Below are 114,765 nucleotides of genomic sequence, written 5' to 3'. Positions count from 1 at the left end.
TGCAGGCGAACACGTCGTTCAACCACGCCAAGGGCACGATGCGCGGCATGCACCGCCAGATCGCGCCGGCGTCCGAGGGCAAGCTCGTCCGCTGCACGGCCGGCCGCCTGACCGACTGCTGCCTCGACCTGCGTGAGGACAGCCCGACGTTCGGCAAGCACGTCATGGTCGAGCTCTCCGCCGAGAACCACCGCGCCCTGTGGGTGCCGCCCTACTGCGGGCACGGGTTCGTCACGCACGAGGACAACACCGAGGCCACCTACATGGTGACCGGCCGGTACTCCCCCGAGCACGAGCGCGGCAGCCGCTACGACGACCCGGCGTTCGGGCTGCAGTGGCCCGAGGAGATCGTGGTCGTCTCCGACAAGGACGCCAGCTGGCCGGACTGGGACGGGAAGCCGATCCGATGATCATCACCGACACCTTGTTGGCCCGGCGCCAGGCCGAGGGCCGGCCGGTGCGCGTCGGCGTGGTCGGCCCGGGCTTCATGGCCCGCGGCATGATGAACCACATCCACCACACCACGCCCGGCATGGAGATCGCGGCCGTGTTCGCGCGGTCGGTCGACAAGGCACACGCGGCACTCGAGTACGCCGGCTACGCCAAGGGCGAGACCACGGACGCCGACAACGCGGCCGGTATCGACCAGGCCGTGGCCGCCGGCCAGGTGGCGGTGACCGACGACTTCACCGCGCTCACCGCCGCCGACAGCGTCGACGTCGTGGTGGACGCCACCGGTCACGTCGAGTTCGGCGCCCACCTGGCCCTGTCCGCGATCGAGAACGGCAAGCACCTCGTCCTGCTCAACGCGGAGGTCGACGCCACGATCGGCACCGTGCTGGCCCGGCGCGCCGCGGCGGCCGGGGTGGTCTACTCGGGCATGGACGGCGACCAGCCGGGCGTCCAGATGAACCTCATCCGGTTCGTCCGCGGCCTCGGCCTCACCCCGGTGGTGGCCGGCAACATCAAGGGCTTGCAGGATCGCTTCCGCAACCCCACCACCCAGGAGGGCTTCGCCCGCAAGTGGGGGCAGGACCCGCACATGGTCACCAGCTTCGCCGACGGCAGCAAGGTCAACGTCGAGCAGGCGCTCGTCGCCAACGCGGCCGACCTGTCGGTGCACCGGCGCGGCTGCCTCGGGCGTGACTTCCCCGGCCACGTGGACGACCTGACCACCGAGTACGACGTCGAGGAGTTGCGCGCCCTCGGTGGCGCCGTCGACTACGTCGTGGGCACCAAGCCCGGCCCGGGCGTCTACGTGCTCGCCACGCACGACGACCCCAAGCAGCAGCACTACCTCAACCTCTACAAGCTCGGCGAGGGGCCGCTGTACAGCTTCTACACGCCCTATCACCTGTGCCACTTCGAGGTGCCGGCCACGATCGCCCGCGCCGCGCTGCTCGGCGACAGCTGCATCGCGCCGCTGCTGGACGACCACGGCCCCCGCGTCGAGGTCGTCACCGTGGCCAAGCGTGACCTCAAGGCGGGCGAGACGCTCGACCGGATCGGCGGCTACACCTACTACGGCGAGTGCGAGAAGGCGTCCGTGCAGCGCGCCGAACGCCTGCTGCCGCTCGGCCTGGCCGAGGGCTGCGTCCTCACCCGCGACATCGCGACCGACGAGGTCATCTCCTACGCCGACGTGACCGTGCCGCAGGGGCGGTTGTCGGACGCACTGCGCGCCGAGCAGGACGCCGCCGCGTCGCCGGCCACGGTCGGGGAGGGGCAGCGATGACGCAGCAACCGTACGACTTCTGCGTCATCGGGGGCGGCATCGTCGGTCTGGCGACCGCGCTCACGCTGCTCCAGCGGCGCCCGGGCAGCAGCCTGGTCGTCCTGGAGAAGGAGGATCGCGTCGCCGCCCACCAGACGGGCCACAACAGTGGCGTGATCCACGCGGGCATCTACTACACCCCGGGCAGCATGAAGGCGCGCTTCTGCAAGGAGGGCGCGGCCTGGACGCGCCGCTTCTGCGACGAACACGGCATCGCCTACCGCAACACCGGCAAGTTGATCGTCGCGACCAACGACGTCGAGGTGACAAGGCTGGACGCGCTGTACGAGCGCGCCAGGACGAACGGCCTCGACGTCGAGCTGCTCGACGCCGCCGAGATTCGGCGTCGCGAGCCGAACGTCGTGGGCCGCAAGGCCATCTTCCTGCGCGACACGGGCATCGTCGACTACCGCGCGGTCTGCCGGCAGATGGCGACCGAGATCGAGCGGCTCGGCGGGGAGATCCGGCTCGGGACGCGCGTCAGCGGCATCCACGAGTCGCTCTCCGAGGTGGGCGTGATCACCGGCACCGGGGACGCGGCCCAGACGCTCTACGCCACGCGTCTTGTGGTGTGCGGCGGCATCCAGGCCGACCGGCTCGCCGCGATGGCCGGGCTGGAGCCGGACTTCCAGATGGTGCCGTTCCGCGGCGAGTACTACCGGCTGCGGCCCGAGCTCAACGACATCGTGGGCACGCTGATCTACCCGGTGCCCGACCCCGACCTGCCATTCTTGGGCGTGCACCTCACGCTCATGATGGACGGCGGGGTGACGGTCGGCCCCAACGCCGTGATGGGCTTCGCCCGCGAGGGCTACCCCAAGCTGTCGGTGAACGCCCGCGACCTCGTGTCGTTCGCCCGGTTCCCCGGGTTCTGGAAGCTCGTGCCCGGCGTGCTGCGCACGGGCCTGGCCGAGCAGTGGGACTCGCTGTACAAGCCGGGTTACCTCAAGCGCGTGCAGAAGTACTGCCCACAGGTGACCCTGGCCGATCTCCGGCCCGAGCCGGCCGGCATCCGCGCCCAAGCGGTCAATGCCGACGGCACGATGATCGAGGACTTCCGCTTCCTGCAGACCGACCGGATGCTCCACGTGGTCAACGCACCCTCCCCCGCGGCCACCTCGGCCATGCCGATCGCCGCCCACCTGGCCGACCAGGTGCTGGGCGGGGCCACGGCCGACTGACAGCCACCCCTGCCCCGGCGTTTCCGGCCCCGCGTCCTCACGGACCGGGGCCGGTTCGCTTCCTCGGGTGGGAACGCTCAGGACGCCTCGCGCGCCGGGGAGGCCCCGGCCCGGACGTCGTCGGCTCCGAACAGGGTGGCGTAGGCGTCCACCATACGGTCGAGGGTGAACAGCGACGCCCGTTCCAGACCCCCGCGGACCAGCTGGGCGCGCAGCTCCGGCGAACCGGCCAGGCGGTCGAGCGCCCGGGCCCACCCGGCCACGTCGTCGCAGTCGACGTAGAGGGCCGCGTCGCCCATGATCTCGCGGTTGAACGGCTTGTCGCTCGCCACGACCGGCAGGCCCTGCGCGGCGGCCTCGATCAGCACCAGCGGCAGCCCCTCGAGCCGGCTCGGCAGGACGAAGGCCGTGGCGGCCGCGTACAGCCGCGCCAGCTCGTCCCGGTCGACCATGCCGCGGAACTCCACGGGCGCGTCCAGCTCGGACGCCAGCGCGCGCAGGTCGGCCTCCTCCTCGCCATCGCCGCACACGACCACGGTGGCGGGCACCTGCAGGCGGGCGGCCGCGCGCACGAGGGTGTCGACGTTCTTGAGCGCGACGAGGCGCGCCGCGCAGATGAAGCGCGGCCGCTCCTGCGTCAGCCCGTCGATGCCGGCGGCGTCGGGCAGCCGGATGCCGTTCTGGATCACGGTCGAGCGCGACGCGACGGCCGCACCGAGGTGGGCGAAGGAGTCCCGCACCGTCTGCCCGCAGTGGACGACGTCGGTGATCACCCCGGTGCGGCACCCCAGCCAGAGGGCGACCTGCTTGGGCCGGCCCAGGGTCTCCGCGAGCATGTGGATCACCACCGTCCGGCGCCGCACGCCGGCCAGGCGCGCGGCGGTGAGCGCGAGCACGGCGGTCATCACCGCGTGCGCGACGACGACGTCGGGCGCGTCGGCCCGCCACCGCGACACGAGAACTCCCAGCAGGCGGGCCGCGCCGCGCAGCCGTGCGAAGGCACCACCAGACGTGGCACCGGGTGACGGCGCCAGGGTGCGGTCCAGGGTGGCGCCGTGCTCGGCCAGGCACACCACCTGCGAGGCGACCCCGCGGGAGGGCAGGCCGTCGTGCAGGGCCAACGCCACCTCCCGCATGCCCCCGGGCCGGCCGTGGGGCAGGACGTGCACGATGCGCAGACCGGCCGCCGCCGGGCGCGGCGTTCCCACGCCCGCGCCACCCTGTTCTGGTTCAGCCGACACGGAGAGCTCCTTCAGGTTCGTTGACGGCGGCGGCCTGCTCGGCACGACGGGCTCGCACCAGCAGCCAACCCCAGCCGCACGCGATCAGCACCATGGTGACGGCCAGCCCGGTCGCCGCGCCGAGAGCACCGTTCAGGGCCCCGAGCGCGACGATGGCGACGATGACGGGCACGAACAGCAGCCGCAGCCGGATCTGGTCGCCCAGGCGGCCGAGCGCACGCAGCGCCACGCCCTGGCAGGCAGTGAGCGCTCCGAGCGCCGCGTAGACGGCGAGCAGCGGCACGAGGACGCGCGCCTGGCCCCAATCCTCACCCACCAGCACCGCGACCACCGAGGGGGGCAGCAGCGCCACGCCAAGGCCGAGGGCCAGCGCGAAGCCGGCGATGACCGCGCCGAGGCGGTGCGCCAGCCGCGCGATCTGGGCGGCCCTGTGCCCCGCGGCGACGCGGCGCACCAACCCGGGCTGGGTCACCGAGATCAGGCCGTTGGTGATGACGTTGACCGGGGCCAGTGGGATCTGCGCCTTGCGCAGGAGGCCCGCCTGGCCTGCTCCCGCCAGCATCGAGATGAGCAGGAAGGACGCCTCAGCTGTCACCTGCGTGAGCCCGAAGTCCACGAGCAGTTGGCGGGTGAGGCGGGGGTGGCGTCCGAACCAGGGACGCAGCCCGGCGAGGCGGGGTGCGACGCCGTTGAGCAGCATGCCGATGGCCGTGCCGGGCACCGTCGCCACGACCCACGCAGCCAGCAGGCCGGCCGGGGTCAACGGCCAGACGCCGGCATGGGCGGCGGCCAGCAGGGCGAGGACGCCCAACGTCCAGGCGGTGCTGTTGGCACACGCGTTCACTGGCCGGCCGGTGCCGTAGGCGATCGCTCGCTGGAGCTCTTGGGCGACGAGCAGCACGGTGCCGCCGCCGAGGACGCCGGCCAGTGCCGCCGCCGTGGCTGCACTGGCGCCGGCGACGAGCAGGACGCCGAAGAGGATCCCGAAGACCGCGGGCGCCACGAGGAGGCCGGTCAGCAGTGCGGCGGACGTGGCGTCCGCCACCGCTGCCCGATGATCCTGCGGGGCGTCGGCGGAGTGGCGCAGGATCAGCGGGTCACCGAACAGGGCGCGCGAGAGCCCGACGAGGACGAGGCCGCCGAGCAGCGTGGCCGACATCAGCCCGAACTCGGGCAGGGAGAGCGTCCGGGCCGCGAACACGCTCAGGGCCAGATTGCCCAGGCTGGACATGCCGGTGTCGAGGATCGCCGACGAGCGGCGGCCCCAGCGCAGCAGCGTCTCCCCTCGCCCGGCGTCGTGGCCCGGAGCGGCGTCGGTCACGCCCGCGCCCCGGCTCCGGTCATGGCACGTCGCGGCCGGGCGGTGCGGCGCGGAACGAGGTCGTCCACGATCTGCTCCACGGCGCTCACAGCGGCCGCCGTGGCGGCGGCGTTCCGGTGCACGGACGCGACGCCGGGGTCGTCCAGGATCGCGTCGAGGTGGGCGATGAAGGTTTCCTCGTCCTCGCTGAGCAGCACCGCGCCCTTGGCGGCGAGGTAGCGGGCGAAGCGCTGCTGGTGTCCGTCCACGTGCTCACCGAGCGCGGGGTTGCGGGGCACGCACACGGGAACCCGGCCCTGGCCGCGGGCCTCGAAGATCGTCGCGGGGCCGCCGTGGGTGATGACCACGTCGGCCTCCCCCATGAAGCGGACGAGTTCGTCGTAGGGGATGAAGGCGGAGCCGCCGGCCACCAGGGGTGCGGGCGAGTTCCCGTGCTGCACGACGCAGAGCTCGGCCAGCCCCGGGCGGTCCGCGACGTAGCGGTCCAACCAGGCGATGGGCCGGGCGAACAGGTGCATGTCCGTGCCGATGGTCAGCAGGATGCGGATCGGAGGGGTCACAGCAGTGGTCCAATCAGTCGGGCGTGGGGATAGACGTCCAGCTGCTCCTCGAGCTGGACGCAGAAGACGGACGAGATGGAGCGGCACAGCCGGCCGCTGAGGGTGGCGGAGTCCACGCGGTCGATGACCTCGATGTAGACGCGCGGGATGCGGAGCAGGAAGCCCGCGACGAAGAACGACACCGCGACCGCCGCACCCGTGCTGAGGATCACATCGGGACGCCGCTCGCGCAGCACGCGGAAGGCCAGGAAGAAGTTGCGGACCGCGTTGCGGGCGTGGCGCGTGGTCGGGTAGTGCGCCCAGACGACGTCCTCCTCGGCGAGCCGGGCGCGACTGTCCGGCAGGTCGAACGTGACCCACCGGCGGTCGTGCTTGGCCCACCACTCCCGCATGGTCATGAAGTGGGCCAGGTGGCCACCGCTGGAGCAGACGAACAGCAGATCACGCCGGTCGTGCTCGTGGAGCGCCGCGTCACCGTCATCGTCCAGCACCGCCCGGGCGGGGGCGATGGCCTCGAGGGCGAGTTCGGCGCGCACTGCGCTCGGCAGGTGGGTGGGGATGGACAGGTCCGGCGCGCCGAGGTCGGCCGGGGTGATCTCGAGAGCGGTCATGCCGCCACCTCCTGGGTCAGACCACGGGACGCGCCACCGCGGCGGCCCCGGACGAGGACGAGGGCGGTGCGGCCCCCGAGCGCCTGGAGGACGGCGGCCCGCTCCTCGACGTCGGCCTCCGTGGTGCGGCCGGCCTCCCCGACCAGGACGACCAGGCTGGGGCGCCGGGAGGAACGCTCGACGTTTCCTCCCTCGGGCAGCACCGTCACGTCCCCACGGCCGGCCACCCGGTGGCTGAGCCGCTCGGTGAAGCCCGCGGTGACCGCGGTGCCGGACAGATCGGCCGTCATGAGGCGTCCGCCGGAGTCCCCGGCGAGCGCCCGGAGCCAGGCGGTGACGTCCTGCTCGTCCAGTGAGCCGTCGGGCGTCACCCCGACGGTGCGGGGGTAGATCTCCACGTCGTCGGAACTGAGGACGGCGTAGCGGGGGTCCAACAGCGGACGCCGCACGGCTCCCCACAGGATGACCAGGACGATGCCGCCCAACAGGGCCGCCACGCCCGCCATCACGGCGTTGCGGACCAGCGACGCGCTGACCTCGGGCTCGCCCGTCCACAGCACGCTGGCCAGCAGCATGGGGTCGTTGCGCTCGATGACGCTGGTGACGACCGCCGCGAGGCGGCGCTCCGCCTGCTCCGCGTCGTCTCCCTCGGCGGTGACCTGGAGCACGTCGTTCTGGGTGCCGAGCGTCACGGTGAGGTGCTCGCGCAGCTCTCGGGCATCGGTGCCGTCGGCGAGGCTGACGGCGGCCGGCGTGAGAACGGCGTCGCTCAGCACCACCTGGGCCTGATTGCCCAGGAACCGGTCCGGAGACACCGCCCGCTCGGTCACCTGGGTGTCGAGGGGGCGGACGACGAGGTGGCTGGTCGCCTCGTACGAGCGGTTGGAGTTGAGCAGGGCGAGCGCGGCCAGGGCCACGATGAGGATGCCGGCGAGCAGCCACGGCAGCTTGCGTCGGACGAGCGACAAGGCGTAGGCGAGGTGCACTAGTTTCCCTTTCGACTGAGGATGGCAGAACCCGCGACGAGGACGACCCACGTGACATTCGTGAAGCCGACCACTTCGGTCGCGTTGTACGACAAGAGCACCACCACGAGCGCGAGCAGCCAGCCGACCGGTGCGGTCGGCTCGGCCAGGAACTGCGGGAGGGTGCGGAACAAGAGGGAACCCACGAACACCAACGCGAGCACCAGGCCGACGATGCCGATCTGGGCCGCCAGGTCGAGGTAGCCGTTGTGGGCGTGGTGGAAGGGCACGTCGTAGTGCATGGCCCAGAAGCGCTGGGTCGTGGGGCTGCCCGCGATCCAGAGCGCGTCCCAGCCGTACCCCGTGACGGGTCGCTCGGCGATGGCGAAGCGCACGACGTTCCAGATGGGCACGCGCCCGGTGAGGGAGGGGTCGCGTCCCAGGAGTTCGAGGATCGCACCGAAACCGGTGGACAGCAGGTACGCCATGGGGGCGACCACCACGGCCGTCACGGTGAGTGGAACGCCGTACGGACGCCGCGTCCGCGACAGGGCGACGAGGAACCCGCCGACGGCGACCCCCAGCAGCGCCATCGACAGCGCGGTCTTGCTGGTGGTGGCGAGGATGGTGGCCAGGGCCGCGAGCGTGGTGAGGGCGGGCACGAGCCGGGCGCGACGGTCCTGCCACACGGCCACGGTGTGGGCTCCGGCGGCGAGCAGCCCGAAGACGGCCCAGTAGCCGAGCAGGTTCTTGTCCTCCACCAAACCGCGCAGCGCACCGGCGTGCAGGTCGGTGTGGATCGCCGTGCCCGGGGAGACGATGCGGGCCGTCCAGTGCAACGCCAGAACCACGGTGACGGCGCGTGACACCACGGTGAGCAGATCGCCCAGGTTGCGGCCGACCGCGATGAACAGGCCGAAGACGACCCACAGCGTCAGGTAGGCCACCCCGAGCAGGGAGCGGGCCGGTTCCACCGACCAGCTCACCGAGAGCGCCAACCACAGCAGGTACGGCACCAGCGTGACCGGCACCCACACGTGACGCAGGTGGGGACGCCGGCCGATGAGCGCGCCGCCGACCGCCAGCACGCCGAGGCCCCACATCAGGTGGTCGGGTTGGAGGGGCAGCGCCACGTCCACACCGAGCTGCCACCACTTCAGCGGCAGCAGGGAGCAGAACACGAGCAGGGCGGTGGCGACGGGGTCGGAGAGCAGGCGCGGGGTACCGGCCGGGGCCGAGGTGCGGGGGGCTGGCGCCGACGCCGCCGTCGCGCCGCCGGTGCGGGGCCCCAGGAGGGTGGTCACGCCGCCCCCCGGCCCAGGCGCAGCGTCAGCGGGCGGGCGAGGAAGCGAGCGACGTCCCGCAGCCGGGGGCGTCCGGTGAGCGCGACGGCCGCGATGGCGAGGTGGGCGGCCAGGCCGGCGCGTCCCTGCGCGGCGCCGCGGGCCACCTCGGTCAGCACCAGGGCCGAGAAGGCGCGCGGCCCGAGATCCTCGGCGCGGTCGAGCGCCCAGGCCAGCGAGACGCGCCAGCGGTTGCCCTGGCTGCGGGACGCGCGGCGCGGGCGGGCGTCCACGTCGACGAGCGGGTCGAGAACCACGTCGAACCGGGCGCCGTGCTTCTCGAGCTCGAGCATCCAGTCCCACTCCTCGTGGGTGCGCAGGTGGGTCGGCATGGGGCAGGTGGCGGCCAGCGCGCGCGGCAGCAGGATGCCGGGGGTGGGCAACATGCCCTCCCCGGCGCGGTCGCGGACGAAGAGGTACTCGCCCACGGTCTCCCCCGGCCGGGGGGCGCGCAGGGGCCAGGTGTGCGTGGCGCGTCCGGTGTGCCACACGGTGCCGGTGCCGAGGACGGTGCGTGCGGCGTCGGGTCGGCTCGCCAGGGCCGCCAGCTGACGCTCGAGCTTGGCCGGCCGCCAGGTGTCGTCGTCGTCGAGGAAGGCGATCCAGGCGCCCTTGGCCGCGCGGACGCCGGCGTTGCGGGCTCCCCCCGCACCGACGTTCTCCGGCAGCACGAGCAGCCGGAACCGGGGGTCGTCGACGTCGCGGACGCCCTCCTCCGTCACCGGGTCGGGGCCGTCGACGACCAGCAGCACCTCCCACGGTGAGCGGGTCTGCCCGAGCGCGGACCGGACGGCCGCGAGGGCGAGCTCCGGACGGCCGCGCGTGGGAATCACCACGCTGACGCTCCAGGGGTCGCCGGTGTGTTCGGCGGTGTCCTGCCGTGGATCCACCGGGTCTGCGGGTCGCACGGGCACAGCGTCGGCCGGGATGTCGCGCATTCGGGGATCCGTTCTCGGGGGAAATTCAACAACCGAGGCGAGATTAGGAAGGAATTGAAATCTGGACCATCCCCCGCGCGGGTGACGCGCCCCTCCCGCGGCTGTGCAGGCGAGGCCGCTCCACGCCTACCAGGCCTGCGACAAGGCCATTCGTGGAGGGTCTCCCATTCCGCCGGCTGACATTGTCACCCCGGTGAGGGACAGGGAAAAGGCGTGCGGCTGACCACGCGGGTAACCGATTGCCGTTGCCCGTCCCCTGCTGGGGTGACACCCGGAAAGGGGACCCCGGCCCCCCTTGCGGGCGACACAAAGATGAGGGGGGAACGCCGTGTGCGATCCGGCGGGGGGCACCCCGGGCGGACGGGAAATCGCCACCCCGCCGGGAGCGAAGCCCGGCCTCACACCGTGGGACCGGACACCTCAGGGGGAACGGGGCACCTCAGCAGGCGTGGCTCAGAAGAGCGCGGACGTCAGGTCGCGCCGCGCCTTGAGCACAGCCGGATCGGTGCCGCCGACGGTCTCGAACAGCTCGAGCAGACGGGTGCGCACGGTGTCGCGCTGCTCCCCCGTCGACGCACGCACCAACTCGATGAGACGACCGAAGGCGGCAGCGACGTCGCCGTTGGCCACCTCCAGATCGGCCACGGCCAACGCAGCCTCGACGTCGTTGGGATCGGCGTTGAGCCGCTCGACCACCCCGGCGGCGTCCACCTCCTGGATGCGCACCAGCAGGCGCGCCTGGGCCCGACCGGCCGAGGCCTCCGCGTCCGCCGGGTTGGCCGCCAGCAGACGGTCGAACTCCGCCACGGCGCCCGCGAAGTCGCCGGCAGCCAGCTTGGCGTCGGCGGCCTCGAAGCGCGGGTCGGGGCCGGCCGTCTCCTCACCCGCGGCGGGCGCCAGGGGCTGGGCATGACCGGTGAGGCCGTTGGCGGCGGCGACCTGCAGCAACTGGTCGATGGCGGCCTTGGCGTCGGCGGCGTCCGCCGTGCCCTGGAACAGGGGGGCGAGCTGCCCGCCGACCACGCCGACGACCATCGGCACCGCCTGGATGCCGAGCGCCTGCGCGATGCCGGTCGCGGCATCCACGTCGACGCGCACCAGCAGATAGGCGCCACCGGCCTCGTTGGCCAGGGTGTCGAGGACGTCGCTGAGCGCCTGGGCATTGGCCCGCGGCGAGGTGAACTCCACGACCAGCGGGTGCTTCATCGACAGGCCGAGCACGGACTCGAAGGTGCGGTCGTCGGCGGTGGTCACGTAGGTGGCGCCGGCGGGCGCGGGGGGCGCGGGCTTGAGCGCGGACAGGTCCATGGCACCACCGGCGAACGGGAGAGACGTCATGCCTGCCATTGTTCCACCCGGACGCCGACCGCCCGGAATCGGGTTCGCCCAACCGCGGGCGGGGGGCCGCGCGAGGGGGCATGATGGGGCCCATGGTGCACGAACGAGCAGGACACGTCGCCGAACCCGGCGACCTCACCGACATCGACGCGCTGATTGCGGCCTACTACGACCTGGTCCCCGACCCGGCCAACCCCGACCAGCAGGTGGTGTTCGGCACGTCCGGGCACCGGGGGTCGAGCCTGAAGTCGGCCTTCAACGAGGCCCACATCGCGGCGACGACGCAGGCGATCGTGGAGTACCGCGCATCCCAGGGGGTGACCGGCCCGCTGTTCATCGGGAAGGACACCCACGGGCTGAGCCTGCCGGCGTGGAAGACGGCGCTGGAGGTGCTGCACGCGGCCGGGGTCGACGTGCGCGCCGAGCGCGAGGACGAGTACACCCCCACCCCGGCGGTGTCGCGGGCGATCATCGTCCACAACCGCGACCACGACGGCCCCCGCGCCGACGGCATCGTCGTCACCCCCTCCCACAACCCGCCCGCCGACGGCGGCTTCAAGTACAACCCGCCGCACGGCGGCCCGGCCGACTCCGACGCGACCAAGGTCATCGCCGCCCGGGCGAACGAGCTGTTGGCGGGCGCGACGTCGGCCAAGCGGACCCCGTACGAGCGGATCGCTTCAGAGATCACGCGGCACGACTACCGAACGCCCTACTGTGACGATTTCGCCACCATCATCGACCTGGACGCCATCCGCAACGCGGGGCTCTCCATCGGCGCCGACCCGATGGGTGGGGCGTCCGTGCAGTACTGGGAGTACATCGCGGACAAGCTCGGCCTCGGGCTGTCCGTGGTGAACCCCACGGTCGACCCGGCCTGGCCGTTCATGACGCTGGACTGGGACGGCAAGATCCGCATGGACTGCTCCAGCCCCTACGCCATGGCCTCCCTCATAGGCAACCGGGACGCCTACGACCTCTCCACCGGCAACGACGCGGACGCCGACCGGCACGGCATCGTAACCCCGGACGCCGGCCTGATGAATCCCAACCACTACCTGGCCGTGGCGATCCAGTACCTGTTCAGCCACCGCGACGGGTGGGGGCCGGACACCGGGATCGGCAAGACGCTCGTGTCGAGCTCGATGATCGACAACGTCGCCCGCAAGCTCGGCAAGCGCCTGGTGGAGGTGCCCGTGGGGTTCAAGTGGTTCGTGCCGGGCCTCTCGGACGGCACGATCGGCTTCGGCGGCGAGGAGTCCGCGGGGGCGTCCTTCCTGACGCTGAAGGGCGAAACGTGGACGACCGACAAGGACGGCCTGCTGCTCGACCTGCTCGCCTCGGAGATCCTGGCCGTCACTGGCAAGACGCCCAGCGAGCACTACCGCGAGCTCGAGGCGGAGTTCGGCTCCACCGCCTACGCACGCCTGGACGCCCCGGCCAACCGGGAGCAGAAGGCCAAGCTCGGGCAGCTCTCGCCGGCGGATGTGACCGCGACCGAGCTGGCCGGTGAGAAGATCACGGCCAAGCTCACCGAGGCGCCCGGCAACGGTGCGGCCATCGGGGGGCTGAAGGTCGTGACCGAGAGCGCCTGGTTCGCCGCGCGGCCGTCCGGCACGGAGGACGTCTACAAGATCTACGCCGAGTCCTTCAAGGGCGCCGACCACCTCGCGCAGGTGCAGAAGGAGGCCAAGGAAGTCGTGGACGCCGTGCTGAACTGACGGCATCGCCGCAGGTCAGCGGCCAGGGCCCGGGTGATCCGCCCGGGCCCTTGCTGCGTCACGGCCCGTGTCGCCAACCCATGCACAAGCCCGCGTTCTCGACGCCGCAGAGCCGATCCCCGTCGACAACCCATGCCCACGTCGGGGTTCTCGACACCGCAGACCCGATCTCCGTCGACAACCCATGCACAACCCGTCCGTTCGACGCCGCAGGCGCGATCTGCGTCGAGGAGGCGCGCGGGGCGACGTTCTCGGCCCGAATCTCAGCGGTGATGGAGGTGCGGTCTTGTGCAGGGTTTTCGGTCCCGATCCATTTCCGAGCCGCGTGACCCTCAATGCGATCTCACCTCACCTCAACCTTGCCGTGCCGCAGGGTACCCGCCACCCTGCCGTTCTCGGCGCCCCCCTGGCGCTCTTTCCGCCTCCCTGCCTGCGGTTGACCACCCTGCCGTTGCAACGCTGGGGAGGTGGGCTTCGAGCAGGGGGGCGACAGGAACAGTAGGGAGGCGGCGGAAACGACAGGGAGCCGGTGCTCCCAGCAGGGCCGCGGGGCCAGCAGGCCAAGGACACGAGGGTGGACAGGAAGGAACCTGCGCGAACGGCTGGGCCGCGGGGCGAGCAAAGGCAGGGATCAGGCGCGAACGTCAGGTGCTGTGAGCCAGGGGGCGCCTGCAACGTCGGGCGGATCCGTAAGCCGACCAGGGACGCCAGCGCGCAGCGTCCGCTGGGCATCGTCGCGTGCTCAAGGGCCCGCGGGACCCGAGCTCAGGCGCGTCCCGCTCGGGGCTCACGCGGTGATGACCGGGTGCAACGCGGCCTGCTCCGCCCACCCCGGACACGTCAGACGTCGGCCCAGTAGTCGTCCCGGCTCATGCGCGCGCGCAGACCGGCGCGCTGGATGATGCGCTGGATCTCGCGGTCACGGGTCTCGATCTGAGGGACGAAGGTGATCTCCTTCAACCCCTGGTCCTGCGCCGCGGACTCGAAGACGAAGTGGCCGTAACCGAACAGTTGGCCCCAGAAGGTCTGGCGCACGGAGATGTCGAGGATGCGCGCGATGGGCATCGTGGCCATGTGCTGGTCGAAGATGCCGTGCACACGGAAGACGCGCATGTTGGTGATGACGAAGCGGTCCATAAACTCGGCGTGCAGCCGATAGAACCCGTAGCCGCCGACGCCGAGGCCCGCCGCCAGGCCGAGCCACCAGCCATGACCCAGCAGGGGCATGAGGAGGAGCAGCCCCATCGCGCACAACACGATGAGCGTCGGCACCACCCGGGTGATCGGGTGCTTGACGACCTCGTCGACGATGAACTCCCCCTCCTCGGTGAGGAGGCGGCGCTGCGTGCGCGGCGAGGTGTAGGCCGCGAACAGCGCCATGTCAGCGAAGGAGCTCGTTGAAGAACCGGCCGATCGCGTCGAAGATCCCGAAGATGGCCTTGACGAACTCCGCAGCCGCCTCCGGTCGGGTGTACAGGTAGAAGATCAGGAACATGACGATCAGCGCACTCACGATCGTCCTGATGATCTTGCTCATGGGGCCTCCAGGGGGAAGACTGGCTGACGACACACGTGCAGGGGACCGTGCCATTGTGCCCCCTGCCGGCCCCCCGTGCACAGCCAACGCGCCGTGACCCGCGGCGTCCGCCACCCAGAGCCCGGGAGTGTGGCGAAGTCCTGCCGAACGCCCGCCGGCCGTAACGGCCCGTGGCAGGCTGTCAGTCATGGACAATTCGGATCTCTTCGTCTGCATCGACCACGTCGGTTACGCCGTTTCCGACCTCGACGAGGCCATCAAGCTCCACTGCGACACCTTCGGCTGGCGCGTGCTCCACCGCGAGACCAACGAGGAGCAGGGCGTCGAGGAGGCGATGCTGGGCACCGGCGAGCAGGGCGCGCAGAATGCGCAGATCCAGCTCCTGGCCCCGCTCAACGACTCCTCGACCATCGCCAAGTGGCTCGAGCGCAACGGCGGACGCGGCGGCGTCCAGCAGGTCGCCTACCGCGTGGAGGACATCGACGCCGTCTCGGCGACCCTGCGGGAGCGCGGCGTCACGCTGCTCTACGACGCGCCCAAGATCGGCACGGGCGGCTCGCGCATCCAGTTCGCTCACCCCAAGAGCACCGGGGGCATCCTGCTCGAGATCGTCGAGCCCCCGGCCGCCGCCGCCCACTGATCGCCAGCCGCTGATCGGCCACCCACAAAGTGCCCCCGGGCACTCCCCCTTCGACACGCGCCGCCGGGCCACCGTCCGGCGGCGCGCGTGTCGGGCTGCCTTGTCGGTCGCGGTCGGTAGCATCGGAACAGACACCCCGAGCTTCCCCCGAGAGGACGACCGATGACGCAGGATCCCGAAGGCAGCGGCCTCGACCTGTTCGACGAGAACGCCAGCGCCGTGCGCGGCTTCCCCAACGCGATGCTGGGTTACGACAAGAAGGCGGTGGACGACTACATCCGCGACATCGAGCGGCAGCTGTCGATCGCCAAGCACCAGCTCCGCGAGGTGCAGCGCGAGCTCACCGCCGCGAACCTCCGCGTCGACGACACCGACTTCAGCCGCCTCGGCACCCACACCGCCCAACTCCTCAAGGCCGCGGAGGCCCAGGCGGGCGATCTCGTCCAGCGCGCCGAGCTGCGGGCCGAGCGTCTGCTCGGTGATGCGCGCGCCGAGGCCGAGCGGGTGCAGCGCGAGGCGTCCCAGCACGCCCAAGCGGCCCGACAGGAGGGCATCGACTCCCTCCGGAGCCTGCGCAGCGACCTCGAGCGTCAGACGACGGTGGAGCTGGACGCCGCCCGCAGCGAGGCGGCGGGCCTGCGGGAGGCTGCCGACACCCATCGCGCCACGGTCATCGAGGACGCGCAGCGGCGCGCCGAGTCCCTGCTCGCCGAGGCGCGGGCCGATGCCGATGCCGTGCGCCAGAGCGCCGAGCGCGAGGCCGCCGACCTGCGGGCCGCCCTGGCCCAGGAGCGCGAGGAGGCCCTCACCGCGCTGGCCGCGGAGCACCGGGCCCAGAACGAGGCACTCGCCCAGGCCGCCGATGCGGCGACCAGCCACTCCCAGGAACTGCTGGCTGCGCTGGCCGACGCTGCCGACCAACTCCGCGGCCGCCAGCAGGCCGCGCTGGCCGAGGCCGAGAACACGAAGCTGGCGGCCCTCGACGAGGCCCGGGCGATCCTGAACCAGGCCCAGGTCGACGCCGAGGCCCGGCTGGCCGACACGGATTCCGAGCTCGTCGCCCGCAACGACCAGCTCAAGCGCGAGTTGCGCACGCTTCGGCAGCGCAAGCAGGCGCTGCTGACCCAGCTGACCCAGCTGTCCAGCCTCGCCACCGAGACCACCAGCGAGTTCCCGGAGGACGAGCACACCGGCCCGGTGCTCGCCGCGTTGGCGGGGCTGACCGACCCGTCGGCCGGCGACGAGACGCCGGACGAGCGGCCGGCGTCCTTTGACGAGGCCGTCTCCGGACACGAGGAGCAGTGACGCGCGACCCAGCGGATCGCCCCCCCGACCCGCTTGGGACAACCTCGCGCAGCGCGGACGCCCCCGCGAGCGGCGACCCGTCCCCGCTCGCGCCCGCCCCGGCTGTGCCACCGGGCGTGACGGCGCCGGCCCCGATCGCGGGGGCGGACGCCGTCGCCCCGGAGGGTGCGGCGTCCCCCGGCGTCGCGGCGCCCACCGAAGCGCGTCGGTGGCGTCGGTGGTTGCGCCGCTTCACCGCAGCGACCCCGCCCGAGGTTGACCGGTACGATCCGTTGGCCGACGAGCCGGCGTCCCCCCGATCGAACCTGCTGGACAAGTCGCCGTTCGCGATCGGCTTCTTCGCCACCCTGGGTGGTCTGCTCGCGTTCGCCCTGGTGGCCACGCTCGGCGCGCTGCAGTGGGTGTTGCTCCTCGTGATTCTCGCGCTCTACCTGGCGCTCGGCCTCAACCCCGGCGTGGAGTGGCTGCACCGCCACGGCGTCCCGCGCCCGATGGCGGTCACCCTGGTTGCCCTGCTGCTCGTGGCCTTCATCGTTCTCGGCGCCTGGGCCGTGCTGCCCGTGGTGACCCAACAGGTCAATGCGCTGGCGCAGAACATGCCCAGTTATCTGGAGGACCTGCGCGCCAACGGGGCGTTCGCCGACATCGACGCACGCTTCGGCATCGTCGATCGCATCAGCGAGACCGTGCTCTCCGGGGCGTGGATCGAGGGCGTCTTCGGCGGCCTCCTCGGGGCCGGGCTGGCCATCGCGAACGTCGTCGTGAGTCTCGTCATCACCCTGGTGCTCACCCTCTACTTCCTCGCCTCGCTGCCTGCGATCAAGGCGGCCATCTACGAGCTGGCGCCCGCGTCGAAGCGTCCCCGGGTGCGCTACCTCGCCAACCAGGTCTTCGTGCGCATCGGTGGGTACATCCGCGGGCTGTTCATCGTCGTCGGGTGCGCCACGCTGGCGGCCTTCCTCTTCCTGAACATCGTGGGCCTGGGCTCGCTCTCGCTGGCGCTGGCCGTGGTCGTGATGGTCTGCGCGTTCATCCCGATCGTGGGCCCGTCGACGTCCATGGTGATCGTGTCGATCGTCGCCTATTCCGTCTCACCGGCGATCGGTCTGGCCACCCTGGTCTTCTTCCTCATCTACCTACAGGTGGACGCCTACCTGCTGCAGCCCCGCATCTTCCAGCACTCGGTGCAGGTGCCCGGCGCGTTGGTGGTGCTGGCCGCGCTGAGCGGGGGCGTCCTGTTCGGCATCGCAGGCGCGCTGATCGCGATTCCCACCGCGGCGTCGTTGTTGCTGCTGTACCGCGAGGTGCTGATCCCCGAGCTGGACCGCCGCTAGAACAGCCGGTCCTCCGCGTGGTCGATGCCGCGCAGCGCGTCGTAGTCGACCGTCACGCACGTGATGTTGCGGGCCGCGGCCATGACGCGAGCCTGCGGCTTGATCTGCTGGGCGGCGAACACACCTTGGACGGGCCGCAGGTGCGGGTCGGCGTTCATGAGCTCCAGATAGCGGGCGAGCTGCTCGACGCCGTCGATCTCACCGCGCCGCTTCACCTCCACGGCCACGTGGGCACCGGTGTCGTCCCGGAACAGCAGGTCGACCGGGCCCACGGCCGTCGGGTACTCGCGGCGCACCAACGTCCACCCCGCCCCGAACGTCTCGGGATTCTCGGCCAGGAGCGCCTGCAGGTGGGCCTCCACGCCGTCCTTGACCAGCCCGGGGTCGAGGCCCAGCTCGTGGGTGCTGTCGTGCAGGATCTCCTCGATCGCGATGACGAGCTTGTCGCCCGTGGTGTTCGCCACCTCCCAGACGGCGTTCAGGCCGGCCTCAGCGTCCATGGCGGGGTCGGGATCGCGCGTCGTGAGGCGGCAGGGCGGGCTCATCCAGTTCAGCGGCTTGTAGGCGCGGTCATCGGCATGGATGGACACCGACCCGTCCGCCTTGAGCAGGATGAGTCGGTTCGCCACGGGCAGGTGGGCGGAGAGCCGGCCGGCGTAGTCGACGCGGCACCGGGCGATCAGCAGACGCACCACGACAGCGTACCGGCCTATGCTGGCAGCCATGGCCCGCCGACCGAGCAAGCACCTGCGCCCCGCGCGGCCGCTGTCGGCAGCGGGTTTCGCCCGCACGGAGTCGCGGCGGGACGGCCGCTGGCAGGTGCAGTCCCTCCCCGCAGACCGGTCGGTGAAGCCGTACGTGTGCCCCGGCTGCAGCCACGCCATCGCCCCGGGCCAGGCCCACGTGGTGGTGTGGCCGGTCGAGCCGCCGCTGGGCCAAACGAGCGCGGTCGACTCCCGCCGGCACTGGCACGGCGCCTGTTGGGCCCGGCGGCACTGATGGAACTCCACGTCACCCACGTCGGGTCCGGGACGCCGCGCGTCGCCTTCCTCCACGGCCTGCTTGGCCGCGGCAAGAACTGGGCGACCGTCGCCAAGGGGCTCTCCGACCGGTGGCCCGCCCTCCTCTACGACCTGCCCAACCACGGCCGCAGCCCGTGGACCGAAGACCTCGCGTATCCGGCCCAGGCGGACGCGGTGGCCGCCGATCTGCGCGCCCGGGGCCTGGTCGACGGCTCACTGGTGCTGGTGGGGCACTCCATGGGCGGCAAGGTGGCGATGGCGCTGGCCCTGCGCCATCCGGAGCTGCTGCGCGGGCTGGTGGTGGTCGACATCGCCCCCGACCATTCGGAGAGCGGGTACGGCTTCCGTAGGTATGTGGACGCCCTGCGCGGCGTCGACCTGGACGCACTGGAACGGCGCACGGACGCCGACGCGCAGCTCGCGTCGGCGGTGACGGCGCCGGCCACGCGGGCGTTCCTGCTGCAGAACCTCCATCGCGACGGTGGACGCTGGCGCTGGCTGCCGAACCTCGACCTGATCCGCGATCAGATCGCCGAGATCAGCGCGTGGCCGTCCGACCTCGGCGAACCGTGGGACGGGCCGACGCTGTGGCTGCGGGGCGGCGACTCCGACTATGTGCGCGATGAGCACCTGGATCCCATGCGAGCGCTGTTCCCCCGCGCGCGACTCGTCACGATCAAGAACGCGGCGCACTGGGTGCATGCCGACCAGCCCGACGCGGTGACCCAGACTCTGGCGATGTTCCTGGCCGGGCTGGACGCCGACGACCCCGAGGTCAGCCGCTGACGACCGAGGTGATCTCGGTGGGAGCGTTCGGCACGCCGTCGCCCGCGCCGCGGGCCGCATCGTGCCCCTGTTCGGCGATGTTGGCCACCACGTCGACCGATGCCTGATCCAGGTGCCCGAAGATCGTGTAGGCGGGCGGCAAGGTGGAGTCCTCGTAGACGATGAAGAACTGCGAGCCGTTGGTGTTCGCCCCCGCGTTCGCCATGGCGAGCGTGCCGGCCGTGTACTCCCCGTAGCCGGCGGCGTCCCGCGGAATGGCGTCGAGCTCGTCGGCGAAGGTGTAGCCCGGCCCGCCACGCCCGGTGCCGGACGGGTCGCCGCACTGCAGCACGAAGATCCCCTGCGTGACGAGTCGGTGGCACGAGGTGCCCTCGTAGTAACCCTGGGCGGCCAGGCTCTCGAAGGACGCCACGGCGCAGGGCGCCGCCGCGCGGTCAAGGGTGAGAGTGAGGGGCTGCCCACCCAGCGACAGCGTCACCGTGGAGGTGCCGGAGGCGGGTACGGCCTGGCCGTCCGGGAGATCGACGGCGCGGGCCGGCGAACCGGAGGGCAGGTAGGTGCACGTCACCGTGCCGGCGGGCGCAGCGGTGTCACCCGACGTGGTGGCCGTCGTCGGCGTCGTGGTGGCTGCCGACGTGGTCGCGCCCGTGGGGGCCGCGTCCGTCGGCGCGGCCGCCGGGGTGGTGGCGCAGCCGGTGGCCAGCGCCGCGGCCGCGAGCAGTGTGAGGGGGAGGCGGGAGCGAGAGATCACCGCTCCACTGTGCCACACGATCACGGTGCCCCATCATCGCAGTGCCATCGACCGTCGGGCCGACCGCTCGGGGACGCCCACGGGACGGGGTCGGACCACCCGGGGGCAGCGTGGGGGCCTAGGGTGGTGACCATGGTGAACCTCACGCGGATCTACACCCGGACCGGTGACGCGGGCCACACCCGGCTCTCCGACATGAGCGAGGTGCCGAAGACGGACGCCCGCGTCGAGGCCTACGGCGCGGTGGACGAGGCGAACAGCATTCTGGGCGTCGCGCTCACCACCGCGGGGGTGCCTCGCGCGATGGCGGATGCGCTCGCCGCGATCCAGAACGAGCTCTTCGACGTGGGCGCCGACCTGTCCAACCCGGTGGTGCCCGACCCGGCGTGGCCGCCGCTGCGCATCGAACAGGCCTCGATCGACCGTCTGGAGGAGTGGTGCGACACCTTCGGTGAGCCGCTGCCCGACCTGGTGTCGTTCATCCTGCCCGGGGGGACCCCCGCCGGGGCCCACCTGCACGTGGCGCGCACCGTGGTGCGCCGCGCCGAGCGGGCCGGGTGGGCGGCGGCGCAGGAACACGGACTCGCCCCGGAGCACGGCGGGGTGAACCCGCTGGCGCTGACTTATCTCAACCGGCTCAGCGACCTGCTGTTCATCCTGGCTCGCGCGGTGAACAGCGACGCCGGCGATGTCTTGTGGGTGCCGGGCAAGGACCGCGCCCCCGTCGGTGCCCGTGCCGAGCGGCAGCGGGCCCGCATCGAGCGCGCTGGTGGGAACAAGGCGGACGCCGACACGGGCGCCTGAGCCGGGGAGGTCAAGCCCCGCGCAGACCACCCCCGGGGGCGGCGGCCTCGGCCCAGCTGAGGAAGGCCGTCAGGTGGTCACGGTCCATCGCGATCTGCGTGCCACCGTGCCGCCCACCCAGGTCGACGACGATCGAATCCGGCAACAGGTCGCGCTTCTCGTGCGCCGTCGCGGGATGGACGCGGACCACCTCGATCTCGTCGCGGCCGAGCTCGACCCGAGGCCGGATGGCGAGGCTGTAGGTGCGGTACCACGACAGGCGGTCGGCGCTGTAGCGCGCCGTGCCCAGCATCCAACCGGAGCCCCGGGGGTGCGGGCCGCGGCGCAGCGCGCAGTCGAACACCCGTCCGCGACTGGAGAGCCACCGACGCCGGGCGAACAGGCCGACGACGGGCACCACGATTGCCGCCAGGACGACGAGCAGGGCGATCTCGGTCAGGATGACCCAGTCGCCCATGTGTGCCCCTCCAGGCTGTCGTCAACGCCGCTCGGCCGCCAGGGCCGGGCCGCTGCGGATCAGTGGCGCCCCGCCATGCGGTGCGCGGCCTTCACCTGGGCCGTCGCGCGGTCGAAGTGGTGTTTGGTCGTCTCGTCGTTGTGACCAGCCTCGAGGTTCTTCGTCGCCTCGGCGAGCTCGACTTCGGCGTCCGCGAGGGTGATCTCCTGGGCCATCTTCGCATAACCGCTGAGGATGGCGACGCGGTTGCCGGCGACGGACAGGAACCCGCCGTCCAGCGCCACGATCTCGCGGTTGCCCTCGCTCGACAGCACTTCGGCGGCCGACGGGACGAGCACCGCGAGCAACGGCTCGTGGTTGGGGAGGATGCCGATGTCACCCTCCGTCGTCCGGGCGATCACGGACTCGGCCTCACCCTCCCAGATGACGCCGTCCGCGCTCACCACCTCGACGCGCAGCAGGCTGTCCGGCAACGCCATGTCAGCCCTCCTTCTGGATGCGGTCCCAGTTCTCCATGACCATGTCCATGCCGCCGACGTTGAAGAACGCCTGCTCGGCCACGTGGTCGACCTCGCCGTCGCAGATCATCGTGAACGACTCGATGGTGTCGGCCAGCGGCACCGTGGAGCCCTCGATCTGCGTGAACTTGGTCGCCATGTAGGTGTTCTGGCTGAGGAACTGCTGGATGCGCCGGGCGCGTCCGACGACGATCTTGTCCTCCTCGGAGAGCTCGTCGACACCCAGGATGGCGATGATGTCCTGCAGTTCCTTGTTGCGCTGGAGGATCTGCTTGACGCGGGTCGCCGTGTCGTAGTGCTGCTGACCCACGAACTGCGGGTCGAGGATGCGCGAGGTCGACGTCAGCGGGTCCACGGCCGGGTAGAGGCCACGGCTGGCGATGTCACGGCTGAGCTCCGTGGTGGCGTCCAGGTGGGCGAACGTCGTGGCCGGAGCCGGGTCGGTGTAGTCGTCGGCCGGCACGTAGATCGCCTGCATCGAGGTGATGGAGTGGCCACGGGTCGAGGTGATGCGCTCCTGCAGCTGGCCCATCTCGTCGGCCAGGTTGGGCTGGTAACCCACGGCGGACGGCATGCGGCCCAGCAGCGTGGACACCTCGGAGCCCGCCTGGGTGAACCGGAAGATGTTGTCGATGAACAGCAGCACGTCCTGGTTCTCGACGTCGCGGAAGTACTCGGCCATGGTCAGCGCCGACAGGGCGACGCGCAGACGCGTGCCCGGCGGCTCGTCCATCTGGCCGAACACGAGGGCAGTGTCCTTCATGACGCCGGCCTCGATCATCTCGTGGATGAGGTCGTTGCCCTCGCGGGTGCGCTCCCCCACACCGGCGAACACCGAGGTGCCGCCGAAGTTGTGGGCGATGCGGTAGATCATCTCCTGGATGAGCACCGTCTTGCCGACGCCCGCGCCGCCGAACAGGCCGATCTTGCCGCCCTGCACGTAGGGCGTCAGGAGGTCGAGCACCTTGATGCCGGTCTCCAGCATCTCGGTCTTGCTCTCGAGCTGGTCGAACTTCGGGGCCTGGCGGTGGATCGGCCAGCGCTCGGCGATCTCGACGCCGGACGCCGCGAGATCCTCGTTCAGGCAGTCACCGGTCACATTCCAGACGCGGCCCTTCGTGACGTCGCCGACGGGCACCGAGATCGGGGCGCCGGTGTCGACCACCTCGGTGCCGCGGCGCATGCCGTCGGTGGGCTTCAGCGAGATGGCGCGCACGATGTTGTCGCCAACGTGGAGGGCGACCTCGGCGGTCACCTCGCGGTCGAGCTCGCCGGCGTCCGTGATGCGGATGCGCAGGGCGTTGAGGATGTCGGGCATCTGGTCGGCGGGGAACTCGACGTCCACCACCGGACCGATGACGCGGGCCACGCGGCCGACGCCGGCAGCGCCCCGGGCCTCGGTCGGGTTCTCAGCAGTCAGGGTCATGTCTTCTCGCTTCCTCGGTCCTAGCTCGACTCGGCCAGCGCGCTGGCGCCGCCGACGATCTCGGTGATTTCCTGGGTGATCTCGGCCTGACGCGCCTGGTTGGCCTGGCGGGTCAGGGTCTCGATGAGTTGGTTGGCGTTGTCCGTGGCCGACTTCATGGCCCGCTGCTGGCTGGCCAGCTGCGAGGCTGCCGACTGCAGCAGGTAGAACCACACCCGGCTGCGAATGTAGAGCGGCATCAGCGAGTCCAGCACCGTCTCCGGGTCGGGCTCGAAGCTGTACTGCGGGGTGTACTCCACCGTCGGCGTCGCATCGGTGGCGGACGCCTTCACGACCTCGAGCGGGAGGAGGCGACGGACGGTGGGCGTCTGCGTCAGCATCGACTCCATGCGCGTGTACACGGCATGGATCTCGTCGACGCCCCCCTCCTCGTAGGGCTTGAGGAAGTCGGCCATCAACCGGTCGGCGATCTCGTGCGCGTGCGCGTAGGTGGGCGAGTCGGAGAAGCCCTCCCACGTCGCCACCATGGGGAGGCTGCGGAACGTGTTGTACTGGATGATCTTGCGGCCAACCGCGTAGCGGTACACCTCGATGCCCTGGGACTCCAGCCGCTTGCGCATGCGGGCGGCCGCCTTGATGACGTTGGAGCTGTAGGCCCCATTCATGCCCCGGTCCGACGTGATCATGAGCAGCGCGACGCGCCGCACCTGGGGCACGGGGTTGATGAGCGGGTGATCGATCTGACCGGGCAGGGCCACGGCCGCGGCCGCCACCGCGGAGGTCAGCTCCTGGGTGTACGGCGCGGCCCGCCGGGCCGACTGTTGCGCGCGGATGACCTTGGACGCGGCGATCAGCTCCATGGCCTGGGTGATCTTCTTCGTCGAGGTGACCGACTGACGCCGCTGCCGCAGCTCCCTGAGACTGGCTGCCATGCGCTCAGCCCTCGACCACGATCTGCTCGGACTCCAAGGAGTCCTCCTCGATGGCGCGTGCGTGCTGCTCGTCGTCGGTCACGCCGTGTCGATCGGCGTGGAACTGCTGCTTGACGACGGCGATCTCCCGCGTCACGGCTGCGGCCGTGTCGTCGTCCCACACGTTCGTCTCGGCGAGGGTCGCGATGATCGGCGTGTTCAGGCGCAGGTGCTCCAGGAGCTCCTGCTCGAAGCGCAGCACGTCGGAGACCTCGATGTCGTCGAAGTGGCCGTTCGTGCCCGCCCACACGCTGACGACCTGCTCGGCCACCGGGTACGGGGAGCACTGCGGCTGGCGCAGCAGCTCGGTGAGCCGCGCCCCGCGCTCGAGCTGGCGACGCGAGGCGGCGTCCAGGTCGGACGCGAACATGGCGAACGCCTGCATGTCGCGGTACTGGGCCAGGCCGATCTTCAGGGTGCCGGCGGTGTTCTTCATCGCCTTCACCTGCGCGGCACCGCCGACGCGGGACACCGAGATGCCCACGTCGATGGCCGGACGCTGGTTGGCGTTGAACAGGTCGGACTGCAGGAAGATCTGGCCGTCGGTGATCGAGATCACGTTGGTCGGGATGTAGGCCGACACGTCGTTGGCCTTCGTCTCGATGATCGGCAGGCCGGTCATCGAGCCGCCGCCGAGCTCGTCGGAGAGCTTCGCGCAGCGCTCCAGCAGACGGCTGTGGAGGTAGAAGACGTCGCCGGGGTACGCCTCGCGGCCGGGCGGACGGCGCAGCAGCAGCGACATGGCGCGGTACGCCTCGGCCTGCTTGGTGAGGTCGTCGAAGATGATCAGGACGTGCTTGCCGGCGTACATCCAGTGCTGGCCGATGGCCGAGCCCGCGTACGGGGCGATGTACTTGAAGCCCGCGGGGTCGGACGCCGGGGCGTGCACGATCGTCGTGTAGTCCATCGCGCCCGCGTCCTCGAGCGTCTTGCGGAGGGCCGCGATGGTGGAGCCCTTCTGACCGATCGCCACGTAGATGCAGCGCACCTGCTTGGTCGGGTCACCCGACGCCCAGTTCGCGCGCTGGTTGATGATCGTGTCGACCGCGATGGCGGTCTTGCCCGTCTTGCGGTCGCCGATGATCAGCTGGCGCTGGCCGCGGCCGATCGGGATCATCGCATCGATGGCCTTGATGCCGGTCTGCAACGGCTCGCGGACCTCCTGGCGATCCATGACGCCGGCGGCCTGCAGCTCCAGGACGCGGCGCCCCTCGACGTCGGCGATGTCGCCGAGGCCGTCGATCGGGTTGCCCATCGCGTCGATGGTGCGGCCCAGGTAGCCCTCGCCCACGGGGATGCTGAGCACCTCGCCCGTGCGCCGCACCGTCGAGCCCTCCTCGATGCCCTCGGAGTCGCCGAGCACGACGACGCCGATCTCGCGGACGTCGAGGTTCTGGGCGATGCCCAGGGTGCCGTTGGCGAACTCCAGCAGCTCGTTGGCCATCGCCGACGGCAGGCCCTCGACGCGGGCGATGCCGTCGCCGGACGTCGTGACGACGCCGATCTCCTCGCGGGTCGCGACGTCGGGGGTGTAGTTCTGGACGAACCGGTCGAGCGCGGCCCGGATCTCGTCGGGCCGGATCGTGAGTTCCGCCATGGCTTGGTGTCCTTCGCTTCTTCGGATGGGTTGGTACGTGAGTGGGGTCAGCCCAGCTTGCGGTGGGCGTCGTGCAGGCGTCCGGCGACGGTGCCCTCGATGACCTCGTCACCGAGCGTCACCCGTGCCCCGCCGATCACCGACGGATCGACGACCACCCGCACGGTGACGTCGCGCCCGGCCTGGCGGCTGAGCGCGGTGGTGAGGCGGTCAAGCTGCTCGTCGGTGAGGGGTCGCGCCACCTCGACGGTCGCCACGGCCCGCGAACGCAGGTCGGCGGCGAGGGTGAGGTACTCCTCCACCGTCAGCGCGAACGTCCGGCGGTGGGCGGCGACGGCGCGCCTCGCCAGTTGCGCGACGACGGGGAGAACTCGCCCGTCCACCAGACCGCCGATCAGGTCGGCCCGGGCGGTGAGGCTGCTGCGTCGGTCGCTGATCGCCGAGCGGAGGTCGGGGTGCGCGTCCACCAGCCGCTCGATGTGGAACAGCTGGTCCTCCACCTCGTCCAGCTCGCCGTTGCCCTGCGCCGTCACGAGCAGGGCCCGGACGGCCTGGCGCTCGAGAGCGGCGACGAACTCCCGCGGCGTCGACCAGCGCGTCCGCGCGGTCTCGGCGAGCACGGCCACGGCGTCCGGCCCCGTGCGGGGGCCGAACAGCGCCCCCACCAGGTCGGCACGCGCGTCGTCCGGCGTCCCGGGATCGGTCAACGCACGCCGCAGCGCCGGCTGGACGGCGATGGCGTCCGCCAACTCGAACAGCTCCAGGGCGAGCGTGACGCTGGGCGTCCGCGCGTCCAGGACGCCGTCGAGGGCCGAGAGCCGGGAGGCGGCGGCGGCGCTCATGCGTGCTCCACCCCGGCGGGCTGCTGCTCGAGGTCGGCGATGAAGCGGTCGACCGTGCGGCGGGCGCGCTCGTCGTCGTCGAGGGACTCCCCGACGATCCGGCCGGCCAGTGTGGTGGCCAGCCCGCCCACCTCGGTGCGCAGCGCGTTGACGGCCGCGGCGCGCTCGGCGTCGATCTGTGCCTTCGCGTTGGCGAGCATGCGATTCGACTCGTCGGCCGCCTGCTGGCGCATGTCGGCGATGATCGCCGCACCCTGGGTCTTGGCCTCCTCACGGATGCGGGAGGCCTCGTCGCGAGCGGTGGCGAGCTGGGCGCGGTACTCCTCGAGCGCGGCGGACGCCTCGGCCTGCGCGGCCTCCGCCTTCTCGATGCCGCCCTGGATGGCGGCGGTGCGCTCCGCGTACGTCTGCTCGAACTTCGGGACGATGAACTTCGCGATCGCGAAGTACACGATCGCGAAGAGCGCCAGCCCGATCCAGAACTCCTCCCAGTGTTCGGGGAGGAGCGGGCCCAGCGGTGATTCTCCTGCAAGGGGCAGCATGGGCGATCCTCAGATCACTGCAGCACGAAGGCGAGGGCGATGCCGATGATGGCGAGCGCCTCGACCACGGCGAAGCCGATCCACGCGGTGCCCATCATGGCGCCACGGGCCTCGGGCTGACGCGCCGTGCCGTTGATGACCGATGCGAAGATCCACGCCACGCCGATGGCCGGGCCGAGGGTCGCCAGCGCGTAGCCGATCATGTTGATCGAGCCGTTGATGTTGATCTCCAGCAGAGTGGGGAGCATGGGTGTTGGTTCCTTTCGGACGGTTTCTTTCGGGCGAAAGACGGGTTGGGTCAGTGGTCCTCGGCGATCGCCGAGGCCACGTACTGGGCGGTCAGGACGGTGAAGATGTACGCCTGGATGGCACCGATGAGGAGCTCCAGGGCGAAGATCGCGAAGCTGAACAACAACGAGACGACGCCGGCGGTGGTCAGCAGCGGCACGGAGAACCCGGCCAACGGTTCCGTCGCCGTCAGCAGCAGCGTGCCACCCACGACGAACACGACGATGACCAGGTGGCCGGCGAACAGGTTGGCGAACAGACGCAGACCGAGGGTGAGCGGCCGGACGATGATGTTGGACAGGAACTCCAACGGGATGATGAGCCACCACAGGAACTTGGGGACCCCCGCCGGCAGCGTCGCATGCTTGAGGTAGCCGAAGAACCCGTGCTTGCGGATGCCCGCGCCGTTGTAGACCAACCACGCGATCAGCGCCAACGCCCAGACGTAGCCGATCTTCGACATCGTCGGGAACATGAACAAGAAGAACTGGCCGAACAGGTTGTTCACCCAGATGAACGAGAACAGCGCCACCAGGAAGGGCAGATAGGCGCGGAACTGGGGGCCGAGAATGTCACGCGCGATGCCGTTGCGGATCAGGTCGTAGAGCATCTCGCCCACCGCCTGCTTGCGCCCGGGGACGATCGTCTGACGACGCGTCATCCACCACCAGAACAGAATCACGAGGACGACGCTGAAGACGGCCTGGAACGCGTGGTTGTTCACCCAGTCCGGCAGCACGCCGGGCAGCAGGGGGCGTGAGTCGAAGCTGTGCTCCCCCGGCGGCCAGAACTCCGCCTCCAAGGGAGGGATCACTCCGCCCATGCTGCCTCCTCGACCCTCGTGGTGTGCGCGCCCAACCGAGCGCAACTCTGAGCGCCCTGCCTGGAGCAGGCGGTGCATGCGCGACACCCGCGCGGCGGGCGTGCGGGCAGACCGCCCGTCCATCGGGAGAAACCCTAGCAGCGCCCCGGAGCGGAGTCACATCAGCCGGGCGGAGATTCAGCCATCGTGGCGAGGCTCGTCGTAGGTGGGGATGCGGAGGCGGGAGTACACCCACACCTCGGCCACCAGCCAGCCCAGCAGGGCCCCGATGGTGCCCACCACCAACGCCACGTCATCCACCCAGGCCTGGGCGTCCACCCGGGTGAGCGCGACGCCGAGGAGGAGGCCGAACACGCTCACGCGCAGCACGTAGGACGCCAGGGATGCCCACAGCACCGTCCGCGGTGGGGCGTCCGCGACGGCGACCTGGACGCCGAGCCCGACCGTGTAGAACACCAGCGTGGCCCCCGCCCCCAGCAGGGCCGACGCCGCCGCGGAGGCCCCACCGGCCACGGCGAACCCCGCCACCACGGCCAGGGCGACCAGGTGGCCCCCCGCCAGCCCGCCCACCAGCAGACGCTGCGCGCGCCGGGCGGCGGGGCTCATCGGCTTGTCAGACACCCGCACCCACCTCGCGTCGGCGGAACGTCAACCCGGCCGCGAGGACGATGCCGCCCAGCAGCAGGGCCCAGGCCCACCACGCCTCGGTGATGCCGATCGCCACGACCCCGAACGCAATGACGGCCGACCACAGCCACAACAGCGCGACGGCGGCACCGTGGGAGTGCCCGCGCTGGAGCATCCGGTGGTGCAGGTGCTGCTTGTCGGCCTGGAACCACAGCTTGCCGGCGATCGTGCGACGGACGTACGCGCTCACCAGGTCGATGAACGGCAGCGCCATGGCGGCGACAGGCAGGATGAGGGGCAGGTAGGCGCTGGTGAACGCGGCCTCGTGGGCGTCGATGCGGGACGGGTCGAGCTGCCCCGTGAGCGAGATCATCGAGGTCGCCAGCAAGAAGCCCAACAGCATCGACCCGGAGTCGCCCATGAACATGCGGGCCCGGTGCACGTTGTGGGGCAGGAACCCCAGGCAGACTCCCACGAGCCCCACGGTGAGCAGGGAGCTGGTCGTCGCCCGCACGAGATCCTGTTCGAAACTCAGCAGGTACGCGTAGACGAAGAACGCTGCGGCGCCGATGGCGACCACCCCGGCGGCGAGCCCGTCGAGGCCGTCCATCAGGTTGATGGCGTTCACGCAGAAGACGATGACGAAGACGGCCAGGGCGACGGCGCTCACGTCGTCGAGGGAGATGATGCGGCCGGGCAACGGGATCCAGTAGAACTTCACGCCGTTGAGGACGACGATGCCGGCGGCCAGCACCTGCCCCGACATCTTCGCCAGCGCGCCCAGCTCGAACATGTCGTCGACGACGCCGACGGTCACGATGAGCACGCACGCCCAGAACACCGCCCACGCGTCGCGCTGCACCAGCTCGAACCGCCCCAACCAGGGGAGGTTCGTGGCCAGCACCAGCGACGCGGTGGTGCCGGCCAGCATCGCGATGCCGCCGAAGTACGGGATGGGCTTGGTGTGCACGTCCCGGTCGCGCACCAGCGCGACCGCCTGGTAGCGGAAGGCGACGCGGCGGGCCAGGCTCGCCGTGACGTAGGTGACCCCGGCGGCCACGAGGAGGACGAGCAGGTACTCGCGCACTCAGGCGCTCCCCTCCTCCGGTGCGGCCTCCCCCTGTGCGACCTGTTCGGGTACGGCCTCTGCGGGCACGGACGCCTCCGGCTCAGCCGCCCCCGGCTCGGGTTCGGGGATGAGCCCCGGTACGGCGTTGTTCAGGTCGGCCACGGTGATGCGCCCCTCACGAAGCACCCGCGCCTGCTCGCCGGTGAGGTCGACGATCGTGGACGGCACCGGCCCACTGCCGGGGCCCCCGTCGAGGTAGACCGCCACCGCATCGCCGAGCTGGGCGGCGGCGTCCTCGGCGGTGAGCGCGGCGTCCGCGCCGTGGACGTTGGCGCTGCTGACCGCGAGCGGGCCGGTGCGGCGCAGCAACTCCCGCGTGAGGTCGTGGTCGGGCACGCGGACGGCGATGGTGTCGCCCCGATCCCCCAGATCCATCCGCAAGGTGGGGGCCGACCGCAGGACGAGCGTCAGCGCGCCCGGCCAGAAGGCCTCGGCCAGCGCCCGGACGCGGTCGTCCACGCCCTCGGCGAGCGCCCGGAGCATGGGCACCTCCGCCACCAGCACCGGCGGGGGGAACTCCCGGCCACGCTGCTTGGCGTCCAACAGGCGCTGCACCGCCTCGGCATTCAGGGCGTCTGCCCCCACCCCGTAGACGGTGTCGGTGGGCAGCACGATGACCTGCCCCGCGGCCACGGCGTCCGTGGCGGCGTCGTAGGCCGCCTCGAGATCGGCCCCGGTGCTCCAGATGCGGTCGTTCACGGGGCCATCCTGCCAGCCCGGACGGCCGTGACGAACCGCGGCCTGCCGAGCAGGTCGCGCTCATCGCGCACGCGGACGAAGCCGCCGTGGCGCACGAACACCTCCGGCGCCGAGCGCTCCTGCACCTCCGCGTGCTCGGCACACACCCAGCCGCCGGGCCGCAGCAGGCGGGCCGCCACCCGGGCCACCACCCGCATCGCGTCCAGGCCGTCCTCACCCGAGACGAGCGCCTCGAGGGGGTCGTGGTCGCGGACGTCGGCCGGCATGTCGGCCCAGTGCCCGAGCGGAACGTAGGGCGGGTTGGCGATCACGAGGTCCACCGTGCCGTCGAGCTCGCCGAAGGCGTCCGCCATGTCACCGTGCACCACCGTGACGCCCGTCCCGGCCAGGTTGCGCCGCAGGTAGCCCACGGCGTCCGCGCTGAACTCGACGGCATGCGCGTCGAGCCCGGGTCGCTCCGTGACCAACGCGAGGCTGATCGCGCCGGAGCCCGCACACAGCTCCACCACGCGGGGTACGGCTGTATTCCCTTCGGCGAGCCGGTCGAGCGCCCAGCCGGTCATCACCTCGGTCTCGGGCCGGGGCACGAACACCCCGGGCCCCACCGCGACGCGCACGGTGCGGAAGAACGCCTCCCCGGTGAGGTGTTGCACCGGCTCCCCGGCGTGGCGGCGTCCGACCAGCGCGTCGAGCCGGTCGATCTGGGCGGGGGTGGCGTCCGGGGCCAGCGGAAGGCGAGCGGGCTCCGTGCCCAGCGCGTGGGCGACGAGCGTGCGCGCCTCCGCGGCCGACCCCAGCGCGGCGCTCACCCGCGCGACCAGGGCGGAGGGGCGCACCTCAGCCCTCCACGGCGCCGAGCCGCTCGGCGAGGTCGGCCGCCTGCAGGGCATCGATGACGGCCTGCAGGTCGCCGGCCAGCACTTGGTCGAGGTTGTAGGCCTTGTAGCCGACGCGGTGGTCGGCGATGCGGTTCTCGCCGAAGTTGTAGGTGCGGATGCGCTCGCTGCGATCCACCGTGCGCACCTGAGAGCGGCGGCTCGCGGACGCCTCCGCAGCCGCCTGCTCCTCGGCGTGGGCCACCAGCCGGGCGCGCAGGATGCGCAGCGCCGAGGCCTTGTTCTGCAACTGGGAGCGCTCGTTCTGGCACGTCACGACCACGCCCGTGGGTAGATGGGTGATCCGCACCGCGGAGTCGGTCGTGTTGACGCCCTGCCCGCCCTTGCCGGAGCTGCGGTACACGTCGATGCGCAGGTCGTCGGGGTCGATCGCGACCTCGGTGTCGTCCTCCAGGTCGGGCATCACGAGGACGCCGGCGGCCGAGGTGTGCACGCGGCCCTGGGTCTCGGTGACGGGAACCCGTTGCACGCGGTGGACGCCGCCCTCGAACTTCAGCACGCCGTAGGGGCGCGGCCCCGCCCCCGAGCCGGTTGCCTTCACCACCAGGGTGAGCGACTTGTAGCCGCCCAGGTCGGTCTCGACGGCGTCGAGCACCTCGACCTTCCACCCCTGTTGCTCGGCGTAGCGGGCATACATGCGGAACAGGTCGCCGGCGAAGAGCGCCGACTCCTCACCGCCCTCGCCCGACTTGATCTCGAGCAGGGCATCGGCGCTGTCGTGCGGGTCGCGGGGGGCCAACAGGGCGGCCAGCCGTTCGGTGACACCGTCGAGGGCAGTCGCCAGCGAGGCTGCCTCGTCGGCGAACGCGGCGTCTTCGGCGGCCAGCTCCCGGGCCGCCGCCAGGTCGGCGGTCACCTGCTCGTGCTCGGCCAGGGCCGAGACGATGGGCGTGAGCTCGGCGTAACGACGCCCCGCGCGGCGCGCCACCGCCAGGTCGGCGTGGGTCGCGGGGTCGGCGAGCTGGCTCTCCAGGGCCGCGTACTCCTCACGCAGCCCGGCCGCAGCCTCGAACATGACCCCTCCTGTGTGTCGCTCGGCTCCCGATGGCGTGCGCCCGGTCGCGCAAAGCGCCGGGGGTGGGGATGCTCCCCCACCACCCGGCGCCCAGACGACGGCTTACTTCTTGTTGCCGTAGCGCTTCTCGAAGCGGGCCACGCGGCCGCCCGTGTCGAGGATCTTCTGCTTGCCCGTGTAGAAGGGGTGGCAGGCGGAGCACACCTCGGCGCGGATGGTGCCGTCGCCCTTGGTGCTGTGCGTGGTGAAGGTGTTGCCGCAGGTGCACGTGACCTGCGTCTCGACGTACTCGGGGTGGATACCCTGCTTCATGATTTCTCCTGGTGTCTCGTGCGGCCCGGGTCGCCTCAGTCGAGCTGGGCCCTGCGGAGAGCCGCGGCGTGAACCGGAACCGACCTCCCATTGTGCCGCACGCCGCGGCATTACCCAAACGCGCCGCTCACAGCTGCGGCATGCGGCGCAGGACGGTCAGGGGACGCGGCGCGGCGGTCAGATCCGCGACGCCCTCGGCGTGCTCGGGCGCGCCCACCGCGTCCGCCCCAGCCCCGAGCACCTCATCCAGCTCCGCGGCGAGGCGGCGCCCCGATCGCGCCAACCGGTAGCTGGGCGGATCACCGGGGTCCAGGTCGGCCATGGCGGCCCGTCCCGCCCCCCAGGACGTGAGCCAGCGCGGCAGCGTCCCCAGCAGCGCCCGGTAGCGCACCCAGCGGTGGTTGTCCCACCCCGTCGTACCCCCCGCGTAGTGGGGCTCGGTGAACATAACCACCAGCCCGTCGGCCGCCGCCTCCCCCCGCGCGGCGAGGGAGGCGATGGCGGCGTCCGGCATGTGCAGATTGAGGCCGCCCTCCGCCGGGGTCTGCAGCACCCGCACGATGCGATCCCGCAGCCCGGGCGTCCCGAGCTGGCTCGCATCGGGCCACTCCCGCGACGTGGCGAACGCCGCGGCGAAGAAGGCCGTCAGCCCGGCCCAGCCGGCGGCGGGGATGGGGCGGTGGCTCGGCAGCAGCGGCCGGTTGTCGGTGGCGTACTCGATGTTCGCCGACTCGTCGGCGTCGGGCTCCCGCCCGGGCAGGAACGTGCCCAGGTGCACGGCGAAGGTCGGCCGGGTGGGCAGCGCCTCGTCGAACAGGTGGACGGGAAAGTTGCTGGTGAAGCCGCCGTCGGTGAACCACAGCTCGCAGAACTCCGGCGCCGGGCCGACGGCACCGCGCCGGAACGCGGCCACCGCCTCGGTGGTGACAGCCGATCGGCGGTCGACCGTCCACAGCGGCACGGCGGAGACCAGCAGGGGGAAGCTGACGCTGAGCCGCACCGAGACGACGACGGGCAGGTGGGCCGGATCCGGCAACCGGCGCAGCGGACGCGGCCGCGCGGCGGCCGCCGCGTCCTCGAAGGCCCAGGCGTCGTGGCGGTCGGCCGCCGCGGGGCGCGCGGGCGGCGCGGCATCGAGGGCGGCCATGACGTCGGGGCCGAACAACCGCTGCCAGGCGGCCGGCTCGTAGAAGAAGGCGCGCGACTCCCACGGCATCTCGTAGGGGCGCCCCTGGCTCAGGCAGGTGCTGACGGTGCGCAGATCGACCTCGCGCTGCCCCGGCGGCCGGAAGGCGGCCTCGTCCGAGCCCGTCCACAGGTGGCCGTGGAGCAACGGCCCCCGCCCCGTCCGGCCGGCCAGGGCGTCCAGGCGTTCGGCGAACCAGTCGGTGAAACCGGGCCCGTCGTGGGCAGCCTCGCTGCGCCCCGTGCACACCCCGAAGAGGTTGGCCGGCACCGCGCGCCCCAGCGTCGCCGCTGCGCCGACACCCACGACGACCACGACACCCGCCACGAGCACCACGCTCGCCAGCGCGGCCGTGCCCACCGTCGCCCAGCCGGTGGTGGCAGCCAGCGCCAACCACCAGCCGAGCAGGCCGGGAACGGCACCGAGGACGGCGTGCAGGGGCCACCCGGCCAGCAGGGCCAGCGACGCGCTCCCCCACCGCGCCAGACCGGACGTGCGGCGTCCGTCGCGGCCGTGCCCGCTCAGGGCGAGCAGCACCGGCAGCAGCGGGCGCGTGGCGGGCTGTGGCTGGAACAGGTCGGCCAGGCGCCCGCCGGCCAGCGTGTCGGGCAGCGCAGCGAGCCCGGCGAAGCCGCTGCCGGGAGCCCCGCAGGCGCGGCCATGTTCGGCCGCGGCGGCGAGGGCCGCCGCGATGCCGCCCGCCGACGAGCCACCCAAGCAGCGCAGCCGGTAGGTCTGGGCGAACCGGGCGAGCGCGCGGGGGTAGACGACGCCGGAGGTGACGCCGCCCTGCATGATGACGTCGCACTCGCGATCGGGGGCGGCCGGGCTGTCGGGGTCCATGCCGGCGATCCTGTCACGGGGCCCCGACAAAACCCGCCCGGACGCCAGCGCGCCCGCCCCCGGAGGATCGGGAGCGGGCGCGCTCAACCGGCGCGGCGGGCGCCAGGTCGCTTCACTCGGCGCTGGGCGTCGTGCGGCTGATGACGTGGAGGAACTCGAGGTTCGTCTGGGTCTTCTTGAGCCGGTTGATGAGCATTTCGAGGGCCGCCTGGTCCTCCAGCCCACTCAACACGCGGCGGAGCTTCCACATGATCGCGAGTTCCTCGCGGGTGAGCAGCTGCTCCTCCCGCCGCGTGCCGGAGGCGACCGCGTCGATGGCGGGGAAGATGCGCTTGTCGGCCATCTCGCGCCGCAGGCGCAGCTCCATGTTGCCCGTGCCCTTGAACTCCTCGAAGATCACGTCGTCCATCTTGGAGCCGGTCTCGACCAGCGCCGTGGCCAGGATCGTCAGCGACCCGCCGTTCTCCACGTTGCGCGCCGCGCCGAAGAAGCGCTTCGGCGGGTAGAGCGCGGCCGAGTCGACACCGCCGGACAGGATGCGGCCGGACGCCGGGGCGGCCAGGTTGTAGGCACGCGAGAGGCGGGTGATGCCGTCCAGCAGGATCACCACGTCGCGGCCGCTCTCCACGAGGCGCTTCGCGCGCTCGATCGCCAGTTCGGCGACGGTGGTGTGGTCGTCGGCCGGCCGGTCGAACGTCGACGCGATGACCTCGCCCTGCACCGAGCGCTGGAAGTCGGTGACCTCTTCGGGGCGCTCGTCCACGAGCACCACCATGAGGTGCACCTCGGGATTGTTCTGCGCGATGGCGTTGGCGATGGACTGCATCACCATCGTCTTGCCGGCCTTCGGCGGGCTGACGATCAGGCCACGCTGGCCCTTGCCGATGGGGGCCACCAGGTCGATGATGCGGCCGGTCATGTTGGTGGGCGTCGTCTCCAGCCGGAGGCGTTCCTGGGGGTAGAGCGGGGTCAGCTTGTTGAACTCGGGCCGGTCCTTGCCCGACATGGGGTCACCGGCGTTGACCGTGTCGATGCGCACCAGCGGGCTGAACTTCTGCCGCTCCCCCTCGCGCTGGGCGCGCATGGCACCGGTCACGATGTCGCCCTTGCGCAGGCCGTGCTTGCGCACCATCGACAACGACACGTACGCGTCGTTGGGGCCGGGCAGGTAGCCCGAGGTGCGCACGAAGGCGTAGCTGTCCAGCACGTCGAGGATGCCGGAGACGGTCACGAGGACGTCGTCGTCGGTGACGGTCGGGTCGGATTCCATCCGGTCGAACTGCCCCGCGCTGCCGCCCCGGCCGGTGCGCCGGTTGTTGTTGCGGTCGCGGTTGCGGCGCCGACGGTTGCGGCGGCTGTTGCCCCCGAGGTCATCGTCACGCCCGTAGTCGTCGTTCGCCCCCGCGTCGGACGCGGTCGCCTCCGTCCGCGCCTCACGGCTCTCGCGGTTGTTCTCGCCGCGGCCGCCCTCGGAGCGGTTCGCATCCGACCGGGCGTTGTCGGAGCGGTTGTTCTCCGAGCGGTTGTTCTCCGCGCGATTGCTGTCGGATCGGCCGTTCTCGGACCGCCCGTTTTCGGTTCGGGCGTTGTCGGAGCGCCCCCCACCGTCCCGGCCGCTCTCCCGGCCGCCGTCACGCTGCGCGTCGTCGCGCTGGTTGCCCTCACGCTGACCACCGTCGCGGTTGCGGCGTCCGCCCTTCTCCAGGGCGGCCAGGCGGGACGCGACGTCGTCGCCGGCACCGTCGGCGGGGGCGTCCCCACCCTCGGAGCGGGAACCGAGCCGGTCGAGGCCTGCCAGGCGGGAGGCGAGGTCATCGGTGGAGCGGTCGTCGGCGCCGGATCCGGGGGCACCCTGCTCGCGGCGGGCTCGGCGGCGGCCCGACGGCGCGTCCTCACGCTCGGCGACGGCCACGGTGCCGGCGGAGGTGGCCTGTTCGCGCGAGCCGTCGTTGTCGCGGGCACCGCCCCCCTGGGCGGAGCGGATCGCGGAGACGAGCTCGGCCTTGCGCATCCCGCTGGCGCCGCGCAGGCCCAGCGATGCGGCGACCTTCTTCAGGTCGGGCAGGAGCATCGAGTCGATGTTGGTCACGAAAGTCCTTTCGGGCACCGGCGTGGCCGGGCGAGGTGGAGGGGTTCCACCCGGGGGTAGTGGATCAGATCTTCGGCCGCGTCGTCAGGGCCGGCCGGGCCCGATCTGTGGGGCACCGCGCTCGTGCGCTCGCCCCGATGCTAGCACGGGCCTCCGCAGCGCCGTCGAATCACCCCGGCGCGCCCGAACGGCGAGCACACCGCACCACCCGATGAAGACCAACCCCAGCACCACCCCGAGGTTCACCACCACCTGCTCCCCGACCGAGTACGCCAACTCGGCACCGTCGCCCCCCGGGAGCCGGTGGAACGGCGCGTTGCACACCCACAAGGCGTAACCGAGGCCGAAGACGCGCAGGCCCGCGTTCAGCCCGGCATCGGTGAGCAATAGCGCGGCCAGCGGCACGATCCACACGTAGTGGTGCGACCAGCTGATCGGGCTGGCCAGCAGACTGGTGAGCCCTGCGACCAGGATCCCCAGCCGCTCCTCGGACGCCTTGTGCAGCAGCACGGCGATCGCGATCCCCAGCACCGCCACCACGGCGCTGACCACGAGCCCGCCGCGGCTGAGCTCACCGAAGAGCCGAGCCCACACCCCCATCACCGACTGGTTCGTCTTGAACAGGATCCCGCTGTTGATGCCCGAATCCCCGGCCAACAACCCACCCCAGTAGTGGAGTGAGCCGGCCGGCATGAGCGCCACCCCCAGCGCGGTCGCGCCCACGAAGGTGGCGAACGCCACCAGACCGGGGCGGCGGCGTCCGGCGAAGAACTGGTAGGCCGCCACGGTCGCCGGGGTCAGCTTCACCGCGGTGGCCACGCCCACCCAGAATCCCTCGGGCAGGAGACGGCGCCGGAAGACGCGGGGGCCGGGCATGACGTCGAGCACGGCGGCCGCCACGAGCAGACCGCCCAGCTGGCCGAAACCGAGGGTTTCGCCGACCGGCTCGGCCAGGAGCACCGCTGCCGTCGTGGCGAGCGAGAGCGGCCAGCCGCTGAGGCCCATGCGGTACAGGATCGCCATGAGGAGCACCACGGTCAGGGTGATCCACACCACCTGCGCCGCCGCCAGCGGCAGGAGCGTCAAGGGGACGGCGAAGAAGGCGGCGAACGGCGGGTAGATCCAGGGCAGCCCCTCGGCGTCGTAGATGTCCGTGCCCGCGAGGACGCCCTCGCCGGCGCGGCGGTAGACGTCGAGATCGATCATCCCCGGCGCCCACGGGAAGGCGGACCCCCCGGCGATGGTCGTCGCCCCCACCCACAGCCCTGCCACGAGCGGGGGCAGCAGCAGAATGACAGCCGCGCCCCACGCGCGCCGGGTCAGGCCCGCCTCACCCGACACGCCTGGCCGCCTCGTCGAAGGCCGCGCGCAGAGCGGCGTAGTCCCGCGCCACGGGGTACTGCGGGAACTCGGCCACGACATTGTCCGGCGGGCTGAAGAGGATCCCCGCCTCCGCCTGGGCCAGCATGCCCGTGTCGTTGTAGGAGTCCCCGGTGGCCACCACCGTCAGGTTCAGCGACTGCAGCGCGGCCACCGCCTTCGTCTTCTGGTCGCGCTGCCGCAGGCGGTAGCCCACGATGCGGTCGTCGGCCACGTCGAGGTCGTGGCACAACAGCGTGGGGTGCCCCAGCTGCGCCATGAGCGGCATGCCGAACGGGTAGAAGGTGTCGGACAGGATCACGACCTGGAACCGCGCGCGGAGCCAGTCGAGGAAGTCCGCCGCCCCGGGCAGCGGCCCCATGCCGGCAATCACGGTCTGGATCTGGCTCAGCGTGACGCCGTGGGCATCCAGCGTGCGCAGGCGGTGCCCCATGAGCTCGTCGTAGTCGGCGATGTCGCGCGTGGTCAGGCGCAGCGCGTCGATGCCGGTCGCCTCGGCGACGTTGATCCAGATTTCCGGGACGAGGACCCCTTCGAGATCCAAACAGGCCACCAGCACGGTTCACTCCCCCTCGACGCGCAACACGCGGATGCGTCCGGAGACGTCATCGGACGCCTCGAGCTCGGCCACGACGGCGCCCAGGTCGGCCGTCGACGCCACGTGGGTGGTGATGCTGAGACGCGCGTGCGCCCCGTCACCGGGCAGCGGCACCTGACGCACCTCCTGGATCGAGACGCCGCTGTGGGCCATGGCCGCGGCGACACGGGCCAGCACGCCCGGCTCGTCGCGGACGACGAGCGCCAGGTGGTGGCGGGAACGGACGCGTCCGGGGTCGGTGATGCCGGGGGTGCTGTAGGCGGACTCCCCCGGCCCGGCGACACCGCGGACGCGGTTGCGCGCGGCGGTCACCACGTCGCCCAGCACCGCCGACGCGGTCGGCGATCCACCGGCACCGGGCCCCATGAACATGAGCTGACCGGCATTGATCGACTCGACGAAGACGGCGTTGAAGGCACCCCGGACGCCGGCCAGCGGGTGGGTCGCGGGCACCAGCGTGGGGTGGACGCCCACGGCGATGGTGCCGTCGGCGCTGAGCGTGCAGCGCGCCAACAGCTTGACCACACAGCCGATCTGCTCGGCGGCCTCGATGTCGGCCGCGCCCACCTCGGCGATGCCCTCGCAGTCGACGTCGTCGAGGTGCACGCGGGTGTGGAACGCCAGCGAGGCGAGGATCGCCGCCTTCGCCGCCGCGTCGTGACCCTCGACGTCCGCGGTCGGGTCCGCCTCGGCGTACCCCAACGCCTGCGCGTCGGCGAGCGCGTCGGCGTACTCGGCGCCGGTGGTGTGCATCTGGTCGAGGATGTAGTTGGTGGTGCCGTTCACGATGCCGGTCACGGCCGTCACCGCGTCCCCGACCAGCGACTCACGCAGCGGCCGGATGATGGGGATCGCGCCGGCGACGGCCGCCTCGTAGTAGATGTCGACGCCGGCCCGCTCCGCGGCCTCGAACAGCTCCCCGCCGTGCTGGGCGAGCAGCGCCTTGTTGGCGGTGACCACGGACTTGCCGGCGGCCAGGGCGTCCGTCAGCAGTTCCAGCGTGGGGTGGATGCCGCCCATCAGCTCCACGACCAGGTCGACATCGGGCCGCGCGACCAGCGCTGCGGCGTCCGTGGTGAGCAGCGCCGGGTCGACGCCGGGCCGCTCGCGTACGGTGCGTGTCGCGATGCCCACGAGGTCGAGTGGACGCCCCACGCGGGCGCGGAGATCGGCGGCCTGCTCCACGAGGATGCGCGCCACCTGGGAGCCGACAGTGCCGCACCCGAGCAGCGCAACCCTCACCGGAGCGCCCGGAGAACTCATCATGTTCGGTCTGGTTCCTTCGTCACAGTGGTCAGTCCTGCAGGCCGGCGTCGAGGGCCAGCAGGTCGTCCAGGGTCTCGCGGCGGACGAGCGGTGTGATCCTACCGTCCCGCACCGCGACGACGCCCGGGCGCGGGGTGTGGTTGTAGTTGGACGCCATCGAGCGGCTGTAGGCACCCGAGGCCGGCACCGCGAGCACATCACCGGGCGCGACGTCGGCGGGCAGGAACACGTTGCGGACGAGGATGTCGCCCCCTTCGCAGTGCAGCCCCACCACCCGGGAGAGCACGGGGGCGGCGTCCGACGTGCGGTTGGCGAGCACCGCCGAGTACTCCGCGGCGTAGAGCGCGGGGCGGATGTTGTCGCTCATGCCGCCGTCCACGCTCACGTAGCGGCGGGTCTGGCCCCCGCCGACCTCCACGGACTTCGTCGTCCCCACGGTGTAGAGCGCCGTGCCGGCCGGCCCGCTGATCGCGCGGCCGGGCTCGATGGAGAGGTGGGGCCGCTCCAGCCCGAAGGCGCGGCACTCGTGCTCGACGATGTCGGTGAGGTTGGTGGCGAGGTCGTGCACCGTCGCAGGCGTGTCGTCGATCGTGTAGGCGATGCCGAAGCCGCCGCCGAGATCGAGCTCGGCCAGCATGAGGCCGGTGGCCTCACGCACCTGGGCCATCAGGCGCAGGGTGCGACGGGCGGCGACCTCGAACCCGTTGGTGTCGAAGATCTGGCTGCCGATGTGGCTGTGGATGCCCCGCAGGTCGATGTGCGGGCTGTGGAAGCACCGGACGAGCGCCACCAGCGCCTGCCCACCCGTGATCGAGAAGCCGAACTTCTGGTCCTCGTGGGCGGTGGCGATGTACTCGTGCGTGTGGGCCTCGACGCCCGTGGTGACCCGCACCAGCACCTGGGCGTGCACGCCCAGCTCACCGGCCAGGCGTTCGAGGCGCCCGATCTCGTCGGAGGAGTCCACGATGATGCGGCCCACCCCCGAGGAGAGCGCGAGCCGGAGCACCTCCTCGGACTTGTTGTTGCCGTGCAGGCCGATGCGCTCGGCCGGGAAGCCGGCGCGCAGGGCGACGGTGAGCTCCCCAAGGCTGCTGACGTCGAGGTTCAGGCCCTCCTGCTCCACCCAGCGGGCGACGGACGCGCACAGGAAGGACTTGGCGGCGTAGTAGACGCCCCACCCCGCGAACGCCGACGCCCACGTGAGCGCGCGGCCACGGAAGTCGAGTTCGTCGATGACGTAGACCGGCGAGCCGCACTGCGCGAGGATCTCGGCTGCCGCGAGGCCACCGATCCGCACCTGCCCGTCCTCCTGACGTGCGGTCGTGGAACTCCACAGGCCATCCGCGAGCACGTTGGCGTCGGTCGGCTTCACCAGCCACACCGGCGCGGCGGACGTGGCGTCGGCGTGGATCGAGCCGGCGACGTGCATGTGGGTCATGGCCGTCCACTCTGCCAGACACGCCGGGCCCCTCGTGACGCACGTCGCCCGGCGGACGCCCCGGGCCGGCCCGTTCCCGCCCGCCCCCACCGCAGTGCTAGTCTGGCCCACGGCCCGCTCGCGCGAGCAGCCGGCCCCCATAGCTCAGGGGATAGAGCACCGCCCTCCGGAGGCGGGAGCGTAGGTTCGAATCCTACTGGGGGCGCCATCGGCGCATGCTGGGGTCAGCCCTGGCTGGCGCGGGCGTAGCGGGTCGCCACCTCGGCCACGTTGGCGACGTAGGCATCGGAGCGGTTGTAGGTGAGAATCGCGCGGCGCCAGGACTCCGAGGTCGTCAGATCCCCGCTCGCGCAGAGGTAGCGCGCCGCGGCGAGCGCCGCGTCGTCGATGTTCTGCGGGTCGGCCACACCGTCGCCGTTCGCGTCCGCACCCCACCGTGCCCACGTCGCGGGAATGAACTGCATCGGGCCCACGGCCCGGTCGAGCGCCGCGTCACCGTCGAGCCGCCCGCCGTCGCTGTCGGGGATGTGGGCCACACCCCCGCCGTCGAGCGCCACGCCGACGATGGGGGGACGCACGACGCCGTCACCCCCCAGGACGGAGCCTCCGAAGGAGCCGTGCCGGGACTCGATGAAGCCGATACCGGCCAGCGTGTTCCACCCGAGCGAGCAGTTCGGCCGCTCGTTGGCGACCGTGAGGTCGGCCGTCCCGTAGGCGTCCAGGGCCCGCGCGGGGATGCCGGTGGCCGCCGCCGTGGCGAGGAGCCACCCCTCGTCCACGAGCAGCACCGGCCCCGACGTGGCCACGGGTTGGGTCGGTGCGCCCGTCGAGGCCGGGCCGCCGGGCAGGGGGGCACCGGTCGCCGCGCTGGTGGGCGTCCCGACGGTGCCTCCGGGCGCCACCGGGGTGCCGGGGGTGGATCCGGGAACGGGGGCGCCGCCGTCACCGGCCTCGCCATCTGACGCCTCGGAATTCCCCGCCGACTCCTCCCCCTCGCCCGCGGCGGCAGGTTGCGGCTCGTCGGGCAGCGGTGGCCGCTCGGGTGGCGGCGGCGCAGGCGTGGCCGACGAGGGAGTTGGCGACGGTGCGGGCGTGGCCAGGTCGGTGGGGCCGGGCGCCTGCAGGGCGAGCGCACCCCCCAGCAGCACCACGAGCGCCACCACGCCGACCACCACGCCCCCGCGCTGGGCCGCGGCGCGCCGCCGGGTCGACCGCGCGGCACGGGGGGGCTGCGCCTCGGCTCGTCGAGCGTGGGGGTGCATGGGCCCGACACTACCGCGGCGCGTCCCTCGCACCGGATCGGCGCTGGGCGGCTGGGCCGGGTCGGTTGGGGCGGGTCGATTGGGGCGGGTCGGTTGGCGCGCGCGGCTGGGCCGGGTCGGTTGGGGCGGGGGCGTCTGCCTCGCTAAGCTGCTCGGGAAGGAAAGCGCATCCGCGGTGCGTGCCATCCGACTCACGACACGGAAGAAGGCGAAAGTGGCGACGGCGCCCGGCGAGAGCCCACGAGACGACCTGTCCGAATTCGGTGCCAACGACTGGCTGATCGAGGAGATGGAGGCGCAGTACCGCACCGACCCCGACTCGGTCGACGAGGCGTGGCGCACCTTCTTCGAAGGGCGCGCCGGCGACGGCCCGGACGCCCCGGAGACCACCGACGACGCCACCCCTGTGGGCACGGACGAGCGCCCGTCCCCGGCCGGCGCGACCCCCGATGCCGCACCCGAGGCCCAGGCAGAGGCCGGGGCCCCGGGCGAGCAGGAGACCGCAGAGGAGGAGACCGCGGCCGAGGAGGAGGAGCCGAGCACCGACACCACCGACCCGGATCTCGCCGTGGCCACGCAGGCCGCCACCGGCGAGGGGGATCCCCCGGCCGAGAGCGAGGGCGAGGAGGCACGCAAGCCCGCCCCGTCCGGCCGGCAGCGCCCCGCACCGGCGAGCTCGCCCGCCTCCCCCGCGCCAGCCCCGGTGGCACTTCCGCGGGTCGCTCCCCCGGAGGGCCAGGACTCCGACTTCGTGCAGCACCTGGGCACCGCCCCGTCCGCGCCGCCCTCCACCCCGCAGCCCACCCCGCGAGCGGAGCCGTCCGCGGGGCCGCGCAACCCCGGCTCGGGCGGCAAGCTCTCGGCCAACCGGCCGTCCCCGACCGGCCCCGTCGGGGAGGACACCGAGCCCACGCGCACGGTGCTCAAGGGCGCTCCCATGCGTACGGCACGCAACATGGAGGCCTCACTCGCGGTTCCCACGGCGACGAGCGTCCGCAACATTCCGATGAAGCTGGTGATCGACCAGCGCGACATCATCAACAAGCACCTCGCCCGCACCACCGGCGGCAAGATCTCGTTCACCCACCTCATCGGGTACGCGATGGTGAAGGCCGTCGCGATGGTGCCGGAGATGAACAACGGCTACCTCGAGGTCGACGGCAAGCCGACGCTCATCACCAACCACCAGGTCAACCTCGGCCTCGCCATCGACCTGCCGAAGCCGGACGGCACGCGCCAGCTGCTGGTGCCGAACATCAAAGGCGCCGACCGGCTGAAGTTCCGGGAGTTCTGGCACGCCTACGAGGCACTGGTGCGGCGCGCCCGCGCCGGTGAGCTCACGGTCGACGACTTCGCGGGCACCACCGCATCGCTCACCAACCCCGGTGGCATCGGCACCAGCCACTCGGTGCCGCGCCTCATGGCCGGCCAGGGGCTGATCCTCGGCGTGGGCTCGATCGACTACCCGCCCGAGTTCCAGGCGGCGTCCGACCAGCGCATCCTCGAACTCGGTGTGTCCAAGATCACCACCTTGACGTCGACCTACGACCACCGCGTGATCCAGGGCGCGACGTCGGGCGAGTTCCTCAAGGTGATGCACGAGCTCCTGATCGGTGAGCACGGCTTCTACGACGACGTGTACCTCAGCCTCCGCGTCCCCTACGTGCCGCTGCGCTGGGCGTCGGACGACTCCGCCCACCGGCCCTACGAGGTGAGCAAGGGTGCCCGCGTCCTGCAATTCATCAGCGCCTACCGCGCCTGGGGTCACCTCATGGCCGACATCGACCCCCTGGAGTACCAGCAGCGCTGGCACCCCGACCTCGACCTGGACGCCCACGGCCTGAGCATCTGGGATCTCGACCGCGACTTCCCCGTCGGTTCGTTCGGGGGCCACTCGAAGGAGACGATGCGGCTGCGCGACGTGCTCTACACCCTGCGGGGAAGCTACTGCGGCCACGTCGGCGTCGAGTACATGCACATCCAGGAGGCCGAGAAGCGCCGGTGGCTGGAGGCCTACTTCGAGTCGCCGTTCGTGCGCTGGGATCGCGACGAGCACCTGCGGATCCTGGACAAGCTGAACGAGGCGGAGATCTTCGAGACGTTCCTGCAGACCAAGTTCGTCGGTCAGAAGCGGTTCAGCCTCGAGGGGGCCGAGTCCACGATCGTGCTGCTCGACGAGATTTGCGACATGGCCGCCAACTCCGGCCTCGACGAGGTCGCCATCGGCATGCCCCACCGTGGCCGCCTCAACGTGCTCGCGAACATCGTCGGCAAGAGCTACGGGCAGATCTTCCGCGAGTTCGACGGCCGCGTCGACATGACCCAGACCATGGGCACGGGCGACGTGAAGTACCACCTGGGCGCTGAGGGCCAGTTCACCTCGCTGGCCGGCAACACGATCCGCACCTCCGTGGCCGCCAACCCGAGCCACCTGGAGGCCGTCAACCCCGTGGTGGAGGGCATCGCGCGGGCGAAGCTGGACGCGAGCAAGGAGCCCGGCCGCTTCGGTGTCCTGCCCGTGCTGCTCCACGGCGACGCGTCCTTCGCCGGGCAGGGCGTGGTCTACGAGACGTTGCAGATGAGCCAGCTGCGCGGCTACACCACGGGCGGCACCATCCACATCGTGGTGAACAACCAGGTCGGCTTCACCACCGCGCCCAGCGAGTCGCGCACGTCGGTGTACTCCACCGATGTGGCCAAGGCGGTCGGCATCCCGGTCTTCCACGTCAACGGCGACGACCCCGAGGCCGTCGCCCGCATCGGACGCCTCGCGTTCGACTACCGCGAGAAGTTCCACTCCGACGTGGTGATCGACCTGGTGGCCTACCGCCGCCGCGGCCACAACGAGGGCGACGACCCGAGCTTCACCCAGCCGAACATGTACGACCTGATCGAGCAGAAGCGCAGCGTCCGCAAGATCTACACCGAGTCGCTGATCGGGCGCGGCGACATCTCGACCGAGGACGCCGAGGCGGTGATGGCGAAGTTCCGGGCCCGCCTGGAGGGCGTCTTCACCGAGGCACGGCAGGCCGAGGAGGACGACGAGGCCTACGCGCGGGTGCCGTTCTACCCCGCGAAGCTCGGCAAGAGCCAGGGAACCGCGGTGGACCACGCGGTGCTCGAGCGGGTCGCCCGGGCCCAGGTCACGTTCCCCGAGGGGTTCACCGTGCACCCGAAGGTGCTGCCGCAGATGCAACGGCGGGCCGAGGCGATCGTGGACGGTCCCATCGACTGGGCGACCGCCGAGCTGCTGGCGTTCGGCTCGCTCCTCCTGGAGGGCCGCACGGTGCGCCTCACCGGTCAGGACAGTCGCCGCGGCACATTCAGCCAGCGGTTCGCGGCGATCATCGACCGCAACACCAACGAGGAGTTCATCCCGCTCAAGTACCTCTCGACCGACCAGGGCCAGTTCCACGTGTTCGACTCGCTGCTCAGCGAGTACGCCGTCCTGGGCTTCGAGTACGGCTACTCCATCGCCTCCCCGCAGGCGCTGGTGTTGTGGGAGGCCCAGTTCGGCGACTTCGCCAACGGCGCCCAGACCATCACCGACGAGTTCATCAGCTCCGGCAACGCGAAGTGGACCCAGAAGTCCGGCGTCGTGCTGTTGCTGCCGCACGGGTACGAGGGCCAGGGCCCGGACCACTCCTCGGCGCGCATCGAGCGGTGGCTGCAACTGTGCGCCGAGAACGCCCTCGCGGTGTGTCAGCCGTCGACGCCGGCGTCCTACTTCCACCTGCTGCGGACGCACACGTACGTGAACTGGCACCGCCCACTGGTGATCCTGACCCCGAAGTCGATGCTGCGCCACAAGCGGGCCGTGTCGATGCCGGAGGACTTCACCGGTGGGTCCTGGCAGCCCGCCATCGCGGACGCGTCCATCACCGATCCGGCGGGGGTGCGCACCGTGCTGCTGTGCTCGGGGAAGATCAGGTGGGATCTGGAGGCCGAGCGGGAGCGGCGTGGGCTGGAGGGTGCGGTGGCGATCGTCCCCGTGGAGCGCCTCTACCCGCTCGCGACCGACAGCCTCGCCGCGGAGTTCGACCGATTCCGCCACGTCGACGACGTGCGATGGGTGCAGGACGAGCCGGAGAACCAGGGCGCCTGGCCGTTCCTGTGCCTCAACCTCCCCGGGCCGGTGAACGAGGCCGTGGGCGAGGGGTACGAGCTGCGCATGCGTCCGGTCGCGCGTCCCGCGTCGTCCTCCCCGTCCGTCGGCATGGCGTCGGTGCACAAGGCCCAGGAGGCCGACCTGCTCGACCGGGCCTTTGAGGGGCTGTAGATGTATTTCACCGATCGGGGCATCGAAGAGCTCGAGTCGCGCCGCGGGGCCGAGGAGGTCACGCTCGGCTGGCTGGCCGAGGAGTTGCGCACCTTCGTCGACCTGCACCCCGATGACGAGGACGCCGTGGAGCGGCTCGCCACGTGGCTGGCCCGAGGGGATGATGACGATGAGTGAGCCGATGACCGGTGAGGGAGCGCTCGGTGTCGCGCCGGGCCGGGTCAACCTGATCGGCGAGCACACCGACTACAACGACGGATTCGTGCTGCCGATCGCGCTGGGCGCGCGCGCCCGCGTCCGGGCCGTGCCCCGCCGCGACGACACGGTGGTCGTGTCGTCGACGCAGCTCGGGGAGACGGTGCAGCTGACCGACCTCTCCCCCACCCCCGGCCAGTGGTGGGGCTACGTGGCCGGCGTCGTCTGGGTGCTGCGGCAACGCGGCCACGCCACCGGGGGCGTCGAGCTGCACCTCGACAGCCGCGTGCCGCTCGGCGGCGGTCTGTCCAGTTCGGCCGCCATCGAGGCCGCCTCCGCGTTGGCCCTCGACGCGCTGTGGGGGTTGGGCCTGGACGCCGACGCGCTGGCCGAGGTCGCCCAGGCCACGGAGAACGACTTCCTCGGCATCCCCACCGGCCCGATGGACCAGCGGGCGTCCCTGTGGTGCACCGCCGGCCATGCGCTGCTGCTCGACTGCCGCACCCTGCGCGGCACGCAGGTGCCTTTCGCGCTCCCCGATGACCTGACCCTCGCCCTGGTCGACACCCACAGCCCGCACGTGCTGGCCGACGGCGCCTACGGCGAGCGACGCGCGGCCTGCGCCCGAGCCGCCGAGCGGCTGGGGGTGACCGCGCTGCGCGACATCGACGACCTCGACGCGGCGCTGGGCCGCTTGGACGACGACGTGCTCGTGCGGCGCACCCGCCACGTCGTGGGTGAGAACGCCCGCGTGTGGGACGCGGTGGCGGCCCTGGAGGCTGCTGACTGGCCCCGCTTCGGGGCGCTGATGACGGCCTCGCACGCCTCGATGCGCGACGACTACGAGATCACCGTGCCGACGGTGGACCAGGCCGTCGACTCCGCGTTGGCCAGCGGCGCTCTGGGCGCCCGCATGACCGGGGGTGGGTTCGGCGGCACGGTGCTGGCGTTGGTGCCGACCGGGGCCATGGCCGACTTCACCCGGCGCGTGGCCGACGACTACGCCGCACGCGGCTTCGACGCCCCCAGCGTCAGCACGAGCGTCGCCGAGGCCGGCGGTCTGGAACTCCGGGACGCCGCCGACGCCTGAGCCTCACCGGTTCCTCGGCCGGCTGCCCCGCCTCCGCTCCACCAGGGGCGTCACCGCCGGCCACAGCGCACCCACGACGGCGGCGAGACCCGCGGCCGCCCCCAGGACGGCCCAGGGCTGCACGAGCGTCGACTGGCCGAACGCGAGCAGGTGCAACAACCCGGCCGCGACCACGGGGCCCCGCGACCACCATGCCCGGCGCAGCCAGGCGATCCCCAGACCCACCACGACCGCGCCCCACACCGCGAGGCCCACGGCCACGTGACCGCTGAACTCGCCGTGGCCACTGGTCAGGGCGAGCAGCGCCAGCACGACGAAGAAGACGCCGAGCGCCAACGTCGCCCCACCGGCGACGAGGGCGCTGGCGGGGCGGCGGGCGGGGCCGGGGTCGGGGGGCGTCGTCGATGCGGGTGTCGTCATGGCGGGCCCACTCTAGCCGGGGGAAATCGGGGCCGCAGACCGGGCAATACGCCGCTGCCCCTTGTTTTCGGTGCCCGATCTTGGCAGCCTTGACAGGCGCACCGCTCCCCGCCCCGGGTGCGCAGATTGTTTTTCATCATCCGCACTCAAGGAGTGGTATCACCATGGACTGGCGCCATCGCGCGGCATGCCTGACCGAGGATCCCGAGCTGTTCTTCCCGGTCGGGAACACCGGCCCGGCGATCATGCAGATCGCCGAGGCCAAGAAGGTGTGCGCCCGCTGTGACGTGCGCGCTGAGTGCCTCGCCTGGGCCCTGGAGGCGGGTCAGGACCACGGAGTGTGGGGAGGACTGTCGGAGGACGAGCGTCGCGCCATGAAGCGTCGCAACGCCCGAGCCCGCGTCCGCGGCTGACCTGCCCGCCGGGGCGCGTCTCAGAAGCCGCCGCGTCCCCCGGGCCCCCCGGGGCCGCGGCCGCCGCCGTGCGGGCCGCCCCGCGGGGGCCGCTGACCCAGGAACCCCCCGAACCCGTTGCCCTGCCCGAACCCGTTGCCCTGCCCGAACCCGTTGCCCTGCCCAAACCCGTTGCCCTGCCCAAACCCGCTGCCTCGCCCGAATCCGTACCCGGAGCCAACACCACCAGGCCCCCAGCCGCCACCCGTCATGGTGCGCCGCCGCCCGAGTCCGAGCAGCCTGCTGAGCAGACCCGGCCGGCCGCCCAGACCGTCGCCCCCGGTGAGAGCGCTGAAGATGCCGGCTCCGATGAAGCCACCGGCGACGGACGTCAGCAGCGTGCCGCCCGCGGTCTGCTGGGCACCGAACAGACGCTGGAGCACCCCGGGTTGCTGCATCTCCAGGCGGGTCGCCGAGCGCGCGAGGCCGGACGCCGACGTGTCGGTGGGGGTGGCCCCCGCGCGACCCAGGGCCGCGAGCACCGTCTGCCGCTCGGCCGGCGTCATGGCGGCGAAGGCCTCGGTGTGGGCCTGCTCGATCTCGTCCGGGGACGCCGTGCGAAGCAGGTACTGGTAGCGCGCCACGGGGTCCTGGGCGCCGTACGCGGGTGCGTTCATCGTGATTCCCTTCGATCGGTCACCACTCCAGCATCGGGCTCCGACCTCGACGGCACCCCGGTGGTCGCTGTGCGCTTCCTGTGGGTGTTTCGCCCACGGCACCACGGCACCACGGCAGCACGGCGCCGGGCCCCGGGGCGGGCGGTCAGCTCAACGGCAGGGTGATCCGCGCCAACGTTCCGGCGGTGTCGGGCAGCGCGCTGAGCTCGAAGGTCCCCGACAGATCCTTGACGAGCGCCGTCACGATCGACAACCCCAGGCTGTGCGACGACGCCAGGTCGAACCCGTCGGGCAGCGGCAGGCCGTCGTTGGTCACGTCCACCACCAACATCTCGCCGCTGCGCCGTGGCTGCACCACGACATGCCCGGCGGATTCCCGGACGCCGTGCTCCAGGGCGTTCTGCAGCACCTCGGTCAGCACCAGCGACAGGTGCGTGGCGACATCCGCGGGCACCAGGCCGAACGACCCCCGGCGCTCCATGGCCACGGCGACGCCCGTGTTCGCGACGTCGCGCACCATCGCCATCAGCCGGTCCGCGACGTCGTCGAACCGCACCGAGGCGTCGAACCCCTGCGAGAGGATCTCGTGGACCACGGCGATCGCGGAGACGCGCTTCTGGGCGTCCGACAGGGCCCCGATGGCTTCGGCGGACGACGTGCGGCGCGTCTGCAGCCTCAGGAGGGCGGCGACGGTCTGCAGGTTGTTCTTCACCCGGTGGTGGATCTCGCGGATCGTGGCGTCCTTGGTGACGAGCTGCCGCTCGCGCGTCCGCAGGTCCGTCGTGTCGCGGCACAGGACGAGCCAGCCGTGGGGGGCGTCGTGGACGCACAGCGGCATGCTGCGCAGACGCACGATGCCGGCGCGCGTCTCCACCTCGGTCTCCCGCGCGCGGCGCGCTCCGAGCAATGGCCCCGTCACCTCTTCGACCGGTTCACGCCGCGACGCCATGAGGGCGGTCAGCATGCCGGTGAAGTTCTCGCCCAGGACGTCACCCGCCCAGCCCAGACGTCGGAAGGCGCTCACGGCATTCGGGCTGGCGAACGTCACGGTCCCGTCCTCCGAGACGCGGAAGGCGCCGTCGCCCACGCGCGGGCTGCTGAAGGGAACCGGGGCGTGCCCCACCACCGGGAACTCGGCGCGGTGCACCATGGCCAGCAGCAGACCGGCCACCTCGAGGTAGGTGTCCTCCAGGGCGCCCGGCGCGCGGACGCCCATGCGGTTCGTGTGGAGTTCGACAATGCCGATGCAGCGGCCCTCCCGCAGGACCGGCACCGCGTGCACGTCGACCGGGATGCCGGCGTGCAGCTTGATGCCGCTCGTCATCGCGATCTCCCGGCTGAGGTAGGCCTCGGTGACGAGATGTTCGGGGTCGTAGGCGATCTCCTCGCCGACCACATCGTCCTCCAGGGCCGTGGGGCCGGTGGTGGGCCGACACTGGGCGGCCGCCCAGAACACGTTGTCGTCGACGTCGGGCACCCAGAGGATGAGGTCGGAGAACGACAGGTCGGCCAACATGTCCCACTGGTCGGTGAGCCCCACGAGCCAGCCGGTGTCGTCGTCGGACAACGCACAGTGCTGGGCCACGACGTCCGTGAGGCTGAGCATGCGCGCCATGATAGGACGTCCGCCTGGTGCCGCCCGCACCGCGCCACGTCGATTTCGCGAGCCCGGACGGGCATGACACAATGGCTCCTTGCGCCGTTCGGCGCGATCGACGTGAGGAGGCCCACATGGGTAAGGGTGGCCGCAAGCGCAAGGCCCGCAAGAAGAACGCAGCCAACCACGGCAAGCGTCCCAACTCCTGAGGCGACAGCCCGGGACGACGACGAAGGCCCCTCCCCGTGCGGGGAGGGGCCTTCGTGCGTCCCGGGTGTGTCGCGCGGGTCAGCGCGGCTCGTGGAACTCGATGCGCGTGTAGCTGACCTGGGTGATCTGGGTGACGATGCGGTCGCGCAGCGCGGGCGGGGCCACCTGGCCGGTGCAGGAGCGGTGCACGATCCGCTTCAGGGCGTCGACAAGATCGGCGACCTCCAGACAGTGCTCGCAGGCGTCGATGTGGTGGCGCAGTTCGTCGGCGGCCGTGTCGTCCAGCTCACCGTCCAGCAGGGCTTCGACGCGCCGGGCCACGGCGCGACAGTCGACGGGTTCCTGCGTCATCAGCGGCCCCCCGTCCCGATGCCCAGGGAGGCGGCGTGGTCGGCGAGCATGGAGCGCAGCTGCGTCCGGCCGCGGTTGAGGCGGCTCATCACGGTGCCGATCGGCGTCCCCATGATCTCGGCGATCTCCTTGTAGGAGAACCCCTCGACGTCGGCGAGGTACACGGCGAGCCGGAAGTCGTCCGAGAGCGCGTTCATCGCGTCCGTCACCACCGAGTCGGGCATGCGGTCCAGGGCATCCATCTCGGCGCTGCGCAGGCCGGTGGACGTGTGCTGCTCCGCGCGGGCGAGCTGCCAGTCCTCGACGTCCTCGCCGAACGCCTGCTGCGGTTGGCGCTGCCGCTTGCGGTAGGTGTTGATGTAGGTGTTCGTCAGAATGCGGTACAGCCACGCCTTGAGGTTCGTACCGGGGCGGAACTGGTGGAACGAGGAGAACGCCTTGGCGTAGGCCTCCTGGACGACGTCCTCGGCGTCGGCGGGGTTGCGCGTCAGTCGCAGGGCCGCGCCGTACAGCTGGTCGAGGAAGGGCAGCGCATCGCGCTCGAACCGGGCGGCGCGCTCGGCGTCGGTTTCCGTCTGGACGTCGACCACGGGGGTCTCGTCGGTGCTCGGGAGGTCCATCAGGTACGAGACTACCCCGGAGGTCGGCACCGGCGCGCGCCCCGGCGCGGCGGTGGGTGCGGGTGCCAGCGTCATCACGCCTGTCGCAACGGCCACGGGCACGCGGATATTCCGTTCGGTGTTCCCGGTCGTCAGTGACGGATGGTAGGAATGGGGCATGAACCTTCTGCGTGGTGTCGGCCGCATGTTGCTCGGCGGCTTCTTCATCGCGAACGGCGTGAAGGCCGTTCGCGACCCCGGTCCCTTCGTCGAGGCCGCCCAGCCGCTGGCCGACCGGGTGGTCCCGCTCGTCCAGGGCGCCCTGCCCCCGGAGGTGTCCGCCTACGTGCCGCAGGACACCAAGACGCTGGTCCGCGTCAACGGCGTCGCCCAGGTGCTCGGCGGCCTCGGGATGGCGACGGGCATCTCCAGCAAGGGGGGCGGCACGCTCGCGGCCCTCTCGATGCTGCCGCACGTCGTGGCGGCCAAGGAGGCCGGCGCGGACGCCGCGACCTCGCGCAGCCTGTTGGTGCGGAACCTGGCTCTGCTCGGTGCCGCCCTCGTCGTGTCGCAGGACACCCGCGGCAAGCCCAGCCTGCTGTGGAAGGCCAACGCGACCCGCGTCCAGCTCTCCCGCGACGCCGAGCGGGCCAAGAAGTCGCTGGCCAAGGACGCCTCGCACGTCGCCGAGCTAACCATGAAGGACTTCAAGCGCCTCAAGCGCGAGGCCCAGCTCCAGGCGAAGGCCGCCCGCAAGAGCATCGAGGGCGCTCTTCCGTGAGGCCCTGGGTCGCGCCGACCCCGGCCGGCCCGGTGACCGGGAGCCTCACGGTGCCCGGCTCGAAGTCCGCCACCGCGCGCGGCTACGTGTTGGCCGCGCTCGGTGACGGCCCGTCGGTGCTCACGGGCGTCCTCGACGCCCGGGACACGCGGCTGATGCGCGCCGCCCTCGCGTCGCTGGGCGTGGACGTGACCGACCTGGCGCCCGGCGTGGTGCGCGTCGCACCGCCGGCGGTCTTCACCCCCGGTGACATCCACTGCGGCTTGGCGGGCACGATCATGCGGTTCGTGCCCGCGCTGGCCGCGCTGGCCGACGGCCCGACCCGGTTCCGCGGCGATCCTGAGGCCTCCGCCCGCCCGGTGGCACCCCTGTTGGACGGCCTGGGGCAGCTGGGCGTCCGGGTCGACCACCCGGCCTCCGTGCCCTTCACCGTGCACGGCACCGGTGCGGTTCCGGGCGGCACGGCGCGCATCGACGCGTCCGCGTCCAGCCAGTTCGTGTCGGGGCTGCTGCTGGCGGCCGCCCGGTTCGACGCCGGGCTGGAACTGGTCCACGCGGGCGCGCGGGTGCCCTCGCCGCCGCACATCCGGATGACCCTGGCCATGCTGGCCGACCGCGGGGTCGTGGCGTCGGCGTCCGCGAACGACACCGCGTGGCGCGTGGCCCCCGGCCCGATCGCCGCCCGCGACGAGACCATCGAACCCGACCTGGTGAACGCCGCGACCTTCCTGGCCGCCGCGCTGGTGACCGGCGGTGCCGTGACCGTGCCCTGGCCGCGGCACACCGTGCAGGCCTCGGACGCGATCCTCGGCACCCTCGCCGCGCTGGGCGGGGAGGTCGACGCCCGCACGGACACGGTGACGGTGAGCGGCACCGGCACCGTCACGGGCGCCGATGTCGACCTCACCCTGGCCTCCGAGCTCACCTGCGTGGTGGCCGCGCTGCTCGCGCTCGCCGACCGACCGGGCAGCATCCGCGGGGTGGGGCACGTCCGCCACCACGAGACCGACCGGCTGGCCGCCCTCACCGCCGAGCTCGGCGCGCGGGGGGCCCGCGTGGCCGAGACCGCCGACGGGCTCACCATCGCCCCGGGCCGGCTCACCGGCGGGCCGTGGCGCACCTACGCCGACCATCGCATGGCCCACGCGGGTGCCGTCCTCGGGCTGGCCGTCGCCGGCGTGGAGCTGGACGACGTGGATGCCACCACCAAGACCATCGCCGACTTCGGCACCCTGTGGCACACCTTGGTGGCGGCGTGAGTCGCCGCCGCGCCGAGCGGGACGAGCAGGACGGCTACGGCCGCCCGCCGCGGCGGACGCGTCCCCGCACGAAGGACCGGCCCGACTACTCCGAGGCCGCGGTGGGGACGGTCGTCGGCGTCGACCGGGGCCGGTACACGGTGGTGCTCGGTGCCGAGGACGGGGGCGGGGACGGGGACGCCCCGCGCACGGTGCTCGCCACCAAGGCGCGTCAGCTGGGGCGCAAGGGCGTCATCGTCGGTGACCGCGCCCGCGTCGTGGGCGACACCTCCGGCGAGGAGGGCACGCTGGCCCGGGTCGTGGAGGTGGTCGACCGCACCACGGTGCTGCGGCGGACCGCGGACGACAACGACCCGTTCGAACGCCCCATCGTGGCGAATGCCGACCAGCTCGCGATCGTCACAGCGCTGGCCGACCCACCGCCACGGATGGGCATGATCGACCGGATCCTCGTCGGCGCGTACGACGCGGGGCTGGAACCGTTGCTGGTGCTCACGAAGGCCGATCTGGCCTCTCCGGACGCGTTGCTGGCGGCCTACGACGGGCTCGACGTGGGCGCGGTCGTCGTCGAGCCGGGAGCCGACCTCACCGATCTGCGCGGCCTGCTCGCCGGTCACACCACGGTGCTGGTGGGCCACTCGGGGGTCGGCAAGTCCACCCTCGTCAACGCGCTGATCCCGGACGCGGCCCGTGCCGTCGGGCACGTGAACGAGGTGACCGGACGCGGGCGGCACACCTCCACCTCGGCGGTGGCGCTGGCGCTGCCCGAGCCGGGTGGTTGGGTGATCGACACCCCGGGCGTCCGGAGCTTCGGCCTCTCCCACGTCACGACGGAGTCGGTGCTCGCGGCCTTCGACGACCTCGCCGCGCTCGTGACCGAGTGTCCGCGCGGTTGCCGGCACGACTCGACCGCCCCCGAGTGCGCCCTCGACGAGGCGGTGGCCGACGGGCGGTTGCGGGCCGAGCGGCTGGCGTCCTTCCGGCGCATGGAGCAGGTCTGGATGGCCGAGCCGACCTACACGTAGGTCCGGGAGCCTCCCGCGGCGCGGGGGCGTCCGTGCGTAGGCTGGCGGCCATGCCCGAACGAAGCTACGTGGACGACCTGCGGCTGGGCCATGTGCTCGCCGACACCGCCGACCAGATCACCACCGCCCGCTTCCGTGCCCAGGATCTGCAGGTGTCGACCAAACCGGACCTGACGCACGTCACGGACGCCGACACGGCCGTGGAGGACGCGCTGCGCAAGGTGCTCTCGCGCTCCCGGCCCCGCGATGCCGTGCACGGCGAGGAGCGCGCCGACACGGGCTGGGGGCCGCGCCGGTGGGTGATCGACCCCATCGACGGGACCGCGAACTTCGTGCGCGGCGTCCCGGTGTGGGCCACCCTGATCGCCCTCATGGAGGGTGACGAGGTGGTGGTCGGGGTCGTGTCGGCGCCGGGGCTGCAGCGGCGCTGGTGGGCAGCCCGGGGCGCAGGGGCGTTCACGGGCAAGTCGCTCGCGAGCGCGACCCGGCTGCAGGCGTCGTCGGTGGGTGCGGTGTCGGACGCCTTCTTGTCCTACAGCTCGGTGCACGGCTGGGTGGAGTCGGGCCGCGGGCAACAGTTCGTCGACCTGATGCGCGACGTGTGGCGGACGCGCGCCTTCGGGGACTTCTGGAGCTACCTGCTCGTTGCCGAGGGCGGCGTCGACATCGCCACCGAACCCGACCTGGCGCTGCACGACATGGCGGCACTGGATGTCATCGTCCGGGAGGCCGGCGGGCGGTTCACCAGCATCGACGGAACGCCCGGCGTGGCGGGCCCGGGCGCCCTGGCGACGAACGGGCACCTGCACGACGCCGTCCTGTCCGCCCTGGCCCCGGTGGAACCCACCCAGCCCCTCGAGCTCTCCGACTGACCGGTGAGCCGGCTGCGCCGGGCAGGCGCCGGGCAGGCGCCGGGCAGGCGCCGGGCAGGCGCCGGGCAGGCGCCGGGCAGGCGCCGGGCAGGCGCCGGGCAGGCGCCGGGCAGGCGCCGGGCAGGCGCCGGGCAGGCGCCGGGCAGGCGCCGGGCAGGCGCCGGGCAGGCGCCGGGCAGGCGCCGGGCAGGCGCCGGGCAGGCGCCGGGCAGGCGCCGGGCAGGCGCCGGGCAGGCGCCGGGCAGGCGCCGGGCAGGCGCCGGGCAGGCGCCGGGCAGGCGCCGGGCAGGCGCCGGGCAGGCGCCGGGCAGGCGCCGGGCAGGCGCCGGGCAGGCGCCGGGCAGGCGCCGGGCAGGCGCCGGGCAGGCGCCGGGCAGGCGCCGGGCAGGCGCCGGGCAGGCGCCGGGCAGGCGCCGGGCAGGCGCCGGGCAGGCGCCGGGCAGGCGCCGGGCAGGCGCCGGGCAGGCGCCGGGCAGGCGCCGGGCAGGCGCCGGGCAGGCGCCGGGCAGGCGCCGGGCAGGCGCCGGGCAGGCGCCGGGCAGGCGCCGGGCAGGCGCCGGGCAGGCGCCGGGCAGGCGCCGGGCAGGCGCCGGGCAGGCGCCGGGCAGGCGCCGGGCAGGCGCCGGGCAGGCGCCGGGCAGGCGCCGGGCAGGCGCCGGGCAGGCGCCGGGCAGGCGCCGACACGCTCACTTCGGCCCGACACGCCGGGTTGTAACCCGGCGTGTCGGGCCGAAGTGAGCGTGTCGCGGCCCCCTGCGGGACGCGGGAGGTTTCAGGAGACGTCGACGCGCACCGTCGCGGGCATCGCCCGGAGGGCCGCGAGGACGGCGTCCGACGGGGTGTCGGCGATGTCCAGGACGACGTAACCCACGTCCCCCCGCGTCGCGAGCGTCTGGTGCTCGATGTTCGTGCCGTGCTCGGCGAGAATCGTGTTGATCGTCGCCAGCACGCCCGGCACGTTGCGGTGCAGGTGCCGGATGCGGTGCGCCCCCGCGCGCGGAGCGGGGACCCCGGGCAGGTTCACGCTCAGCACCGTTGAGCCGTTCTCGGCGAAGTCGGAGAGCTTGCCGGCCACGAACGAGCCGATGTTCTCCTGTGCCTCCTGGGTCGACCCGGCCACGTGGGGGGTGAGGATGACGTTGGGGGTTCCTCGCAGCACGTGCTCGAAGGTGTGGCCGTTGCGCCGCGGTTCGGTCTCGAAGACGTCCACCGCCGCCCCCGCGAGATGGCCCGAGTCGAGGTGCCGCTTGAGCGCCGCGGTGTCCACCACGAACCCGCGCGACAGGTTCAGGAACAACGACCGCGGGCGCATCATCGCGAACTCGCGCTCGCCGAAGAAGCCGCGGTTCGTGGGCCGGCCGTCCACGTGGAGGCTGATCGTCTCGGCCTCGGCCAACAGCTCAGCCAGGGAGCCGCACCGCACCGCGTTGCCCAGGGCGAGCCTGTCGACCACGTCGTGGAACAGCACGCGCATGCCGAGCGACTCCGCGACGACGGAGAGCTGCGAGCCGATGTTGCCGTAGCCGACGATGCCCAGCGTCCGCCCCCGCACCTCGTGGCTGCCGATCGCCGACTTCACCCACTCCCCCGCGTGCATCCGCGCGTTGTGGTCGGTCAAGTGCCGCGCCATGCCGATGATCTCGGCGATGGCCAGCTCGACCACGCTGCGCGTGTTCGAGTAGGGCGCATTGAAGACGGCCACGCCGGCCGCGGTCGCGGCGTCCAGCGCGATCTGGTTCGTGCCGATGCAGAAGGCACCGATGGCACGCAGGTCGGGGGCGTGCTCCAGCACGCGCGGCGTCACGTGGGTGTTGGATCGGATCCCCAGCAGCGCCACCCCGTCCAGGGCCGCGATCAGGTCGTCCTCCGCCAGGGCTGATCCGACGGTCTCCACCTCGAAGCCGCGCTCGGTCAGCAGATCGACGCCGGACGGGTGGATGTTCTCCAGCAACAGGGCTTTCACTGCCCTGATTCTAGGGCCCGCCCGCCGAACCGGGGGAATCGCGCCCACGAGCGCCCGGGTGTAGGGGTGCTGCGGCGCGGCGAACACGGACGCCGCCGGCCCGGCCTCCACGAGCCGCCCGGCCTGCAGCACCACCGCGTCGGTGCACACATGCCGCACCACGGCGAGGTCGTGGCTGACGAACACCAGGGTCAGGTCGAGCTCGGCCACCAGGTCCATCAACAGGTTGAGCACCTGCGCCCGGACGGACACGTCCAGCGCGCTCACGGCCTCGTCGGCGATGAGCACGTCCGGCCCCGGTGCCAGCGCCCGGGCGATCGCGATGCGCTGCCGCTGCCCCCCGGAGAACTCGTGCGGGTAGCGGCCCGGCGCGTCCGCGGGCAGCCCGACGGCGTCCAGCAGCTCCGCGACGCGGGCGCGGGCGTCCACACCCCCCAGCTCGCGGCGGACCGACCGGGCCCGCAGCGGTTCGGCGATGATGTCGCCCACGTTCATGCGGGGGTTCAGGGACGCCCGCGGATCCTGGAACACGATCTGGACCCGCGAGCGCAGGAACCCCAGCTCCCGCTCCGGCACGCCCGTGACGACGCGGCCATCGAAACGGACCTCGCCCGCCGTCGGCGTGTCCAGCCCTGCCATCAGCCGGATGAGCGTCGACTTGCCCGAGCCCGACTCCCCCACGATCCCCAGCCGCTGCCCGCGCCCGACCTGCAGGCTCACCTCGTCCAACGCGACCACCCGGCGCGCTCCCCCGCCGTACACGCGACGCAGCCCGCGCACGTCGAACAGCGCGTCGGACGCCTCCGCCCCGCTCATCGCGGCCCTCGGCTCCGGGCGCGTCCGACGTGGTCGGCCACCGTCGGCAACCGCGAGCCGGGTACCACCAGGTCGAGCCGGGAGGTGGCGACCAACCCGGCGGTGTAGGCGTGGGCGGGGGCGTCGAACACCTGCTGGGCGCTCCCCCGCTCGACGACCGCCCCCTCCAGCATCACCGCCACGTCGGAGCAGAGTTGGGACACCACCGCCAGGTCGTGACTGATGAACAGGCAGGCCGCACCCTCGGCGTCCAAGACCTCATCGAGCACGCGCAACACCGTGGCCTGCACGGTGACGTCGAGCGCCGTCGTCGGCTCGTCGCAGAGCACCAGCCGTGGCGAGTTGATCAGGGCCATCGCCGTCATCACCCGCTGGCGCTGGCCCCCGGAGAGCTGGTGGGGGTAGGAGTCGGCGAGCCGCGCCGCATCGGTGAAGCCGACGGCGGTGAGCATGGCAAGCACCGCCTCGCGCGCGCGGCCGGCGTCCGCGCCGCGGTGCAGCCGGAACGCCTCCGCCACCTGGCGGCCGGCACGCATCGTCGGGTCGAGCGCCGTCATGGGCTCCTGGAAGATCATGCTCACCAGATCGCCGCGCAGGCGGGCCATCTCCTTGTCGCGCAACCCCACCAGCTCCCGGCCACCCAACCGGATCGATCCGCGGACGCGTGCCGTGTCCGGCAGCAGCCCCATGACGGCCAGCGCCGTCACCGTCTTGCCCGAGCCGGACTCCCCGATCAGGCCGAGCCGCTGACCGTCCTCGACCACGAGGTCGACCCCACGCAGGGCCGGTGGGCGGCGTCCGAACGCCACGGTCAGGTCGGTGATCTCCAGCAGGGCGCTCATGCCACCTCCGCCAGCCGCGGGTCGAGAAAGTCGCGCAGCCCGTCGCCCACCAGGTTGAACCCCAGCACCGCCACCGCGATCGCCACGCCCGGCCACCACGCCTGCAGGGGGTCGCTGAAGAGGAAGGTCTGGGCGTCCAGCAGCATCCGCCCCCACGACGGGGTGGTGGGCGGGGTGCCCAACCCCAGGTAGCTCAGGGCCGCCTCGGCGAGAATCGCGAGCGCGAACGACACCGATGCCTGCACCCCGATCAGCGGGGCCACGTTGGGCAGCACGTGGCGCACGGTGATGGCCGGGCGCGACGTGCCGCAGGAGCGCGCCGCCAGCACGAAGTCGGACGCCAGCACCGTCACCGCACCGGCGCGCGTCACCCGCAGGAAGGCGGGCACGGACGCGATGCCGATCGCGGCCATCGCCGTCTCGGTGGAGCCGCCGAGGGCGCTGGCGAACAGGATGGCCAGCAGCAGCGCGGGGAACGCGTACATGATGTCGGTGGCCCGCAGCACCACCTCGGCCGCGGCGCGCGGGAGCTGGGCCGTCAGCAGGCCAAGGGGCACCCCCACCAGCGCGGCGACCCCCACGGCGATGACGCCGACGTACAGCGCGGAGCGGGCGCCGACGAGCAGCCGGCTGGCGATGTCGATGCCCATCCCGTCCGTACCGAGCACGTGCGGCCAGCCGGGACGCTGCAGCGGCGGGGCCGACAGCACGGCGGTGGGGTCGAACGGCGTCCAGACGAACGAGACCAGGGCCATGGCCACGACGAGGCCCACCAGCGCACCGCCGATCATGAGCTCGAGGCGTTTCACCGGTCGGCCCCCGTCCGCAGCCGCGGGTCGATGAACACGTAGCTGATGTCGACCAGCGCGTTGATGAGCAACACCGCCAGCACCAGCAGCATCACGATGCCGCGCACGACGACCAGGTCGTTGGAGATGACCGAGGTCAGCAGCAGCGACCCCAGGCCGGGCAGCACGAACACCCGCTCGATGACGATCGCCCCCACCAGCACCGACGCGAGCTGCAACCCGATGACCGTGACCAGCGACACCGCGGCGTTCCGCAGGCCGTGCCGGGCAAGCGCGCGCCACGGCGTCCAGCCGATGGAGCGGGCGGTGCGGAAGTGGTCCTCCCCCAGCACCTCCAGGAAGGCCGAACGCACGTAGCGGATCAACACGGCGGCCTGCACGAGGCCGAGCGAGACGACCGGCAGCACGAGGTGGGACGCCCACTCCAGCGGGTCCGAGCGCAGCGGCACGTAGCCGTTGGCCGGCAACCAACGCAGCCCGATGGCGAAGACGACGACCAGCAGGATGCCCGCCCAGAAGGCCGGCACCGCCATGCCCACCTGCGCGAGGGCCGAGGTGAGGAAGCCGGGCCAGCGCCGCCGCTTCAGCGCCGCGAGGGCGCCCAGCGGCAGGGCGATCGCCGCCGCCAGCAGCAGGCCGAGGCCGGCCAGCCAGGCGGTCACGCCGACCCGCGGGCCGATGAGGTCGCGCACCGGCAGCCCCGAGAGCCACGACTGGCCGAAGTCGCCCCGCACCATGCCCCCCACCCAGGCGAGGTACTGCTCGGGCAGCGGACGGTCGAGCCCCAGCTGGGCCCGCCGCGCGGCGACCTGGTCGGCCGAGGCCCCGTCGCCCAACAGCACGCGCGCGATGTCACCGGGTAGGGCCTGGGTGATGGCGAAGATCACGACGGACGCCACGACCAGGCCGAGCGCGAAGACGCCCAGCCGGACGCCGATGGTCCGCAGCACTCCGGCCGACCTCAGGCGCTCGCCATGGTGGTGACGTCGAACGACAGGGTCGTGGCATTGGGCGGGACGCCGGTGATCCCGGCTCGGGTGATGACGAGGTTCGGCAGGACGAACAGCCAGATCGCGGCGGCGTCCTCGCCCAGGAAGCGGGCCGCGGCGCGCATGCCGTCGACGTAGTCCGCCGGGTCGGCCTCGTCGGCGGCCCTGACGAGCGCGTCGAACTCGGGGTTGGCGTAACGCCAGTAGTAGTCGGGGTTGGCGAACGTGATGAGGTCGCGGGCCTCCACGTGGGAGACGATGGTGAGGTCGTAGTCGGCGTTGCCGTACACCGTCTCGATCCAGCGGGCGGGGAACTGCACCTCCTCGACCTGGGCAGTGACGCCGACCGCGGCCAGCTGGCTCGCCACGAACTGGGCGGCGCGGGTGGCGTACGGCAGCGCGGCGGGGCGCAGCCGCAGGGTCAGGGCGGGGTGGCCCGCCTCGGCGAGCAGCGCCCGGGCCGCGTCGGGATCATAGGCGTGGAGGCCGGAGAGGTCCTCGTAGTAGGGGTCGGTCGGCACCGACATGGTGCCAATGACCGTGCCCTTGCCGGCCCACACCGTGTCCACCAACGCCCGCTTGTCGATCGCCATCGTGAGCGCCTTGCGCACGCGGGGGTCGGCGAGCACGGGGTTGGCGTTGTTGACGCCCAGCACCACCTCGCCGTTGGTCGTCCCTTCCACCACGGTGAAGCGCGCCGGGTCGGCGAACTGGGGCAGCGCGTCGGGCGCCTGCAGGTTGGCGATGACGTCGATCTGCCCCGACAGCATCGCGGCGTTGAGTGCGTTGGCGTCGAGGATGTAGCGAATCGTCACCTCGTCGAAGTTGGCCGGGGTGCCCCAGTAGTTCTCGTTGCGGGCCATGACGATGGCGTCCCCCGGCGTCCAGCGCGTGACCGTGAAGGGCCCCGAGCCGGCGGTGGCGCTCGCGGCGCCACCGAAGCCGGCGGGATTGATCACGACCCCCGGCGTGGAGGACATCTCGTACAGCCACAGGTTGGACGGCCGCGCGAGCCGCACCTGGAGCGTCCCGGCGTCGACCGCGGTCACCTCCTCCACCACGGCCATGACGCCCTTGAGCCGGGACGCGATGCCGGGATCGGTGCGAATCCGGTCGATGTTCTGCGCCACCGCCTCCGCGGTGACGGGGCTGCCGTCGGAGAAGTGCGCGGCCGGGTTGAGGGTGAAGGTGTAGGTGAGCCGGTCCGGCGTCAGGTCCCACCGTTGAGCGAGCAGCGGCCGGAGCGCGCCCTCGGCGTCCACCCGCAGCAGCGTCTCGTACACGTTGTACAGCAGCGCCTGCGGGATCGCCGCGGCGGGGCTGGCGGTGGGGTCGAGCGTCGGCGGCTCGGCGGTCGCGCCGATGACCAAGGTGCGACCGCCGGCTCCGGGCGCGGACGTCTGGCCCGGGGCCGGTGACTCCGACGGGCGGGCGGAGCACGCTGACGCCGTGGCCGCGGCGATGATGCCGGCGACCAGGGGCAGCGACCGGCGGGAGAACCGCACCGGATCCTGGGGCGCTGACGGGGCCATGTGATCTCCTTGGACGAGAGCGTGGCGAGCGCGGTCAGCCTACCGTGCAGCGCGACCCGGCCGACGCACCGGCGAGAGGGGCTTGCAGGACGTGGCGCCGGCTCCCGGCCACCCGGCTGTCCGGCTGCTCTGGCCCCCTGCTGCCGGACCCCTGCTGCCGGCCTCCTGCTCCTGGCCCCCGGCTCTTGCCCCGCTCCTGTCGCCCCGCCGGGCCGGCTGGCCCGCGGGGGTCACTTCCAGCATGCATCAACGCGCCGATTTGGTGTGGGCGGGGATGGGGAGTAACGTTGCTCCAGCACCGCGGGGTGGAGCAGCTCGGTAGCTCGCTAGGCTCATAACCTAGAGGTCACAGGTTCAAATCCTGTCCCCGCTACGAAGATCGGAACGGCCCGCCCCCACCAGGGCGGGCCGTTTCGGTGTGAGCAGGGAATTTCCGCTCCCCCGCGTGCCCATGGTGCAATGTCGGTGTCCCCCGTGGGGGTGAACGACACCAACATCGCGGGGACTTAGGCTGGGCGGGCACATGTGTACGTCTGGGGTGGACGAGAGACTCGGGGGTCGAGGCGCCGGTGACTGGGGCAAAGGCACGTACCCGCACGCGGGTTCTGCTGGCTTCGTCGACGCTTGCCGCGTGCGGCGCGTTCTGTGTTGCCGCGCCCGTTCTGGCGGCCGGCACCGAGCCGACGCCCCCCCTCACCGCTGCCGCCCCCACCAGCCCCACCACGGACGAGTCGGCTTCCTCACCCACGCCCTCCCCCTCCCCCACGCCCGAGCCGACGCCCACGGTCGACCCCGCGCGTGCGCCCTCCCCCAAGCACGTCCCCACGCCCGCCAGCACGACCTCGCCACCGACGCCTGCACCCACCCCCACACCCGCCAGCCCCACGACGTCGGCGCAGCCCGACCCGGGGCGCCCTGCGTCCCCCGGGGACGGTGAGCCGAAGCCGGAGCCGGAGGCCGAGCCCACGCAGACCCCCGAGCCCGACGCTGGGGCTGAGCTGGGCGGGGACTTCGTCGCGCGTCCGTCGGCCCAGCTGGCCATCCCGGTGGAGGATCCTCGAACCGGGGTGGCGATCGCGATCGGCCCGCCGGCGGGTCTCGACCCCGCCCAGGAGTGGCCGCAGGTCACGGTCATCGACCGCGACGGCGACGAGCTCGCGCGGGCCGTGGTCGATTTCCGGGTGTGCGCCGCCCTGGACGCCCAGGAGCTGTGCGCGCGCGCCTCCGGCGCGCTCAGCAGCGACGTCCGCACGATCACCGGCCACAGCGACCTGATCGGACGCACCGTCCGCATCGCCGGCGCGGCAACGGGGTTGCGCGTCTGGGCCGGGGTGCAGTGCGGCCCCACCCCCCCGACCCACCTGAAGGTCCAGGCGCACTGGATCGCCGGTGAGGGCTGGAGTGACAACGATTCCACTCCCCGCGACGGCCTCCTGACCCTGGTCAGCGACTGCCCGTCACCGTCCGTGATCGATCCCGAGCCCGAGCCCCCGCAGCCCACCCCGACGGTGACCCCCCGGCCCCCGGACCCGGCGCCGACCACCGCGGCGCCACCCCCGGTCACCACCCAGGGCGTCGCGCCCGCACCGGCCCCGACCACATCCGTGCCGCAGGATCCCCGCACGCCCGATCCGGCTCTGCCCACCTCCCCCGAGCCGGACGCCCAGGAGCCGACCCCGGCGCCCGCACCGGCCCCCGTCGACGAGGGGACCGCTCCCGCACCGGCCACCCCGGCTTCCCCCGCTCCTGCCCCCACCGACTCCCCGGCGCCCACCACCGTGGCCACGACCCCCAGCCTGCCGCCGGGGGGCCCGGCCGCCCCCGGCTCCCTCCCGGACCAGTTCGCGAACTCACCCCTCATGCCCGTGCTGAGCGGCGGCATCGTCATCGCCGGCCTCCTGCTCGCGCTCGCCCCACCCCTGCGACGGCCGACCCCCTGAGGCATGACGGTTCCCGCGCGCCTCGGCTACCCCATCCACACCGCAACCCTCCCCAACGGCCTGCGGGTGGTGGTGAGCCCCGACCATGCCACCCCGGTCGTCGCGGTGAACCTGTGGTACGACGTCGGATCGCGCGACGAGGAGGCCGGGAGCACGGGCCTGGCCCACCTGTTCGAGCACGTCATGTTCCAGGGCTCGGAGCGCGTCGCCAGCGGCGAGCACCTCAACCTGCTGCAGACGGCGGGGGCCACCTGCAATGCGACGACCTGGTTCGACCGCACCAACTACTTCGAGACCGTCCCCACGGGCGTCCTCGACCTGGCCCTCTGGCTCGAGGCCGACCGGATGGGTCGCCTCCTGCCGGCCCTCACCCAGGAGAATCTCGACAACCAGCGCGACGTGGTGAAGGAGGAGAAGCGGCAGCGCTACGACAACGCCCCGTACGGCGATCTCATCGAGCGCCTCCTGGCCCTGTCGTTCCCCCCCGACCACCCGTACGCGCACCCGGTCATCGGGTCGATGGACGATCTGGATGCGGCCTCACTCGAGGACGCGCACGCGTTCTTCACGCGATGGTACGCCCCGGGCAACGCCGTGCTGACGCTGGTGGGCGACATCGAGCCCGCCGACGGCATCGCACGGGCCCGCGCCTGCTTCGGTGACGTGCCGGCGCGGCCGCTGCCCCCGCGGCGCCGCGCCGAGCCGCTGCCGCCGCACAGCGGGGTGCCGCGGGCCACCACGGTCGCGCCGGTCCCGGCCTCCACGCTCTATGTCGCCTGGCGGACGCCGGCGCTCGGCTCGCGGACCAGCGACGCGGTCGAGCTCGCGCTGGAGGTGCTGGGCGGGTCGGACACCTCACGCCTGCACCGCCGGCTCGTCCGGACCGATGCCACCTGCTCGGCCGCCGGCTCGGGCGTCATCGGCCTCGCCCGGGGCAACTCCCTGGGGTTCGCGCTGGCCCGCGCGCTCGAGGGCGCGGACCTCGCAACCATCGAGGCGTCCTTCTGCGACGAGGTCGACCGGCTGTGCGACGAGGGGCCCAGCGAGGCCGAACTCGCGCGCGTGCGCGTCCAATACGAGCGAGCCTGGCTGGCCGAGTGCTGCCGCGTGGAGGCGCGCGCCGACCTCATCAGCGCGAGCATGCTCCAGTTCGATGACCCGGATCGGATCAACCGTCGCCTCGCCGACATCGCCTCACTCGGGCCCGACGAGGTGCGCGACGCCGCCCGCGCCCACCTCGCCAGCAGCCAGCGCGCCGTGCTGGAGTACCACCGGGGCGCCCTGGGAGGGGGGTCCTGATGGTCGGACGCCCCCGCATCCGCGCGCCGCGCCGCTGGTCGCTGCCGCCCGGCCGCGCCCTGCGCCTCGACAACGGCCTGCAGGTGCTGGTGTACGACCGTCCGGGCCAGTACGTCGTCTCCGCAGCGCTCGTGCTCGACGCCCCGCTGACCAGCGAGCCCGCCGACCGGGAGGGCGTCGCCGCGCTCGTGGCCGCAACCCTCGACCAGGGCACCGCGCTCCACCCCGGCACCACCTTCGCCGACGCGGTGGAGGCCTGTGGGGCCCTGATCGGCGCCACCGCCGCCCACACCCACACCGTCGTCCACCTCGACGTGCCTGGGGCTCGGTTGGCGGACGCCGCCCCCCTGTTCGCCGAAGCCGTGATGGCACCGCAGCTCGGCGACGATGACATCGCCCGGCACGCCCGCCTGCGGCTCGCCCACCTCGACCAGCTGCTGGCCTCGTCCTCCGACCGGGCCAGCCTGGGGCTGCGCCACGCGGTGCTGGCCCCGTCCAACCGCGCCCAGCGGCTGGCCGCGGGCGAGCGCGGCACGGTCACGGCCGTCACCGGGGCGGACGCCCGCGCCCACCATGCCCGCTGGTACGGCCCGAGGGGGGCGACGCTGGTGGTGGCCGGCGACTTTCCCGCAGCGGGCCTCGACGCCCTCCTGGCGGCGTTCGCGCCTTGGCAGAACCCCGGGCAGCCGGCCCCGCTGCACGAGACGCTGCGCCCCGGTCAACCCGGCGCGTTCCTGCTCGACCGGCCCGGGTCGGTGCAGGCGGACATCCGGTGGGGCTGGTTCACCGTGGATCGGCTCGATCCGCGCTGGTTCGCCCTGCAAATCGCCTCCCACGCCCTGGGTGGGGCCTACCTCAGCCGGTTGAACAAGGTGCTGCGCGAGGAACGCGGGTTCACCTATGGGGCGGGGCTGATGAGCTCGCCGCAGCGCGGGGGCGGGTTCACGACCACCCACGGTTCCTTCCGCAACGAGGTCGTCGGGCCGACGCTGGAGCTCCTCGGGCCCCTCCTGGACGTGGGCGCGGCTCCGATCACGGCGGCCGAGGTGGCCCGGGCGCGCGACTACCTGGTCGGCGTCACCCCCCTGCGCTACGCGACCGCCGGTGGCCTCACCGACGCGGTCGTCACCCTGCTGGGCGCCGGCCTCGGGCCGAACTTCATCGACCTCCAGTTGGACCGGTGGCGCAGCGTCACCCCGGAGGATGCCACCCGCGCCGCCCACGAGCTGGTGCGCCCGGACGGCGGCACGCTCGTCGTCGTCGGGGACGCCGCGGCGCTCGCCGCGCCGATCCGTGCGGCCGGCTGGAACCCCGTCGTCCTGGGCCCCGACGCCGCCTGACCGGGTCGAGGGCCCGCCCTCATCGCCCGGCGTGTCGACCACGCCGCACCCCGGCCCGAGGAGACGCGGGTGACGACCGCCCCGTAGGGGGCGGCCGTCCGAGCGGTCAGCGGCCCATCGAGCGCAACGCCTCCGCGAGCGCGGCCTTGGCCTCGTCGGTCCGGGCCTGGTACTCGGCCAGGTCACCGTCGCGGAGTGCGGCGTCCGCCGCCGTGAACGCGTCCTCGGCACGGCGCAGCGCAGCCACGGCCGCCGCCTCGTCCACCGGACCGGTCGGTGTCTCCTCCCCGGTGTCGGTGCCCTCGCCGGCCGCCACGCCACCCTCGCTGCCGTCGACGGGCAGCTCACCGGTGTCGGCGCCCGCGTCCCCGCCGAACACGGCGTCCAGGGCCTCCTGCAGCGTGCTGCCGATGCCCACGTACTCGCCGAAGCGCACCACCACGAACGTCAGGGCCGGGTAGGCGCCAGCCGAGCCGCTCCGCTCGGTGTAGATGGGCTCCACGTACAGCAGTCCGTTGCCCATCGGCAGCGTCAGCAGGTTGCCGAAGCGGACGGCCGCCGAGCCCCGCGTCTGCTGGTAGGGCAGCAGACGCTCCGCGACGGCAGGGTTCTGGGTGATCGCGTTCTGCGTCTGCCCCGGCCCGTCGATCTGCTGGGTGTCCGACATGCGCAGGATGCGCAGTTGGCCGTAGTTCTCGTGGGAGGCGTCGGCGTTGACCGACAGGTAGGACGCCAGGTTCTGGCGGTTCCGGGGCACGAACACCGCCGTCTGGCTGAAGATCGGCTCCGCGTCCCCCGGCCAGCGGATCGACAGGTAGTAGCTCGGCTCGCGCTGCTGGTCGGAGGTCTGCACCGGGTCGACGGGGATCTCCCAGACGTCGGTCGAGTCGTACCAGACCCGCGGATCCGTGACGTGGTAGCGGCTGAGGATCTCGCGCTGCACCTTGAACTGGTCCTCGGGGTAGCGCAGGTGCGCCAGGAGGTCGTCCGAAATGTCCGCGCGCGGGCGCACCGTGCCGGGGAACACCTGCTGGTAGGTCCGCAGCAGCGGATCCTCCTCGTCCCAGGCGTAGAGGTCGACCGTGCCGTCGTAGGCGTCCACGACGGCCTTGACCGAATTGCGCATGTAGTTGATCGGGGCGTCGAGCTGGGCGACGAGCGAGGTCGTCTGCGTGTCGGTCGTGGCGCGCTGCAGCGACACCCGCTGGCTGTTGGGGTAGGTCGACGACGTCGTGTAGCCGTCGACGATCCACACCAGCCGGCCCCCGACGATCGCCGGGTAGAGATTGCTGTCGATCGTCAACCAGGGCGCCACCTTCTGGACGCGCTCGCGCGGCGTCCGGTCGAACAGGATGCGCGAGTTGGCGTTCACCCGATCGCTCAGGAGGATGTTGAGGTCGGTCATGCGGGTGGCGAAGACCAGCCGGCGCCAGTAGTCGCCCATCGGGACGCCGCCCAGTCCCTCATACTGGTTGTACTGCTCCCCGCCGCCCTGCGCACCGCCCGGGGTGTCGAGCTCGATGGGGTCCTGCTCGGGCAGGCGCCCCACGATGGCGAAGTTGCTCGACTGCTCACCGAAGTAGACGCGCGACTGCGTCTCCTCGATGGCACCGGCCGGCGGGATGTCCCGGGTGATCCAGACCGGCTCGCCGTTGCTCTGACGGCGGTTGCCGTACGCCGAGACGAAGCCGTGGCCGTGGGTGAACACGGTGTGGATGTTGTTCCAGTTGGGGTCGGGGATCGCCTGCGGGTTGATCTCCCGGGCGGCGATGACCACGTCGGTCGCCTGGTCGTCGATGGTGTAGCGGTCGATGTCGAGCATGCTCGGGAACGTGTAGTAGCCGCGCACCTGCTGGAGCTGCTCGAAGGTGGGCGCCACGACGTTCGGATCCATCAGGCGGATGCCGGGCAGGGCGGCCGCGTCCGCGGCGAGCTGGCCGGGCTGCACCTGGGTGACGGCCTCGTACTCGGTGATCTCGGCGTCCGCCACGCCGTAGGCCGCCTTCGTGGCGGCCATGTGGTCGGCGATGTAGGGGCGTTCCAGGTCGGGTTCGTTCGGGCGCACCTGGAGACCCTGGACGACCATCGGGTAGATGAGCGACAGGATCAACCCGGACACGAGCATGAGGACGACCCCCGCCAGCGGCAGGATCGACCGGTGCGCGAAGGCGTTGACGAAGAACAGCGTCGCCACGAGGAACGAGATCACGGCGACGACCAGCTTGGCGGTGAGGCGTGCGTGGGCGTCGGTGTAGTGCAGGCCGGTGAACAGGGTGCCGGAGTCGAGGAGCAGCCCGTAACGGTCGAGGAGGTTCTGCAGGCCGTAGACCACGAGGATGGCGGCCGCCAGGAGCGACAGGTGCGTCGACGCCGCCCCACCCTGCTGTTCGATGGTGTTGCGGTTGGGCGTGAGGTTGCCCATCGCGAAGTGGACGGCCGCAGCGGCCACGAGACCGAAGAGCAGCGCGCTCATCAACAGGGAGGCGCCGAGGCGCCAGATCGGATACTCCAGCATGTAGAACGACGCGTCGAGTCCGAAGACCGGATCCGTCACCCCGGCGGGCTGGCGGTTCAGCCACGCCAACACCGGCAACGCCTGGGTGGCCGCGGACAACCCCGCCATGCCGCCGAACAGGAGGGCCGGGACCACCATGGTCATGGTGATGTTCTGTTCCAGGAGTTCGCGGTAGCGGTCGAGCACCGCGGACGCCCCACTCCGCCGATCCGTGGGCCGCAGGCGGTGGGCGAGATACATGTTGCCGAACAACGCGCCGCCCATGAGCAGCGTCGCGACCCCGAAGAGGGCCACCTGCGTGAGGAGTTGCGTGGTGAACACATCCGTGAAGCCGGTCGAGTCGAACCACAACTTCTCGCTCCAGATGCTGGCGTAGGCGATGAAGGCCGCCACGAGGAGCGCCACCGCGACGACGGTGGGCAGCAGGGGGCTGCGGCGGGAGGTGTTGTTCGCTGGCACGGGTCGGGCTCCTCGGGTCAGTCGTGCGCGGTCAGGGGGGGTGGGCCTGGGCGGCGGGTCGGTGGGGCGGCTGGTCAGGCCTGCAGGGTGGCGGCCAGGGGTTCGACTAGGCCGGGGACGAGTTCGGCTCCCCCGAGGAGCTCCTCGGGATTGTTGCGCAGGCGGGCCAGGCCGTGGCGGGCCCCGTCGCGGGTGACCCCGACGACGACGCGGATGTCCTGGCGGGCGGGGTGAGCGGCGACGAACGTCGCGGCGGCGTCCGGGTCGTCGGGCAACTCCCCCTCGAGGGAGGCGGGCAGGAACGTGCGCTCCAGGCTCAGCGCGACGCCGGCCACCGTGGGGGGCCACGTGATGTGCGCCAGGGCGTCCACCACGTCGTCCCCGGCGTGGAAGCCGTCCTGCTCGACGGAGCTGAGTGCTCCCTCGGGGAGGTCGTCGGAGCGGGGCAGCTGGCCGGCCAGGGACGGTTCGGCCGCCAGCAGCTCGGCGGTGGGCACCAGGGCGAACAGGCGCGCCGGGGCGTCCCACCCGCCATGAGCGACGTGCCGCTCGATCTCCAGCAGCGCCGCGATCAGGGTGTCGGTCATGCGCAGCCCTCCACGGCTCCGGTGTCGTCGCCGGCGGCGAGGGCGTCCAGCGCGGCGATCGCGTCGTCGAGGTTCGCGACGCTGACGAGGCGCAGGGGGGTCGGCGTGTCCGCGATGTCGGCGCAGTTGGCGGCGGGCAGGACGAACACGCTGGCACCGTCGCGCTCGGCCACGGCCAGCTTCTCCACAACCCCGCTGCTGCGGCTCACGGCGCCCGCCCCGTCGAGCACCCCCGTGCCGGAGACGGTGAGATCCCCCACGAGCCCGCCGTCGGTGATGCGGTCGAACGTCGCCAGCGCCAGCATGAGGCCGCCGCTGCCGCCGCCGACCGTGGGGTCGAGGTGGAACGTGACCTCCGGGGTGTAGCTGAAGCCCATGGTGAGCGTGCCGCCCCACACGGGCACGGTGGGCGACGTGTTGGACGACGTGGTCTCGATCGTCACCGTGAGGTTCTCCTGGCCACGCAGCACCGTGAGGGTCACCGGAGCGCCGACGGGGCGGCTCTCCATCGCGGCGCGCACCTCCGCGACCGTGGCGAGCGGCACGTCGTCGACGGCCAGGACGAAGTCGCCCGGAACCAGCAGGTTCACCGCCGGCCCCGCCTGCGCCACGGTCTGCACCATGGGGATCTGGCGGACCTCGACGCCTGCGGCGCGCAAGGCGGACGCGGCGGCGTTCGTCTGGGCGGCCGCAAGGCGCTGGACGTCGCGCTCGCGGAGCTCGGCGATCGTGGTCCGGGTCGGATAGTGCCACTCGCGGAGCACGGCGTCGCGATCGGGCGCCCAGTGCGCGTACAGCACCTCGGGCAGGGTGACGGTGCCACCGAGAGGGGTGACGCTGACCGTGGCGGCCATGATGCGTCCGGTTGCGGGGTAGGTCGGCACGCCGGAGACCTCGACGATCGTCTCACCCTCGGCACTGCCCAGCAGGTCATAGCTGGCGCCCGGGGCGTAGGTGACGAAGGGGGTGGGGCTGAGGGCGATGGCGATGGCCAGAAGCAGGAACCAGACGGCGGAGACGGCGGCCGTCAACGTCTGCTGGGTCATGGGCGCGATCCTACCGTGCGTCCCGTGGGGCTCTCGGGGCGCCTTGCGCGGTGCGCGAGAATGGGGGCCGGAACCGAGCCCCGGAACCGAAGCGAAGGAGAGTCATGCCCGACCGCGACGAGCCGAACCCGATGGAGGAATTCTTCAAGCAGTTCGGCCTGCAACCCGGTCCCGACGGCAACTACGACCTGAACCAGCTCATGGGCCCCCTGCAGCAGGCGATGCAGCAGTTCAGCCGGCAGATGGACGCCATGGGCTCCGGCGACGGCAGCCACGGGCTGAACTGGACCTTCGTGCGCGACATCGCGCGCAAGGTGACCGCCGCCGCCGGCCCCGACCCCTCGCCCACCCCCGCGGACGCCACGGCCGTGCGCGATGCCGTCGGCTTGGCCGAGCTGTGGCTCGACCAGCACACGGCGTTCGGCCGCAGCACCGCCACGGCGGCGGCCTGGAGCCGCGCCGAGTGGGTCGAGGCCACGATGGCGACGTGGCAGGAACTGGCCGGGGGCGTCTCCGCGTCCCTGGCCGAGGCCATCTCCGGGGTGGTCCAGCGCCCCGAACCCGAGTTCGCCGGCATGGCCGGCTTCATGGAACCGCTCATGCGGCAGGCCGCCGCCGGCATGCTGGCCGCGCAGGTCGGTCAGGGCATCGGGCAGCTCGCCACCGACGTGGTGAGCGTGTCCGACCTTGGCTTCCCCCTCACCGAGCACCCCGTGGTCGCGCTGCTCCCGGCCAACGTCCGCGCGTTCGCCGAAGGGCTGGACCAGCCGCTGGACGACGTGCGGCTCTACCTCGCGTTGCGGGAGACGGCCCGCCAGCGACTCTTCGCCAACGTGGGCTGGCTCGGCCCGCAGATGCTCGCCCTGATCGGCAAGTACGCCCGCGACATCACGATCGACGCCGCCGCGTTCGAGGAGGCGATCGAGTCCCAGCTCTCGGGCGGGATGTCGCCCGAGGCACTGCAGGAGTTCGGCTCGACGGTCGCCGGACGGCTCTTCCAGCCCTCGCTCACGCCCGACCAGGTCGAGACCCTGGCCCGGCTGGAGACGCTGGTGGCCGTGGTCGAGGGGTGGGTCGACGACGTGGTCGCCCAGACGACCGCGGGCCTCCTCCCCCGCGCCGAGGCGCTGCTGGAGGTCGTCCGTCGGCGCCGGGCGTCCGCGGGGGCGGCCGACGCGGCACTCAAGACCCTGCTCAACCTGGAGCTCACCCCCCGCCGGGTCCGCGACGCGGCCAATGCCTGGGCGGCGCTGCGCTCGGCCCGCGGCATCGAGGAGCGCGACGCCGTGTGGGCGCACCCCGATCTCATGCCGACCGCGGCCGACCTGGACGATCCGCTGGGCTTCGCCGAGCGCGGCAGCTCCCCCGCTCCGGCGGGGGACGACCTCGACGCCGCGCTGGCCGCGCTGTTGGAGCAGGAGGGCGGCTCCGGTTCGGGCACGTCCGGGCCCACGCCGGTCGACTAGAAGCAGGACGCCTCGAGGTCGGGCCAGGCGCTGAGCCGCGGCCCGACCCCGGGGTGGCCTCAGGGGGCCAACTGTTGGTGGGCCATCTCCCACCCCTCGAGAAATCCCCGGGCCCGGTCGACCTCGGGGTAGGAGCGCTCGAGCCGCCGGAACCGGGCGCTGTGGTTGGGCTCCTCCAGATGCGCCAGCTCGTGGACGAGCACGTAGTCGACCACCCAGGCCGGCATGACGGCCAGACGGTCGCTCAACCGGATCTCCCCGGTGCCCGCCGTGCAGGACCCCCAGCGTTGCCGCATGTTCGACACCCACCGGGCCCCGAACAGGGGCTGGGGGCCGCGAGCCGCGGGGGCGATGTGGCGGGCATAGAGGGCCCGGGCCCGTTCGGTGAGCTCGTCCTCCGCGCGGGGCGCGCGGCCGTCCAGCTCCCTGGCGAGAAAGCGTTCGACCAGCACCGGCACCGACTCCTCGCGCTGACGCGCGCTCAGCCGCGCCGGCACCACCACGACGAGCCGCCCACCCTCCCGGAAGGCGCTCATGGTGCGCGTGCGCCGCGCGCTCGTCCTGATCTCGTAGTCCTCACTGGTCACGCCGCTCACTCTAGGAGTGGCCCCTGACATTTTCGTCCCCCGTTGGTTGACCCGCCGCGCGACCGGCGGGTAGGTTGGGCGCCAACAGGACCCCCGGGGCACCGGGCAGCGCGCAGGGGAAGGCGTGCCGCCCGACACTCCGGGGGTCTTGGCTCATTCTTTGCCGGTCGGGCGCCCGTGGGTGCCCTATGCTGGCAGCGACAAGCCGGCCGGCTCGCCGGGCGGAACCACGAAGCATCAGGAGGACCACGTGTCGGACACCTACAGCGGTAAGTTCTACTGCGTGAAGTGCAAGGACCACCGCGAGGCCGAGGGCGCCGTGTCGGTGAACGAGAAGGGCACGCGCATCGCGAAGGCCAAGTGCCCCGAGTGCGGCACCAATCTCACGCGCTTCCTGCCGAAGTCGGCCTGAGACAGCGCACGGCGCGGGCGTCGGGGATCTCCCCGGCGCCCGCGCCGTTTTTCGTCCGGTTTCGGCAGCGCCCACGCCCGGATCGATGACGTCCGGGGTTGCCACAATGCTGCGCGGACAGGACGGCGCTGCGGACGGGACGCCGCTCCCCTCGCGTAGCGCCGCTCCCCTCGCGTAGCGCCGCTCCCCTCGCGTAGCGCCGCTCCCCTCGCGTAGCGCCGCTCCCCTCGCGTAGCGCCGCTCCCCTCGCGTAGCGCCGCTCCCCTCGCGTAGCGCCGCTCCCCTCGCGTAGCGCCGCTCCCCTCGCGTAGCGCCGCTCCCCTCGCGTAGCGCCGCTCCCCTCGCGTAGCGCCGCTCCCCTCGCGTAGCGCCGCTCCCCTCGCGTAGCGCCGCTCCCCTCGCGTAGCGCCGCTCCCCTCGCGTAGCGCCGCTCCCCTCGCGTAGCGCCGCTCCCCTCGCGTAGCGCCGCTCCCCTCGCGTAGCGCCGCTCCCCTCGCGTAGCGCCGCTCCCCTCGCGTAGCGCCGCTCCCCTCGCGTAGCGCCGCTCCCCTCGCGTAGCGCCGCTCCCCTCGCGTAGCGCCGCTCCCCTCGCGTAGCGCCGCTCCCCTCGCGTAGCGCCGCTCCCCTCGCGTAGCGCCGCTCCCCTCGCGTAGCGCCGCTCCCCTCGCGTAGCGCCGCTCCCCTCGCGTAGCGCCGCTCCCCTCGCGTAGCGCCGCTCCCCTCGCGTAGCGCCGCTCCCCTCGCGTAGCGCCGCTCCCCTCGCGTAGCGCCGCTCCCCTGCCGGGTTCACCTCGCTCCCCGGCCCCCGCGCGGCTCTTCGTGCAGGAAGAGCGCCGCCCCGCGCGGGGAGCGAGGTGGCTGCCGCACCCGCCTTGGGGGCGGCGTCCGGGTGGCCTCCGCGTGCCGCGACGCCCGGCCAGGTGTTGGCCGTCCGGGCCCCGGTGTTGGCAGTGTGACCGAACCCCTGGTGCCCAGCGCCGCGACCGGCCACGCTGGCGTCCATGAGTACGCTCCTGCGGTTCGCCTCACCCGTGACGGTCGCGATGCGCAGCCCGACCGACGTGCAGGTCGGCCTCGACGCCGCCGTGTCCCTCATCCTGCCCGACGCCCCCGCGGACGCCGACCGCGCGGTGCGCGCGTTCAGCACGTGGTGCACCCCCGGCGGGGCGGCCGCGGCGGCGCCGGCGGTGGACCCGGGGTGGATCGACCAGGCCGTGGACGCCCTCGAGGCGGCCGGGCTGCTCGTCGCCTCCCCCACGCGCACCGACACCGTCACCCTGCTGGGCTCGGGACCGCTCGGCCCCGCGTGCGCCGCGACGGTGACGGCGTCCGGCATCGCGGTGGCCACGCCGAGCGACACCCACCCGGACGCCTGCCCGCCCGGCCGGCCGGTGCTCGTCGTCGGCGAGACGGTCGAACCTGACCGCACCCTGCTCCGGGGGCTCGTGGAGGCCCGGCTGCCCCATCTGGTGGTGCGGTGTGAACCGGAGCGCACCGTGGTCGGGCCGTTCGTCGACCCGGGGCGCTCGGCATGCTCGCGCTGCGTCGACCTCGTCCGCCGCGACCACGACCGGCGGTGGCCCTACCTGCTCACCCAGCTGTGTCGCCTCCGGGTCGTCCCGGACGACGGCGCCGTCGCCTGGGCGGCCGCCACCGCCGCGGCCCAGCTCCGCGCCTGGTTCGCGTCCGGTGCGCCCGACACGCTCGGCACCACCCTGGAACTGGACCACCAGTCGTGGACCCTCGGTGCCCGCCGCTGGCCGCGACACCCCCACTGCGGGTGCGCCCGGGACTCGGAGGCTTAGCGGTGGGCGTCCACCACGGCCAGCACGGCATCGCCGTAGCGGGCCAGCTTGGTCGCTCCGATCCCCGCGATGCCGCCCAAGGCGTCCCGGCCGCTGGGTTTCTGTTCGGCGACGGCGAGCAGCGTGGCATCGGTGAACACGACGAAGGCGGGGACGCCGGCGCCGTCCGCCTCCGCCTTCCGCCAGGCACGCAGCTCCTCCCACAGCGCCTCGTCGAGGTCGGACTCGCACGTGGTGTGGCGCCCCAGCTTCCGCTCGGCCCCGGTGGCCAGGCTCCGCCCGCAGACGCGGCACGTGCGCGCCTGCGCCGATCCCTTGCCCCGTCGCCGACCGGTGGGCCGATCGGACGCCGCCGGCGCCGCCACCAGGCCGTCCAGGAAGCGCGTCGGCGACCGGCGTTGCCCGGTGCCGCGGCGCGTCGTCGAGCCCGACACGCGCAGGTGCTCCCGGGCGCGGGTGACCCCGACGTAGAACAGCCGGCGCTCCTCGGCGATGTCGTCGGGGCTGGTGGCGAGCACGAACGGCAGGCTGCCCTCGTGGACGCCGACGATGGCGACGGCGTCCCACTCGAGGCCCTTGGCGGCGTGAAGGCTGCTCAGCGTGACGCCCTGGCCGTCCGGGGAGTGTTGGGCGGCGGCGCGGGCGTCCAGCTCGGCGAGCAGGTCGTCGCTGGTGGCGTCCGGGTGCTCCTCGGCGAACGCCGCGCCCAGCCCGGCCAGGGCGTCCCAGCTCTCCCAGCGCTCGCGGACGGCACCCTGGCCCGAGGGCGGCTCCGGCGTCCAGCCCAGCCCGGCGAGCACGGTGCGCAGGGCGTCCGCCGGCGGGTCGTCGGTCGTCCGCGCCGCGGCCGCGAGGCCGCGCAGGGCAGCGCGCACCTCCGCGCGCTCGAAGAACCCCTCGCTGCCACGGGTGACGAACGGGATGCCCGCATCGGCCAGGGCGGCCTCCAGCGGCGGGCTCTGGGCGTGGATGCGGTAGAGGACGGCCATCTCGGGGTAGGGGGTGCCGGCGGCATGCAGGCCCGCGAGCCAGGCGGCGACGTCGGCGGCCTCGTCGGCCTCGCTGGCAGCCATCGTGAGGATGGGTTCGGGGCCGGGGGGACGCTGGGCGCGCAGGTCGACGCGCGGCCCGTGACCGGCCATCACGCGGTTGGCCAGCCCGACCACCTGGGGGGTCGACCGGTAGTCGCGGACCAGCTCGATGCGGGTGGCGTCCGGATGGCGCCGATGGAAGCCGGTGAGGAAGGACGCCTGCGCGCCCGCGAACGAGTGGATGGTCTGGGCCGGGTCGCCGACCACGCAGATCTCCTCCGAGTCGCCCCGCCACAGGTCGAGCAACGCCTGCTGCAACGGGCTGACGTCCTGGTACTCGTCGACCACGAAGTGGCGATAGGTGCGTCGCACCTCCCCGGCCACGTCGGCGTGCTCGGCGAGCAGGCCAGCGGTACAGAGCAGTATGTCGTCGAAGTCGATGACGCCGCGGGCGGCCTTGACCGCCTCGTAGTGGGCAAAGACCCGGCCGACCTCGTCGGCGGCCAAGCTGGCGACGGTGCGCCCCCGGGTGGCCGCGAGGGCGGCGTAGTCGGTCGGTGTCACGTTGCTGACCTTGGCCCAGCTGATCTCACCGGCCACGTCGCGCAGCAGGGCCGTGTCCGGGTTCAGCCGTTGCCGACGCAGCGCGGCGGCCACCATGCCGGCCTTGTTGGACTCGACGGGCGGCAGCTCCGAACCGTACGCGCGGGGCCAGAAGTACTGGGCCTGGCGCAGCGCGGCCGAGTGGAACGTGCGCGCCTGGACCGACGGGACGCCCAGGCGGCGCAGCCGGCCCCGGAGCTCACCGGCCGCGCGCGTGGTGAAGGTGAGGGCGAGCACGCTGTTGGACGCGAAGGCGCCGCTCGCCACGCCGTAGGCGATGCGGTGCGTCATGGCCCGCGTCTTGCCGGTGCCCGCCCCCGCGAGCACGACCACGGGGCCCGCGAGCGCGCTCGCCACCAGGCGCTGCTCGGGGTCGAGTCCGTCGAGGATCTCCTCGGAGTCGGGTGTCACGGGAGCACAGCCTAGTGGCGCCCACCGACAACCCGGCCGTGACGGAGCGGGCCGCGCAGGATTGTCGGTGGGGCCGTTTAGGGTGGGGCGCACGATGAACGAGTTGGTCCTCCACACCGCCGACGACGCCACGACGCTGGCGTCGGCGTTCGTGGCGCGCGTGGCGACGCCGGGGGACCCGTTCGCCCGGCCCCTGGTGATCACCCCCGGGCCCGGCATGGCGCGCTGGTTGAGCCAACAGGTGGCCCTGCAGAGCGGGCCGGAGGGCATCAGTGCCGGGCTGGACGCCCAGCGGTTCGCCGCGCTGGAGTCGCTGCTCGGCGGGGCCCCGACCGCCGACGACCCGTGGGCGCCGGAGCGGCTGGTGTGGGCGATCCTGGACGTGGTGGCGGCCGGCGATCCGGAACTGGCTCCGCTGGCCACCCACCTCGACGCCAACGACCAGCGCTACGCCAACGCCCTGCGGCTCGCGCGCATCCTCGCCCGGTACGCCGACCACCGGCCCGGCTTGCTGCGCGACTTCGCGTCCGACCCGGACGCAGCCGCCCACCTGGGCTTCGACGGGTGGCAGGTGCACCTGTGGCGCCGTCTCCACAGCGTCATCGACGCCCCGGACCCCCTGGTGCGTCGCGCCGCGCTGGCCCGTGGGCTCGCCGAGGGCACCATGGCGCTCCCCTGGCCGGCTCTCCACGTCTTCGCGCCGCGCGCCGTGACGCCCGTCCAGTGGGGCCTGCTGCGCGCGGTCGCGAACTCCACTCCGGTGGATGTCTGGCTGCCCTCGAGCGGCCCGGCGCACACCGACAACCCCGTGGGCGGGGCGCTCGGCCGACGGGGCCGCGCCTGGCGGACGGGCTGGGAGCGGATCGCCGATCGCGTCGACCACCACCCGGGGAAGGCTCGGCCGGACACGGCGCTGGGGCGACTGCAGGCCGCGCTGTTGGCCGGCACCGCCGCGGCGCCCGGACGCACCGACGCGTCGGTCAGCCTCCACGGCAGCCACGGGCCCGCCCGGCAGGTCGAGGTGCTGCGGGAGGTGATCACTGGTGTGTTCGCCGACGACCCGACGCTCGAACCGCGGCACGTGGTGGTCGCCACGCCGGACCCCGCGGCATTGGCACCCCACCTCGCGGCCACGTTCGGGGCGCCCACGTCGCCGGGCGACGAGCCGCACCCGGGCAGCACCCTGCGGGTGCAGGTCGCCGAGGGGTCGGCCGCCGAGGCGAACCGCCTCTACGGGCTGCTGCTCGACCTGCTGCGCCTGCCCCACGCGCGCGCCACCGTCTCGCAGCTGCTGGCCCTGGCCACCCATCCGTTCGTGGCGCGACGGTTCGGGATCGACGTGGACGACGCCGAGCGCCTCGAAGAGTTGCTGGAGCGCTCCGGCGTCCGCTGGGGCATCAACCCCGCCCACCGCGCCGGCTTCGGCCTGGCGGGCGTGCCGCAGAACACGTGGCAGCTCGGCGTCCAGCGGCTGACCCTCGGCGAGGCCTTCAGCGGCGACCAGCCGACCACCGTGGGGGTGGTCGCCACGGTCGACGACGTCACGTCGACCGACACCACGCTCGTCGGGGCGTTGGCGGAGCTCGTGAGCCGGGTGTCGCGCATCGTGCGGGCGTGCTCCGAGCCGGGCACCCTGGCCGCGTGGGCCGAGCGACTGCGCGACGCGGTCGACCTGCTGGCCGACGTGCCGTTCGCCGAGGGCTGGCAGCTCAGCCAGGTCTGGTCGGCGCTCGACGCCATCGAGACCCGCGGCGCGTCCTCGTCCGCCCCGGTGGGGTCCGCCGACGCGCTCGCGCTGCTGGAGGGTGAGTTCGCCTGGCGGGTCACCCGCCCCACCTACGGCAACGGCTCGCTGGTCGTGTGCTCCCTGGACGCGCTCGCCCAGGTGCCGCACCGCGTCGTCTGCCTCGTCGGGCTGGACGAGCGGACGTTCCCCCGCCGCTCGCTCGGTGACGGGGACGACCTCCTCGTCCGGGACCCCGAACCGGGTGACCCGGACCCGGGCGCGGACGACCGGCAGGCGATCCTCGACGCCGTGCTGGCCGCGTCCGAGCGCCTCGTCGTCGTGTACCAGGCCCACTCCGCCCACACCAACGAGGAGCACCCGCCGCCCGCCGGCGTCCTCGATCTCATCGAGGTCTTCGGCCCGGGCGCGGTGCGCCACGAGCCGCTGCAGGCCTTTGCGGCGGACAATTTCTTCCCCGAGCCGCGTTCCTTCGACCGGGGCGCGCTGCGCGCGGCGCGGGCGCTGGTGGGTCCACGGTCGAGCGCGCCGGACGTGTGGTCCGTCGGCCACGTGCACCGCGGTGAGGAGCTGACCGCCATCGACCTGCCCGCGCTGGCGGCCCTGCTCAAGCATCCGGTCCGTTCGTTTCTGCGCCAGCGCACCGGGCTCACCCTCGGCGAGGACGACCCGACGGCCGAGGAACTGCCACTGGACCTGGATTTTCTCACCGAATGGCAGATCGGCAGCCGCATGCTGGACGCCCTGCGGGCGGGCCAGCCGCTGGCGGACCTCGTCACCGCCGAGTGGCTCTCCGGCGACGTGCCGCCGGCGCGGCTCGGCGGGCGCGCCATCGAGCGCATCTCCGCGACCGTCGAGCGGATCCACCGGGACTTCACCCGGGCGGCCGACGGAGCGACGGACGCGCACGTCGTCGACCTTCCCGTCGACGGGGTGCGCGTCACCGGGCGCGTCACGACCCGCGGCGGGCGGGTCGCCGACTCGCTGTACGCCCGGGTGGGGCCCCGGCACCTGGCGGACGCCTGGGTGCGGTGCCTGGCCCTGGCCGCTGCCACCGAGGAGCGCGTGGACGCCGTCCTGGTGGGCCGCCGCGGCCCGGAGCGGCTCGCCGCGCCGCCACCGGAGCTGGCCCGCTCGCTGCTGGGTGACCTGGTCCACCTCGCCCGCCACGGTGGGGAGCGCATCCTGCCCATGCCCCCGACCGTGGCCCACCGCTGGGCGGTCGTCCGCGCCCGGGGCGAGGATCCGCTGGCCGAGGAGCGGTTCCTGCAGCGCGACTGGCAGCGCGACCGCGACGCCGCGTGGTCGGCGGTGCTGCCGGCGGGGCACAAGCCGTGGCGCGTGCCCCGGGAACCCGACGATCCGTGGGGCCACCCCGAGGAGGAGTCGGCGCTGGGCGCGCTGGCGGCCATCGCGTGGGCCCCCGTGGTGAAGGCGAGCGGCGGATGAGCGGGTTCGCGAATGCCGCCACGTTCCACCTGACCGGTCCCCTGCCGCGCGGGGTGACCGTGCTGGAGGCCTCGGCGGGGACGGGGAAGACCCACGCCATCGCCGCGCTGGCCGCCCGCTTCCTGGCCGAGGGTGCGGTGGACATCTCCGCCTTGCTGCTCGTCACCTTCTCCCGGGCCGCCACCGCCGAGCTGCGGCTGCGGGTCCGGACCCGCCTGCGGGAGTCGGCCGAGGCGCTGCGCGCGGCCACCGGCGGTGTGACTCCGGACGACGCGGTGGACCGGGCCCTCATCGAGGGGGTGCCGGCCGGCGAGGTCGCGGTGCGCGCGGCGCGCCTTGAGGCCGCGTTTGCCGACGTCGACCGGGCCACGATCATGACGACCCACGAGTTCTGCCACGCCATGCTTCGCGGCCTGGGCATCCTCGCTCCGCAGACGCCCCAGTCGCACCTGACCGAGGATCTGGGGTGGCTCGCCGACGAGGTCGCCGCCGACCTCTACGTGCAGCGCTACGCCCAGGGTGACACCCCGCCTCCGTTCCCGTTCGCGGGTGCCGCGTCCGAACGCGACGATCCCGGCGCCCGTGAGATCGCCCGCGACGCCGTGCACGACGCGGCCCTGCTCGGCGGCACCGACACCCCGGGCGCGGCCGGCGAGCGGGCGGCCTTCGCGGCCGCCGTCCGGGCCGAGGTCGATCGCCGCAAGGGCCGCCTGCGCCTGTTCAGCTTCGATGACCAGCTGACCCGGCTGGACGCGGCGCTGGCCGACCCGCGCACCGGGGAGCTGGCCCGAGCCCGGCTCGCGGAGCGGTTCCCGGTCGTCCTCGTCGATGAGTTCCAGGACACCGATCCGGTGCAGTGGAGCGTGCTCCAGCAAGCGTTCGCGCCCTCGTCCACCGTGGTGTTGATCGGAGACCCCAAGCAGGCCATCTACGGCTTCCGCGGCGGCGACGTGCACCTCTACACCAGCGCCACGCGGGAGGCCGGCGCCCTCACGACGCTGCGGACGAACCATCGGTCCGACCCCGGAGTGGTCGCCGGCGTCGCCACCCTGTTCGACGGCATCGCGCTGGGTGAGGACATCGACGTGCCGGCCGTGGCGGCCGCGCGATCGCCCCGGTTGCGGGGGCGTCCGGGGACGGCCTGGGAGCGGGGCGTGCAGCTGCGCACCCTGGAGGCCGACAAGGCCATCAGCCCGTGGCAGGCAGGCGACGCGATCGCCGCCGACCTCGTGGCGGTGGTGACCGACCTGCTCGGCCCGGACGCCCCCCTGCGCCGGGCGGACCCCGCTGCCGGGGGGCTGCAGCCGAAGGACATCGCCGTCCTCGTCCGCTCGAACGGGCGGGGAGCCGATCTCGCGGCCGCCCTGACGTCGGTGGGGATCGCGGCGACGTTCTCCGGCACGTCCAGCGTGTTCGCCTCCGACGCCGCCCGCGACTGGCTGACGTTGCTGCAGGCGCTGGACCGCCGGCGGCGTCCGTATCTACAACGCGCCTGGCTGACGTCGTTCGTGGGGGCCACGGTGGCCGACCTGGCCCGCGCCGACGACGCCCGGACGGCGGCGTGGTCGCTGTGGGTGCACACCTGGGCCCGGGTGCTGGGTCGCGGTGGCGTCTGGGCGCTGCTCGCCGCGATCGAGCGCGACACCGACCTCTCGGCGCGCCTGCTGGCGTGCCCGGGTGGGGAGCGCAGGGTGACCGACCACCGGCACCTCGCCGAGATCCTGCACGAGCGGACGACGGCCGGCACCCCGGCCCGCCCCCGGGAGCTGGCCCTCTGGCTGGCGCGCGAGATCGAGCGCGCCTCGGGTGACGCCGAGCGGACGCGGCGCCTGGAGACCGACGCCGACGCCGTCCAGATCATGACGATCCACCGGGCGAAGGGCCTGCAGTGGCCGGTGGTGTTGCTGCCGGACGCCGGGGCCTCGCGCAAGGAGCCGACCGACCGGGGTCAGGCACTGATCGTGCCCGGCGCGGGCGGCCGCACGCTCGACGTGGGTGGGCGTCGCGGCGCGGGGCGTCCGGATCGCTGGGAGCGCTGGCTGGTCGAGGAGGGCGATGAGGCGCTGCGGGCCCTGTACGTGGGGCTGACCCGGGCCGAGTCGCACGTGGTGGCCTGGTGGGCGCACCACTGGAACACCCCGACGGCGCCGCTGCACCGGCTGCTGCAGGCCACGCGCTCGGCCGACGCACCCACCCGGCCCCGGCTCGCCTACCCCACCGATGACCTGCCCGCCGGGGGCAGCCCGCGCCTGGTGGGCCGCCTGGCGGGCACCGAGGTCGGCGTCACGCTGCTGGGGGAGCCCGACGCCGCCACCGAGCACGCCGCCCCCGACGAGGCGGGACGCGCCGGGGCGGGAGAACGCGGCGGGGCGGGGGAACGCGCTGCGCGGGCGGGCCTGCCCTCGCCGTCGGACCTGGCAGCCAGGCCGTGGCGCCGCACGATCGACCGGGGGTGGCGCCGCACGTCCTACTCGGGCCTGACCGCCGACGTGCACGAGCTCGCGCACCCGATCGCCGAGGGGCCCTTCGTCGCCGACGAACCCCAGGAGGCCGATTCGCCCACCGGCCCCGGGACGACGGGCGCGGTGACGCCCGCCCCGCCCCCGGCTGATCCCCGCCTGGCGCAGCCCTCCCCCATGGCTGCCCTGCCCGCCGGTCCGGCGTTCGGCAGCCTCGTGCACGAGGTGTACGAACACGTGGACGCCACGGGCGTCGATTGGCGCGACCGGCTCGCCGGCGCCGTCGAGGCGGCGCTGGTGCGGTGGCCGGTGGGCGGGGTGGATCCGGCGGAGCTGGCCGAGGCGATAGCCCCCACCTTGCTGACGCCGCTGGGAGATCTCGCCCCGGGTGCGGTGCTGCGCGACTTCGGACCGGGCGACCGGCTCAGCGAGCTGGACTTCGAGTTCCCCCTGGCCGACCCGCGCGCCACCGTGGCCGACCTCGCCGAGCTGTTGACGACCCACCTGAGCGCCGGTGATCCGCTCGCCGGCTACGCCGAGCGGTTGGCGCACCCCCTGCTGGCCGAGCAACAGCTCCACGGCTTCCTCACCGGGTCCATCGACGCGGTGTTGCGTCTGGCCGGGCCCACGCAACGGCCCGGTTACGTGGTCGTCGACTACAAGACCAACCGGCTGTCGGCGCCGGGCGAGGCGTTGACGCTCGGGCACTACACCCCCGCCGCGATGGCCGAGGGCATGATGGCCAGCCACTACCCCCTGCAGGCCCTGCTGTACTGCGTGGCCCTGCACCGCTTTCTCGCCCAGCGGCTGGCGGGCTACGACCCGGAGCGGGACCTCGCCGGCGTCGCCTACCTGTTCGTGCGCGGCATGGCGGGTGCGGACACCCCCGTCGTGGGCGGGGCGCCGCTGGGCGTCTTCACCTGGCACCCCCCCGCGGCGCTGGTGCTGGCCGTCTCCCGTCTGCTCGCCGGAGGTGCCTCGTGACCGACATCGCCGTGAGCGCCCGCGGCCTGCTCGCACAGTTCTCCGCGGCGGGCGTCCTCGCGTGGGCCGACGTCCACCCCGCCCAGCAACTCACCCACCTGTTCGGCGAGACCGACGAGCGCGTCCAGCTCGCCCTGGCGCTGACGGTGCGGGCCCTGCGCTCCGGGTCGATCTGCCTCGAGTGGTCCCGCATCCGCGATCTCGGGCTCGGTGAGGACGCCGTCGCGGAGGTGCCCGCCGAGCTGTGGCCGGAGGAGGCCGGGTGGCTGGCCGCCCTGCGCGCCAGCCCCGCCGTCCGGGTCGGCGACGGCGGGCCGGGTGAACGCCCCCTGCGCTTGGTCGACGACGCGCTCTACCTCGAGCGGCACTTCGGCGACCAGGAGAGCGTGCGCCTGGCCCTGTTGGCGCGCCTGGCCGGCACCGGTGACGACACGGGTGCGACGGGGCAGGACGACGCGATCACGCTGGCACTCTCGCACCGGGTGTCGGTGATCGCGGGCGGCCCCGGCACGGGCAAGACCCACACGATCCGCCGGCTCATCGAGCGGCTGCGGGTCGACGAGCCGGACGCCCTCGTGGCGCTGGCGGCCCCGACGGGCAAGGCGGCCGCCCGCATGACCGAGTCCCTGGCCCCGAGCGCCTTCACCGCCGTCACCCTCCACACGTTGCTGGGGTGGCGGCCCGGCTCGCGCAACCGATTCGTGCACGACGCCACGAACCCGCTTCCCCACGACGTGGTCGTCGTCGACGAGACGTCGATGGTGTCGATGCTGCTCATGGCGCGGTTGCTGGCCGCACTCAAACCCGCCGCACGCCTCGTGCTCGTCGGGGACCCTGACCAGTTGGCCTCCGTCGACGCCGGCTCGGTGCTCGCCGACATCACCAAGGCCCCTGCCACCCGCGGCGTCGTGGCCCGGCTCGAACGCAACTACCGGTTCGACGGCACGATCGCGGCCCTCGCCCGGGCGATTCGCGCCGGCGAGGCCGACGCGGCGCTCGGCGTGCTGGCCGACGGAGGCGAACACGTCGCCCTGGTCGACGGTGCGGACGCCGCCGCGTCGCTCCGCGACCGCGTGGTCGGCCCCGGCGTCCGTCTGCTCGAGGCTGCCGCGTCCGGCTCGGTCGGGGCCGCCCTGACGGCGCTGGAGGAACACCGGTTGCTGTGCGGCCACCGGCGGGGGCCGTTCGGCGTCCAGCACTGGACGCGGCAGGTCGTGTCCTGGCTGGCGGAGGCCGCGCCGGGGTGGGCCTCCGACGGCGAGTTCGCCGTGGCCCGCCCGGTCATGATGACGGTCAACGCCCCCGAGTTCGGCCTGCACAACGGCGACACCGGCGTGGTCATCGCGGGGCCCGACGGCCCGCGGGCCTGGTTCCGGGAGGGGACGACCGTCGTGAGCCACTCACCGTTCGTGCTGGAGGGGCTCACCACGCTGCACGCCATGACGGTGCACAAGGCCCAGGGCAGCCAGTTCGGTCACGTCAGCGTGGTGCTGCCCCCCGTCGGCTCGCCCCTGCTCACCCGCGAGCTGCTCTACACCGCGGTGACGCGCGCCGAGCGCTCGGTGCTGCTGCTCGGCAGCGAGGACGCCGTGCGCGAGGCCATCGGCCACCCGGCCCGCCGCATGAGCGGGCTGGCGCGCCGACTCAGCTGAGGTCGCCCTCCCGCCACGCGGTGATGATGCGGCTGGCGATGGAGGCGCTCGTCGGCAGCGTGATGTCTCCCGACGCCACCGCCGCCTCGAGCTCGTCCCGCGCGTAGAACCGCGCCCAGGCGATCTCGACGCCGTCGACGCGAATCCGCGCGTCGGCCGTGTGGGCCACGAAGCCGAGCATGACCGAGCGTGGGAAGGGCCAGGGCTGGCTGCCCACGTAGCGCAGCGCCGTCAACCGCAGCCCCGCTTCCTCGGCGATCTCGCGGTGCACGGCCTGCTCCAACGATTCGCCGGCCTCCACGAAACCGGCCAGGATCGACACCCGGGTGGCCTCCCACACGTTCTGGTGGGCGAGCAGCAACCGGTCGTCGGGGTCGAGCACCGCGACGATCACCGCGGGATCGGTGCGGGGGAACCGTTGGCGCTCACAGGTCGGGCACCACCGCAGGTGCCCCCCGTCGTGCACCTCGGTGAGGGCGCCGCACTGCCCGCAGTACGGCGCCACCCGGTGCCAGTTGACCAGGGCCACTCCCGTGACGGCAACGTCGGTCAGGGTCTCGTCCAGCTCCGGCGCGAGATCGCGCAGCGAGGCGGTCACCCCCACGTCACCGAGCACGTCGGCCTCGGTGACGAACCAGGCCCGGCCCTCGACGAGGCCGACGAGCAGGTGGCGCTCGGGGACGTACGGGCCGGCCGGTCGCTGCCAACGCAGCCCGACACGCAGAGCGGTCGTGGTCGAGGCGGTCGTGGTCGAGGCCGTCACGGTCGAGCGCGCGTCGACGCCGAACACGCGGCTCTCCGGATGCGCCCACAGCGCGGCGACCCAGGCCGGGTCGGACCGCCCGTCTGCTGCGCGGTCCAACACGCTGCTTGGCACCCAGGGCTCCATGACGCTCAACCTACTGGTGGCCCTCAACCCTGCTCCGCATGGCGGGCGGGCTCCGCGCCTGACCCAGGTGCCCCGCCACCGCCCCGTGCCGCCCCGGTCGTCCGGGCGACCATCGCGTCCAGCGCCTCCCGCCCGGGCAGATTCGTCGGCCGGATGACGGCACCGGTGGGCACGTCGTGGAACACGGCGTCGACCTCGGCGACGTCCACGCCGGTGATCTCCGCCCAGGCGAGCCGGTAGACCGCGAGCTGCAGCGGGTCGGCGCCGGCCGCATGGCCGGTCTTCCAGTCCACCACGCAGGCGCGGCCGTGCTCGTCGAACACCGCGTCGATCCGGCCCCGCACCACCTGTCCACCGAGGAACAACGCGAAGGGCACCTCGGTCGCGATCGGCGTCGCGTCCGCGTACGGACCCTCCTCGAACGCCGCGATCAGCGCCGCCAGGTCCGCATCGGTGTCGGCCTCGTCGTCCGGGGCGTCGACCAGCAGGCTCGCCGCGGTCGCGAAACGGCGCTCCAGCCACGCGTGGAACCGCTCGCCCGTCCGGGCCGCCGGGCGCGGGGGCCGCGGCATGGGGCGGTTCACCTGCTCAAGGTACGCCGGGGCGTCGCGTCCCAGCGCGATCAGGGCCGTGGCGGACAGGTACGGCGGCCAGACCGTGCCCCCGCCGCGGCGCCGCGCGCGTGCCTCTGCGAGCAGGACGTCCGCGGCCGCGTCCCACGTCGCCACCTGCGCCGCCTCGTCCAGGGGGAGCGGCTCGTCCTCGGGCATGCGCGCACCGGAAGAACTCTCGGCGCGGTACCGCGCCACCGCTTCGGCCGCCCGCAGCCGCCGGGCGCGGGACTCCGGGTCGAGCGCGACGGGCCACCCCACCGCCCGGGCCTCACCGGCGAGCGGGTTCTCCGCCGACACCTCTCGATGGTCGACCTCGGTGGCGAAGCGCTCCAGCACGCGGAGATAGGGCGAGTGCGCCCGGGCGCGGAGCAGGTCGGTCCAGGCGTGCGTCGTCGCCACCAAGTGCTGCCGGGCGCGGGTGACGGCCACGTACGCCAGCCGGTCATCGGCCCTGCGCGCCTCGGCCTTCAACGCCTCGGCGTAGTCCTTCGCCGCGGCATCGCTCATCTCGGACACCTGGGCGATGTTGGCGGCATCCCCCCGGAGGTCGGCGGGCAACACGGCGGCGTTCTTCAACCAGTTGCCCTGCACCCGGTCGGACGGGAACACCTTGTCGGCGAGGGCCGGAAGGAACACCAGCTCCCACTCCAACCCCTTGGCGCGGTGAATGGTGAGCAGCTTGACCGAGTTGTCCGCGGTCGGCACCGCCTGCTCCAGCCCGACGCCCCTCTCCTCCTCCGCGCGCAGCCAACCCAGCAGTCCGACCAGCGAGCCGTCGCCATCGATGTCGGCATAGCCCGCGACCTGCGCCACGAAGGCGTCCAGCTGCCGCAACCCGTCCGGCCCCCGCAACCCACACTCCACCTCCAGCCCCAGCGTGGCGATGACGCGGCGCACCAGATCCGTCACCGGGGCGTCCGCCCGCGCGCGCAACGACGCGAGCTCGGCCGCCGCGGTCGCGAGGCGGCGGCGCCCGTCCTGCGAATACGGGCCGTCGCCGAGATCGGCGAGCGCCTCGGCCAGGCTCGGCGCCCGGGCCGAGGTGGTCTGGTCGATGATCGCGGCGATCTCCTCGGCGGCCGATGCGTCGTCGTCCGGACGGTCGGCCCCCGCGAGGTCGCGCGCCCGGCGGCCCAGCACGGCGAGATCCGCCGGCCCGATCGCCCACCGGGGGCCGGTCAGCAAGCGGATGACGTCGGGGTTGGCGGTCGCGTCGGCCAGGACGCGCAGGGTGGCCACCACGTCGGCCACCTCCGGCACCTGGAGCAGCCCGTCGAGGCCCACGATCTCGACCGGGACGTCCCGGGCGGCGAGCGCCGCGTAGAGGGGCCGGATGTGGGCGTTGCGCCGGGCGAGGACCGCGATGTCGGACCAGCGCCGCACCAGGCCCCCGTCGACGGCCCCGGCGATCCGGTCGACAACCCAGTCGACCTCGTCCGGCCACGTGTCGAACGAGGCCACCGCGATGTCTCCGGGCGGGGTGCCCTCGGGGGCGACCAGGTCGACGTCGATGCCGTCCCACTGCAGCTCCTCGTCGGCGCGCAGCGGGGCGGCGAGGGCGTTGGCGGCGTCCAGGATCGTCTGGCCCGAACGGCGGTTGACCGTGAGGGCATACCGGGTGGCGGGGGTGCCGTCGGCCCGCGGGAACTGCTCGGCGAAGGTGATGATGTTGGCCGCCGCGGCCCCGCGCCAGCCGTAGATGGCCTGGCACGGGTCACCGACGGCCGTCACGGGGTGGCCGCCGCCGAACAGCTCCGCCAACAGCTGGGACTGCGCGCTGGAGGTGTCCTGGTACTCGTCGAGCAGCACCACGGCGAACTGGGATCGCAGTGCCTCGCCGACGGCGGGAACGGCGCGCGCCAGCCGGGCGGCCACCCCCATCTGGTCGGCGAACTCCACCGCGCCGAGCGAGCGCTTCAGGTGCTGGTAGTCGTCCACCAGCCCCGCCAGTTCGACCCGTTCGGCGGCCATGGACGCCGCCGTCCGCATCGAGGCGTAGAGCTCCTTGCGCCGCGACATCGGCGAGCCCGCGACGCCCGCGGCAACGTCCTCGGCGTGCTCGAGGAGGGCACCGGTCGGGACGAGGTGGGCGGACAGCTCACCGTCCAACCCCAGGACGCGCTCGGTCACGCTGTCGGGCCGCAGGCGTGCGACGTGCCGGAAGGGGCCGGGCGCGGCGGAGACCGCCCGTGACGCCAGCCGGAACCGGGCCGCACCGGTGATGAGCCGGGCCTCCCCCTCCACCCCGATCCGCAGGCCGTGGTCGGCCACCAGCCGGGCTGCGAAGGCGTCGTAGGTCATGATGAGCTGCTCGCCGGCGTCGTCCAGTCCCTCGGCGTCGACCACCTGGGCGCGGGCGAGCGCGGCGCGGACGCGGCCGCTCAGCTCGGCGGCCGCCTTGCGCGTGAAGGTCAGGCCCAACACCTCCTCGGGCCGCACCCGGCCGGAACCGACGAGCCACACGACGCGCGCCGCCATTACCGTCGTCTTGCCCGAGCCCGCGCCAGCGATGATGACGCCGGGTTCCAGCGGCGCGGCGATGGCGGCGAGCTGCTGCTCCGAGAACGGGATGCCGAGCGCCTCGCTCACCTCGGCCGGGTCGGTGAAGCGCCTCATGCGATCACCTGGCCGCTGCGTGCCGGGCAGCTGGACCGCACGGGGCAGTAGGTGCAGTGCTCCCCCGCCTGGGCGTCGAACCGCCCCGCCTCGAGCACCGCACACGCCCGGGCCACCTGGTGGTGGACCCAGGTGGGGTGCGCCAGCTCCTCGGGGTCGTCGGTCAGGTGCGGTTTCTCGGTCAGCGACGGCTGGCGGAACTCCTTGGGCCACCCCTCGCCGTCCTCCACCCGCAGGTACACCAGGCTCGCCCCCGCGCTCGTGGTGCCGGCGTCGCGGAAGCCGCCCGCCTCGATGGCGAGCTGGTAGACCCCGATCTGGGGCGTCACCTCGGCGGCCTTCTGCGTCGGCGCGGAACGGCCGGTCTTGAAGTCGACCACCTTCAGCGCGCCGTCGGAGCGCCGCTCCAATCGGTCGACCGCGCCGACGAGCTGCACCGGGCGGCCGTTCACCGTCACGTCGGCCGAGAACGGCACCTCGACGCCCACGAGGTCGGCGTGGTCGTGGCCGGCCTGCCAGTTGAGGAACCGCCGCACGGCGGCGTCCGCCTCGGCCCGCTCGGACGCCGACAGCCACGCGGCCGGGAACGGGATGGACGCCCACACGGCGTCCAGCGCGGCCGCGACGTCGTCGGGCGCGAGCTCACCGGAGGCCGCCCGCTCGGCCACGGCGTGGATCACGGAGCCGAGGATCGTGCGGATCTCCCGCGGCGGCTCGGCGCGCGCCTCGCGGCTCAGGAAGTACTTGCGCGGGCACGTGAGCAGCGACTCCACCTGGCTGGGGCTGAGCCGGATGGGCCCCTCCCGCGCCGGGGCCACGGTGCTGGTGGGCTCGTGGACGCCCCACCACCGCGCCGGATCGGCGTCCGGCGCCAGGGCGAACCCCTCGTCATCGGTCGCGTCGGCCAGCACCGCCAGGCGCGCTGCCGCGGCCTCGCGCAGGGCCGGGGACGCGGCGTCGTCCTGCGCGGTGCGGCGCAGCTCGGCCACCAGCTGCCGCAGGGTGTGGAGCGCGGGCGGCGTGGACACCAGGTGGCGGGGTGGGACGCCGAGCTCCGCGAGGAACCGCGAGGGACGGTCCTCCTCGCCCTCGGTGCCCTCCACGGCCGTCACGATGAGCCGGCCCTCCGCGCGCGAGCACGCGAGCAGGAACAACCGGCGCTCGGTGGCCACGAGATCGCGCGTGGTGAGACCCAGCGCCAGCTCGGGCCCCGCCTCGGACGCCCCCAGCCGCTGCGGGTCGAACACCGAGCCCCGCCGCCGCACGTCCGGCCAGATCCCCTCCTGCACCCCGGCCACGACGACGAGCGACCAGTGTCGCCCCTTCGCGCGGTGGGCGGTCAGCAACCGGACGCCGCGCCCCCCGACCGCCGACTCCCGCTGGGAGTCCGCCGGGATCTGCTGCTGGGCGACCTCGGCGGCGAACCAGGAGACCCCGGGCTGCCCTCCGGGCCCCTGCGAGGTGCGGGCGAGGTCGAAGAGCGCGCACACGGCGTCCAGGTCGTGGTGGGCGCGGGCCGAGGCGTCGCCGCCACGGACGGCGTCCGCGCGCAGCCGCTCGGGCCAACCGGTGCCCGACCACAGTTCCCACAACACGGCCTCGGGTCGCTGCTCCCGGGCCACCAGCGCGGTGGCCCGGGCCAGCAGGTCCCGGCGCGCGGCGAGCTCCTCGTCGGCCTCGGGCACCGCCCGCACCCCGGCGAGCGCCTCGGCCACCAGCGTCTCGGTGGGCGCGCCGGCGGCGGCCGGGTCGGCCGCCCGCAGCCGGCGGCCGACCGCGCGCAACCCCACCGCGTCGTACCCGCCCCACCCCGAGAGCAGCAGCCGGGTCGCCTGGTCGCCGTCGGGCTGGCCGCCCGCCCCGGCGACCTCCAGGCCGAGCAGCAGTGGACGCACGGCCAGCTCGGAGGCCAGGCCGATCTCGTCACCCGCGACCTCGACCGGGATGCCTGCGTCGATGAGGGCCCGCGCCAGCGGGGGCAGCTGGGTTCGGCCGGCGCGCACCAGAACGGCCATGTCACCCCACGGCACCTGGTCGTCGAGGTGCGCGGCGCGCAGCTCGGCCGCCAGGTGGCGGGCGTGGGTGGCCTCGTCGGGAAAGGTCCTCACCTCCACCCGCCCGGCACCACCCCCGGTGACCCCGCGGTAGGCCGCCAGCGCCTCGCGCTCGACGGCGGGGGCACCCAACCGGCGGGCCACCGCGGTGCAGGCGGCCACCTGGGCGGGCGGCTGGCGGTGGGCGTGCGGCAGCGTCACGACGCGGGCCCCCGGGAAGAGGCGTACGAACTCGGCCGTGGCCCGGGGGTGGGCACCGCGGAACCGGTAGATGGCGGTGTCGGGATCGGCCAGGGCCACGACGGGCACCGCGTCACCGGCCAGCGCGCGCACCAGGCCGATCTGCGCGGCGTCCAGCTCGCACCAGTCGTCGACGAGCACGACGGCGTACTCGGCGCGCACGGCCTCCAGCACGCCCTCCTGCTCCAGCAGCAGGCGGGCGCGGTGGACGAGCTCGGCGTAGTCGATGACCCCCTCCGCGTCCAGCACGTCGAGGTACTCCCCCATGAACGCCCCGACGGCCGCCCAGCCGAACTCGCCGGACGCCGCGCCGGCACCCGACAGGTCCTCCGGATCCAACCCCAGCTGCCGCGCCCGGGCAAGGACGGCGCGCACCTGCTGGGCGAAGGCGCGCGTCCCCAGGGCCGCGTCCAGCTCAGCGGGCCACGGGGCGGGGCTGCTGCGGAGCAGTTCGCGGATGCGGAACTCCTGCTCGGGCGCGGTGAGCAGCCCGGGGCCGGCGTCGTCGGGGGCGGCGAAGCGCGCCACGAGCGTGAGGCAGAGCGCGTGCACGGTCATGACCTGCGGGGCGAGCGTCGTCCGGCCCGCGGCCCGCACGATCCGGTCCCGCAGCTCCGAGGCCGCCTGCCGGGTCAACGCCAGCACCAGCGCCGGCCGCTCCGCCGCACGGATGCGGCCCGCCACGGCCTCCACGAGCAGCGTCGTCTTGCCCGTGCCGGCCGCACCCAGCACGAGCACCGGACCGGTTGGCTGCACCATCGGGTTGCTCACGCCTGCCATCCCACCACACGCCCCTGACAGTTTCCCGGCGCCCCCGCCCGTAGGCTGCCCCCATGGCGGACGTGATGACCGAGGTGGACGGCCAGACCCTCAAACTGAGCAAACTCGACAAGGTGCTCTACCCGTCGGGATTCACCAAGGGCGAGGTGATCGCCTACTACCACGCCGTCGCGCCGACCATGCTCCGCCACCTGGCCGGACGCCCCGTCACGCGCATCCGCTTCCCCAACGGCACGCAGGCCGCGTCGTTCTTCGAGAAGAACGTGCCCGCGGGCACGCCCGACTGGGTGCACGTGCACCACGTCGACGGCCACCGCGAGGACATCGACTACCCGGTGGTCGACTCGCTCGCCTCGCTCGTGTGGCTGGCCAACCTCGCCGCGCTCGAACTCCACACCCACCAGTGGCGGGTGGCCCCGGGGGCGACCACCACCGAACTCACCGACGCGCTGCCGGTCGACCAGCTCGTCGTCGACCTCGACCCCGGGCCCGGCGTCACCATGCCCCTGATCGCCACGGCGGCGCTGCTGGTGGCCGGCGAACTCGGCGCCGACGGCCTCGCCTGCGTCGTCAAGACCTCGGGCAGCAAGGGCCTGCAGGTGTACGCCGCCCTGCAACCTGCGCCGGCGGGGGCCGTCATCGCCTATGCCCGGGCCCTCGGGACGCGGCTGGCGTCCGCCCACCCCGAACTGTTCCTGACCGAGATCGCGAAGGCTGCCCGGCCCGGAAAGATCCTCGTGGACGTCAACCAGAACCTGGCCGGCCGGACGACCGTGTGCGCCTACTCCCTGCGCGCGAAGGACGCCCCCACCGTCTCCACGCCGCTGAGCTGGGACGAGGTCGAGGACGCCACCGACGGGGCACCGCTGCGCTTCGAGGCCCGCGACGCCCTGGCCCGGATCGACGAGCGCGGCGACCTGTTCGCGCCCTTGCTCGACGGGCCCCGCGGAACGCTGCCCGGCTGACCCACCCACCCCCGCCGCGCCCCGCCGTTCGCCGCGGGCGAAGCGGGGCAGAACTGTCCCGGGCCGCGGCTAAGGTGGCGCTCGAGCTTAAGGAGGGCCCATGGAGGTCAAGGTCGGAATCAGCCACGTCCAGCGCGAGGTCTCGTTGGAGACGAAGGCCACCGCGGCCTCCGTGGAGGAGGCCCTGGGGGTCGCGCTGAAGGACAACGGTGTGTTCACGCTCACCGACGACAAGGGGCGCAAGGTGCTCATCCCGGCCGCACAGATCGCCTACGTCGACCTCGGCTCCGAGCACGCCCGCCCGGTGGGGTTCGGCGCCGTCAGCGCCTGACACGGTAGGATGGCTCAGGCGCGCACACCCGCGCGCCCCCGCCACCGTGCGTGCCCCGAGTGAGAGCACCGCGTGCGGCGGTGTTCGTCCCGGCCCACGCCGGTGAAGAGTGAGGCACTGAACTGAGCGAGAGCGCCCTGCCCCAGGCAGAGACCCAGACGACCTTCGACGAGTTGGGCGTCCGGCCCGAGATCGTCGAATCACTGGCCCTGAAGGGCATCATCCACCCCTTCCCCATCCAGTCGATGTCCATCCCCATCGCCCTGGCGGGCACCGACATGATCGGTCAGGCCCGCACCGGCACCGGCAAGACGCTGGCCTTCGGCGTGTCGCTGCTGCAGCGGGTCGCCGTCCCCACCGACGAGGCCTACGCCGACCTCGAGCACCCGGGCAAGCCCCAGGCGCTGGTGATGACGCCGACCCGTGAGCTGGCCCTCCAGATCGCCGACGACCTCGCGGACGCCTCGCAGGTGCGCAAGGCCCGCATCCTCACCGTGTACGGCGGTGTGGGGTACGAGCCGCAGCTGGATGCGCTGGCGTCCGGCGTGGACGTCGTGGTGGGCACGCCCGGCCGACTCCTCGACCTGGCCAGCCGGCGCTCCCTCGACCTCTCGCACGTCCGCGTGCTGGTGCTCGACGAGGCCGACGAAATGCTCGACCTCGGCTTCCTGCCCGACGTGGAGCGGCTGATCGCGCGGACGCCGGCCTCGCGCCAGACGCTGCTCTTCTCCGCAACCATGCCGTCGGCCATCGCCGGCCTGGCGCGCATGCACATGAGCCAGCCGGTGAACATCCGCGCCGAGGCGCACGACGCGAAGGCGACCGTGCCGGACACGACCCAGTTCGTGTACCAGGCGCACGACCTCGACAAGCCGGAGATCGTCGGACGCATCCTGCAGGCCGACCACGCCGGCAAGGTGATGATCTTCACCCGGACGAAGCGCGCCGCGCAGCGCCTGGCCGATGACCTGGAGGAGCGCGGGTTCGCCGCGACGTCGATCCACGGCGACCTGTCGCAGGTGTTGCGCGAGAAGGCGCTGACCCGGTTCCGGGAGGACCGCGTCAAGGTGCTCGTCGCCACCGATGTCGCCGCGCGCGGCATCGACGTGGCCGACATCACCCACGTGATCAACTACGAGTGCCCCGACGACGACAAGACCTACGTGCACCGCATCGGACGCACCGGGCGTGCCGGCGCGAAGGGCGTCGCCGTGACGTTCGTGGACTGGGCCGACGTGACCCGCTGGAAGGTCATCAACAAGGCGCTGGAGCTCGACTTCCCGGAGCCCCAGGAGACCTACTCCACGAGCGAGCACCTGTTCACCGATCTCCACATCCCGGTCGGCACGAAGGGACGCCTGCGCGACGCGAAGCCCCGCGAGCCGCGCGACGAGAAGCCCCGCGAGCGCAAGCCCCGCGAGGAGCGCGCGCCGCGCGAGCGCAGCCGCCGCCGCACGCGCAACGGCCGCCCCGTGGACGCGGGTGAGGCCCCCGCGGCAACGCCCGCCGTGGCCCAGGCCGATGCGCCTGACGCCTCCGCGTCCTCTGCCCCGACCGGCGGGGCTGGCGAGGCCGCCGCCCCGGCAGCGAGTGCGGGGCGTGAGGGCGCCCCGCGCCGGCGTCGTCGTGGTGGCCGCGGCCGTAGCCGCGGTGGCGAGTCGTCCGGCGCCGAGGCCGCTGCCCCGACGGAGTGACGTCGACACCGTGAGCCCGACGCAGTGACCCGGCTCAGAACCGGTCGGGCTCCTCGGCGTTGAACACCAGTTTGGCGCCGTCGGCGGTCTCCACGACCAGGCGGTCGAACCCGCCGGCTCGGCCCGGCACCACCCGCACCGTGTGGTCCTCGAACAGCCGCCCGACCTGGGTCGCCGGATCCACCGAGCGTCGCTTCTTGGTCTGGCGCAGCCAGCGGCGGCCCTGGGCCACGACGCCGAGATCCAGACCGTGACGCGCGTAGAGGGCGACCTCCTCGCCGGACGGCGTGACCCCGTAGTCGAGGCGCACGGTGTCCACCAGCGTCCCGAAACCGAACGGCACCCGCTGGCGGGCGAGGGGCTCGCGTCCGCTCGTGGCCACGACGACGGCGGCGGCCCGATCGGCCTCCGCCTCGGCGTGGGCCCACCAATCGGCCGGCACGACCACCTCGGCGAAGCCCGGGAGGGCCCCGGCCCGCGCGCGGAGCGTGGCCACGACCCGTTCGGTCTCGGCCTCGGTGAAGCCGGCCAGCACGTCCTGGTCGACCGGGTCGTCGGCCTCGCCCCGCACGGCGACGACCGCAGCGTCGCGCCCCTCGATGCGCCCGGTGCCCAGCGCCAGCACGTCCGACCAGGGACGCCGACGCCCCAGCATGGCGTAGCCCGCCGAACTCACCTGCACGATGCCGGACGCGACCGCCTCCGCGGCGAGCACCACGGCCATGGCCAGCAACGACACCACGATCACGGCCAGCACGATGCTCGGCACGTTCGGGGCGCGCACGGCGTCCGCCACGGCCGCCACCGCGGCGGCGCCGAACCCGAACACGGCCACGGCGCTCCACACCGCGCGCCGGGTGGTGGCGGTGCTGATGAGCCACTCCGCCTCGGTTGCCACCGACGTCGCCATCAGTACGCCATCCCCATCGCCTCGCGCACCTCGCCCAACGTGGCGTCGGCGATGGCGTTGGCCCGCGCATTGCCCTCGCGGAGCACGGCCATGACGTGGTCGGGGGCGGCCTCGAGTTCGGCGCGCCGCGCCCGGATGGGGGCGAGGGTCTCGTTCAACACCTCGATGAGGTACTTCTTGAGTCCCCCGCCGCCTCCGTTGCCGATCTCGGCGGCGATGTCACCCGGGTCGCGACCCGTGCACAGGCCGGCGATCGTCAGGAGGTTCGCCACCTCGGGGCGGCCCGCGGGGTCGTAGGTGATGAAGCGGTCGGAATCCGTCACCGCGCGCTTGAGCACCTTGGCTGTCTCGTCGGCGGTCATCCGCAACTCGACGGTGTTGCCCCGGCTCTTGCTCATCTTCGTGCCGTCCGTGCCGAGAACCAGGGAGCCCGACGAGAGCAGCGCCTCCGCCTGCGGGAAGACGGGTGTATCCGCCTGAATACGCCCGTATCGCTCGTCGAAGCGCCGGGCCACCACCCGAGTCTGCTCCAGGTGCGGCAGTTGGTCCTTGCCGACGGGCACGAGGTTGGCCTTGCAGAACAGGATGTCGGCGGCCTGGTGGACGGGGTAGGTGAGCAGCAGCCCCGACATGGGCCGGCCGCCCGTGGCCTCGTGCTCGGCCTTGACGGTGGGGTTGCGGTACAGCTCGGAGTCGGTCACGAGCGACAGGAACGGCAGCATCAGCTGGTTCAGCGCCGGCACCTGGCTGTGGGCGAAGATGGTGGTCCGGGCCGGGTCGATGCCGATCGACAGGTAGTCGGTCACCAGCGACTGCACCCGCTCGCGCAGCGGGCCGGTGCCGTCCCGGTCGGCGATCACCTGGTAGTCGGCCACCAGGATGAGGGTTTCGACGCCCGCCTCCTGCAACCGCAGCCGGTTCATCAACGAGCCGAAGTAGTGGCCGATGTGGAGGTGCCCGGTGGGCCGATCCCCGGTGAGCATCCGGAAGCCCGATGGGTCCTTCGCGATCTGCTCCTCGATGGCGCGGCTGCGCTGCTCGGAGCGCCGCAGGGACGCCTCCGACGTCGAGGACGCCAGCGCGTCGGCCGCGGCGTCCGCCTGATGGGCGTCCTGGGTCGCGTCCTCGGTGGTGTCCTGAGTGGTGTCCGTCGTGGTGACCTGGTCGGTCATGGAAGGTCTCCTGTTCTGGAAGTCCCGCGAGCATGCGAAACGGCCGCCCGCTGGACGGCCGTCGTGCAAGGTCGATCAAGCAGCCGTCATCACGGCTGCCACGCACCCCGCTGCTTCATGACAGCCACCCTACCGGGTCGCCTCACAACACGAGGGCCGCAACCCACCCGGCGAGCAGGAGCGGGATGTTGTAGTGCAGAAATGTCGGGATCACCGTGTCGCGCACATGGTCGTGCTGCCCGTCGGCCGCGAGCCCCGCGGTGGGCCCCAGCGTCGAGTCGGACGCCGGCGACCCGGCGTCGCCGAGCGCCCCCGCGGTGCCGATGAGCGCCACCGTGGCCAGCGGCGAGAACCCCAGGGTGAGGCAGAGCGGCACGTAGATCGTCGTGATGATGGGGAGCGTCGAGAACGACGACCCGATGCCCATCGTGACCAGCAGGCCCACGAGCAGCATCGCGAACGCCGCCATCGCCTTGTTGTCGCCGAACACCTGGGCGGTGGCCGTGACGAGGGGCTCGACCTGCCCGGAATCCTGCATCACCTGCGCGAAGCCCTGGGCGGCGATCATGATGAACCCGATCATCGCCATCATCTGGATGCCGCGGTTGAAGACCGAACCCGACTCGCCCCAACGCACCACCCCGGTGGCCAGGAACACCGCGAAGCCAACGAGCGCCCCCAGCAGCAGGGAGTCCGCCACGATCTGGATCACCAGCGCCAGCACCACGGCCACCAGCGCCACCGCGATGCGGTACCCGCTGACGGGGCCCACGGCGGGGGTGTCCTCCTCCCCCGCGACCGGCAGGTCGGCATAGGCCCGGGGCCGCCGGTAGGTGACGAAGACCGCCACGAGCAGGCCCGCCACCATGCCGAGGGCGGGGATGCCCATGGCCTGGAGGATGTTGATCCCCGTCGTGTCGAGCCCGGCCTGGGAGATGTTGCCGAGCAGGATCTCGTTGAGGAAAACGTTGCCGAAGCCGTAGGGCAGGTACATGTAGGTCGTGACGAGGCCGAACGTCAGGATGCACGCCACCGCGCGGCGGTCGATCCCGAACCGGTTGAACGCCACCAGCAGCGGGGGGATCAGCAGCGGGATGAACGCGATGTGGATCGGCACGACGTTCTGGCTCATCACCGCGGCGGCGAGCACCACGCCCAGCAGGCCCCACTTCAGCCACCGCGTGCGTCGGACGCCGGCGTCCGGACCCGCCTGCCGGGTCACCCAGCCCGCGAACGCCTGCGGCAGACCCGAGTGGGCGATCGCCACGGCGAACGCGCCGAGCACGGCGTAGCTGAGCGCGATCGATGCGCCGTTGGCGATGCCGGCCGTGAACGACTCCATGGTCGCAGCCAGCCCCAGGCCGGCCAGCAGGCCGCCGACGATGGCGCCGATGATCAGCGCCATCACGACGTGGACTCGTGCGAAGGCGAGCACGAGCATGAGCAGGACGGCGAGCACGACAGCGTTCATGCGGGGCTCCAGATTCGTAGATCGGGGCAGGGACGGAGGGGTAGGTTCACGGGCGTCCGCCCCGCGACCGGATGCGGCGCACCACCTCGGCGTACGTCTCCTCGGGCGTCGTCTCCACGCCGAGGGGGTTCCGGGTCTTGCCCAGGCCGTGGTAGTCGCTGGAGCCGGTGGCCAGGAGCCCCAGGCCGGACGCCAACGTCCGCAACGCGGCGCGGGTCTCGGCGTCGTGATCGGGGTGGTCCACCTCGACGCCGTCGAGCCGGTGCTCGTAGGCCAGCTCGGTGAGGTAGGGCGCGGGCAGGTCGGCGCGCCGGCCGCGTCCCCACGGATGGGCGAGCACGGCGACACCGCGAGCGCCGTGCACCAGGTCGATCGCGGTCGTCAACGGCGTGCTGTACCGGTCGACGTAGGCCGGCCCGCCCTCGTACAAGAACAGCTCGAACGCCTCGTCACGGCCTGACACGTACCCCTTCGCCACGAGGGCGTCGGCCAGGTGGGGCCGGCCCAGGGAGGCCCCGCCCGCCTGGGCCAGCACGTCGTCCACGGTGAGCGGCATGCCGAGCTCGGTGAGCTTCGCGACCATGGCCGGCACCCGGTCTGAACGCCCCACCCGCACCCGTGCGAGCTCGTCGAGCAGCGCATGATCGTGCGGATCGCAGCCGTAGCCCAGCAGATGGACCGACTTGCCGCCCAGCTGGGTGGACATCTCCAGGCCGCCCAGCACCTCCACGCCGACGGACTGCCCCGCCAGCTTCGCCTCGCGCAACCCGTCGAAGGTGTCGTGGTCGGTCAGCGCGATGGCGCCCAGCCCGGCCTCGGCCGCCTTGCGCACCAGCTGGGTGGGGGTGTCCGTGCCGTCGGAGACCAGCGAATGCGTGTGGAGGTCGATGCGCATGCCCCCAGTCTCCCCGATGACCGCGCGGCACCCCGCGGGGGCCCACGGCTCGGAAACCGCCCCCGCCTACACCAACAGCGTCCTGATCGTCCGCAGCGCCACCGACATCCGCGCCAGCGTCGTCTCCTCCGCCGTGATCTCGCGCAATTCGGACGCCTCGCGCTCCACGCCACCGGCGGTGGCCTCCCAGGCGGCGACGATCGCGGCGGCGTCCGCCCCGGCTCCCCCCACCCGGAGCGCGGCGCCGGTCAGGTCCGCCTGCAGGCGGGCGAGGTCGTCGCGCAGGGCGGCGCGGGCCATCGTGTCCCACCGGTCGACCCGCGGCAGCTCGTTGACCCGCTCCAGCACGAGGTCGAGCCCCAGCCGCTCGGCCACCGTGAAGTACACCCGGGCGACCAGCGCCAGGTCTCGCCCACTCTCGCGGGCCAGCTGGGCGATCGACAGGGCCAGGTGCAGGTAGCGGGCCTGGGCCACCCGGGCCGCGAGCGCGTCGGGCACGCCTGCGCCGGCGAGCGCGGCGCGCTGGGCGTCGATGTCGGCGCGCTGCCGGGGGGTGCAGACGTCCGCCAGCTGCTCCCGCAGCACCGTGACGGCCTCGGTGAGCGCCGCCGCCTCACCCTTGATGTCGAGGTCTCCACGCCGGTTGTGCAGCAGCCACCGGGTGGTGCGCTCCACCATCTGCTGCAGCTCGACGCGGATCCGCAGCTCGGTGTCCGCGGCCACCCCCAGATCGGTGAGCGCCATCTCGTCGCGGGCGACGGCGAGGATCGTCCGCGCCGCGAGCTGCGCGCGGATGATCTCGGTGACATCGGACGCCGTCTCCTCCGCCAGCCGGTGGTAGGCGCTCGGCCCCTGCGAGTTGACGAAGCGGTTCACCGTCACCATCGTCACGATCTCGCGCCGCAGCGGGTGCGCCGCCATGGCGTCGGCGTACCGCTGGCGCAGCGCGCGCGGAAAGTAGGTGACCAGCCGGTCGGCCAGGTAGGGGTCGTCCGGCAACGGGGAGGCCAGCACCAGGCCCTCGAGCCGGATCTTCGTCCAGGCGAGCAGGCTCGCCAGCTCCGGCCGGGTCAGCGCCTCGCCGTGCTGGAGGCGGCGCTCCATCTCGGCCCGGCTCGGCAGTCCCTCCAGGTCACGGTCGAGGAGGCCGTCCGCCTCGAGCCGCCGCATCCACGCCTCGTGCGCGCCGGCCATGCCCGGCCCCAGCGCCGCGACGGTCGACAGGGCGATGTTGGAGTCCACGTTGTGGGCCAGCACCAACTGCGCCACCTCGTCGGTCATGGACGCCAGCAGCTCGGCCCGCGCATCGGGGCTGAGAGCGCCGCGCGCCTCCTCCGGCTGCAGCAGGATCTTGATGTTGACCTCGTGGTCGGAGGTGTCGACCCCGGCCGAGTTGTCGATGAAATCGGTGTTGATCCGGCCGCCGGCCCGGGCGAACTCGATGCGGCCCGCCTGCGTCCACCCGAGGTTGCCGCCCTCGCCCGCCACGCGCGCCCGCACCTGACACCCGTCGAGGCGCACCGCGTCGTTGGCCTTGTCGCCGACGTCGGCAGGGGACTCGCCCGACCCCTTCACGTAGGTGCCGATGCCCCCGTTCCACAACAGATCCACCGGCGCGGCGAGCAACGCCCGGATCAGTTCGTTCGGCGTGAGCGAGCGGACGTCGTCGGCCACCCCCAGCGCAGCGCGCGCCTCGGCGCTGATCGGCACCGACTTCGCCGTCCGGGGCCACACCCCACCCCCGGGAGAGATCAACGCCGCGTCGTAGTCGGCCCACGACGAGCGCGGCAGCGCGAAGAGGCGTTCGCGCTCGGCGAAGGACGCGGCGGCGTCCGGATTCGGGTCGAGGAAGACATGGAGGTGGTTGAACGCCCCCACGAGCCGCGTGTGGGTGCTGCGCAGCATGCCGTTGCCGAACACGTCACCGGCCATGTCGCCGATGCCCACGCAGGTGAAGTCCTCGGCCTGGCAGTCCACCCCGAGCTCGAAGAAGTGCCGCTTCACCGACTCCCACGCCCCGCGGGCGGTGATGCCCATCTCCTTGTGGTCGTAGCCGACCGAGCCGCCGGAGGCGAAGGCGTCCCCCAGCCAGAAGCCGCGCTCCACCGACAGAGCGTTGGCGATGTCGGAGAACGTCGCCGTACCTTTGTCGGCCGCCACCACGAGGTAGGTGTCGTCGCCGTCGTGGCGCACCACGTCCGGCGGCGGCTCCACTTGGCCGTTGACGAGGTTGTCGGTGAGGCTCAGCAGCGAGCCGATGAAGATCTCGTAGCAGGCGACCCCCTCGGCCAGCCAGGCGGCCCGGTCGATGCGCGGATCGGGCAGGTGCTGGGGCACGAAGCCGCCCTTGGCGCCCACCGGAACGATCACGGTGTTCTTCACCATCTGGGCCTTGACGAGACCGAGCACCTCGGTGCGAAAGTCCTCGCGACGGTCCGACCACCGCAGCCCGCCGCGGGCCACCGCGCCGAACCGCAGGTGCACGCCCTGCACGCGGGGGCTGTACACGAAGATCTCGTGCGCCGGTCGCGGCTCGGGCAACAGGGCCAGCTCGCGCGGGCGGATCTTGAACGCCAGCGCCGGCCGGTCGGCCGCGAACGCGTTGGTGCGGACGATGGCCCGCAGCACGGCGACGAACATCCGCAGGATGCGGTCCTGGTCGAGCGACTCCACCGCGTCGAGGGCGTCGAGGATGCCGGCGATCTCTGCCTCGAAGTCCTCGACACGGGCCGCCTCGGTGGCGTGCTGGGCGGGGTCGAACCGCGTCTCGAAGGCGGTCACGAGGGCGCCCGCAATGTCGGGGTTGGCGTTGAGCGCGGCGGCGACGTAGACCTGGCTGTACGGGGTGCCCGCCTGCTGCAGGTAGCGGGCCATGCCGCGCAGCCACGCCACCTGCTGCCACGCCAGGCCGGCCCGCATGACCAGCTTGTTCAGCTCCCCGGCGTGGCAGACCCCGGTGTAGGACGCCTCGAACGCCTCCGCGAACCGCACGCGGTCGTCCGACCGCCAATCCTGGAGCGTCTGCCCGGCGGGAAGGGCGAAGCCGAAGTCGTAGAGGTAGACGCGGCGTCCGCGCAGGTCCCATTCATAGGGGCGCTCGTCGGTCACGTCGACGCCGAGGGCGTTGAGGTGCGGCATCACGCGCGTCAGCGACATGGGCTCCGCGGTGATGACCTTGAACCGGAGGTCGGCGGGGTCACCGGGATCATCGGGGGAATACAGCGCGAACCGCAGATCGCCGGGCGCGGCCAGCTCGTTCGCGAGGCGCAGGTCGGCCAGCGCCTGCTTGGCGGTGTACGCCGCCTCGTACGCCTCCCCGAACTCGACGCCGCGCTCCTGGGCGGGCAACTCGTCGGCGGCGTCGTTGAAGTCGTCGTCCCAGATGCGCGCGGCGTGGGCCACCTCGGCCTCCAGCGCCGCGAGGTCGACCGCCGGCTCGGGCGCCCCGTCGGGCCGCTTCACCACCAGCAGCAGGCGAGCCATCGAGCTCTCGTTGACGAGCGCCCGGAACTCGACCGATTCACCGCCCAGGCGCTCCCGCAGCAGCGCCGTGATGCGCTCGCGGATGACGGTGCGGTACCGGTCGCGCGGCACGTACACGAAGCAGGACCAGAACCGGCCGTGCGGCGCCCGCTGCACGATCAGGCGGGCACGGCGCCGCTCCTGGACGCCGGCGATCTGCCGCACCAGCGCCGCCAGGTCGGGCACCGCGTCGGCGAACCAGTGGTCCCGCGGCAGGCTGGCCATGGCGTCGCGGGCGAGTTGCCCCGAGTGGGAGTCCTCGGCCAGGCCCAGCTCCTCCCACACCCACGCCGCCTTGTCCCGCACCAGGGGGATCCGTTCGATCGGCTCGAGGTAGGCCCGGGCCGTCCACAACCCCAGGAAGCGGCGCTCGCCGACGAGCACGCCCTCGCGGCTGTAGGTGCGCACGGCCACGTAGTCGAGGTGGTCGAGGCGGTGCACCGGAGAGGGCCGGGAGTCCTTGGTGACGACGAGGATCTCGGGTCCCTCGGTGATCTGGGTGGCGTGGAAGGCGTCGGGCGCTTCGCCCCGCAGGATGCCCAGCCCACTGCCGGGGACGGGGGTGAACGTGTCGCCGTCCACCGTGTAGTCGCGCGCCCCGAGGAACTCGAAGTGGTCGTCCGCCAACCATCGCAGCAGCTCGGTGACCCGCCGCACCCAGGCCACACCGACAGGCTGGGGCGTGTCCTCCAACCGGGCCACCGCCTCCGCCAGCCGGGTCGCCATGGCGTCGGTGTCGGCATGGACCACCCGGGAGGCGGCGAGCCCGACGTGCAGCCGCTCGACCAACCCGGGGAGGAGCTCGTCGGCCGCCGAGCCGAGGGGCGGGTAGGCCTCCACGGTCAGCCAGGACTCCGGGCGGGATCCGGCCCCGCCCACCGCGCGGAGCTCACCGGCGTCGTCGCGGCGCACGGCCAGGATCGGGTGGTGGATCGATCGGATCGTCCAGTCCGCATCGGCGAGCACGGCCGTCACGGTGTCGACCAGGAAGGGACGGTCGTCGGTCACCACCTGCACCACCGTCGAGCCGCCCGCCGACCAGCCGTCGCGCGACTCCAGCGGGGTGAAGGCTGCCACCAGGTCCTCCTCGGGTCCCCGGCGGGAGCCGGCCTCCGCCTGCGCGGCGAGCAGGCGTCCGGCCACCTCCGCCGCGCCGCCCGGGGGCGTGTCGGCACCCGCGAGCCACGCGCTGGCGAGCGCGGCGGGACGGGGCCGAGCACCGTCCCCCGCGAGCACCGCAGCCCGCGAGAAGATTTCGGCCACTGCGGCCTCGACGTGGGAAAACTTCTCGCCGACATTCATTCTGGCGCGCCTCCTTGCGTGTCCCGACCCGATGAGCCTACCGCGTCGCGGCGGCTGCGGCGGCGCGACGCCCCCGCGTTCGCGGCGCTCCCGCTTGTGCTCGGGGTGGGCGACCCGGTAGGCAGAGGGGCATGAAGCTGTCCGCACGCCAGACCTACCCCGCCACCCCCGCCGAGGTGCACGCGATGCTCACCGACGAGGCGTTCCTCACGCAGATGGCCACCGAGGCCGGTGCGGTCGAGCAGCGCGTCGTCGCCACGGCGGCACGCACGGCCGTGGAGGTGGCCGTCCCCTCACCCGCCGAGGTCAGGACCTTCCTCGGCCCCCACCTGACGCTGGTGCTGGACACGGCCTACGGCGACGCGGACGCCGACGGCGCGCGCAGCGGTCAGCTGACGATCACCGTGCCGGGCGCGCCCGTCACCGCAGGGGCCGCGTTCCGGCTCGTCCCGACCGCGTCGGGCACCCAACTCACCTACGACGGCGACCTCACCGTCAACGTGCCGCTGATGGGCCGCTCCATCGAGAAGAAGGCCGCCCCGGAGATCCTGGACGCCCTCGCCGCGCAGGAGCGCGCCGGGCAGCGCTGGCTGCAGGGGCGCTGAGCCGCGCGGCGGCGTCCGCTCAGCCCATGTGGGGGTAGGACGTCGCCGTCGGGGCGTCGAAGGTCTCCTTGATCGCCCGCGGGCTGGCCCAGCGGATGAGGTTCCACATCGAGCCGGCCTTGTCGTTGGTGCCGGACGCCCGGGCCCCGCCGAACGGCTGCTGGCCCACGACCGCGCCCGTGGGCTTGTCGTTGACGTAGAAGTTGCCCGCCGTGAAGCGCAGGCGTCGCGACGCCAGCTCGATGGCCCCCCGGTCGGTGGCCAGGACGGCCCCGGTGAGCGCGTAGGCGCTGGCGCCGTCCACGAGGTCGAGCACGGCTTCGAAGTCGTCGTCGTCGTAGACGTACACCCCCAGGATCGGTCCGAAGTACTCGGTGACGAAGATGTCGGCGTCCGGATCGGTGGAGGTCACGATGGTCGGGCGGACGAACCAGCCCACCGAATCGTCGTAGGTGCCGCCGGCGACGACCTCCATGCCCTGGTCAGCGTGGCAGGCGTCGATGACCTTGCTGAGCTTGCGGAAGGCCCGCTCGTCGATCACGGCGCTGGTGAAGTTGGTCAGATCGCGGACGTCGCCGACGGCGAGGGCGTCGGTCTGGGCGACGAGGTCGTCCTTGATGGTCTGCCACAGGCTCTTCGCGATGTAGGCACGCGACGCGGCGGAGCACTTCTGGCCGGAGTACTCGAACGCGCCCCGGATCAGGGCGGTCACGGTGACCTTCGGGTCGGCCGACGGGTGGGCGAGGATGAAGTCCTTGCCACCGGTCTCCCCCACCAGACGCGGGTAGCTGCGGTACTGCGCGATGTTCGCGCCCACCTCCTGCCACAGCCCCTGGAACACCGCCGTGGAGCCGGTGAAGTGGATGCCGGCCAAGTTCGAATCGGCCAGGACGACCTCGGACACGTCCTGGCCGTGGCCCGGCAGCATGTTGATGACCCCGGCCGGCAGACCCGCCTTCTGGAGCACCTCCACCAGGAAGTGGGCGGCGAACGTCTGCGTGAGCGCCGGCTTCCAGACGACGGTGTTGCCCATGAGGGCGGCCGAGGTGGGCAGGTTGCCGGCGATGGCGGTGAAGTTGAACGGGGTGATCGCGTAGACGAAGCCCTCCAGCGAGCGGTACTCCATCCGGTTCCACACGCCCGGGGAGTTCTCGGGCTGGTCGGCCATGATCTGCTGGGCGAAGTGCACGTTGAACCGCAGGAAGTCGATGAGCTCGCAGGCGGAGTCGATCTCGGCCTGCTGGACGGTCTTGCCCTGGCCGAGCATCGTGGCGGCGTTCATGGTCGCGCGGTACGGCCCGGCGATCAGCTCGGCGGCGCGCAGGAAGATCGCGGCCTTCTCGTCGAACGGCAGCGCCTCCCAGGCGGGCGCGGCGGCGAGGGCGGCGTCGATCGCCGCGCGGGCGTCCGCCTGCGTCGCGCAGCGGACGGTGCCGAGCACGTGGGCGTGGTCGGACGGCATGCACACCGCGAGCTCCTCGCCCGAGCCCGGACGCCGCTCCCCGCCGATCCAGGCGTCGAGGGCGACGGGCGGTGCCGCGGCCAGTTCCGCGAGGCGCACCTCGAGGGCCGCGCGCTCGGCCGATCCGGGCGCGTAGGTCAGCACGGGCTCGTTGACGGGCAGGGGAACTCGGGTCACGGCGTCCATGGCCCCATGGTACGGCTCACCCGCGTCGAGCTCCCAGCGAGATCCTGCCCAGGGCGGAGATTCGCGCGTCTGGCGGCGCCCTGACGCCAAATCAGCCCGTCTTGGCCGCCTGTTCGCGACGCTTCTTCGCCGCCTCGACCGATGCCTTGAGCGCTGCCACCAGGTCGACCACGTCGCCGCCCCCGGCCTCGACCTCGGCCGCCTCGGGCGCCGGGGCGTCCCCGAGCTTGGCCGCGACGACCTGCTCCAGCGCCTCGCGGTAGGAGTCGGTGAAGGTGTCCGGCTCGTACGGGGCGGTCAGCTGGTCGATGAACATCTTCGCCATGTCGACCTCGCCCTTGGACGCCTTGATCTCGCTGTCCGGCGCGGCGAACGCCCCGTCACGCAGTTCGTCGGGCCACAGCAGGGTCTGCATGACGAGCAGGTCGTCGGTGGCGCGGATCAGCGCGAGCGACTCGCGCGAGCGCAGCGCCACCTTGACCAGGGCGACCTTCTTGGCCTTCCGCAGTGCCTCGCGCAGCAGCACGTACGGCTTGGCCCCGGGGCCCTCGGCCTCCAGGAAGTACGACTTGTTGTGGGCGGTCGGGTCGATCTCGCCGTCCTCGACGAACTGGACGATCTCGACCTGCTTGGCCGTCGGCAACGGCAGGTCCTCGAAGTCGGACGCCTCCAGGATCACCATGCGCCCGTCGGCGGTCTCGTAGCCCTTCGCGATCTCGGAGTAGGGCACCTCCTCCCCGCAGACCTCGCAGACGCGCTTGTACTTGATGCGGCCGCCGTCGGCGGGGTGCACCTGACGGAACGTGACGTCCTTCTCCTCCGTCGCGGAGTACAGCTTGACCGGGATCGTGACCAGGCCGAAGCTGACCGCGCCCTTCCACAGGCTTCTGGGCATGGTGCCTAGTGTGACAGGCGTTCCCACTCGGTGGAACTGTGCCAGAGCAGGTCGACGTCGGCCAGCAGCGGACGGGTCGCCTCGGCGTCCCAGGCGTCCGGCAGGTTCAACCCCGCCACCTGGTCGCGCACCGACGCCGCGAGCGCCGCGCCGTCGGCGTCGTCGGTGAAAAGGCTGGTGACACGTCCGTAGCCCGTGGGCGGCAGGGTGACGGCGCCGAAGTCGGCTTCGGCGTCGGCGCTGTCGTCGACCGTCAGGTCGGTGGTGTCGCACACCGCGACGATGCGGACGCCGTGGTGCAGCAGACCGTTCAGAGCCGCGATCTCCAGCAGCGTCAGGTCGGCGTCCTCGTCGTCACCGCGGGCGATGCCGAAGGTGCGCAGGAACCCCGGCGTCGCGGCGAACCCGCGTCCCGCGCGGTCGTCGCCGGACGCCCAGGCGGCGAGGTCGGCGGGGGCCAGGGGCACGAAGACGAGCATGGCCCCCAGCATGACACGCGGTTGCGCCGGACGCGGCGTACCGTTCCGGGCATGGGGTCCGTCACGCGTCCGCTGCACCCGGCACTGCGCCCGTACGTCGCCAGCTGCGTGGGGTACGACTACCGGCTGCCCACCGACGCCGTGCACCACGGCGTGCCGTCCCCGGCCCTCACCGCCATCATCGCCTTCGACGCACCGCTGGACTGCGGGTGGGTGGGCGAGACGGCGTCCGGCCGGTTCTGGACGCTGGCGGCGGGCCTGCACACCCGGCCGTCGCTCATTCGCACCCACGGCAGCCAGGTCGGGTTGCAGCTCGGGCTCACCCCCCGCGGATCGCGCGCGCTGCTCGGCGTCCCCGCTGCGCCACTCGCCTCGGCCTTGGTGCCCGGTGACGAGCTCGGCGCCGCCCTGCCGCGGTGCCTGCACGAACGGCTGGCTCCGCTGGGCTGGGCGCAACGATTCACGGTGCTGGAGGAGCACCTGCTGGGACGCCTCGGGCGCGCCGGACGGGCGGCGCATCCGGTGGCCGAACAGGGGTGGCGGCGGCTGACCGGTGCGCCGCGTCGGGTCGAGGAGGTGGCGGGCGAGCTGGGCATCAGCCGCCGCCACCTGCGGAACCTGTTCGTGGCGGAGTTCGGCCTCAGCCCCAAGGAGGTGGCCCAGGTCGCCCGCTTCGACCGGGCGCGGACGCTGGCGGCCCGCGGCGTCCCGTTGGCCCAGACCGCGGCGGCGGCCGGCTACGCCGATCAACCCCACCTGACCCGCGAGTGGCGGCGGTTCGCCGGGTTGACGCCTACGGCGACGCTGGCGGAGTTCCCGATCGTGCAAGACCCCCTCGTCGAGTGAGGGCACAGTGAACCCCATGACGACACCACAGCTCTACGCCTGCCTGAAGTACCGCGACGCGGACGCGGCCCTAGCCTTCCTCCGGGCGCTCGGATTCTCCGAACGCCTCGTCGTGCGCGACGACACCAACCCCGCCGTCGTCCACCACGCCCAGCTCCAGTGGCGCGACACGGGTGGCGTCATGCTCGGCTCCGCCGGCGCCGGGGCCGACTGGATGACGCCGGGCAGCACCACGGTCAACCTGGTCGTGGCCGAGGACGCCGACGTGGACGCCGTGCTGGCTGCGGGGATGGCGGCCGGCGGTCGCGTGCTCAGCGCGCCGGACGCCGCACCGCACGGTGGCCGCAACGCAGCCCTGGCCGATCCCGAGGGCAACGCCTGGAACCTCGACAGCTACCCCGGGGTCTGACTTCCGGGCCCGCAAACCGGCGAACGCCCCGGTCCAGGTGGACCGGGGCGTTCGGGTGAGCAGTGGTGCCGCGCCGGCTCGGTGCGGCTCGTCGGCTCAGCTTCAGGAGGAGGCCTTCTCCTGCTCGTCGGCGTCGCGGGAGGCCTGCTTGCCCGCCGTGCGCAGCGCATCGGTCACCGTGCGGATGTTGCTCGTCAGCCGCCCGTTCCAGTCGTTGCGGAACCGCTGCGCGTCGTTGCCAACCCACTTCACGGAGTTGAGCTGCTTGGTGATCGCCTTGGCGGCGTTGTCGATCTCGTCCGCCTTGCTGAGCATCAGCTTCGACAGCGCACGAACGCCAGCAATGTCCATTCCGACCATGCCCGACATGGTGTCTCCCTTCGTCTGTCGGCCCCCGCAGGAGCCTCTGGTTCTGTATCTCGATCGCGACCCGGTGTCGCTTCGATGAATTCAACCTACGAGGGGTTCGCCGATCGCGCCATGGGGAGCACTCCCCCGGCCAGCGACCGCTCAGTTCCGGCCGCGCACCTGGCCCCAGAGACGACGCCGGTCCCGCCAGGCACCGGTGGACCACAGGGCCCAGAGGACGAGCAGCGGTTGGAAGAACAACCGGATGAGACGCGCCTGGTCGGTGTCGAGGCCGAAGCCGTCCGTCTGCGTCACGTACTGGGAGATGTTGCCGGGGAAGACTGCGACGAAGAAGACGGCCACGATCCAGCCGAGCGCTGGCCGGAAGCGCCGGGGCGCGAGCACGAGGGCGACACCGAGGAGGATCTCGACCACGCCCGACGCCACGACCACGAAATCGGGATCGAGCGGGAGCCACGGCGGGACCTGCGCCTGGAACTCCTGCCGCAGGTGTGTCAGGTGCCCAATCCCGGCATTCAGCAGCGACAGGCCGAGCGCCCATCGGCCGATGTGGCGCAGGACCTCGCCCACGCCCCGACGAGCCGGGGGCGCGTCACCCCGGGCCGGGACGGCTCCCCCACGGGCGGGGCGGCCTGTGCCCTCGGACACGGGAGGGCCCGGGCTGGCGGCAGTAAGGTCGGCGTCCGAGGCCCCACCTGGCGCGGAATGCGATGTTGACATGGGCGCCATTGTGGCGCACAGACCAAGCGGGCCCGCGGGCAGACGTGCGCGGGCGACGGCGTCCACCTGGCCGAGCAAGGGAGGCCGCCCCCCTGCCGTTCGGACGTCCTCCCTGCCGTTAGGCACGCTTCCCTGACCGGAACGCAGCGCCCTAGCGCTGCAACGTCAGGGTCGTAGGAATCGAACAGGGGGGCGGCTGCAACGACAGGGAGGCAGCGTCAACGGCAGGGAGGTCGCGTCAACGCCAGGGAGGCGGCCTTGCCACTGCAAGCCGGACGCGGGCGGCACGGCCCCGTCCGGGAGCCACCACCCCGGCCCGGCTCAGTCCGGCACCGCGACCTGACCCAGCTCGGTGCGGCCCAGGGCGACGAGGAAGCCGCGACCCGCCGGGAACTGGGAGCTGCGCGCCCGCATGGGGAAGTCGGTGCGGTAGACGAGTTGACCATCCCCGGAGTCGGGCTGCAGGGCGAGGCCGCGCCGCGACACCTTCACCGCCGCCATCAGCCCGTAGCTGCCGCCCAGGGCCGACACCTCCCCCTCGCTCACCACGAACACGTCGTTGGCCAGCGCCAGCGCCACCAACTCCGACAGCGTGGACTCGGCGTCGGAGTTCGCCAGCTCGTCCACCGCCTCGAGCACGAGCACCAGCTTCAGCGGCGACCCTGCGCCGGACGCCTCCAGCTCGCGCAGGTCGTCCATCAGCTGGGTGGCCATCTCCTCGACCTTCTCGGTCCCGACCGCCGCGTGCGTCCAGTTCTCGCCCTGCGCGAGGCCGACGCGGCGCCCGGTGAGCAGCACCGTCCGCCAGGCGGGATCGCGCCGCCGCAGGGCCCGCACCAGCGACCGGACCGCCGTCGTGCGCCCCGATCCGGGCGGACCCGACACGATGAACGAGCCGGTGGGTTCGAACGTCCAGGTGCCCAGGTCGTCGCTGCGCACGCCCAGGACGGGACGGCCGTCCTCCTCGGCCGGGAGCTCGCCGAACCACACCTGCTCCGGCAGCCGCCGGATCGCCGGTGCCGGCGTCACGCCCGCGCGCTCCATGGACACCCGGAACCCGCGGGCCGCCTCGGCCTGGGCCACCACGTCGGGACTGTCCCCCAGCAACGCGACTTGGATCTCCCGGTCGGCGTAGATGCCCCGCCCCGGGGGCGAGTCGGGCGTGAGGATGTCGTGGGGGACGCCGACGAAGCCGTAGTCGTTCACGTCGGCCATCCGCAGCACGACGCGGCTCTGGATCGCCGCGGCCAGCGCGGTCGGCACCGAGTTGAGCCGGTCGGCAGTCACGAGCAGGTGGACGCCCAACGGCCGGCCGTCCCCGGCCACCTGGATCAGCGTGTCGAACACCCATGCGTTGCTGGACACCTCGTAGGCGTTGCGCATCGCGCCGACGTTGTCGAGCAGCACCAGGATGCGCGGCTCCTCGGGGGCGTCCGCCAGGCGGCGGTACTCCGTGATGGTCGAGGCGTTCACCGC

The 114,765-nt window shown here is 72.9% G+C and carries 97 protein-coding genes, 2 tRNA genes and 1 pseudogene (2 of these 100 running past the window's edge); 36 read left to right on the top strand and 64 right to left on the bottom strand.

Translation table 11 applies throughout. From position 1 onward, the window contains the following. The 3 genes in view from rfbC to lhgO are tightly spaced (each overlapping or abutting the next) and all read left to right on the top strand, a layout consistent with a single transcriptional unit that may run on beyond the window. Positions 1-410, top strand: partial view of a dTDP-4-dehydrorhamnose 3,5-epimerase gene (rfbC, locus tag IFY26_RS04355; protein WP_232547769.1) — the 3' portion only. 133 nt of this gene lie to the left of the window's left edge; only the last 410 of its 543 coding nucleotides appear in the window; its start codon lies off the left edge, out of view; its stop codon occupies positions 408-410. Further along, complete coding sequence (locus tag IFY26_RS04350) at positions 407-1,735, top strand: NAD(P)H-dependent oxidoreductase (RefSeq protein WP_232547768.1); 1,329 nt, start codon at positions 407-409, stop codon at positions 1,733-1,735. The genes rfbC and IFY26_RS04350 overlap by 4 nt, the downstream gene beginning before the upstream one ends. After that, complete coding sequence (lhgO, locus tag IFY26_RS04345; protein ID WP_232547767.1) at positions 1,732-2,955, top strand: L-2-hydroxyglutarate oxidase; 1,224 nt, start codon at positions 1,732-1,734, stop codon at positions 2,953-2,955. Before IFY26_RS04350 ends, lhgO begins: the two co-directional genes overlap by 4 nt. A 77-nt stretch (positions 2,956-3,032) precedes the next feature. On the opposite strand, the gene IFY26_RS04340 is transcribed toward lhgO, so the two are convergent. The 8 genes from IFY26_RS04340 to IFY26_RS04305 form a co-directional block, all read right to left on the bottom strand. Next, complete coding sequence (locus tag IFY26_RS04340) at positions 3,033-4,196, bottom strand: glycosyltransferase family 4 protein (protein WP_232547766.1); 1,164 nt, start codon at positions 4,194-4,196, stop codon at positions 3,033-3,035. Continuing rightward, positions 4,186-5,517: an MATE family efflux transporter gene (locus IFY26_RS04335; protein WP_232547765.1), complete on the bottom strand. Its 1,332-nt coding sequence runs from the start codon at positions 5,515-5,517 to the stop codon at positions 4,186-4,188. Before IFY26_RS04335 ends, IFY26_RS04340 begins: the two co-directional genes overlap by 11 nt. Next, the gene (locus tag IFY26_RS04330; protein ID WP_232547764.1) at positions 5,514-6,077 is read right to left on the bottom strand and encodes a glycosyltransferase; all 564 of its coding nucleotides are present in this window, start codon (positions 6,075-6,077) and stop codon (positions 5,514-5,516) included. The genes IFY26_RS04335 and IFY26_RS04330 overlap by 4 nt, the downstream gene beginning before the upstream one ends. Then, positions 6,074-6,688 (bottom strand): glycosyltransferase family protein, encoded by a 615-nt coding sequence (locus IFY26_RS04325; protein ID WP_232547763.1) that lies wholly within the window; start codon positions 6,686-6,688, stop codon positions 6,074-6,076. The genes IFY26_RS04330 and IFY26_RS04325 overlap by 4 nt, the downstream gene beginning before the upstream one ends. Continuing rightward, positions 6,685-7,674 carry a YveK family protein gene (locus IFY26_RS04320; protein ID WP_232547762.1) on the bottom strand — a complete coding sequence of 330 codons (990 nt, stop codon included), beginning with the start codon at positions 7,672-7,674 and terminating at the stop codon, positions 6,685-6,687. The genes IFY26_RS04325 and IFY26_RS04320 overlap by 4 nt, the downstream gene beginning before the upstream one ends. Further along, a complete protein-coding gene (locus IFY26_RS04315; protein WP_232547761.1) occupies positions 7,674-8,957 on the bottom strand; it encodes an O-antigen ligase family protein in 1,284 nt (427 codons plus the stop codon). The genes IFY26_RS04320 and IFY26_RS04315 overlap by 1 nt, the downstream gene beginning before the upstream one ends. Further along, the gene (locus IFY26_RS04310) at positions 8,954-9,904 is read right to left on the bottom strand and encodes a glycosyltransferase family 2 protein (RefSeq protein ID WP_232547760.1); all 951 of its coding nucleotides are present in this window, start codon (positions 9,902-9,904) and stop codon (positions 8,954-8,956) included. Before IFY26_RS04310 ends, IFY26_RS04315 begins: the two co-directional genes overlap by 4 nt. 483 nt (positions 9,905-10,387) lie before the next feature. Then, complete coding sequence (locus tag IFY26_RS04305) at positions 10,388-11,272, bottom strand: tetratricopeptide repeat protein (RefSeq protein ID WP_232547759.1); 885 nt, start codon at positions 11,270-11,272, stop codon at positions 10,388-10,390. 92 nt (positions 11,273-11,364) lie between these two features. Between IFY26_RS04305 and pgm the strand changes: the two genes are divergently transcribed. After that, positions 11,365-12,993: a phosphoglucomutase (alpha-D-glucose-1,6-bisphosphate-dependent) gene (pgm, locus tag IFY26_RS04300; RefSeq protein ID WP_232547758.1), complete on the top strand. Its 1,629-nt coding sequence runs from the start codon at positions 11,365-11,367 to the stop codon at positions 12,991-12,993. A gap of 840 nt (positions 12,994-13,833) precedes the next feature. Here pgm and IFY26_RS04295 read toward each other — a convergent pair. Further along, positions 13,834-14,373 (bottom strand): PH domain-containing protein, encoded by a 540-nt coding sequence (locus IFY26_RS04295; protein ID WP_232547757.1) that lies wholly within the window; start codon positions 14,371-14,373, stop codon positions 13,834-13,836. Between the two features lies 1 nt (position 14,374). Beyond that, positions 14,375-14,530, bottom strand: a complete 156-nt coding sequence (locus IFY26_RS04290) for a hypothetical protein (RefSeq protein WP_232547756.1) — start codon at positions 14,528-14,530, stop codon at positions 14,375-14,377. 187 nt (positions 14,531-14,717) lie between these two features. On the opposite strand from IFY26_RS04290, the gene mce reads away from it, so the two are divergent. The 3 genes from mce to IFY26_RS04275 all read left to right on the top strand — a co-directional run bounded on the left by mce (position 14,718) and on the right by IFY26_RS04275 (position 17,809). After that, positions 14,718-15,170, top strand: coding sequence for a methylmalonyl-CoA epimerase (gene mce, locus IFY26_RS04285; protein ID WP_232547755.1), 453 nt, complete (start codon positions 14,718-14,720; stop codon positions 15,168-15,170). A 162-nt stretch (positions 15,171-15,332) separates the two neighbouring features. After that, entirely contained in the window at positions 15,333-16,475 is a 1,143-nt protein-coding gene (locus IFY26_RS04280; protein WP_232547754.1) for a DivIVA domain-containing protein, read from the top strand. A 116-nt stretch (positions 16,476-16,591) separates the two neighbouring features. Beyond that, complete coding sequence (locus IFY26_RS04275) at positions 16,592-17,809, top strand: AI-2E family transporter (protein WP_232547753.1); 1,218 nt, start codon at positions 16,592-16,594, stop codon at positions 17,807-17,809. Here the strand turns inward: IFY26_RS04275 and nucS are convergent. After that, positions 17,806-18,501 carry an endonuclease NucS gene (nucS, locus tag IFY26_RS04270; protein ID WP_232547752.1) on the bottom strand — a complete coding sequence of 232 codons (696 nt, stop codon included), beginning with the start codon at positions 18,499-18,501 and terminating at the stop codon, positions 17,806-17,808. The two genes, IFY26_RS04275 and nucS, sit on opposite strands and share 4 nt — an antisense overlap. A 31-nt stretch (positions 18,502-18,532) precedes the next feature. On the opposite strand from nucS, the gene IFY26_RS04265 reads away from it, so the two are divergent. After that, entirely contained in the window at positions 18,533-18,808 is a 276-nt protein-coding gene (locus IFY26_RS04265; protein WP_232547751.1) for a hypothetical protein, read from the top strand. After that, on the top strand, positions 18,808-19,617 hold the full coding sequence (locus IFY26_RS04260) for an alpha/beta fold hydrolase (protein WP_232547750.1): 810 nt from the start codon (positions 18,808-18,810) through the stop codon (positions 19,615-19,617). Before IFY26_RS04265 ends, IFY26_RS04260 begins: the two co-directional genes overlap by 1 nt. Here the strand turns inward: IFY26_RS04260 and IFY26_RS04255 are convergent. Beyond that, complete coding sequence (locus IFY26_RS04255) at positions 19,607-20,368, bottom strand: peptidylprolyl isomerase (RefSeq protein ID WP_232547749.1); 762 nt, start codon at positions 20,366-20,368, stop codon at positions 19,607-19,609. The genes IFY26_RS04260 and IFY26_RS04255 overlap by 11 nt on opposite strands. A 132-nt stretch (positions 20,369-20,500) precedes the next feature. On the opposite strand from IFY26_RS04255, the gene IFY26_RS04250 reads away from it, so the two are divergent. Next, on the top strand, positions 20,501-21,172 hold the full coding sequence (locus IFY26_RS04250) for a cob(I)yrinic acid a,c-diamide adenosyltransferase (RefSeq protein ID WP_232547748.1): 672 nt from the start codon (positions 20,501-20,503) through the stop codon (positions 21,170-21,172). A gap of 10 nt (positions 21,173-21,182) precedes the next feature. Here the strand turns inward: IFY26_RS04250 and IFY26_RS04245 are convergent, their stop codons facing one another. The 21 genes from IFY26_RS04245 to lysA form a co-directional block, all read right to left on the bottom strand. Continuing rightward, the gene (locus tag IFY26_RS04245) at positions 21,183-21,629 is read right to left on the bottom strand and encodes a DUF2550 domain-containing protein (protein ID WP_232547747.1); all 447 of its coding nucleotides are present in this window, start codon (positions 21,627-21,629) and stop codon (positions 21,183-21,185) included. Positions 21,630-21,688: 59 nt separating this feature from the next. After that, positions 21,689-22,108 (bottom strand): F0F1 ATP synthase subunit epsilon, encoded by a 420-nt coding sequence (locus IFY26_RS04240; protein ID WP_232547746.1) that lies wholly within the window; start codon positions 22,106-22,108, stop codon positions 21,689-21,691. A 1-nt stretch (position 22,109) separates the two neighbouring features. Next, positions 22,110-23,573, bottom strand: coding sequence for a F0F1 ATP synthase subunit beta (gene atpD / locus IFY26_RS04235; protein ID WP_232547745.1), 1,464 nt, complete (start codon positions 23,571-23,573; stop codon positions 22,110-22,112). A 20-nt stretch (positions 23,574-23,593) separates the two neighbouring features. Next, a complete protein-coding gene (locus tag IFY26_RS04230; RefSeq protein ID WP_232547744.1) occupies positions 23,594-24,505 on the bottom strand; it encodes a F0F1 ATP synthase subunit gamma in 912 nt (303 codons plus the stop codon). A gap of 4 nt (positions 24,506-24,509) precedes the next feature. Further along, a complete protein-coding gene (gene atpA, locus IFY26_RS04225) occupies positions 24,510-26,141 on the bottom strand; it encodes a F0F1 ATP synthase subunit alpha (protein ID WP_232547743.1) in 1,632 nt (543 codons plus the stop codon). A 47-nt stretch (positions 26,142-26,188) separates the two neighbouring features. Then, positions 26,189-26,983, bottom strand: coding sequence for a F0F1 ATP synthase subunit delta (locus IFY26_RS04220; protein ID WP_232547742.1), 795 nt, complete (start codon positions 26,981-26,983; stop codon positions 26,189-26,191). Continuing rightward, entirely contained in the window at positions 26,980-27,525 is a 546-nt protein-coding gene (locus tag IFY26_RS04215; RefSeq protein ID WP_232547741.1) for a F0F1 ATP synthase subunit B, read from the bottom strand. Before IFY26_RS04215 ends, IFY26_RS04220 begins: the two co-directional genes overlap by 4 nt. A gap of 14 nt (positions 27,526-27,539) precedes the next feature. Beyond that, positions 27,540-27,773, bottom strand: a complete 234-nt coding sequence (gene atpE / locus IFY26_RS04210) for an ATP synthase F0 subunit C (RefSeq protein ID WP_232547740.1) — start codon at positions 27,771-27,773, stop codon at positions 27,540-27,542. A 50-nt stretch (positions 27,774-27,823) separates the two neighbouring features. After that, on the bottom strand, positions 27,824-28,636 hold the full coding sequence (gene atpB / locus IFY26_RS04205; protein WP_232547739.1) for a F0F1 ATP synthase subunit A: 813 nt from the start codon (positions 28,634-28,636) through the stop codon (positions 27,824-27,826). Positions 28,637-28,813: 177 nt separating this feature from the next. Next, a complete protein-coding gene (locus IFY26_RS04200; protein WP_232547738.1) occupies positions 28,814-29,257 on the bottom strand; it encodes a hypothetical protein in 444 nt (147 codons plus the stop codon). Further along, entirely contained in the window at positions 29,250-30,350 is a 1,101-nt protein-coding gene (locus IFY26_RS04195; protein WP_232547737.1) for a glycosyltransferase family 4 protein, read from the bottom strand. Before IFY26_RS04195 ends, IFY26_RS04200 begins: the two co-directional genes overlap by 8 nt. Continuing rightward, positions 30,351-31,091 carry an L-threonylcarbamoyladenylate synthase gene (locus tag IFY26_RS04190; protein WP_232547736.1) on the bottom strand — a complete coding sequence of 247 codons (741 nt, stop codon included), beginning with the start codon at positions 31,089-31,091 and terminating at the stop codon, positions 30,351-30,353. Next, complete coding sequence (gene prmC / locus IFY26_RS04185; RefSeq protein WP_232547735.1) at positions 31,088-31,927, bottom strand: peptide chain release factor N(5)-glutamine methyltransferase; 840 nt, start codon at positions 31,925-31,927, stop codon at positions 31,088-31,090. The genes IFY26_RS04190 and prmC overlap by 4 nt, the downstream gene beginning before the upstream one ends. Position 31,928: 1 nt before the next feature. Next, the gene (prfA, locus tag IFY26_RS04180) at positions 31,929-33,002 is read right to left on the bottom strand and encodes a peptide chain release factor 1 (RefSeq protein ID WP_232547734.1); all 1,074 of its coding nucleotides are present in this window, start codon (positions 33,000-33,002) and stop codon (positions 31,929-31,931) included. Positions 33,003-33,104: 102 nt separating this feature from the next. Further along, complete coding sequence (gene rpmE / locus IFY26_RS04175; protein ID WP_232547733.1) at positions 33,105-33,314, bottom strand: 50S ribosomal protein L31; 210 nt, start codon at positions 33,312-33,314, stop codon at positions 33,105-33,107. A gap of 127 nt (positions 33,315-33,441) precedes the next feature. After that, complete coding sequence (locus IFY26_RS04170; RefSeq protein ID WP_232547732.1) at positions 33,442-35,343, bottom strand: patatin-like phospholipase family protein; 1,902 nt, start codon at positions 35,341-35,343, stop codon at positions 33,442-33,444. A gap of 112 nt (positions 35,344-35,455) precedes the next feature. Further along, positions 35,456-37,432, bottom strand: a complete 1,977-nt coding sequence (gene rho, locus IFY26_RS04165; protein ID WP_332836143.1) for a transcription termination factor Rho — start codon at positions 37,430-37,432, stop codon at positions 35,456-35,458. Positions 37,433-37,516: 84 nt separating this feature from the next. Beyond that, positions 37,517-38,773, bottom strand: coding sequence for a glycosyltransferase 87 family protein (locus IFY26_RS04160; RefSeq protein WP_232547731.1), 1,257 nt, complete (start codon positions 38,771-38,773; stop codon positions 37,517-37,519). Then, positions 38,763-39,371, bottom strand: a complete 609-nt coding sequence (thrH, locus tag IFY26_RS04155) for a bifunctional phosphoserine phosphatase/homoserine phosphotransferase ThrH (RefSeq protein WP_232547730.1) — start codon at positions 39,369-39,371, stop codon at positions 38,763-38,765. The genes IFY26_RS04160 and thrH overlap by 11 nt, the downstream gene beginning before the upstream one ends. Before the next feature lie 3 nt (positions 39,372-39,374). Continuing rightward, on the bottom strand, positions 39,375-40,673 hold the full coding sequence (locus IFY26_RS04150) for a homoserine dehydrogenase (RefSeq protein WP_269779116.1): 1,299 nt from the start codon (positions 40,671-40,673) through the stop codon (positions 39,375-39,377). Between the two features lie 31 nt (positions 40,674-40,704). Then, positions 40,705-42,114, bottom strand: a complete 1,410-nt coding sequence (gene lysA / locus IFY26_RS04145) for a diaminopimelate decarboxylase (RefSeq protein WP_232547729.1) — start codon at positions 42,112-42,114, stop codon at positions 40,705-40,707. Between the two features lie 133 nt (positions 42,115-42,247). On the opposite strand from lysA, the gene IFY26_RS04140 reads away from it, so the two are divergent. Next, positions 42,248-42,322: transfer RNA gene (locus IFY26_RS04140), tRNA-Arg, on the top strand. 16 nt (positions 42,323-42,338) lie between these two features. On the opposite strand, the gene IFY26_RS04135 is transcribed toward IFY26_RS04140, so the two are convergent. Next, positions 42,339-43,376, bottom strand: coding sequence for a lytic transglycosylase domain-containing protein (locus IFY26_RS04135; RefSeq protein ID WP_232547728.1), 1,038 nt, complete (start codon positions 43,374-43,376; stop codon positions 42,339-42,341). 214 nt (positions 43,377-43,590) lie between these two features. On the opposite strand from IFY26_RS04135, the gene IFY26_RS04130 reads away from it, so the two are divergent. Genes IFY26_RS04130 through galK form a run of 3 tightly spaced genes read left to right on the top strand, consistent with a single transcriptional unit; the run spans position 43,591 to position 48,940 of the window. Then, a complete protein-coding gene (locus IFY26_RS04130) occupies positions 43,591-47,655 on the top strand; it encodes a multifunctional oxoglutarate decarboxylase/oxoglutarate dehydrogenase thiamine pyrophosphate-binding subunit/dihydrolipoyllysine-residue succinyltransferase subunit (RefSeq protein ID WP_232547727.1) in 4,065 nt (1,354 codons plus the stop codon). Further along, positions 47,656-47,832, top strand: a complete 177-nt coding sequence (locus tag IFY26_RS04125; RefSeq protein ID WP_232547726.1) for a DUF6104 family protein — start codon at positions 47,656-47,658, stop codon at positions 47,830-47,832. Further along, positions 47,825-48,940 (top strand): galactokinase, encoded by a 1,116-nt coding sequence (gene galK / locus IFY26_RS04120; protein ID WP_232547725.1) that lies wholly within the window; start codon positions 47,825-47,827, stop codon positions 48,938-48,940. Before IFY26_RS04125 ends, galK begins: the two co-directional genes overlap by 8 nt. A 3-nt stretch (positions 48,941-48,943) precedes the next feature. Here galK and IFY26_RS04115 read toward each other — a convergent pair whose 3' ends face one another. After that, complete coding sequence (locus IFY26_RS04115; protein WP_232547724.1) at positions 48,944-49,360, bottom strand: hypothetical protein; 417 nt, start codon at positions 49,358-49,360, stop codon at positions 48,944-48,946. Between the two features lie 164 nt (positions 49,361-49,524). On the opposite strand from IFY26_RS04115, the gene IFY26_RS04110 reads away from it, so the two are divergent. Then, a complete protein-coding gene (locus IFY26_RS04110; RefSeq protein ID WP_232547723.1) occupies positions 49,525-49,773 on the top strand; it encodes a WhiB family transcriptional regulator in 249 nt (82 codons plus the stop codon). A 20-nt stretch (positions 49,774-49,793) separates the two neighbouring features. Here IFY26_RS04110 and IFY26_RS04105 read toward each other — a convergent pair whose 3' ends face one another. Both IFY26_RS04105 and IFY26_RS04100 read right to left on the bottom strand, forming a co-directional pair. Continuing rightward, positions 49,794-50,429, bottom strand: a complete 636-nt coding sequence (locus tag IFY26_RS04105) for a hypothetical protein (RefSeq protein WP_232547722.1) — start codon at positions 50,427-50,429, stop codon at positions 49,794-49,796. A gap of 145 nt (positions 50,430-50,574) precedes the next feature. Then, complete coding sequence (locus tag IFY26_RS04100) at positions 50,575-52,035, bottom strand: sensor histidine kinase (RefSeq protein ID WP_232547721.1); 1,461 nt, start codon at positions 52,033-52,035, stop codon at positions 50,575-50,577. Between the two features lie 125 nt (positions 52,036-52,160). On the opposite strand from IFY26_RS04100, the gene IFY26_RS18365 reads away from it, so the two are divergent. Further along, positions 52,161-52,235: a 50S ribosomal protein bL37 gene (locus tag IFY26_RS18365; protein ID WP_416046553.1), complete on the top strand. Its 75-nt coding sequence runs from the start codon at positions 52,161-52,163 to the stop codon at positions 52,233-52,235. A gap of 79 nt (positions 52,236-52,314) precedes the next feature. Here the strand turns inward: IFY26_RS18365 and rsrA are convergent, their stop codons facing one another. Further along, complete coding sequence (gene rsrA / locus IFY26_RS04095) at positions 52,315-52,587, bottom strand: mycothiol system anti-sigma-R factor (protein ID WP_232547720.1); 273 nt, start codon at positions 52,585-52,587, stop codon at positions 52,315-52,317. Continuing rightward, positions 52,587-53,207 (bottom strand): sigma-70 family RNA polymerase sigma factor, encoded by a 621-nt coding sequence (locus IFY26_RS04090; protein ID WP_232547719.1) that lies wholly within the window; start codon positions 53,205-53,207, stop codon positions 52,587-52,589. Before IFY26_RS04090 ends, rsrA begins: the two co-directional genes overlap by 1 nt. 157 nt (positions 53,208-53,364) lie before the next feature. Here IFY26_RS04090 and IFY26_RS04085 point away from each other — a divergent pair, with 157 nt between their 5' ends. Genes IFY26_RS04085 through IFY26_RS04070 form a run of 4 tightly spaced genes read left to right on the top strand, consistent with a single transcriptional unit; the run spans position 53,365 to position 57,123 of the window. Beyond that, on the top strand, positions 53,365-53,967 hold the full coding sequence (locus IFY26_RS04085) for a DoxX family membrane protein (protein ID WP_232547718.1): 603 nt from the start codon (positions 53,365-53,367) through the stop codon (positions 53,965-53,967). Beyond that, positions 53,964-55,226, top strand: a complete 1,263-nt coding sequence (aroA, locus tag IFY26_RS04080) for a 3-phosphoshikimate 1-carboxyvinyltransferase (protein WP_232547717.1) — start codon at positions 53,964-53,966, stop codon at positions 55,224-55,226. Before IFY26_RS04085 ends, aroA begins: the two co-directional genes overlap by 4 nt. Then, on the top strand, positions 55,223-56,251 hold the full coding sequence (gene rsgA / locus IFY26_RS04075) for a ribosome small subunit-dependent GTPase A (RefSeq protein ID WP_232547716.1): 1,029 nt from the start codon (positions 55,223-55,225) through the stop codon (positions 56,249-56,251). The genes aroA and rsgA overlap by 4 nt, the downstream gene beginning before the upstream one ends. Positions 56,252-56,301: 50 nt before the next feature. Then, positions 56,302-57,123, top strand: a complete 822-nt coding sequence (locus tag IFY26_RS04070) for an inositol monophosphatase family protein (RefSeq protein ID WP_232547715.1) — start codon at positions 56,302-56,304, stop codon at positions 57,121-57,123. Between the two features lie 772 nt (positions 57,124-57,895). On the opposite strand, the gene serA is transcribed toward IFY26_RS04070, so the two are convergent. The 6 genes and pseudogenes from serA to IFY26_RS04040 form a co-directional block, all read right to left on the bottom strand. Continuing rightward, positions 57,896-59,305, bottom strand: coding sequence for a phosphoglycerate dehydrogenase (gene serA / locus IFY26_RS04065; protein WP_269779114.1), 1,410 nt, complete (start codon positions 59,303-59,305; stop codon positions 57,896-57,898). 57 nt (positions 59,306-59,362) lie between these two features. Then, positions 59,363-59,902, bottom strand: a pseudogene (locus tag IFY26_RS04060) (ATP-binding cassette domain-containing protein); the annotation flags it as partial. Further along, the gene (locus IFY26_RS04055) at positions 59,899-60,744 is read right to left on the bottom strand and encodes an ABC transporter ATP-binding protein (RefSeq protein ID WP_232547714.1); all 846 of its coding nucleotides are present in this window, start codon (positions 60,742-60,744) and stop codon (positions 59,899-59,901) included. The pseudogene IFY26_RS04060 and the gene IFY26_RS04055, both read right to left, overlap by 4 nt. Continuing rightward, on the bottom strand, positions 60,741-61,553 hold the full coding sequence (locus IFY26_RS04050; RefSeq protein ID WP_232547713.1) for an ABC transporter permease: 813 nt from the start codon (positions 61,551-61,553) through the stop codon (positions 60,741-60,743). Before IFY26_RS04050 ends, IFY26_RS04055 begins: the two co-directional genes overlap by 4 nt. Continuing rightward, positions 61,550-62,503 (bottom strand): ABC transporter permease, encoded by a 954-nt coding sequence (locus tag IFY26_RS04045; protein WP_232547712.1) that lies wholly within the window; start codon positions 62,501-62,503, stop codon positions 61,550-61,552. The genes IFY26_RS04050 and IFY26_RS04045 overlap by 4 nt, the downstream gene beginning before the upstream one ends. Before the next feature lie 11 nt (positions 62,504-62,514). Further along, on the bottom strand, positions 62,515-64,074 hold the full coding sequence (locus tag IFY26_RS04040; RefSeq protein WP_232547711.1) for an ABC transporter substrate-binding protein: 1,560 nt from the start codon (positions 64,072-64,074) through the stop codon (positions 62,515-62,517). Between the two features lie 299 nt (positions 64,075-64,373). Between IFY26_RS04040 and IFY26_RS04035 the strand changes: the two genes are divergently transcribed. The 4 genes from IFY26_RS04035 (at position 64,374) to IFY26_RS04020 (ending at position 68,653) form a co-directional block, all read left to right on the top strand. Continuing rightward, positions 64,374-64,447 (top strand) — tRNA-Met (locus IFY26_RS04035). A gap of 196 nt (positions 64,448-64,643) precedes the next feature. Beyond that, on the top strand, positions 64,644-66,014 hold the full coding sequence (locus tag IFY26_RS04030) for a hypothetical protein (RefSeq protein ID WP_232547710.1): 1,371 nt from the start codon (positions 64,644-64,646) through the stop codon (positions 66,012-66,014). A 3-nt stretch (positions 66,015-66,017) separates the two neighbouring features. After that, positions 66,018-67,313, top strand: a complete 1,296-nt coding sequence (locus IFY26_RS04025) for a M16 family metallopeptidase (protein ID WP_232547709.1) — start codon at positions 66,018-66,020, stop codon at positions 67,311-67,313. Next, on the top strand, positions 67,313-68,653 hold the full coding sequence (locus tag IFY26_RS04020; RefSeq protein WP_232547708.1) for a M16 family metallopeptidase: 1,341 nt from the start codon (positions 67,313-67,315) through the stop codon (positions 68,651-68,653). Before IFY26_RS04025 ends, IFY26_RS04020 begins: the two co-directional genes overlap by 1 nt. A gap of 106 nt (positions 68,654-68,759) precedes the next feature. Here the strand turns inward: IFY26_RS04020 and IFY26_RS04015 are convergent, their stop codons facing one another. The 3 genes from IFY26_RS04015 to IFY26_RS04005 all read right to left on the bottom strand — a co-directional run bounded on the left by IFY26_RS04015 (position 68,760) and on the right by IFY26_RS04005 (position 73,260). Then, on the bottom strand, positions 68,760-71,627 hold the full coding sequence (locus IFY26_RS04015; protein WP_232547707.1) for a UPF0182 family membrane protein: 2,868 nt from the start codon (positions 71,625-71,627) through the stop codon (positions 68,760-68,762). A 74-nt stretch (positions 71,628-71,701) separates the two neighbouring features. Then, complete coding sequence (locus IFY26_RS04010) at positions 71,702-72,214, bottom strand: PPA1309 family protein (RefSeq protein WP_232547706.1); 513 nt, start codon at positions 72,212-72,214, stop codon at positions 71,702-71,704. After that, entirely contained in the window at positions 72,211-73,260 is a 1,050-nt protein-coding gene (locus tag IFY26_RS04005; protein ID WP_232547705.1) for a PDZ domain-containing protein, read from the bottom strand. Before IFY26_RS04005 ends, IFY26_RS04010 begins: the two co-directional genes overlap by 4 nt. 104 nt (positions 73,261-73,364) lie before the next feature. Here IFY26_RS04005 and IFY26_RS04000 point away from each other — a divergent pair, with 104 nt between their 5' ends. Further along, positions 73,365-74,726, top strand: coding sequence for a zinc-dependent metalloprotease (locus IFY26_RS04000; protein WP_232547704.1), 1,362 nt, complete (start codon positions 73,365-73,367; stop codon positions 74,724-74,726). Positions 74,727-74,785: 59 nt separating this feature from the next. Here IFY26_RS04000 and IFY26_RS03995 read toward each other — a convergent pair whose 3' ends face one another. Further along, positions 74,786-75,313 carry a M48 metallopeptidase family protein gene (locus IFY26_RS03995; RefSeq protein WP_232547703.1) on the bottom strand — a complete coding sequence of 176 codons (528 nt, stop codon included), beginning with the start codon at positions 75,311-75,313 and terminating at the stop codon, positions 74,786-74,788. 250 nt (positions 75,314-75,563) lie between these two features. On the opposite strand from IFY26_RS03995, the gene IFY26_RS03990 reads away from it, so the two are divergent. After that, a complete protein-coding gene (locus IFY26_RS03990; protein WP_232547702.1) occupies positions 75,564-75,725 on the top strand; it encodes a DUF5679 domain-containing protein in 162 nt (53 codons plus the stop codon). A gap of 1,001 nt (positions 75,726-76,726) precedes the next feature. After that, entirely contained in the window at positions 76,727-77,530 is an 804-nt protein-coding gene (locus IFY26_RS03985; RefSeq protein WP_232547701.1) for a TOMM precursor leader peptide-binding protein, read from the top strand. Here IFY26_RS03985 and IFY26_RS03980 read toward each other — a convergent pair. Continuing rightward, entirely contained in the window at positions 77,527-79,575 is a 2,049-nt protein-coding gene (locus IFY26_RS03980; RefSeq protein WP_232547700.1) for an ATP-dependent helicase, read from the bottom strand. The genes IFY26_RS03985 and IFY26_RS03980 overlap by 4 nt on opposite strands. 94 nt (positions 79,576-79,669) lie before the next feature. Here IFY26_RS03980 and IFY26_RS03975 point away from each other — a divergent pair, with 94 nt between their 5' ends. From IFY26_RS03975 to recD, 3 genes are read left to right on the top strand one after another with little or no spacing between them, the layout of a single operon-like run. Continuing rightward, entirely contained in the window at positions 79,670-82,768 is a 3,099-nt protein-coding gene (locus IFY26_RS03975) for an exodeoxyribonuclease V subunit gamma (RefSeq protein ID WP_232547699.1), read from the top strand. Beyond that, entirely contained in the window at positions 82,765-86,211 is a 3,447-nt protein-coding gene (locus IFY26_RS03970; RefSeq protein ID WP_232547698.1) for a UvrD-helicase domain-containing protein, read from the top strand. Before IFY26_RS03975 ends, IFY26_RS03970 begins: the two co-directional genes overlap by 4 nt. Then, entirely contained in the window at positions 86,208-87,863 is a 1,656-nt protein-coding gene (gene recD, locus IFY26_RS03965; RefSeq protein WP_232547697.1) for an exodeoxyribonuclease V subunit alpha, read from the top strand. The genes IFY26_RS03970 and recD overlap by 4 nt, the downstream gene beginning before the upstream one ends. Here recD and nudC read toward each other — a convergent pair. Genes nudC through IFY26_RS03950 form a run of 3 tightly spaced genes read right to left on the bottom strand, consistent with a single transcriptional unit; the run spans position 87,856 to position 95,047 of the window. After that, positions 87,856-88,752 carry an NAD(+) diphosphatase gene (nudC, locus tag IFY26_RS03960; protein ID WP_232547696.1) on the bottom strand — a complete coding sequence of 299 codons (897 nt, stop codon included), beginning with the start codon at positions 88,750-88,752 and terminating at the stop codon, positions 87,856-87,858. The genes recD and nudC overlap by 8 nt on opposite strands. A gap of 23 nt (positions 88,753-88,775) precedes the next feature. After that, on the bottom strand, positions 88,776-91,982 hold the full coding sequence (locus IFY26_RS03955; protein ID WP_232547695.1) for an ATP-dependent DNA helicase: 3,207 nt from the start codon (positions 91,980-91,982) through the stop codon (positions 88,776-88,778). Further along, entirely contained in the window at positions 91,979-95,047 is a 3,069-nt protein-coding gene (locus IFY26_RS03950) for an ATP-dependent helicase (RefSeq protein WP_232547694.1), read from the bottom strand. The genes IFY26_RS03955 and IFY26_RS03950 overlap by 4 nt, the downstream gene beginning before the upstream one ends. A 62-nt stretch (positions 95,048-95,109) precedes the next feature. Between IFY26_RS03950 and ligD the strand changes: the two genes are divergently transcribed. The 3 genes from ligD (at position 95,110) to IFY26_RS03935 (ending at position 98,046) form a co-directional block, all read left to right on the top strand. Continuing rightward, on the top strand, positions 95,110-96,021 hold the full coding sequence (ligD, locus tag IFY26_RS03945; protein WP_232547693.1) for a non-homologous end-joining DNA ligase: 912 nt from the start codon (positions 95,110-95,112) through the stop codon (positions 96,019-96,021). 100 nt (positions 96,022-96,121) lie between these two features. Beyond that, positions 96,122-96,352: a DUF3107 domain-containing protein gene (locus IFY26_RS03940; protein ID WP_232547692.1), complete on the top strand. Its 231-nt coding sequence runs from the start codon at positions 96,122-96,124 to the stop codon at positions 96,350-96,352. Between the two features lie 122 nt (positions 96,353-96,474). After that, positions 96,475-98,046: a DEAD/DEAH box helicase gene (locus IFY26_RS03935; protein WP_232547912.1), complete on the top strand. Its 1,572-nt coding sequence runs from the start codon at positions 96,475-96,477 to the stop codon at positions 98,044-98,046. Positions 98,047-98,080: 34 nt separating this feature from the next. On the opposite strand, the gene IFY26_RS03930 is transcribed toward IFY26_RS03935, so the two are convergent. The 5 genes from IFY26_RS03930 to IFY26_RS03910 form a co-directional block, all read right to left on the bottom strand. Then, on the bottom strand, positions 98,081-98,956 hold the full coding sequence (locus IFY26_RS03930; RefSeq protein ID WP_232547691.1) for a hypothetical protein: 876 nt from the start codon (positions 98,954-98,956) through the stop codon (positions 98,081-98,083). Then, complete coding sequence (trpS, locus tag IFY26_RS03925; protein ID WP_232547690.1) at positions 98,956-100,128, bottom strand: tryptophan--tRNA ligase; 1,173 nt, start codon at positions 100,126-100,128, stop codon at positions 98,956-98,958. Before trpS ends, IFY26_RS03930 begins: the two co-directional genes overlap by 1 nt. Positions 100,129-100,270: 142 nt before the next feature. Further along, a complete protein-coding gene (locus tag IFY26_RS03920; protein ID WP_232547689.1) occupies positions 100,271-101,599 on the bottom strand; it encodes a Na+/H+ antiporter family protein in 1,329 nt (442 codons plus the stop codon). Positions 101,600-101,645: 46 nt separating this feature from the next. Further along, a complete protein-coding gene (locus IFY26_RS03915) occupies positions 101,646-102,494 on the bottom strand; it encodes a PHP domain-containing protein (RefSeq protein ID WP_232547688.1) in 849 nt (282 codons plus the stop codon). A 66-nt stretch (positions 102,495-102,560) separates the two neighbouring features. Then, complete coding sequence (locus IFY26_RS03910) at positions 102,561-107,318, bottom strand: NAD-glutamate dehydrogenase (protein WP_232547687.1); 4,758 nt, start codon at positions 107,316-107,318, stop codon at positions 102,561-102,563. 131 nt (positions 107,319-107,449) lie between these two features. Here IFY26_RS03910 and IFY26_RS03905 point away from each other — a divergent pair, with 131 nt between their 5' ends. Continuing rightward, positions 107,450-107,923, top strand: coding sequence for a DUF2505 domain-containing protein (locus IFY26_RS03905; protein WP_232547686.1), 474 nt, complete (start codon positions 107,450-107,452; stop codon positions 107,921-107,923). A 19-nt stretch (positions 107,924-107,942) separates the two neighbouring features. Here IFY26_RS03905 and pruA read toward each other — a convergent pair whose 3' ends face one another. The 3 genes from pruA to IFY26_RS03890 form a co-directional block, all read right to left on the bottom strand. Next, the gene (pruA, locus tag IFY26_RS03900; protein ID WP_232547685.1) at positions 107,943-109,571 is read right to left on the bottom strand and encodes an L-glutamate gamma-semialdehyde dehydrogenase; all 1,629 of its coding nucleotides are present in this window, start codon (positions 109,569-109,571) and stop codon (positions 107,943-107,945) included. A gap of 91 nt (positions 109,572-109,662) precedes the next feature. Beyond that, a complete protein-coding gene (gene ku / locus IFY26_RS03895; protein WP_232547684.1) occupies positions 109,663-110,466 on the bottom strand; it encodes a non-homologous end joining protein Ku in 804 nt (267 codons plus the stop codon). A 5-nt stretch (positions 110,467-110,471) separates the two neighbouring features. Next, complete coding sequence (locus IFY26_RS03890) at positions 110,472-110,945, bottom strand: DUF6912 family protein (protein ID WP_232547683.1); 474 nt, start codon at positions 110,943-110,945, stop codon at positions 110,472-110,474. A gap of 51 nt (positions 110,946-110,996) precedes the next feature. On the opposite strand from IFY26_RS03890, the gene IFY26_RS03885 reads away from it, so the two are divergent. Together IFY26_RS03885 and IFY26_RS03880 are read left to right on the top strand one after the other, a co-directional pair. Next, the gene (locus IFY26_RS03885) at positions 110,997-111,791 is read left to right on the top strand and encodes a helix-turn-helix transcriptional regulator (protein WP_232547682.1); all 795 of its coding nucleotides are present in this window, start codon (positions 110,997-110,999) and stop codon (positions 111,789-111,791) included. A 16-nt stretch (positions 111,792-111,807) separates the two neighbouring features. Beyond that, positions 111,808-112,200: a VOC family protein gene (locus IFY26_RS03880; RefSeq protein WP_232547681.1), complete on the top strand. Its 393-nt coding sequence runs from the start codon at positions 111,808-111,810 to the stop codon at positions 112,198-112,200. A 102-nt stretch (positions 112,201-112,302) separates the two neighbouring features. Here IFY26_RS03880 and IFY26_RS03875 read toward each other — a convergent pair whose 3' ends face one another. The 3 genes from IFY26_RS03875 to IFY26_RS03865 form a co-directional block, all read right to left on the bottom strand. Then, positions 112,303-112,569, bottom strand: coding sequence for a hypothetical protein (locus IFY26_RS03875; protein WP_232547680.1), 267 nt, complete (start codon positions 112,567-112,569; stop codon positions 112,303-112,305). A 141-nt stretch (positions 112,570-112,710) separates the two neighbouring features. Next, on the bottom strand, positions 112,711-113,118 hold the full coding sequence (locus IFY26_RS03870) for a DoxX family protein (protein WP_416046552.1): 408 nt from the start codon (positions 113,116-113,118) through the stop codon (positions 112,711-112,713). A gap of 492 nt (positions 113,119-113,610) precedes the next feature. Next, positions 113,611-114,765, bottom strand: the final stretch of a protein-coding gene (locus IFY26_RS03865) for an FtsK/SpoIIIE domain-containing protein (protein ID WP_232547678.1). Its footprint extends 3,264 nt past the window's final position; the window shows 1,155 of its 4,419 coding nt (coding positions 3,265-4,419); its start codon lies off the right edge, out of view — the gene reads right to left on this strand; its stop codon occupies positions 113,611-113,613.

The sequence above is a fragment of the Propioniciclava soli genome (genome assembly GCF_014858005.1).
Lineage (GTDB): Bacteria > Actinomycetota > Actinomycetes > Propionibacteriales > Propionibacteriaceae > Propioniciclava > Propioniciclava soli.
Note: the sequence above shows the minus strand (reverse complement) of the source record. Positions and strands in the feature narration are given on the sequence as shown.

Coding starts and splice junctions, on each gene's coding strand:
- IFY26_RS04020 (WP_232547708.1), top strand. CDS start 67,313: ATGGTCGGACGCCCCCGCATCCGCGCGCCGCGCCGCTGGTCGCTGCCG.
- IFY26_RS04240 (WP_232547746.1), bottom strand. CDS start 22,108: ATGGCGTTGCCGGACAGCCTGCTGCGCGTCGAGGTGGTGAGCGCGGAC.
- IFY26_RS03890 (WP_232547683.1), bottom strand. CDS start 110,945: ATGCTCGTCTTCGTGCCCCTGGCCCCCGCCGACCTCGCCGCCTGGGCG.
- IFY26_RS04100 (WP_232547721.1), bottom strand. CDS start 52,035: ATGCTCAGCCTCACGGACGTCGTGGCCCAGCACTGTGCGTTGTCCGAC.
- IFY26_RS04105 (WP_232547722.1), bottom strand. CDS start 50,429: ATGAACGCACCCGCGTACGGCGCCCAGGACCCCGTGGCGCGCTACCAG.
- IFY26_RS04230 (WP_232547744.1), bottom strand. CDS start 24,505: ATGGCAGCCAGTCTCAGGGAGCTGCGGCAGCGGCGTCAGTCGGTCACC.
- IFY26_RS04295 (WP_232547757.1), bottom strand. CDS start 14,373: ATGGCGCTGTTCGCGGCCTACACCTCGCCGCGCACGCAGCGCCGCCTC.
- atpD (WP_232547745.1), bottom strand. CDS start 23,573: ATGACCCTGACTGCTGAGAACCCGACCGAGGCCCGGGGCGCTGCCGGC.
- IFY26_RS04040 (WP_232547711.1), bottom strand. CDS start 64,074: ATGGCCCCGTCAGCGCCCCAGGATCCGGTGCGGTTCTCCCGCCGGTCG.
- rpmE (WP_232547733.1), bottom strand. CDS start 33,314: ATGAAGCAGGGTATCCACCCCGAGTACGTCGAGACGCAGGTCACGTGC.
- IFY26_RS04150 (WP_269779116.1), bottom strand. CDS start 40,673: ATGAGTTCTCCGGGCGCTCCGGTGAGGGTTGCGCTGCTCGGGTGCGGC.
- lhgO (WP_232547767.1), top strand. CDS start 1,732: ATGACGCAGCAACCGTACGACTTCTGCGTCATCGGGGGCGGCATCGTC.
- IFY26_RS04000 (WP_232547704.1), top strand. CDS start 73,365: ATGCCCGACCGCGACGAGCCGAACCCGATGGAGGAATTCTTCAAGCAG.
- prfA (WP_232547734.1), bottom strand. CDS start 33,002: ATGTTCGAGGCTGCGGCCGGGCTGCGTGAGGAGTACGCGGCCCTGGAG.
- atpA (WP_232547743.1), bottom strand. CDS start 26,141: ATGGCGGAACTCACGATCCGGCCCGACGAGATCCGGGCCGCGCTCGAC.
- IFY26_RS03885 (WP_232547682.1), top strand. CDS start 110,997: ATGGGGTCCGTCACGCGTCCGCTGCACCCGGCACTGCGCCCGTACGTC.
- IFY26_RS03970 (WP_232547698.1), top strand. CDS start 82,765: ATGAGCGGGTTCGCGAATGCCGCCACGTTCCACCTGACCGGTCCCCTG.
- IFY26_RS04110 (WP_232547723.1), top strand. CDS start 49,525: ATGGACTGGCGCCATCGCGCGGCATGCCTGACCGAGGATCCCGAGCTG.
- IFY26_RS03930 (WP_232547691.1), bottom strand. CDS start 98,956: ATGGCGACGTCGGTGGCAACCGAGGCGGAGTGGCTCATCAGCACCGCC.
- IFY26_RS03915 (WP_232547688.1), bottom strand. CDS start 102,494: ATGCGCATCGACCTCCACACGCATTCGCTGGTCTCCGACGGCACGGAC.
- pruA (WP_232547685.1), bottom strand. CDS start 109,571: ATGGACGCCGTGACCCGAGTTCCCCTGCCCGTCAACGAGCCCGTGCTG.
- IFY26_RS04135 (WP_232547728.1), bottom strand. CDS start 43,376: ATGCACCCCCACGCTCGACGAGCCGAGGCGCAGCCCCCCCGTGCCGCG.
- IFY26_RS04245 (WP_232547747.1), bottom strand. CDS start 21,629: ATGGGCGACTGGGTCATCCTGACCGAGATCGCCCTGCTCGTCGTCCTG.
- IFY26_RS04350 (WP_232547768.1), top strand. CDS start 407: ATGATCATCACCGACACCTTGTTGGCCCGGCGCCAGGCCGAGGGCCGG.
- mce (WP_232547755.1), top strand. CDS start 14,718: ATGGACAATTCGGATCTCTTCGTCTGCATCGACCACGTCGGTTACGCC.
- nudC (WP_232547696.1), bottom strand. CDS start 88,752: ATGGAGCCCTGGGTGCCAAGCAGCGTGTTGGACCGCGCAGCAGACGGG.
- pgm (WP_232547758.1), top strand. CDS start 11,365: ATGGTGCACGAACGAGCAGGACACGTCGCCGAACCCGGCGACCTCACC.
- IFY26_RS04265 (WP_232547751.1), top strand. CDS start 18,533: ATGGCCCGCCGACCGAGCAAGCACCTGCGCCCCGCGCGGCCGCTGTCG.
- IFY26_RS04085 (WP_232547718.1), top strand. CDS start 53,365: ATGAACCTTCTGCGTGGTGTCGGCCGCATGTTGCTCGGCGGCTTCTTC.
- IFY26_RS04260 (WP_232547750.1), top strand. CDS start 18,808: ATGGAACTCCACGTCACCCACGTCGGGTCCGGGACGCCGCGCGTCGCC.
- atpE (WP_232547740.1), bottom strand. CDS start 27,773: ATGCTCCCCACTCTGCTGGAGATCAACATCAACGGCTCGATCAACATG.
- IFY26_RS04005 (WP_232547705.1), bottom strand. CDS start 73,260: ATGACCCAGCAGACGTTGACGGCCGCCGTCTCCGCCGTCTGGTTCCTG.
- IFY26_RS04280 (WP_232547754.1), top strand. CDS start 15,333: ATGACGCAGGATCCCGAAGGCAGCGGCCTCGACCTGTTCGACGAGAAC.
- IFY26_RS03940 (WP_232547692.1), top strand. CDS start 96,122: ATGGAGGTCAAGGTCGGAATCAGCCACGTCCAGCGCGAGGTCTCGTTG.
- IFY26_RS03880 (WP_232547681.1), top strand. CDS start 111,808: ATGACGACACCACAGCTCTACGCCTGCCTGAAGTACCGCGACGCGGAC.
- IFY26_RS04250 (WP_232547748.1), top strand. CDS start 20,501: ATGGTGAACCTCACGCGGATCTACACCCGGACCGGTGACGCGGGCCAC.
- IFY26_RS03905 (WP_232547686.1), top strand. CDS start 107,450: ATGAAGCTGTCCGCACGCCAGACCTACCCCGCCACCCCCGCCGAGGTG.
- atpB (WP_232547739.1), bottom strand. CDS start 28,636: ATGGGCGGAGTGATCCCTCCCTTGGAGGCGGAGTTCTGGCCGCCGGGG.
- lysA (WP_232547729.1), bottom strand. CDS start 42,114: ATGACCCACATGCACGTCGCCGGCTCGATCCACGCCGACGCCACGTCC.
- galK (WP_232547725.1), top strand. CDS start 47,825: ATGAGTGAGCCGATGACCGGTGAGGGAGCGCTCGGTGTCGCGCCGGGC.
- IFY26_RS04070 (WP_232547715.1), top strand. CDS start 56,302: ATGCCCGAACGAAGCTACGTGGACGACCTGCGGCTGGGCCATGTGCTC.
- IFY26_RS04305 (WP_232547759.1), bottom strand. CDS start 11,272: ATGACGTCTCTCCCGTTCGCCGGTGGTGCCATGGACCTGTCCGCGCTC.
- ku (WP_232547684.1), bottom strand. CDS start 110,466: ATGCCCAGAAGCCTGTGGAAGGGCGCGGTCAGCTTCGGCCTGGTCACG.
- IFY26_RS03955 (WP_232547695.1), bottom strand. CDS start 91,982: ATGAGGCGCTTCACCGACCCGGCCGAGGTGAGCGAGGCGCTCGGCATC.
- rsrA (WP_232547720.1), bottom strand. CDS start 52,587: ATGACGCAGGAACCCGTCGACTGTCGCGCCGTGGCCCGGCGCGTCGAA.
- IFY26_RS04125 (WP_232547726.1), top strand. CDS start 47,656: ATGTATTTCACCGATCGGGGCATCGAAGAGCTCGAGTCGCGCCGCGGG.
- IFY26_RS04115 (WP_232547724.1), bottom strand. CDS start 49,360: ATGACGACACCCGCATCGACGACGCCCCCCGACCCCGGCCCCGCCCGC.
- IFY26_RS04010 (WP_232547706.1), bottom strand. CDS start 72,214: ATGACCGACACCCTGATCGCGGCGCTGCTGGAGATCGAGCGGCACGTC.
- IFY26_RS04055 (WP_232547714.1), bottom strand. CDS start 60,744: ATGAGCGCCCTGCTGGAGATCACCGACCTGACCGTGGCGTTCGGACGC.
- IFY26_RS03975 (WP_232547699.1), top strand. CDS start 79,670: ATGAACGAGTTGGTCCTCCACACCGCCGACGACGCCACGACGCTGGCG.
- IFY26_RS04325 (WP_232547763.1), bottom strand. CDS start 6,688: ATGACCGCTCTCGAGATCACCCCGGCCGACCTCGGCGCGCCGGACCTG.
- IFY26_RS04220 (WP_232547742.1), bottom strand. CDS start 26,983: ATGAGCGCCGCCGCCGCCTCCCGGCTCTCGGCCCTCGACGGCGTCCTG.
- IFY26_RS04025 (WP_232547709.1), top strand. CDS start 66,018: ATGACGGTTCCCGCGCGCCTCGGCTACCCCATCCACACCGCAACCCTC.
- IFY26_RS03875 (WP_232547680.1), bottom strand. CDS start 112,569: ATGTCGGGCATGGTCGGAATGGACATTGCTGGCGTTCGTGCGCTGTCG.
- IFY26_RS03985 (WP_232547701.1), top strand. CDS start 76,727: ATGAGTACGCTCCTGCGGTTCGCCTCACCCGTGACGGTCGCGATGCGC.
- IFY26_RS04290 (WP_232547756.1), bottom strand. CDS start 14,530: ATGAGCAAGATCATCAGGACGATCGTGAGTGCGCTGATCGTCATGTTC.
- IFY26_RS03910 (WP_232547687.1), bottom strand. CDS start 107,318: ATGAATGTCGGCGAGAAGTTTTCCCACGTCGAGGCCGCAGTGGCCGAA.
- ligD (WP_232547693.1), top strand. CDS start 95,110: ATGGCGGACGTGATGACCGAGGTGGACGGCCAGACCCTCAAACTGAGC.
- trpS (WP_232547690.1), bottom strand. CDS start 100,128: ATGACCGACCAGGTCACCACGACGGACACCACTCAGGACACCACCGAG.
- IFY26_RS04170 (WP_232547732.1), bottom strand. CDS start 35,343: ATGGACCCCGACAGCCCGGCCGCCCCCGATCGCGAGTGCGACGTCATC.
- IFY26_RS04090 (WP_232547719.1), bottom strand. CDS start 53,207: ATGGACCTCCCGAGCACCGACGAGACCCCCGTGGTCGACGTCCAGACG.
- IFY26_RS03920 (WP_232547689.1), bottom strand. CDS start 101,599: ATGAACGCTGTCGTGCTCGCCGTCCTGCTCATGCTCGTGCTCGCCTTC.
- serA (WP_269779114.1), bottom strand. CDS start 59,305: ATGGACCTGGTGGCCGAGCTCGACCTGACCCTGGTGTTCGTCAGCCAC.
- IFY26_RS04215 (WP_232547741.1), bottom strand. CDS start 27,525: ATGCTGCCCCTTGCAGGAGAATCACCGCTGGGCCCGCTCCTCCCCGAA.